The organism is Bacteroides sp. OM05-10AA (assembly GCF_003439055.1).
Classification (GTDB): Bacteria; Bacteroidota; Bacteroidia; order Bacteroidales; family Bacteroidaceae; genus Bacteroides; species Bacteroides intestinigallinarum.
Window position 1 is genome coordinate 1 of sequence record NZ_QSUR01000019.1, and the last position, 115,343, is coordinate 115,343.

Consider the following 115,343-nt stretch of genomic DNA (forward strand, 5'->3'; position numbering starts at 1 on the left):
CCGGTGAAATAAAAAAGAGATTACCACCAAATTTGACGAAGAACCTGGAGAAAATACGTATTATCTCTCGGACAGTTTTAATGAGATGGAACTGCCTATCGATAAGGAAGATAAAGAGGCGAAATATAAGTTATTAGCCGAGTATGGAGAAACGATCTATAAATCAATTACAGCCGGAAACCCGGATGCCGTTTGGGTTACACAGGGATGGACATTCGGATATCAACATTCATTCTGGGATAAAGAATCGCTTAAAGCCTTGTTAAGCAATGTACCTGATGATAAAATGATTATCATTGATTTGGGCAATGATTATCCGAAATGGGTGTGGAACACCGAGCAAACATGGAAAGTACATGATGGGTTTTACGGAAAGAAATGGATATTCAGCTATGTACCCAACTTTGGTGGGAAAAACACCATGACAGGAGACTTGGATATGTATGCAAGTTCCTCGGTCAAAGCATTACGTGCCGCAAATAAAGGTAACTTGATTGGGTTCGGTTCTGCCCCTGAAGGACTCGAAAACAATGAGGTTGTTTACGAACTGTTAGCCGATATGGGATGGGCATCAGATAGTATCGACCTGGACGATTGGATGAAGATATACTGCGAGGCCCGTTATGGGGGATATCCCGATGCCATGGAGGAAGCTTGGAAACTTTTTCGGAAAACAGCATATAGTTCTTTATATTCATACCCCCGTTTTACCTGGCAAACCGTAATACCCGATCAACGGCGGATCAGTAAAATCGACCTTAGTGATGATTACTTGCAGGCTATACGTTTGTATGCTAGTTGCGCTGACGAACTGAAAAGCTCTGAATTATACAGAAACGACCTCATAGAGTTTGTTTCGTATTATGTAGCGGCTAAAGCTGAAAATTTTTATAAGCAGGCCTTGAAAGATGATTCGGAGAATCGTGTTCTCGCAGCGCAACGTAATCTGCAACAAACTGTTGATTTGTTGATGGACGTTGACAGGCTGTTGGCCTCTCATCCTTTATATCGATTAGAAGAATGGGTGGAACTTGCGCGCAATAGCGGAACAACTCTTCAGGAAAAAGATGCTTATGAAGCAAATGCCAAACGCTTGATTACAAGTTGGGGTGGTATTCAGGAAGATTATGCTGCCCGTTTCTGGAGCGGGCTGATTAAAGACTACTATATCCCTCGTATACAGCTCTATTTCACAAAAGACCGGAATAAAATCCGAGAATGGGAGGAGCAATGGATCACATCTCCCTGGAGCAACAGTACGACTCCGTTTGATGATCCGGTCGAGGCTGCATTGAATTTAATAGAGAAAACAAATAAGTGATAGCTTTTATGAAAAAGATTGTATTGGCATTCGACTCGTTTAAAGGTTCGGTCGGTTCTTTTGAGATAGCGAAAGCTGCCGAAAAAGCGATTCAGGAGGAATTACCCGACTGTCAGATTATACGTTTCCCCATAGCTGATGGCGGCGAAGGGACTACAGAAGCTCTATGCTCTGCCCTTCATGCTCAAACGGTGTCATGTCGGGTGCATGATCCATTCATGAAGCCAATTGAAGTATCGTATGGCATCGTAAACAATGGTGCGATGGCTATTATCGAAATGGCCTCGGCCTGCGGTCTGCCATTGATTGATTCAAATCGAAGAAATCCCATGAAGACTACGACTTATGGAGTTGGAGAAATGGTTGCTGACGCATTAAAACGCGGGTGTCGGGAATTCATTATCGGGATCGGCGGAAGTGCTACGAATGATGCGGGAATTGGTATGCTAAAGGCTTTAGGTGCACGCTTTTTAGATAACGGAAACGGTGAGTTGGAGCCTGTCGGCGAAAATCTGATAAAAGTCCATCAAATAGATATTTCCCAATTAAATCCGGCATTGAAGGAAAGTCGTTTTACGATCGCCTGTGATGTTAGTAATCCATTTTTTGGAAAAGAGGGTGCGGCCTATGTATATGCTCCCCAAAAAGGGGCAAATAGTTTGCAAGTGATAGAGTTGGACAATGGGTTGTGGCATTATGCGCAGATAATAAAGGAATATACAAATATGGATATATCGCAGCTTCCCGGTGCCGGAGCAGCCGGAGGAATGGGAGGCGGCCTGCTTCCGTTTTTGAATGCAGAATTGCAATCCGGAATAGAAGTTATATTGAAAACGCTTCGTTTCGAAGAGGTCGTCCGACAGGCAGACCTGATACTGACCGGAGAGGGGAAACTGGATCGCCAGACTGGTATGGGAAAGGCGTTGGACGGAATTTTACGTGCCGGTGAGAGATGTCAGGTTCCGGTGATAGCGTTGGGGGGAGCGGTCGAAGCCACCGAAGCGCTTAATAGGATGGGGTTTACTGCCGTACTGCCTATTCAACCTTTTCCGGTAACACTTGAAGAGGCGATGCAACCGGAGTTTACGAAAGAAAACATAGAGAGAACGGTGCGACAGGTGGTGAGAATCATAAAACAATTTACTAAATAATACTCAATGACAGCGATAGGCGCATTAATCGGGCTTTCATTATCCATACTGTTAATCATAAGAAAGCTTTCTCCGACATACAGTCTGATTATCGGAGCGATAGTCGGAGGGTTGTTGGGAGGACTATCTTTAAATGAGACCGTAACGGTGATGACCGAAGGGGTGAAAGAGGTCACCCCGGCGGTATTGCGGATTCTGACAGCCGGAGTCTTGTCAGGCATATTAATACAAACCGGGGCTACCACGGTCATCTCCAATGCGATTATAAACAAAATGGGTGAAAAACGGGTATTTATGGCATTGGCACTCGCAACGATGTTGCTTTGTACGGTAGGCGTCTTTATTGATGTGGCTGTGATAACCGTTGCGCCGGTGGCTCTTTCGATAGGCAAGCGTCTAAACCTGTCTCCATCTGTGTTACTTATTGCTATGATCGGAGGAGGTAAGTGTGGAAATATCATATCACCTAACCCGAACACCATTATAGCAGCCGGAAATTTTAATGCAGATCTATCGGCTGTAATGTTTGCCAATATTTTACCGGCAGTGATCGGTTTGTTTTTCACTGTTTTTGTTATTGTCCGTCTGATGCCTCAAACAGTGAAAAACAAAAAAACGATGATGCAAACAGAGGATAAAGAGGAAGAGAGAAATCTGCCTTCGTTAAGAACCAGTCTGATTGCTCCTGTTGTTACGATTGTTTTATTGGCATTACGTCCTGCGGCAGGAATTAATATCGATCCTTTGATAGCTTTGCCGGTAGGTGGCTTATGTGGTGCTATCTGTATGAAACAATGGAAAAAGATTCTTCCGAGTATAGAGTATGGACTGCAAAAGATGTCTGTGGTAGCTATTCTGTTGATAGGAACCGGAACTATTGCCGGCATCATAAAGAACTCTTCTTTGAAAGATTGGATTCTTACAGGATTGGATCATGCTCATATGAGTGATGCATTGATTGCTCCTATATCAGGCGCGTTGATGTCGGCGGCTACCGCATCGACAACAGCCGGAGCAACACTGGCTTCTTCTTCGTTTGCTGAAACGATATTGGCTATAGGCATTTCTGCAGTTTGGGGAGCGGCTATGATTAATTCCGGAGCTACAGTTCTTGACCATTTGCCACATGGTTCGTTCTTTCATGCGACAGGAGGCGTATGCGAACTCAATTTTAAGGAACGTCTGAAGCTGATACCTTATGAATCGCTTATAGGGATAGTGTTAGCTGCCGGAACGACTATTTTATATATAATAAGTAATTAAAAGAATCAAATATTATGAATCCGAACAAACGGTTACTTTCGCTTGATGTACTTCGGGGTATTACTGTTGCCGGGATGATCTTGGTCAACAATACAGGAAAGTGCGGGTATAACTTTGCCGCTTTTGCACATTCCAAGTGGGATGGCTTTTCGCCGGCCGATCTGGTATTCCCGATGTTTATGTTCCTGATGGGTATTTCGACCTACATCTCCTTGTGTAAGTATAACTTCCAGTGTCGACCGGCCATTGCGAAAATCATAAAAAGAAGTCTCTTATTAATATTTATTGGTCTGGTTATGGAGTGGTTCATTACAGCAATAGATAGTGGTAACTATTTTGATTTGAGTCAGCTCCGGTTGATGGGAGTTATGCAACGGCTTGGGATTTGTTATGGTATTACAGCCTTATTGGCTGTAACAATACCGCATAAGCGTTTTATGCCATTAGCTATTATCTTGCTGGTTGTCTACTTTATTTTTCAGTTATTTGGAAACGGATTTGAAAAGAGTGCGGATAATATCGTCGGGATGATTGATTCGGCTATTTTAGGGGCTAACCACATGTATCTTCAGGGCCGCCAGTTTGTCGATCCCGAGGGGATACTTAGCACGATTCCCGCTGTGTCTCAAGTAATGATCGGTTTTGTTTGCGGAAAGATAATCATCGATATTAAAGACAATGACCGCCGGATGCTGAATCTATTTCTTATAGGTACCACGCTGTTGTTTGCCGGCTATTTGTTAAGCTATGCTTGTCCTTTGAATAAACGTTTGTGGTCTCCTTCGTTTGTTTTGCTTACTTGTGGGATTGCGGCATTGTCATTGGCATTGCTACTTTATATCATTGATGTGAAGCAGAATAAAAAGTGGTTTTCGTTTTTCGAAGCATTTGGAGCGAATCCGCTTGTAATTTATGTGTTTAGTTGTATAGCCGGAGGATTGCTTGTGCATTGGCATATCCATACGGCTGTGTTCAATAATTTGCTTAACCCGTTATTCGGAAATTACTTCGGTTCATTTATGTACGGTGTATTTTTCCTGTTGTTCAATGGGCTGTTGGGATATGTTTTATTAAAAAGAAAAATCTATATAAAATTATAAATCAGAATGAAAAGAAAAAGTGTATACACGTGTCTGGTTATGTTGTTTATGTCGTTGGTTCTTCAGGCTAAAGACAAAGACGTAGCTGTTGCAGAAGCATTATTGAAACGTTTGCTTCCATCATACATCGAGAGTTTTCAGTTTCAAAAGTTGAAAGGAGAGAAAGACTGCTTTACAATAGAGTCCGTAAAAGATAAAATTGTAATCGGTGGAAACAACGCCAATTCAATGGCGATGGGACTGAACCATTACTTAAAATATTACTGTCTCACTACAGTGTCATGGTATGCGGATATAGCCGTTGAAATTCCTGAAGAATTGCCGATGGTTGGTGAGAAGGTCGTTTCGGAAGCGAGAGTGGATACTCGTTTTTTCCTGAATTACTGCACGTATGGTTACACGATGCCTTGGTGGCAATGGAAAGAATGGGAGCGCTTTATTGACTGGATGGCCCTTAATGGTATAAATATGCCTTTGGCAATTACCGGACAGGAAGCCGTGTGGCATAAAGTCTGGTCGAAAATGGGAATGTCGGACATCGAAATACGCTCTTACTTCACGGGACCGCCGTATCTGCCCTGGCATCGGATGGCTAACATAGATCGTTGGAACGGTCCGTTGCCGATGGAATGGCTGGAACACCAGGTAAGCTTGCAGAAAAAAATACTCGCACGTGAGCGTGAATTGAATATGAAGCCCGTATTACCGGCCTTCGCCGGACATGTACCTGCCGATTTAAAACGGATCCATCCCGAGGCCGATATTCAACATTTGGGCAAATGGGCTGGCTTTGCTGATGCATACCGTTGTAACTTTCTGAACCCTAACGATGCTTTGTTTGCGAAAATTCAGAAGTTATTTCTTGATGAACAAAAAAAACTTTTCGGAACCGATCATATTTATGGTTTAGATCCTTTCAACGAGGTTGACCCGCCCAGTTTCGAACCCGAATATTTGCGGAAGATAGCATCGGATATGTACGCTACATTGACGGCTGCCGATCCCAAAGCCCAATGGATGCAAATGACGTGGATGTTTTATTTTGATAAAGATAAATGGACTTCCGAGCGAATGAAGGCTTTGCTGACAGGAGTGCCACAGAATAAAATGATATTACTTGATTATCATTGTGAAAATGTTGAATTATGGAAAAGAACAGAGCATTTTCATAATCAGCCCTATATTTGGTGTTATCTGGGCAATTTCGGGGGAAACACAACTTTGACAGGTAACGTCAAAGAAAGTGGCGCACGACTTGAGAATGCTCTCATTAACGGTGGAGGCAACCTTAAGGGAATCGGCTCTACGTTGGAAGGATTGGATGTGATGCAATTTCCCTACGAATACATTCTTGAGAAAGCATGGAACCTGAATGTAGATGATAATAAATGGATTGAATGTCTGGCTGACAGACATGTGGGATGTGTGTCGCAGTCTGTGCGCGATGCTTGGAAACGATTATTCAATGACATTTATGTACAGGTGCCGCGCACATTGGGTACCTTACCCGGGTATCGCCCTGCATTGAATAAGAACAGTGAAAAACGGACAAGTAATGTGTACAGCAATGTTGAACTACTAGAGGTCTGGAGAAAATTGAATGAGGCATCTTCTGACCGGAGAGATGCTTTTCGCCTGGATTTGATTACTGTAGGCAGACAGGTGCTTGGAAACTACTTTCTTGATGTGAAAGTGGAGTTTGACAGGATGGTTGAAGCTAAAGATTATCAGGCTTTGAAAGCTTGCGGCGAGAAAATGAAGGAGATATTGAATGATTTGGATAAGCTGAATGCCTTTCATCCTTACTGTTCGCTGGATAAATGGATTGATGATGCGCGGAAGATGGGAGATTCTCCCCAGTTGAAAGACTATTATGAAAAGAATGCTCGCAACTTGATTACTACTTGGGGTGGAAGCCTGAACGATTATGCCAGTCGTTCGTGGGCAGGACTGATAAGTGATTATTATGCAAAGCGCTGGGAGGTGTATATCAATACATTCATCAAAGCGGTCGGGGAAGGTGTAGAGGTGGATCAGAAGCAACTTGAAGATGAATTAAAAGAAATAGAAGAAGGTTGGGTAAATGCAACTGATCGGAAGGATACTCGAAAAGATGTTCATTCAACAACTGACGGATTATTATCATTCTCCACCTTTTTATTCAGCAAATATCAAAGACTGGTGAAATAAATAAGAGGCCTGTTTCATTTGTTGCTCGCGAATCATGCTATATCAGAAAGAATTAATATATTTGAAAGTAAGGACTTGATATAATAAGCTTTTTATTTTCATATTTAAAATGATTAAGATGTCCCAGAAATACTCACAGGATGAAGCCCAAGCTTTGGTTAAGGCTCTGAAAGAGGGGAACCAGCTGGCATTTAGTATTGTATACAAGACGTATGCGGCGCAGACCTTTTCTTTGGCATTTAAATATTTGCTGAATAAGGAATTGGCTGAAGATGCTGTGCAGAACTTATTCTTAAAACTCTGGCTGAAAAAAGAAGAGATCGACGAAACAAAACCTATAAACAGATACCTTTTTACGATGTTGAAGAACGATCTGCTCAATACGTTGAGAGACTCAAAGAAAAATATCTATTTGCTTGAGGATTGTCTTTCAATGGTTTTGGAATTGGAAGACAATTCTCAAAACGAAAACCTTAAACAAGAACAAATGAACATCATACAGCAAGCTCTTGAGCAACTTTCGCCGCAACGCCGCAAGGTTTTTGAAATGAAAGTTTCGGGAAAATACTCCAATCAGGAAATAGCCGATAAACTTAATCTTTCGATCAATACAATTAAATTTCAATATAGCCAATCTTTGAAGCAGATTCGCGCGACAGTGGGAGAGCTTGGCCTATTGTTGCTTTATTGTATGATGTAGTTTTATCACTTTTTGCTGATATGGAACGTTCTTTTGAATTAACACGGTTTAACGTAGTCTGTATAATACTTTTTTGTAACAGTGTGTATTACTAATAGATATTGAAATATGAAATCAAAAAAGAAACATACAAATCAGGACTTTGAAGTAGTTGACGGCATCGGGAAATATATGGATGACGACATTCAGAGGATAATAGAAGGCAAACAGCTCGAATTGGGCGACAGAGAATTGCCTCCTTTTGATGAATATCGCATTTATAAGAATATTCAGGAAGCCGTGATGCGGGAAGAAAAACGAAAGAACAGGAGAATCAGAATACCATTGTTCTTTAAGTGGACGGTAGCTTGTGCAATTGTTTTGCTAGTGATAGGTGTAGGATATAATTTCTATCAAAGTCGTAGTGAGGCAAACCTTGTTTATCGGGAGGTCTGTGCTGTAAGGGGTGAAAAGCTACTCGTATTACTTCCTGATGGTAGCCGGGTGTGGTTAAATGCCGATTCTAAATTGACTTATCCGGAACAGTTTGCAAAATACAACAGGAATGTTACGCTGGAAGGAGAGGCTTATTTTGAGATAGCAGAAAACAAGAAATCCCCTTTTCAGATACTTGCCGAGAATGTGAAAATACAAGTGACGGGAACGTGTTTCAATGTAAAAGCATACGCTTCGGATAAGGTAATCAAAACTACACTCGACGAAGGAAGTATAAATATCGGGCATGTGCAAAGCCGCAGGCCTATGCAGCAAATGCTTCCCGGACAAACTGCAGTTTATGAAAAAAGGAGTAATGTAATAAAAATAAAAACTGATAGATATCACGATGATGCTTCGAGTTGGAAAAGCAACCGGCTTATTTTCAGAAATGCATCATTGAAAGAGGTGCTTACAACACTCTCGCGTCATTTTGATATAGAGATTACAGTTAAAAACGAAAAGATTGCTTCGTTTACGTACGACTTCGTTTGTAAAGGGAACGATTTGAACTATGTGTTGGAGGTGATGCAATCCATAACACCGGTTAGCTTTAAAAAAATATCAGAATATACATATACCGTTGAATAAGTAAACTTAATCTAATAACAAAAACAAATTTATGAAAGCACTTTTAAAGCCCATTGTATGGGTATGCCTTTTCTTCTTTGCGTATCAAAGTACGTATGCGCAGGCTCTTAAAATAATGAGCTATAATTGCCGGATGTCCGGGGAAATGACCGGCTACTCGGTGAAGGAGTATGCTGTATTTATCAGGAAATACAATCCGGATGTTGTAATGTTGCAAGAGATAGATTACAACACAAAAAGGAATAAAAATCAGGATTTCACCACTCAATTGGCTGCGGAGTTGGGATTGTTTTCCGTATTCGGGAAAGCGATGGATACTGGTGGTGGAGAATATGGAGTAGCTATCCTTTCAAAATATCCTTTTGTTTATATCAATAACAAAACTTTTGAAGGTATAGACGGAGCCAAAGAACCCCGGACGCTATTATATGTAGATATTCAGGAACCGGGAACTTCAGACGTAATCAGGATAGGAACGACTCACTTGGATCATTCGACAGACCTGATAAGGAGCGCAATGGCCGAACAGATTAATGAGCGGATTGGTACGGGAGATACCCCGACACTGCTGGGGGGAGATTTTAATGCCCGGACCGACTCTAATGTGATTTGTGAGGTAATGAAGAACTGGCAGAGAATCTGTGATGATACATTCACCTATCCCGCAGATCAGCCGACAATCAAGATTGATTATATATTCGGACTTCCACAGAATAAGTGGAAAGTGAAATCGTTTAAAGTTTTATCTAATCCGGAAGTTTCTGACCACAGGGCTTTGTTTGCTGAAGTTGAATTTGTAAAATGAATGAAATATGAAATCAAACTATCTATATCTGCTATTTATATGTGTCATCTCTTGCCTGTTCGTTTCGTGTAGTGATGAGGATAACAAGGGAGAAGAAATTCCGGAATGGAACCGGTTCAGAACAACTAACGTATTGGTTTATGCGCACTTGTCAGAGCAAAATTTATTTAGCTCTTGTAGTTATAAAGAGGTGGCGTCATCTATCAGAAACACTGTTCATTCAGTGGCATTGCTGGACAGGACGAACGCTGTCTATGGGCAAACAGCAATCATAAATACGGGTACGGAGACTGCTAGAGAAAGCAAGAAAGTGCCGGTGTTTGTACCTGTCAGCTATAGTGACGGAGAAAAAAAGATAATCGGCAGTACTGTGCTTTTTCCTTCTACTATTTCCGAAATGACACAATATGTAGTAAAAAACGATTGCAGATATCTTGAAACAAAAACAGAGCAGTGAACGGAATAGATATGCTCTTCTGTTCTGTATCATTAAATAGTGAAGACCTGATAGCTCCGGCTGTCGACGTTTTCAAGAAAAAGGTAAACGAACAGACGGTTCTGGTAGGCACTGTTAAACGTGCGTTATTGCCTAATCTTGAGTCGGCAATTACTTCTAACTTAACTTCTGATACCTATTCTTTCGTAGAAGTGGAAAATAGAAATAGAGACTCCGAGTATTGTATATTTGTCCTGACTTCACATAAATGGGCTTTTAGGGGGGTAACCGAAACAAGTGTAAGCGGAGATTTACATTGTTTTCAATTACAAATCGAATCTTTAAAATAAAAAATGAACGGTCATGAAGCAATATATCAAAAATATAATGATCCTGATACTTGCCCTTCCATGGGGTTTGTTGTTGACAAATTGTAGTGATAGTGAGTCCGATTATTCGGACGACAACGCGTATCCGCCACCTACTGTAGAACTAACTTCTCCTTCCGAGATAGATGTGGTGGAGTATAACTCGACGGTGACTGTATCTGCCAGAAGTTTTTCAGCTGTGGGTATACATAGCATATATGCTACCTTGTTGAAGATGGATGAGAATGGAGAATATGAAGAGATAAACGCGACTGAACGTCAACGTTTAAAGATAGATACCTTGCAAACTGATATGACACTTGAATTTGACTTGAATGTCAAGGTCAACACGCGTGAAGCAGCCGGGATACTGGTAACATCAACGGACGTTTTGACAAAAACGGCACAAAAGGTAATACCTATTAAAAAGATAACCAAACTTCCATCCCAGATATTCACCGAACCATCAGATTTCCCTGTTTTAGTACCCGATGAAGAGGTTTCTCTGTCTGTAGTGATTCGTTCAGCTGTGGGCATTAAGTCTATAAAACATACGTTGTGTAATAAAGTACTGGGTGACCTGAAGGAATATACGACTATTCCGGTATCAGGCAATCCGTTGGAAATGGAATTTATCCTAAAAACTGTCGTAGACAATAAAGAGACCAATGGAATCAAGATTGTGGTAGAAGATATAGAGGGGTTGAAAGAGGAAAAGATTATCAATATCGAAGGTCTTGAGGGTGTTGACAATAATGTTGCGCTTGTTTTCAGCGATATCGAAATGGCACCCGAATGGGAACATTCAACAGAACCGGATCAACCTTATATTTTCTCCATAGAGGGAATAATGATACGGGGTGTGCAGAAACATGTATTAAGCTTGAAGGAAATTAAAGGATATGGCTCAAAGGCAAATAGCGTAGACTTTGCTTTCATCAATATATGGAGAAATCCGAGCTTTGTTGCCGTTAAAAACAGAGGTTTCTCTTATGTCAGTGCGTCAAGAATTAATGGAGGGCCGATAGGGAGAGCTTATGATGTGAATGACTGGATCAAACCGGCAGGTGTTGCTACCAACAAAACGTTGTTTACTCTTATACCTGATGATAAGGTTACTGATCTTGGTATTGATGTGATGATGGCGAACGCGGCTTCGGACGTCAAGACTTTTGAGGCGTTGAATGTATTGGAAAGTATAGCTAAAGGAGGTGCCGATATGTTAATGCAAAGAGTCAATGCGTCTGATGGATATCCGAATGATCCTTGTAGTTTGCAGATAAAAGACGGTTCTTATATTGCCTTTGTTACTGCGGCGGGCAAATACGGTGTCATTCATGTTATTGAAGCCGCAAACGATATGGATGCATTAGTTGCCGGAGGATGTAAAATAGCTACTCCTACAGGAGTGGTAGGAAGCCAGGGGCCAGCCTATTCGGGAGCTGGCATAACCGGACTCACTTATGACGGTGTGGCATTACTCTATGGACGTACCTGTAAGTTGAAAATTGTGGTTCAGAAGTAAGGTTATTATAATGGAAGAATGAAAAAATATGTATTTTATATAAGAATCAAGAGAGGTTGGCTCTGAATTTGAGATGCTTCCTTAATATTGGCTATAGTTAAAGTAGTCCGACAAGCCTTGAGCTTACTAAAATCACCTTTACTACAAATATATCGTAGTAAGGGTGATTTTTCTTTTTAGGGTAAAGTCATTGACTTATGCATTAAATGAGAAAAAATAGAGTTGTTTAGTGAGTGTTATGAAAAAAATGTCGAATGCTTTCAGGGTAATTCAAAAGTTACGGGTCTATTTAATAAAAGAGCTTATAAAACACATTTAAATATGGAAGACATTTATATTATCATATCTAAATATCTATTGGGAACTGCTTCTCCGCAGGAGGAGAAAGAAATCATGGAATGGCGGAATGCTGATGCCGGGCACGAACAGAAATTTCAGGAACTGTGCGAGAGCTGGCAGATAGCTCATGCGGGAATACATCCGGTAATTCCTGATAAAGAACGTGTGTGGGAAAAGATAATGAGTAATCTGAATCTGGTGAAACCTGTGAAGATGTACACGCGGCGGTTGTTGTATCAGGCAGTGGGAATTGCTGCTATGCTGGCACTGGTGTTGGGCTTCTCACTCTCTCTGCTGGTTTCGGAAGAGGAAGAAGTAGGATTAGTCTCATTTACAGCTCCTGTTGGCCAGAAAGCTGAAGTCAGTTTGCCGGATGGCACTAAAGTTTGGTTGAATTCCGGTTCTACTTTGACCTATTCTACGGATTATGCCAAAGATTGCCGTTCTGTAAAATTGAACGGACAGGCCTTTTTTGATGTGGTGCGAGACAGTAAGAGGCAGTTTGATGTATCAGTGGGTGATGTGAAAGTGTTGGTTCATGGTACGGCATTCGATGTCAATGGATATGGAGACCATTCAGAATTGGAAGTTGTACTGCTTAGAGGGCACGTGACGGTTGTCTCGGCTTTAACGGACAAGCTGCTGGCAGATATGAAACCCAATCAGAAAGTCATTATTCCTTTGCATGAAATGGAGAAGTGTAAATTGGAGGCTTGCGATGCTGAAGTAGAGTCCGTATGGCGATTGGGCAAGTTGAAAATTGAAAATGAGAACCTGCAGGAAATAGTTCAAAAAATGGAACGATGGTATGGCATCAAAATTCAATTGCATGATGTACCGGAAAATAAACGTTATTGGATGACAATTAAAACAGAATCTTTGCGAGAGATGCTTGAGATCATTAATCGGGTGACTCCGATTACATACACTATTAACGGAGAGGAGGTGAGCATAACCGGAAGAAAGTAATCGAAGAATAAAAAAGGACGCAGAAGAGTGCCATCTTCCACGTCCGAAGAGCAAAACCTGCGTATGTATGCTATCCGTCAGACGGATGGCACAGGTATAGCCTTGCTTTATGCAGACAAAGGTAATAATTAATTCCTTTATTTAACCTTAAATGAGTTTACAATGTTGAAGCTAAAACAAATATTATGTAGCATTCTTGTTTTGGGCAGCCTGCTTTCCAGCCCTTCGCTATGGGCGCAGAAAGAGACTAAAGTCAATATCGCTGCCAGGCAGATTTCTTTAAAGAATCTGATACAAGCTGTTGAAAAACAGACAGATTATACTTTTGTGTTCGATAATTCTATCCCTCTGTCACGTATTGTTTCCCTGAAAGGAGGTTCTCAATATCTTTCGGATGTGCTGAAACAGGCCTTTGATAAAAGTGACATTGCGTATGAAATAGTAGGCAAACAGATTGTTTTACAAAAGGTGCAGACGAAGACCAACCGGACGATTTCGGGTGTGGTGAAAGATGAACAGGGAGAAGCGGTCATCGGAGCAAGCGTACTGGTAAAAGGTACTACCAACGGTACGGTTACCGATTTTAACGGAAAGTTTGAGTTGCAGAATGTACCTGAAAGTGCCACTATTGATGTGACGTTTATAGGTTACGCCCCACAGAGCAAAAAGGTGGTGGCAGGGGTACGTTCAATGAATTTCGTTCTTGAAGAAGATACAGAGACATTGGATGAAGTAGTAGTGGTAGGTTACGGCGTACAACGCAAACGGGACCTTTCCGGTTCGATAGCTTCCGTCAAAGGCGATATCATTACTGAATATGCAAATACTTCTGTTGCGTCAGCATTACAGGGACGCGTGTCAGGCGTACAGATTCAGCAAACTAATGGCCAGCCGGGAGCCGGAATACAAGTGAGGGTACGTGGTTCCAATTCTATTCGGGGTGACAATGAACCGCTTTGGATTATCAACGGATTTCCGGGTGACATTAATATGATTAATACGGCCGATATCGAATCTGTTGAAGTGATGAAAGATGCTTCCGCAACTGCTATCTATGGTTCGCGTGGTGCCAATGGTGTCATCCTGATTACGACGAAGCAAGCTAAAGAGGGGAAGATTACCGTGGAATACAATGCCAGCTTTGGTGTACAGAGTCTGGCTAAAGAACTTGAGCTGCTCGATGCTTGGGAATATATGAACTATCTGAATGAAAAAGCAGCGATCAATAATCAGCCTACGATATATACCGATGAAGAGATTAAATCTACCCGGCATAGTACCAACTGGCAGCGTGAACTGTTTCGTAATGCACTTGTTACCGACCACTCTGTGAATGTCTCTGGTGGTACGGAAAAGGTTCAGGGAACGTTAGGCGCCAGCTATTTCGATCAGCAAGGTATCGTGAAGGAAAGTGGCTATAAACGTATGTCTATCCGTTCGAGCCTGAATTATCACATCTCAAAATATGTCACCGTGTCGAGCAACTTGATTTTCAGCCGGTCCAATCATAATCAGATGAATTCACAGGGAGGTAGCCGGGGAACGTCTGTTATCGGTTCTACACTGATTCTGCCGCCAACAGCGACACCTCATTATGACGATGGAACCTGGAATGACTTCCAGACACAACCGATTGCACCGGTAAATCCGTTGGCTTATGTGAAAGAAGTGGATAATAAATGGTACGCCAACCGGATTATGGCAAATGCTTCATTGACAATAAAACCGATAGACGGACTTTCAATTCAGTTATCTGCCAACGTTAACAATAACCAGAACCGCAAAGATTATTACAAGTCATTACAATACCCTAATTCACAAGGGGCTGCCTCTATTACATTTGGAGAAACAGTCGGTATCACAAGTAATAATATCATAACCTATAATAAGAGTTTTCTAAAAAAACACCATTTGAGTGTGATGGGTGGTTTTACCTACGAACAGAGTACATCGAAAACTGTGGGAACGGGTACGGCCGAAGGCTTCTTGAGTGATGTGACTGAAACCTATGACATGGATGCAGCTACCGTTAAAGGGTTGCCGACATCTTCTTATTCAGATTGGCGTTTGTTCTCATTTCTGGGACGTATCAACTATAATTATGCTGATCGCTATCTATTGACTGCCAGTCTTCGTGCTGATGGTTCCTCACGTTATAGTAAAGGAAACAAATGGGGATACTTCCCTTCAGCGGCAGCGGCCTGGCGTCTTTCGCAAGAGTCTTTTTTGCGTGATGTAGAGTGGCTTTCGGATCTAAAGTTCCGCTTGAGTTACGGAGTGACCGGTAGCACTGCCATCTCACCGTATTCTACGCAGAACACATTGAGGACGGAAAATGTAGTATTCGATAAGAATACAACAGTGGCGTATGTCCCGTCAGATACCTACACCGGCGATTTGAAATGGGAAACAACCTCACAGTTTAATGTGGGGGTTGATCTGTCCCTGTTTAATAATCGCCTTCGCATGACTGCGGATTACTATCGGAAGAAAACGACTGATTTGCTGAACAATGTAGAGATGCCTCGTTCAAGTGGATACACCACTGCCCTGCGTAATATCGGTTCCATCCGTAACTCGGGGTTTGAGTTGCAACTCGACGGGCGGATTATTGATCGTGCTGTGAAATGGGATTTGGGTGTCAACTTCTCGCTTAATCGCAGCAAAGTGCTGGTCCTTTCGGAAGATAAGGATATTTTCGGTGGCGAATTGGATAACACCATTCTGAAAGACCAACTCAATCTGATGCGTGTGGGTGAGCCAATGTATGTTTTCTACGGATATGTTGAAGATGGATACGATGAGAACGGTCATATCGTATATAAGAATATGGATGATGATTCTGCCATCACAGCAGCAGACAAGACCATCATCGGTGATCCTAATCCTGATTTTTTGGTCAATCTAACTACAGCAGTCAGTTATAAAGGATTTACGCTAAGCGCTTTCTTCCAGAGTTCAATAGGTAATGATATATATTCGCTTAGTATGGCTGCACAAGCTTATGATTATGGATATAACGGGAATACGTTGCGCGAGGTGTACTACAATCATTGGACACCCGAGAATCCTACCGCAAAATATCCCAATCTCGACCAGACTTCCTATAAAATGTCCGATCGGTTTGTTTATGACGGCAGCTTCGTCAGACTGAAAAACCTCGAATTGGCCTACGATGTACCTTGTGCCCGTAGCAAATTCATCAAGCGCGCCCGTGTCTATGTGAGTGCCCAAAACCTGTTTACTATTACGAGCTACCCTTTCTGGGATCCGGATATAAATGCCAATGGTGGCGGAAGCTCGATGATTCAGGGGGTAGATTCGTATTGTTATCCTAGTGCCCGTACTTATACGATTGGATGCCGACTCACTTTCTAACATATAAAAACTGATGTCTTATGAAAAAATTATTGATATATATTGCCGCTTTTGCTATGATACTGGCAATGAACACATCTTGTGAAGATATGGGCTCTTTGGAAGAACATCCGAAGAAAGTGGATGCAACGACTTTTATGGCGAATGCCAAAGAAGTGGAGAGTGTTATCAATTCCATCTATTTCCAACTCCGTCGTGATCCGGGATTCAGTCGTTATCTGATTGTTCTGGAAGAAGGACTGGCGGATTATTGTATTGGAAGAGGTAACTATGCCACAGCTTATGATACCGGGCTTACCAGTGGTGGGGTGGGCTTCTCCAAAGATAGCTGGGCGGTGTTGTATCGTGCCATTCGTTTTGCCAATAATATTCTTGACGGTATAGGTAATACTCCACTCTCGCAACAGGAGTATAACAACCTCACTGGGGAAACACGTTTTCTACGTGCATTCGCCTATTCATGGCTGGCACGAAATTGGGGCGCCGTTCCTTTTTTTGATGAACAGAACATGAATGACTTTAATAAACCCCGTACTCCGGAAGCTGATATCTGGAAGTTTGTGATTGATGAGGCCGATTATGCTGCATCCAATCTGCCGGAAGTGGCTAAAGCTGCCGGACGTCCTTCGCGTTATGCCGCATTGGCATTGAAAACAGAAGCTTGTCTTTATGCCGGTCGCTATGAAGAGGCGGCTGAAGCAGCCGGTTTAATTATTTCATCCAAACGATATTCTCTGGTTGAGGTTGGCAAAGCGGATGATTTCCTCGACCTTTACGGTCATACAGCTAATGCCACTTCTGAAGAAATTTTCTATATAAAGTTCAACCGCGATAGTGGATCGACCATCGCCTATATGTATCTCTGCAAGCCCAATCCTTTCGTGAATATGGGAGCTGTAGGGATTTATACCGATTATCAGAAGAATAAATTTATTCAGAATTGGGACCAGAATGATTTACGCTATCAGTTCGGATTGTATAAACAAACGCAGAATGGAACACTCAATGCACTGACTAAAACGGGTATGATTTGCTCGAAATTCAGAGATTCGGAATGGACAGGGAGCAGTACAACTCCCAATGACAGCCCGGTATATCGTTATGCTGACATTCTGCTTTATTATGCAGAAGCTGTTTGTCGCTGGAAAGGAGCTCCTACCGATGATGCCATGGAAAAATTGAATATGGTGCGGCGACGTGCTTACGGACAGAAACCGACACAAGCATCTTCTTCAGACTACAAACTGACCGATTATGCAAGTAAAGATGCTTTCCTTGCGCTGGTGTTGCAGGAGCGTGGCTACGAAACGATTTTTGAAGGTAAACGCTACAATGACCTGAAGCGTTGTGGAAAGCTTGCAGAAGCAGCTTTGGCTGCCGGACGTATTTCGGCTTTATCCGAAGTGGGAGATGCAGCCTACTGGTGGCCTATCCCTACCGATGAATTTAATTATAATATGGCATTGGATCAGACAAAAGACCAGAATCCTGGGTATTAACAACTTAATTAATTTGATTTCTTATGAATAGATTGAATATATTGATTGCAACAATTCTCTTTTTATTGACAACAACCGGCTGCGCCCAACAGACTGAAAGATGGTCGACGGAAAAAGCAAACGCATGGTACGCATCTCAAAAATGGCCGGTGGGTATCAACTACGTTACTGCTACGGCAATTAATCAGTTTGAGATGTGGCAAGAGGAGACTTTTGATCCGAAAACCATGGAGTTGGAGTTGGGACGTGCCGGGGAACTCGGATTCAATACGGTACGCATATTCCTGCATGATATGGTGTGGGAAGCGGATCCGGCAGGGTTTAAAAAACGACTGGATACATTTCTGGGTATCTGTCAGAAACATGGTATGCGTGCCATCGTCACTTTCTTTACGAATGGTGGGCGTTTTGAGAGTCCGAAACTCGGTGTACAACCGGCTTCTGTACAGGGTGTTCATAACTCTCAATGGATACAGAGCCCCGGAGCACCATCCGTCAATGATCCGTCAACGTATCCGCGTCTGGAACGTTACGTGAAAGATGTGATGACTACCTTTAAAGCAGATGATCGTATTTTATTGTGGTGTTTATATAACGAACCGGAAAACTTCAAGCAGAAAGCACATAGTATGCCATTGTTGCGCGAAGTGTTCCGTTGGGCACGTGAGGTGAATCCCTCGCAACCGCTGTCGTCTCCGATATGGATTTATCCCGGAGGACATGGCACACGCAGTAATTTGCCGATTATCAGTTTTCTGGGTGAGAATTGTGATGTTATGACCTTTCACTGTTATTATGGACCTGAAGAAATGGAAAAATTCATCGCTTTCATGAAGCAGTTTGATCGTCCGGTTATCTGTCAGGAGTATATGGGACGTCCTCGTTCAACTTTTGAAGAAATAATGCCGATTCTTAAACGTGAAAAGGTAGGTGCCATCAGTTGGGGATTGACAGCAGGAAAGTGTAATTTCCATTTACAGTGGTCGAGCAAAGCCGGAGATCCGGAACCTGAAATCTGGTTTCATGATATATTCCGTCTGGATGGTACACCTTATAGTCAACAAGAAATTGATTTTATAAAAAGTATGACTTCAAACTGATCGATAACGGATTGAACAAATAAAAGAATGAATATGATGAAAAAGTTAAAAACTCATAGATACCTTTTGGTAACAGTGATGGGGCTTCTCGTTGCTTGTACATCTTATACCTCAACGGATGAGTGGCCTAATCCGCGTCCTAATTCAAATCCTGACCCTGAACCGGTCACCGGAGAGATAACCTCTATTCAGTCGCTCAATAAAAGTGAAAATGTAGCAGTGAACTCTCATGCGGACGAATGGGGGAATAGTTCTCTCGAGTTAGACTATCGCCGGTTGCTGACTTTGGAAAGTCCGGCACTGTCGGCTGTGAATGCTCTTTATCCCCGTATCAAGAAATTGGGTGACGGGACCTATTTGCTGCTATACCAGCAGGGACCACAGGCTTGGAATGTCTATTATGCTTTAAGTACTAATCTGATTACATGGCAGAATGCATCTAGTCCTCTGTTTCAGAGCGAAAGTGCCCAGCAAACTTCCGGTGCCAGTGATACACGCTGTTTCTCATCATGTGATGCAGTCGTTCTGGCAAATAAGGATATTTTGGCATTCGCTTCCTTTCGCTTGAATCAGGGATACAGGGTCGATCCGCAGAGTAATGGTATTATGATGAGGCGTTCTTCCGATAATGGACGTACCTGGTCGACTGCCCAGATTATTTATCAGGGAACGACTTGGGAACCTTATGCATTACAACTTCGTTCGGGTGAAATACAGGTCTATTTTACGGATAGCGAGCCTCTCACAGCCGATTCGGGGACTGCCATGCTGCGCTCTATGGATAATGGGCGGACATGGACGGTCGTTGGAAAGGTGATCCGTCAAAAGACTGGACTGGCTATAGATGGTTCGGGCAAACAAATTTATTCGGATCAGATGCCTTCTGCCCGCGAATTAAATAATTCGACGAAGATTGCAGTAGCTACAGAAACACGTTTCAGAGATGAAGGCGACGTTTATCATATTTCAATGGCGTGGAGCTCCGACAACTGGGCTTCGGCTCCATTGACCGGAGATGAAGTAGGGCCTTCGGACCGTAAACTCAATTTTGTGCAGAAGGCTGCAGCACCTTATCTGGCACAATTCCCCTCGGGAGAGACTGTTTTGTCGTACAATGCTTCTTCTCTCTTTACCATGCAGGTGGGTAACGCAGAGGCTTCCCAATGGGGAGAAACGTATCAGCCATTCAGTGGAAAAGGATATTGGGGAGCAACGGAAATTATTGATCCGCATACTCTTGTAGCTGCCATGCCTGCTACTTTTGTCAATAGCGAGAATAAAGATGCTGCCCGTATTCAGATTGGACAGTTTGTTTTGAATCATCGGATTAATGCTTCCGGAATGACACCGGTGATAGACGCCGACAATTCGGATTGGAGTGCAGTCAGTGATGCACTATTTATCGGAAGTGTGTCCACTACACAAGCCGTGTTCCGCTTTGCTTATGATGCAGAAAATGTATATTGTCTGGTGGAACGTCTTGATAAAGACTTGACTACAGACGACAGCATGGAATTGATTTTTCAGGGTGGAGATGCTACCGGAACTCCTCTTAAAATCTCTCTTATTCCGGATGCAGTTCAATATACCATTAAATGTAGTCATTCTTCAGTAACTTGTAAAGGTGCGGTTCACGGAACTTTTGGTGATACGGCAGCCGATAAGGGATATGTAGTCGAAATGGCTATTCCACGGACTTTACTTCGGGTGGTGGCCGACCGTTTGATGTTTAATGCTACCTTATACGATCAGAATGGTAGTGATACCTTTACTGGACTGACTGCTACGAATTATGAGAAATGGTTGCCAATCGTTTTAAAAGCTGCTACGGACCCTGAACCTCTACCGGGGGAAGGAGATACCGGTACTGGACCTTCCTGGAATAATGGCGATACGGAAGGTACATGGAAATAATGATAACATTTTAAATTTGCGAGACCATGAAAAAAAATAAAATTCTGATTCTTCTGGTAATTGGTTTATCATTGGGTAGTTGTGTGCAAACTGATGACGAGGCGTTTTCTCCGGAACCGACCGTAAAAGGAGGAGAAAAATCCATTACGGCAATTTGTGCTGTTACCGCCACAACACGCACGTCGCTTAATGCATCCATGAATGTGGTTTGGACCCAAAATGATGAGATACGGCTGTTTGGCACTTCAACGCCGAATGGAGCTGTTTATACTACTACTGCCAATAGTGTTCGTACCGCTGTTTTTGATCCGGTGGACGCTTCTGTAGATGATGCCATCCGATATGCTATTTATCCGGCGTCGGCTGCGTCAGGCAGCCGGCTTGAAGGTACGACACTTGCTGTTGACTTTTCGGCACTTGCCGGACAGAAATGGATGGGTGCATTTAATGCCGATAGTGAAATATCATCTTTGCCGATGGCGGCAGCCTCTGATGGTGAAGCCTTTTCTTTTAAGAATCTGTGTGGTGGAGTACGGATACAACTGACTGATTATCAGTTAATGGGAATTAGTATTAAGTCTGTAGCTGTACGCGGTAATGACGGAGAACAGGTGTCGGGTATAGCTGATGTCAATGCAGCGGATGGAATCGTATCACTTCGGAAGTCTTCCACTCCTTCTGCTGCGGCTACTGCATTGGTTACTTGTGATACAAGTATACCTCTTTCTGCTGATAATAATCCCTCAGCTCATACAGACTTTGTTTTATTTCTTCCTGCGGTAAATTATACCAAAGGGTTGACTTTCGTCATAACGGATGCTGCCGGACGTATTTACGAACAAGCAACTCCGGGTGCTTTCACTATTGAAGCCGGGGTTGTCAAACCGATGGAATTATTGCCGGTGACGTTGTATTATGGTAAGGCAAACTGTTATCGTACGGCATCTGCAGGAACACTTGAAATAGATGTCACACCTTATTATTCATTGGCAGGAGATTATACTTATGAAAATCGCCCGAGAGTGAATGTCAATGGGGAATTAGTAGATAAGGCTGTGTCTGCAACTGTTTTGTGGACACAAACGAATTCGTCTTCATCAGGAGATGTTCTTTCTGCTGTTCCTGCATTGGAGGGAACTACTTTAAAAGTTCCTGTAAGTGGCGTGAAAGGAAATGCCCTTGTGGCTATTCGAGATGCATCGGGCAAGAATGTATGGTCTTTCCATATTTGGGTGACTGAAGCATCGGATCTTACCTATGTTAATGAGGAACGGGGAACATTCAAAATGATGGATCGTAATTTGGGTGCAACTTCTGTTACTCCTAAAGATCAGAATGCTTATGGTGCATGGTATCAGTGGGGGCGCAAAGATCCGTTCCCGCGTCCGCTTGATATTGTCCGTTCGAGTGCGACAACTGTGGATAACAAGGAACTGACCGCAAATGCAACTACTTCTGCTGAAGTGGGAACAGTAAGTTATACCATATCCAATCCTGATATAAGAATTTTTTCTGCGAATGACTGGCATAATGAATGGCGGAATAACGGACTATGGGGAAATTCTGATGGTCTCACTAAGAATGTAAAGACTGTGTATGATCCTTGTCCGGAAGGCTATTGTGTGCCCGATCAGAATTGCTATCAGGGATTCACCTTTACTTCAAAAACGGAATGTGATAACAATTACGGGCATCTGTTTGTGATTGATGGTTCGCAAACTTCTTACTTCCCGACAGGAGGTTATCTGGATAAGGGAGCTAATAAGATTGCTTATCAGGAATATCGGGGGTACCAATGGACTAGTAATCCAGGGACAACAGGAGCTTATTACTTCTATTATAATAATGCAAATCTTAATTTTACAGGTCTGGACCGTGCTTCGGCAGCATCTGTCCGTTGTGTCAAGATAGAGTAAAATGAAAAATCTTTTTTTAATCATAATACATACACTCATGAAATATTTCAATATTTTATTTTTGATTTTGTTTCTCACTACAAGCGCGAAAGCACAATCGGTCAAGGTGTCTGTAAGTAAAGTCAGTATTCCGACATACACAGAACCCGAACGTGAGGAACTGCCGATGTTTGCCGAAAACAGGGTACACCAGCGGTCGAGTGGCAATCCTTATCCCAATAAAATTGTTTTGAAAGTGAATCGGGAACAAAAGGTGGATAAAGAATATACGCTTATCAAATTAGAAAATGAATATTTGGAACTCCAAATATTGCCGGAAATCGGTGGGAAGATATATGCTGCCAAAGATAAAACGAATGGATATGATTTTTTCTATAAGAACCATGTCATAAAACCAGCTCTTATCGGTGCTTTGGGCTCGTGGATTTCCGGTGGACTGGAGTTTAACTGGCCTTTTCATCATCGGGCTTCATCTTTTATGCCCACTGATTATGAGATAGAAAAGTTGCCGGGCGGAGGAGTGATCGTTTGGGTTTCGGAACATGATCCGACAGACCGGATGAAAGGTACGGTTGGTATTGTGCTTAACCCCGGTGAGTCTATCTTTGAGACAAGAGTCAAATTGTCGAATATCACCCTGTTAAGACATTCGTTTTTATGGTGGGAGAATGTGGCGGTACCTTCGAATAAGAATTATGAGATATTCTTTCCGCACGATGTAAGCCATGTGTTTTTCCATTACAAACGTTCGGTTACCACTTATCCGGTTGCAACAAATGCGGCGGGAATATTTAATGGTATTCGTTATGACGGTGCAGTTGATATAAGCAAACATAAGAATACGATTCAGCCTACCTCTTATTTTAGTGCTGCATCGCAGTATGATTTCTTTGGCGGTTATGATACCGGCAGGAAATGCGGGGTTGTGCATATCGGAGATCATCATGTGTCACCCGGTAAGAAGATGTTCACATGGGCTTACAATCAGTTGTCCCAGTCTTGGGAAAATGCTCTTACGGATACAGATGGAGCCTATTGTGAATTGATGGCAGGCAGCTATTCTGACAATCAGCCGGATTTTACATGGCTTGAACCGATGGAGACTAAAACTTTTTCGCAATATTGGTTTCCGATCGGAGAGATAGGGGTTCCCGACTTTGCAAATACGACAGGAGCTATATACGTCAAGGATGCGATTAAAGTGCAGTTGAATAAGACTCGTAATGTGAAGATTACGGTCAAAGGGGATGACCGGGTTCTGTTTTCGGGAAATGCGACGATCAAGGCGAGAGAAGAATATTCGTTGCCTGCGGATGTAAGAATGCGGTTAGGGTATTCAATAGATGTCACCGCTAATGACGGAACTGTTCTAATGTCTTATACAGTGAAGAAACACGATACTTTTAATATTCCTCATACAACACAGGATATGCCGAATATCAAAAAGGTTGAAAGTCCGCATTTGTTGTATCTTGAAGGTTTGCATGTTGATCAATATCGTGATCCTGCCACTAAAGGAGAGAGCTATTATAAAGAAGCTCTTGAACGTGATCCGAATTTTGCTCCTGCATTGATCGCTTTAGGAGAAGCAAAGTTACGCAATGCTTTTTATAGTGAGGCTTTGGAATATCTTTTGAGGGCGGAAAAAGTGTTGACACGGTTCAATACGCGTCTTGAAAATGGGAAACTGTACTATTTGTTAGGGCATGTCTATTTAGCGCTCGATGAGCAGGAGAAATCCTATGATTATTTCCAGAAAGCAGCATGGAGCAGTGCTTATGTTTCTTCCGCCATGACTTATGTGGCTATGCTTGATATACGTAAACTGGAGTATGACAAGGCTGTTCAACATCTTACTACTGCTATTACTTATCATAAAGATAATGCTGTAGCCAATGCGTTGATGATATATGCTTCTTATTTGCAGGGAGATAAAAAAGCATCGGAGCGTCAATATCTGTCTGTAGAAGCGAATGATAAACTTAATCATTTGGCGCGTTACTTCGGTGTGCTGACCGGTAAAGTTAGTGCCCGGGATTTTATGGAAAAGATACGGACGGATAAGAATCAGGTATGTCTCGATCTTATAGAAACTTTGCTTGTCGCTGATCTGCAGAAAGAGACTGTTTCCCTGATAGAGATGTTGCAAACACACGAGCCTCTGATTTTTAGTCTGTCTGCCATATATGCAGATATAAAAGGCGGTTCTCCGAATGATTCGGCAACGGAAGGGATTGCTTTCCCAAGCCGGCGAATTGAAATGAACTGTTTGTCTCATTGGGCAAAACAGGGAAGTCAGAAGGCACAGTTGCTGTTGGGATGTGCCCTTTACGCTAAAGGACATTATGAGAAGGCAGTCGCTCTTTGGGAAGGCTTGTCCAGTACTGATTATCGTGCTGCACGAAATCTGGCTGTCGCTTACTATTCACACATGAATCGTAAAAATGAAGTGTTACCCTTATTGAAGCAGGCATTATCCCTGAAGCCGAATGATGAACAGTTGATTTTTGAAACGGTCTATGTAATGGGTAAGTTAGGAGTTGCTCCTGCTGAACGCATTTCTTTCCTGAATAATCATAAGTCTGCAATTAGCCGCGATGATATTATGCTTGAATGGGCACGAGCTTATAACATGGCAGGACAGGAGGATAAGGCAATAGAACTTCTTAGGGGGCGTAACTTTGTCCCAGCTGAAGGTGGGGAGCATGCAGTTGCAGAACAGTATATGTTTGCTTATTTCCTGAAAGGGCGTAGATTAATGAAAGAAAATAAGATGCAAGAAGCGACTGATTGTTTTAAGGCTGCGCAAACTTTACCTCAAAATCTGGGAGCAGGTTTGTGGAATATCGTTAGATTGGTTCCATTTAAATATTATGAAGCAATCTGTTTGAAATCTTTGGGGCAGGAAGACAAGGCCAATGAGAATTTTGATTTTATAACGGGTATTGAGGTCGATTATTTTAGTAATATGAACTTACCGGAATTGCCATTTTATCAGGCACTTTGTTATCGTGAAACGGGTATGCCTTTTAAGGGGGATATACTCATCAATTATAAACTGCAAGATTGGAACGAAGGCATGAAGACTGTTGATGCGGGTTATTTTGCCACTACTCCTTTCTTTATAAGTTTCTGCGATCGTGCCGTACAGCAACGGAGTGCTTATTATAGCTATTTACTAGCTCTGGCCTATCGCTACACTGGTGATACGAAGCTGGCACAGAAATATATTGAGCAAGCAGCGGTGAGTGATCCTTATGCTCTGAATATTTTTGCAGAAAGACAATTCTGAACGATTTTGTAAAGCTCATTTGGACGCGGATTCATACAGATTTATATTTAGAAAGAATCTGTATGATCCGCGTCATTATCAGCATTTTTGTTTAGTGCAATTAATGTGATTTCGGTTTTAGTATTAGAAAGTGTTTTGAGGGTATGGTTCTCTTTACGAAAATGTATTCCGAAAGAAGATTATTTTTTGTAGATTTGTGAGACTGATAAACACAATTCCGGGAACGATGGATATTCAAGCCTTTCGAAATTATTACGATACATACTATGAACAACTTTGTTGTTTTCTCAACTTCTATACGCATGATGGAGCAGTTATAGAAGATGTTATTCAGGAGGTGTTTCTCAAACTATGGGAGAATAAAGATTGTATTGAAATAACCTATATCAAAACCTATCTTTTCCGGGCTGCCAAAAATCGGGTATTAAACTATCTTCGTGATGAGGAAAACAGGCATCAGTTGTTGGAAAACTGGTTTAATCAGCAACTGGAAGAAAGGAAATATAAAGATTGTTTTGATATGGATGCTTTAACAAAGGTGGTGAATCAGGCAATTGAACAACTTCCGGAGAAATGTAGAGAAATATTTTCCTTGAGCCGGAAGGAGGGACTTTCTTATAGACAGATTGCCGAACGTCTCGGAATTTCTGTGAAAACTGTGGAAACGCAAATAAGTATTGCACTCAAACGAATAAGAGAGATATTGTCTTCTTCTGCATTTGCATTTTTGTGGCTGTTTATTCGATAAATATTTATTCCTTAATATTGAATATCAAATGAATCAATTTTTGGCTTGTTTATCTTTAGCCGTACTTGTTACTGCTTGTGCGGAATGTGGCTCCAGTTCTGGAGTAAAAGCAGCTTTTTACGGTGTTACTCAAGACGGTGATACTGTTATCCAATATACTCTGACTAATGCTTCAGGTGCTCAAATCAAAGTAATTGACTATGGTTGTCGTATAACGAATATTATAGTGCCGGACAGAGAGGGGAAAATGGCAGATGTAGTGCTTGGATATGAGAATCTTAAAGATTACGAGATTGGAGCCGAGAGATTTTTCGGGGCTTTATTAGGGCGTTATGCCAACCGTATTGCCGGTGGTGCTTTTATGATTGACTCGATTCGGTATCAGCTATCGTGCAATGAATCTCCCAACGGATATCCGGGGCATTTGCATGGTGGTATGAAAGGATTTGATCGTGTTATGTGGAAAGCTATGCCAATCAATACTCCTGATACGCTTGGAATTGTTTTTACCCGCCGCAGTCTTGACGGAGAAGAAGGATATCCTGGTAACTTAGATTGTAAAGTCACTTATTTCTGGACTTCGGATAATACTTGGCGTATAGAATATGAGGCGGTAACCGATCTACCGACTATCGTCAATATGTCGCAACATTGCTATTTTAACCTTCAGGGGTATGACGGAGGTTCGGTGTTAAATCATATTGTGCAAATTAATGCGGATTCAGTCACGGTTAATACTCCATGGTATGTGCCGGCTTCGGTAGAAGCGGTAGCAGGAGGCCCTTTGGATTTTCGTACTCCTCACAGTTTTGCGGAACGTGCCAACTCTCCCAATGAGCATATGAAACTTATGGGTGGTTATTCTGCCAATTGGATACTTCGTGATTATAATGGAGATCTGCGTTATGCCGCAACGATCACAGAACCTCAAAGTGGACGTCGAATAGAAACTTACACAACAGAGCCCGGTTTACTGATTTATACTGGCATCGGACTCTCTGAAAAGATTGTGGCTAAAGGTGGTCCACAACAGAAATATGGTGGTTTTATATTGGAAACCATCCATCATCCGGACACGCCACATCATCCTGAATTTCCATCCTGTGTGTTACGACCTCATGAGAAATATCATTCCGTTACGGAATATAGGTTTTCTGTGCAAAAGTAATTTAATAGAGTATGCCTTGGAATTACTTATCTTTTTCCTGTAAAACTCTTATTTCTATCAAAAAAAGTGATAATTTTGGCATTAATTTGCAGATTGCCTAAATTACGAAAGATAGAATGTTAGATTTAAAGCAACTTACCACTGATGTATGCCAGATTGCTACAGAGGTTGGACATTTTTTGAAAGAAGAACGGAAGAACTTCCGTCGTGAGCGTGTGGAGGAAAAACATGCACATGATTATGTGTCTTATGTAGATAAAGAGTCAGAGGTGCGAGTGGTGAAAGCACTTGCTGCTCTACTGCCCGAAGCGGGATTCATAACAGAAGAAGGCTCTGCCACTTATCAGGACGAACCCTACTGTTGGGTCATTGATCCGTTGGATGGAACTACAAATTATATTCATGATGAGGCTCCTTATTGTGTATGTATCGCTTTACGCAATCGTACCGAACTTCTTTTAGGTGTTGTTTATGAAGTTTGCCGGGATGAATGTTTCTATGCCTGGAAAGGTGGAAAGGCTTTTATGAATGGTGAAGAAATTCATGTGTCGAGTGTTGAGGATATTCAAGATGCCTTTGTTATTACAGAATTACCTTATAATCATCTACAATATAAACAGACCGCTCTTCATCTCATCGATCAACTTTATGGAGTAGTGGGAGGTATTCGTATGAATGGTTCGGCTGCCGCTGCAATTTGCTATGTAGCTATTGGGCGTTTCGATGCGTGGATGGAAGCGTTTCTCGGAAAATGGGATTACTCCGCAGCGGCATTGATCGTCCAGCAAGCGGGAGGAAAGGTTACTAACTTCTATGGCGAAGATAACTTCATAGAAGGACATCATATTATTGCAACAAACGGAACTCTGCATTCTTTCTTTCAGAAACTTCTGGCAGAAGTCCCTCCATTGAATATGTAAGTGGTATTGCAACTTTAAAATCTCTATTATTATGAAACACACACTTCTTGTAAAAGACTGGCTTAGTTCTTTTTTATCTTTACTGTTTCCCCGTTGCTGTGTTGTTTGCGGCCGACCGTTAGCAAAGGGCGAGGAATGTATTTGTACAGTATGCAATATCAAACTACCTCGTACGAACTATCATCTTCGAAAAGATAATCCGGTAGAGCGGCTTTTCTGGGGACAAATTCCTTTGGAACGGGCTACTTCTTTTTTCTTTTATGAGAAAGGAAGTGACTTCCGGCTGATTCTTCACCGATTGAAATATGGTGGACAGAAGGAAATAGGTGCAATTATGGGACGGTATATGGCAGCAGAACTTTTATCTTCCCATTTCTTTCAAGGAATTGATGTTATAATCCCTATACCGCTTCACAAGAAAAAACAGCAAATTCGCGGTTATAACCAGAGTGAATGGATTGCCCGTGGAATCACTGCTGTAACAGGAATCCCCATAGATACAGAATCCATATTGCGTAAGAAAAATACGGAAACGCAAACACACAAATCCATACTTGAACGTCGGGATAATGTGGAAGGTATCTTTGAACTTCAACGTCCCGAAGCACTTGTCGGGAAACACATACTGATCGTTGACGATGTGTTGACCACCGGTTCTACTACGCTGGCATGTGCTTCTTGTCTGGTGAAAGTGGAGGGAATACGGATTAGTATATTGACGTTGGCAACGGTGGAATAATCTTCTTTTCGTCAGAGAATATATTTAAATTCCATTCATCTCTCCATTTTATATTTATACTATTAGTTTGGATTTTAATGGGTAGCCATATATAAAGTCCTTCAATTGGCATTTCCGGTTTCCATATATCGAACATGGCAATATAGGAATTTTTCTTTCCTTGTACAGGAATAATGAAGGATGATTGTCCCCCAAAAGTTTTTTCGGGGCCAAGTCCATTATATGGATTGACGCCATGACAGGGATTTGATTTTTCCGTATAGTCACCCGTTATTGATTTTGATGTGAATATGCGCGCGGCATTGGGCTTCCAACCGCTAGAGCCTGATCCCAGCAAATAGTAGGTACCTTTATGCTTGAAGATGGCAGGTGCTTCTGTTTCGTTAGTGATTCCCGTGACTACCTTGTACTTTCCCTGTGGGTAAGTATATTCCTTATTTAATTCACCTGCCACAAAAGCTTTATCAGGCTTGCGTACCGTGAAATGATATACTTTGCCATCATCATCTTTGTAGATACAAAAATCTCCTGAACCGTATGGAGAATCTGCTCCTAAAAACTTGTGACTGTATGTAAAGGGGCCTGTAGGAGAAATTGCCGCAGCGACTCCTAGATAACCGTATTTATAATCCTGTCCTTTGGGATAGAGTTTGAAATACATCATATATCTAGAAGTCGCCCTGTTGTATATTACTTTAGGGCGTTCGAGAATACAGCCGTCAGCAATATCACTTTTTTCATTTTTATAGTCAACGGATAATACTATTCCTTTGTCTTCCCAATGATACAAATCAGTGGATGAATAACAATGTACACCACCATCTGCTTTTTCTTTCTCAGATTTATTGGGCAGTTTGTGCTCACCATACCAATAATAGATGCCATCTACATATATAATACCACCGCCGTGTGCATTAATAGTTTTTCCATTGTTATCGACCCACACTGTTCCGGGTTTGAAGCTTTTCTTTTTCTTGTTCTGTGCCTGTATAGTATTGGAGATGACACAAATGCTCATCAGTGTGATAAGAAAATAGTAGCTTCTCATAATTCTCAATCTTTAGATATTGTTGGTTTGGACTTTCTTGTCATTAGTAATCCGAGCAGAGCAAAAACGACGCCAGTTGTGATGATAAGTTTTTGTCCGTTATCTGCCATACCACCCAATATCGCAATGCCAGCTCCGGAAGCGAAGATGCCATAACCGATTACCCGTTTGCTGAAATTATTGCCCGCTTTCTCTGTCGATTCATTTTCTTCGATTTCTTTCAATTTCCGGGCATTGTTTTCTTTATTCCATATTAAGTAAGATTGATACTTTTCCGATTCCTTGTTCTTTGCTTTATAATATATCTCAAAAATGGCCAGGCATAGGATTGGGAAAGTAACTCCAAGAATCATTTCCTCGGCACGATTGAGGGAGAAACCCATTAGTGGAGTGATGAATTTGAATAAACCATTGATAGCCAAGCTTAATAAAGTAGTCGTGATGTTGGAAGTCGCAGTCTGTCTTTTAGAGAATAGTGTCCAAATGATAGGCAGATATAAAGGAACGCCTGTCAATGCCGCCAAGCTGATAACAACGTTTACAACTCCCCCCATTTTAGGAATAAGCATGGCTATCAATATGCTGAATACTCCGAAGAGAATAGTCGAGATTCTTGCGACGTACATAAGGGTACGGTCGGAACTTTTTGGCCTTAGGTTTTTGAATATATCATTGGTGATGACTCCTGAAGCAATATTCAGCTTTGAATTCAGTGCACTGGTCGTTGCGAAAATCATGCCACCGATCATTAAGCCCAAAAGCCCGTTAGGAAGTACTTCCTTGCACATCATCAGATATGCGCCTTCTGCATCAAGTAATGAGAGCGAAGGGTCATATACTCTGTAAACCATTGGTGGAAGCATCCATAGCACTGGACTGATTATGTATAGGGCTCCAAACAAATAACCTACTTTTTGGGAATCTTTTTGTGTTTTGACGCAGGTATATCGCTGTACATATGCCCAGTTTCCACCCAGGAATATAGTATTATAGATTCCAAAAGCTACCAGGAAGCCAAAAGTATATTCATCGTTCAGAAGATTATAGAATGTGTCGGGCACTTGCTCTATTAGTGCGGTAACTCCGTTAATTTTATCGAAAGATAAAGGAACCACGATGATAACCGCTGCTGTCAGAATAACGAATTGAAGTACGTCTGTGGAAATTACTGCCCATAATCCGCCTGCAGACACATACAAAATGCATAACCCTCCTAATAATAAAATGCAAGTATTTAAAGGCAGCCCGGTGGAAACCTCTAATATTTTGGCTACTGGATACAGGAAAGATGCTGTAAGAAACACAGAGATAAATAAGAACAGGTAGGTATATATCTTCTGTGTGGACTTGCCTAATCTCTTATGTATGTATTCTGCTGCTGTGAGTGCTCCTGTTTTATGCCATTTGGGCGCGATGAGTAATCCTACAATGAAACCGGCGATCGCCATTGTCCATTGGATAGTGATTGAAACCCAGCCCATAGAATAAGCGATAGAACCCCATACGACGAATGTGCCAGCAGAGAAAAATCCCATGAACAGTGAGAGGCCGCTCATGTACCACGGCATGGTTCCGTTTGCGGCAAAGAAAGATTGCATACTTTTACCTTTTTGGGAGAAAGCCAATCCGACTAAAACAACTCCAAGGGAAAATAGTACGATAGTAATGATGTCGAGAGTAGTCATATCAAATGATTTAGTTAACAAAACAGGTTTGAAAAACATCTAAGTTGACAGCAAATATATTTTTGATTCTACAGATAAACAAACAATTCGGAATATAAATCATCGGGAACGTTACCGCAAACGTTCCCGAAATTAAACTCTTGGAGTTTTAACATTCCAATTGCCGGAATTTGATTATATTCGGGAAATTTTTTAGAGTGAGTGACAGTCTATGAGTAAACCAAGAGTGACTATCAAGGATTTAGCCAAGGAACTGAAGATTTCGACTTCTACTGTTTCCAGAGCTTTATGTGATAAATGGGATGTTAATCCAGAAACACGCAAAGCTGTTCTGGAGCTTGCAGAAAAATGGAATTATAAGCCGAATCCGATTTCTTTGAGTCTGAAACAAAGCCAGTCCATGTTTATCGGAGTGATTGTCCCTGAATTTGTCAATTCTTTCTTTTCTGAAGTAATTATGGGTATTCAGAGTGTGCTGAATCCTGAAGGATATCATGTGCTGATAATGCAATCTAATGAATCGCATGAGAATGAATTGCGGAATATGAAGGCGTTGGAAGCGCAGATGGTGGATGGTTTTCTGATTTCGGTTACCCAGGAATCGGAAAATACTAGTTACTTTTCTGACTTGATCTGGAATAATTTTCCTGTGGTTTTCTTCAATCGGATTTGTGCAGAGTTGAGTGCTCCCCATGTAGTTATTGATGATTATAAGTGGGCTTTTGCTGCAGTTGAACATTTGATACAGCAAGGGTGTAGGCGGATTGTTCATTTGGCAGGTTCTGAAGATTTGCTTATCGCGCAGAAACGCAAAAATGGATATATGGATGCCTTGCGAAAGTATGGCTTGCTGGTTGAAGAGTCTTTGATTATCGACTGCGGAATAATGATGGAGAAAGGAATCATGGCGGCTCATCAGATTCTTGAAATGGAAAAAATGCCAGATGGAATTTTTGCAGTGAACGATCCGGTGGCGATAGGAGCGATGAAAACTCTTCAGAAAAACAAGATTAGAATTCCGGAGGATATGGCAGTAGTTGGTTTTTCCGAATCTAAGGAAGCGTTTATTGTGGAACCTAATCTGACTAGTGTGGAACAACCTACTTTTGAAATGGGGCGGAATGCTGCACAATTATTATTGGAGCAAATCAAGCATAATGTCAATAATGAGGATAAAATGCTGTCGAAGTCGATTATTCTGGATGCAAAATTAAATATCAGGGAATCTTCTCTTAGAAGGACGAGTTGAAGCCTCGTTTTTTCAGATCGAATTATTTGCGGGACATAGCCTTTTTATATTAAAGAGGTATGTTCCGTTTTTCTTTTTCTTGTTTCTGAAAATAAATAAAAATACACTTTCCTTTGTTTATGGGCTTTCTAGTGAGCTCTGAAAGAGTGATTATGTTTTTTTCTTTAAATTTATTTGGAGTTTAATAAATAATCGCTATGTTTGCAAAATCTAGTAGACCAGAATAGACCAGTTGCTAAGATTGAAAACTTAGATATACCATTTAAATTGTTAACGAGAAATTAAGTATTGCACCATGAAGAACGCAGTTATTTCAAAAGCGAAGTGGTACATTAGATGCTGTAGTCTTGTGTATTTATCTATTTCCTTTTCTTCTGTAGTACATTCAGCAGAAGATGTTTCAAAAATGAACAGTGTAGCGATTGCCCAACAGGCAAAAACGCGAACGGTAGTTGGCTCGGTGATTGATTTTGAAACAGGAGAACCTATTATTGGGGCTTCTGTGGCAGTTGCTGGGAAAAGTGTGGGTACTATCAGTGATTTGGATGGGAATTTTTCTATCCGGGTAGATGGAGATAATACAAAATTAGAGATTTCTTTTATTGGGTACGAAAAACAGGCAGTAATGGTAGAGGATGGAAAGAAGCTGACTATTCGTTTGCGTGCCGTTTCAGAATTGTTAGATGAAGTGGTGATTACTGCGTATGGTTCCGGACTTCGTAAGGATTTGACAGGAGCTATTGCAAAGGCGAATGTGCAAGATATGCGTAAAGCACCGGTTTTTAACTTTGAAGAAAGTCTTGCAGGTCGTGTAGCAGGTGTACAGGTAACTTCCTCCGACGGACAGCCGGGTAGTGACTTGCAGATTGTTATCCGTGGTAATAATTCGGTAACTCAGGATAATTCCCCATTATATGTAGTGGATGGCTTTCCACTGGAAATGGCAGTGGGGAATATGCTGAACCCCGAAGAAATCGAGTCTATTGAAATATTGAAAGATGCGTCGGCTACGGCTATCTATGGTGCGAGAGGTGCGAACGGGGTAATTTTGGTAACTACAAAGAAAGGAAAAGTTAGTTCGCCTACCGTGACATATAGTGGCTGGGTAGGTGTACAACAGATTATCAAGAAGCAGGAAATGCTTGACCCTTATGAATTTGTGCGTTATCAGTTGGAAGCAGATTACAACGTTTACAGTAAGCGCTACTTGGCTGGCGAAAGGACATTGGAAGATTATCGGAATATCGAAGGTATTAACTGGCAGGACAAGGTGTATAGGGATGCTTTGGTGCATAGCCACAATATAGCTGTCAGGGGTGGTACTGAAAAGACGAGATACTCTGTTTCCGGTTCATTGGTGGATCAGCAAGGTATTATGTTGAACAGCGGTTACAAAAAATATCAAGGTCGTTTTGTATTGGATCAGACAATCACTAAGAAAATAAAAGTAGGTATTAATGCTAATTATACGTATTCGAAGAAATATGGTACCATTGTATCTGAATCGCAGACTAGTCCGACGGCAAGTTTGATGTATGCGTTGTGGGGGTACCGTCCAGTGGCAGGTGTCAATGACGGTGATTTGCTGAATGACTTGTATGATGAGACAACCGATCCGACTACTGATCTTCGTATCAACCCTCTGATGGCAGCCGAGAATGAGTATAACCCATTGTTTACTTACAATTTCATCGGTAACGCTTATTTTGAGTATAAAATTTTAAAAGACCTGACTCTCAAGATTACTGGTGGATATAATAAGATACATCAACGGAAAGAAGTCTTTTTCAACTCTAACTCTCGAGGGGGACATCGTCATACCAATAACAAGGTGAATGGTTGGATAACCAACACGGAGCGAACTAGCCTGTTGAACGAAAATACGTTGACATATGATGTTCCTTTGAAGAAGGGACATCGTCTGAAAGTGTTGGGCGGTTTCACTGTGCAGGATAATAGTACATTTATTGATGAAATCAGAGCAATCAATGTTCCTAATGAGGCGTTGGGGATCGCCGGACTGGATGAGGGTGAGCTGACGTCCGCCACTATCAGCAAGACAGCCAACGGCTTGGTTTCTTATTTAGGAAGAGCGGATTATAATTATAAGTCCAAATATCTGTTGACCGTTTCATTCCGTGCCGACGGTTCGTCGAAGTTCCCAAAAGATAACCGTTGGGCTTATTTCCCGTCTGCCTCCGCTGCTTGGGGATTTGGTGAAGAGAAATTCGTGAAAAATGTAAAATGGATTAGTAGTGGTAAGCTGAGGGCAGGTATCGGTACGACAGGTAACAATCGTGTGACGGACTATGCTGCACTGACAGCCTTACAGATAACGGCAGACTCTGGGTACAGTACAGGTAATACACCGGGTAAAGGGGTAGTGCCGAAAACGTTGGGGAATCCCAAACTAAAATGGGAGACTACCGTACAGACTAATATTGGATTGGATATGTCGTTTTGGGATAATCGGATTTCGTTGACGGCAGATTATTACTATAAGAAAACGAAAGACCTGCTGTTGAATGCTACATTGGCACCTAGTATGGGATTTTTGTCTGCTTATAGAAATGTAGGATCGGTTTCCAATTCGGGACTTGAGCTGACCATTGACACTAAAAATATACAAACGAAAGAGTTCTCATGGACTTCCAGCTTCAATATATCATTCAATCGCAACAAAGTCTTGTCATTGAACGATGATGAACCGAGTTTGGCAAGCCGTGTGAACTGGGGTAATTTCAACAATGCTTATCCTTATATTGCCATTCCGGGACATCCGATTGCTATGTTCTACGGACATATTTTTGATGGAGTTTATCAGTACACAGATTTCGATAAGGTAGGGGAATCTTATATATTGAAAGACGGTGTTCCCAATAATGGAAATGCACGTGAGAAAATTCAGCCGGGAGATATCAAATTCAAGGACATTAATCGCGATGGAGTGGTGAATGACTATGACCTGACTATTATCGGTAATCCGAATCCAAAGCATATCGGCGGATTTGGTAATAACTTTCAGTACAAGAATTTTGACTTAAACGTATTCTTTCAATGGAGCTATGGCGGTGATGTGCTGAATGCCAACCGTATTGAGTTTGAAGGTGGTGATCCGAATGCTCGTACCTCACTCAATATGTTTGCTTCGTTTGCCAACCGTTGGACTCCCGAGAACCAGACAAACGAACTCTACCGGATAGGTGGGCAAGGACCGGCTGTTTATTCGTCGCGTACTATTGAAGACGGTTCTTTCTTGCGTTTGAAAACGGTATCATTAGGATATAGATTGCCGAACGCATGGCTGAAAAAGATAAATATTAAGTCATTGAGAGTATATGCTTCTGCGCAGAACTTGATTACATGGACTAGATATTCAGGACCGGACCCGGAAGTTTCTACTCGCCCTACAGCGTTGACGCCCTCTTTCGATTGGTCTCCTTATCCAAGGCCGAGAACCTTAACACTAGGAGTTGATATTTCTTTTTAAACCTTTAAAATCAAATCGTATATATGAAGCATAATATATTGTTATGGATGACTGTATGTCTGTTAGGAACTTCCTGCTCGAACATACTTGATAAGGAACCTGATTTTGTTTCTCCTGATTATTATTATAATACGGAAAGCGAACTGTTACAGGCGTTGAACGGAGTGTATAATCGTCTGATTGACACAAACGGAAGAATGTACAGTAAGGGACTTTTTAGCTTATTTGTACTGAGTGACGAGTCTTTTTATACTAATAATTTTAATAACACTAATATCCGTGCAGGCGTAATGGACGCCGCTGATCTGGATGTCGGACGTTTCTGGGAAGTGTTGTATGAAGGAGTGAACAGAGCCAATCTTCTGTTGTATAGTGTTGAAGGTAAAGAATTGGATACCGACATGATGAAAGCAGCAAAGGGAGAGGCTCTTTTCTTGAGAGGATATTACTATTATTTGCTGACCTCTTTCTTTGGTGAAGTACCTTTGAAACTTGCTCCGACAATGTCTGCCAATGATAACTATTTGGCGAAATCGCCATTGACGGATATTTACAAACAGATTGTAAAGGATATGCAAGAGGCGGAAAAACTGGTATTGGATATTGATGCACTTGGCTATAACGAACGAATTACCAAAACGGGGGTTCAGGCTATTTTGGCAAGAGTATTTCTTAAAATGGCGGGTGAACCTCTGAAAGACGAGACGCGCTATGCGGATGCTTTGGAATATGCCAACAAGGTGATTGCTTCTACGAAGCATGAGTTGAACCCCGATTATAAACAAATCTTTATTAATCATTCGCAAGATATTAATGAAAGCAAGGAGTGTATCTGGGAAATAGGCATGTATGGTAACAAAATTGGTACGGTAGATTTGGCCGGCTCCGTAGGAGTGGAGAATGGCATTTTGTGCCGTGATGAATCAATAGGCTACTCAGGAGGTCCGATGAAGGCTTCTAAAAGACTTTATGATTCATATGGAGAAGGTGATTTGCGTAAGGACTGGAATGTAGCTCCTTATTACTATAATGTAGTGGAAGAAACAAAGGTCAATGAGGAAACACAGGAGGTGGAAGTGGTTCAGGTAACTAAGAAAGTAATGTTCTCGGCTACTCAGATATATAATCGTAACCCAGGTAAATGGAGAAGAGAGTACGAAATAGGACAAAAAGCACGTCTCTTTAATTCCACAAATTTTCCTGTTGTCCGCTACAGTGATGTCCTGCTGATGAAAGCAGAGGCAGAGAATGAAGTTAACGGTCCTACCGACGAAGCGTACGACGCAATCAACCAGGTGAGAAGAAGAGCTTATGGGAAGCCGATTCATACTGTTGATGCGACAGTGGACCTTCCCGCAGATTTGGCTAAGACGGATTTCTTGGAAGAAGTAAAAAAAGAACGGTTTAGGGAACTTTGCTTTGAGGGGATGCGTAAACTCGATCTGCTTCGTTGGGGAGAATATGTGGCTACAATGAAGGCTTTTGGTACGGAAATTTCAACGACTGCTCCGTCGGAATTCAAATATGCAAGTAGAGTAGGGCAGAATATAACGGACCGTAATGTTCTCTTCCCGATTCCGAATACGGAGATTACCGTCAACAAGCTAATGACGCAGAATGAGGGTTGGTAATTGATTTTTTATCTTTTTAAAATAATCGAACATGAAAAATATAATAAGATATTGCGGTTTGTTACTTGTGGGGCTGGTTTCCTGCATGGAAGATGAGGCTCCAAGTGTGGAACTGAACGTGGCGCTGGATAAACAAGTCTATCAGGTGGGCGAACCTGTAACTTTCAAGTTGAACGGAAATCCGGATAATATAGTGTTCTATTCGGGAGAGGTAGGGCATAATTATGCTTATAAAGAAAGATATCATGCGGATGGTGACCTGTTGGTCAAATTCAATTCTTGGGTGCGTTATGGAGATATTTATCATAATCTGAAATTCTTAGTCTCTTCTGATTTTAGTGGAATCTATGACAAGGAGAATGTGGAAGCAGCTACATGGATTGACTTGTCTGATAAGTTCCGCTTTTCAGTAGGGGATGATCAGACTCCTTCCGGGGAGGTAAATTTGAAAGAGTATGTCGGTGCGGAAGAGGATGCAAAGTTATTTGTTGCATTCCGTTATGAAGATGAACAGAAAGCACGGCAGAACAACTGGATTATTCGTTCCATCACACTTGACTGCGTTTCTGCCGAAGGGGTACGAAGCAATTTGGCTACGATGTCTACTATGGGCTGGAAGGTGGTTGATTTTGAAAATCCAGCAGTGACATGGAATGTTGCTTCTACCAGCCAGATATTAATTGATGGTGGAGCTAATCAGCCGAAGAATGTAGACTGGGTTATTTCGCAGGCTTTTGATGTCCGAAAAACAACTCCGGATACGGGCGTTGCGTTGAAGAATATCAGTACCACGATGGATGAGTATAAGTACGTATATACTAAACCGGGAATCTATGAGGTTGTATTCGAAACCACATCCGACTGGTATAATGGCAGTGAACATGCATTGACGAAACTAACTGTGGAAGTGCAAGGTAAAGTAGAAGAAGAGATTCCTGCTTCGCTGAGTGTCTTGCCGGATAAAGTGGAATGTAAGGTGGGAGAGCCTATAACGTTTAGTTTGACAGGTAATAATGCCAACAATGTAGTTTTCTATTCCGGAGAAAGTGGACATAACTTTGATTTCAGAGAAAGGTTCTATGCGGATAATGACATCTTGGTGAATTTTTCGACATGGGTGCGTTATGATGTGGATCAACTTTTAAAGTTTAAAATATCAACAGATTTTGATGGTGTGTACGAAAAGGAACATGTAGAAGCTGCTACGTGGGTTGATTTGTCAGATAAATTTGCTTTCTCGACAGGAGCAGATAAAACGCCTTCAGGTGAAGTTAGTTTGAAAGAAGCTGCTGGTGATGATCCTAATGCCCGGATATTTGTGGCTTTTCATCATAAAGATGAAGAGGAAGCTGTAGAGAAACGGAATGATTGGATTGTCAGAACGTTCGAAATGGACTTGATTTCTCCGGAAGGTTTTAGGAGTAATTTAGCGAAGATGTCTACAAAAGATTGGTGGACAGCTGTTGACTGTTTAAATCCGAACCGAAATTGGAATGTAACTCTTCAACAGTTAGTGTTAATAGGAGGTACTAATAAGCCAACTAATGACGATTGGGTTATCTCCAAACCTGTTTATATCAGAAAAGGTACCCCCGATAAAGGAGTCTCTTTAAATAGTATTACTTCCAAAGATTATACCTACACTTACAATACTCCCGGTGTTTATAAGGTTGTATTTGACTGGTATGATGGAAGTAATTATTCGCAAGTGAAATTAAATATTGAGGTAAAAGAATAACTGATAAAAATGAAAGGGATGCCAAAGAATTTCATTAACTATTTTTCAGTAGTCGTAGTTTTAAGCTTATCTATCGCTTTATCAGCCCAGGAATTGTCCGTTGTGCGATTGACTAATGAGCAACTTGAACTTGGATGGAAAAAGGGCGTTGGTGGATATACATTAGAAACGTTGAAAGTGAAGGGAACGAATGGTTGGGAGATAATGGAAATAGCTAAGTATCAGCATAATGTTTTATATGCTTCCTCAAAACCGGAAACGGCACCACAGGCACTATATGATAATACGGGAAAAGAGATTCTTTTCCCGGCTCCGCAATATCGTTATATTATACCTTCATGGCAACAGAACACAAATGCTGTTGCCATGAATAAAGCAGGAGAGAATATAGTTTTTTATCCTTCGGCAGTGAAACGTGTTTCTGATACAGAAATCTGTTTCCGATACGAAAATGAGACGATGCGGATTACGGAAAAATGGTGTATGGATTCTCTTCATCAGAATGATATAAAAGTTGATTTTATATTGCATTCCAAGAAGACAGGTTATTATTCTTTGGCAACCCCTTCGCTGGTTTCAATAGATAAATATAATTTCCAATGGGCTACCGTTCCCGGAATATTTCAGGGGAATGCTATAAATACAGACTTTGTACAAGCGTATGGCTATGGTCAGGGAATCCCTGACATACCGGTAGTGGCAAGAGAACGTACTGCTTCTACATTATCCTCACTGATAACGGATAGAAAGGGTGTGACTATTGCTGTAACAGCGGAACCTGGTACTGGCAGAGATCCTTGGCCGAAGGATAAAAAGATGCATGCGGAATGGCAACTCGGATTGTCGGTTATGAACCGGGAAGGGGAATTCTCGCCTACACTTTATCATCCTGTGTTGGGAGAGAAGAATTCATTGATGAATGTAGGGGACAGTCTTTCTTTCTCTTTCCGTTATACTATTCAGAAAGCAGATTGGTATGCTGTATTGAAACATACGATTAATGATATTTATCGTTTCACTGATTTTCTAAGGTTGAAACAGACAAAATATTCATTGACACAAAGACTTTATGATATGCACGCATATCTTACTAATGACAGCACTTCCAAATGGCATAACCTTGTATATAAGGGAGTAACAATTGGAGCACAAGACTATCTGGGTGGTGTGTATGATTCAGAAAAAGATGCCATGAAAAACTCCGATTATGGAGCTATGTGGATGTTGGCAAAGTTGACGGATGATCCTCGCTTGACACAGAAAAGACTGCCGAATGCGTTGAACTTTAAATTGATGCAACAACATGCGGAGGAAGATTTCCTTTATGGTTCCTCTGCCGGACAGTATTATTTGTATAAAAGTAAACGGTTTACCGAAGAGTGGGGACCTTATACGGAACCCATTGCAATCACTTATTATATGTTGATGGATATGGGTAATATTCTGCTTTTTGAACCGCAGCAGAAGGAATTAAAACAGCATGTCAAACTGGCTGCCGACCGTTTGTTGGAATGGATGAAGCCCAACGGACAATGGGAAGTAGCTTATGAGAATAAGACATTAAAGCCTACTTTTACTGATATTACAGATTTACGACCAACGTTTTATGGATTATTGATTGCTTACGAGATATTGAAAGATAAGAAATATCTGCAGGCAGCTATACAAGGAGCGGATTGGTATGTGGAGAACGCTGTAAAGAAAGGACATTTCCTAGGCGTTTGCGGTGATACCCGTTTTGTTCCGGATTTCGCCACAGCCCAAAGTGCACAAGCCTTATTGGAACTGTATAATGTGACGAAAAACGAAAAGTATAAGGAAGCTGCTATATCAACTGCTAAGATTTATACGGCATCGGTTTATACGCATCCTATACCGACGTCAGTAGTAAAACAAGTGAAAGGGATAGAACGAAAAGATTGGGAGATCAGTCAGGTGGGATTGAGTTTTGAGCATGGTGGAGTAGCTGGTTCTGCCAATCATCGCGGACCAATATTATTGGCTAGCCATGCCGGAATGTTCGTACGGATGTATAGGCTGACAAAAGATTCATTATTTTTGAATATGGCACGTGCGGCTGCCATAGGAAGAGATGCATTTGTGGATTTTAAAACGGGAGTCGCTTCCTATTATTGGGACTCGATGAATAATGGAGCCGGACCTTATCCACATCATGCTTGGTGGCAGGTGGGATGGATTACCGACTATTTATTGTCTGAAATATCTCTCCGTTCAAATGGCGGGATAACTTATCCGGGTGGATTCATTACTCCTAAAGTGGGCCCCCATCTAACTTATGGTTTTACGTCTGGTATGGTATTTGGTACGAAAGCCGATTTGATAATGCGTCCGGGATTATTTAAACTGGATAATCCTTATATAGAATATATGGCTGCTTTGAACGAGAAGGAGAAAACAGTTTTCCTTATCTTGCTGAATAATGATGATGAAAAGCAGACTTCTCTGATTGAAATGGATACGAAATGTTTGTTCTCTGGAAAGAAAATCCGGGTGAAGAACGTTGCTAGCTTGAATAATCAAGGTCATTCTACACTTGTAGATGGAGTGGAGAATTGGAATGTAACGATTGATGCATATGGCTTGACGGTTTTAAAGATTAAATATAAATAGGATATGAGCATAAATCACTGGATAGTAAAGAATCTTGTTTGCACCCTTTTTTTGGTGGTTGGAGGATTGAATATATATGCGCAAAAAGATAAATATTTGATTGAAGCTGAGGCTTTTCAGTTCAAAGGAAAATGGTCAACAGATAGATCGGCAGATTACATGGGGAGTGCAATGCTCCGTTTGAACGGTGGCGGAAGTCTTGATGAACAGTTTGATGCGCTTACGGTCGTCAATATAATGGAAGAAGGAGACTATAATGTATGGGTGAGGTCAGCGGATTATGATAAACTGCCGGGGACACGCTTATTCCGTTTAAGTGTGGATGAGAAACCAATGAAAGAATCTGGAAAACATGGAAAAGTCGGATTCTATTGGGAAAATGCAGGCTGTGTGCAGTTGGCAAAAAAACAGGTATTATTGCGATTGCATGATACGAAGAGGAATTTCGGCCGATGTGACGCAATCCTATTAGTAAAAGATCACTCTATCAACCCCAATGAGATGGATAGAAAAGAAGTGGGCAAATGGAGAAAAAATCCCGTTAAAATAGAGACGAAAGGTTCGGGTTTTGATAATGTGTCTACTCCGCTTTTATTATCGCCCGATGCAGAGGTGGTGGCTAATATAGAGAATCCGAATATTCGGGTGAGTTTTGTAAAAGCTGGAGCAAACAACCAGGCGATTGCCTGCCGGACAGAAATTAAGGTGAAAGGAATCTGGCGCCGTTTCTTGTCTACTATGGAAGACCATAAGGTATTTCTTATTACTGCGGAGCAAAGTCCGGTAGATAATGATAAATTCTTTCCTTCCTGGAAGAATGCGGTGTCAAAAAGTTCATTTACTGTTGGTGGAAAAGAATACACGGTACAGTCTGACGAGGATTATTTGAATCCTTATGTTGCGGGAGTGCTCAGTGAAGCTATTCCGGTGAAAGCTGTGAACAAGGACAATAACAGTATTGAAGTACAATATATTACGAAGAATGGATCTTCTATCACTGGTTACTGGACGCTGCCTGCCAAAGGCAATCATGTTGAGGTGAGATTATCTTGTCGTCCGGCTACTGATGGAATGTATAGTATGGGGCTTTCAGCTTTTCAGCCTGTGCCCCAACCGAATATGAGTAATATACTTCTTTCGCCGATGTTTCAGTATAAACGAGTTTCTTCACATCCGGTGATGATGCTTTCTTCAATGATGCAACAGCCGTTAGCTATTGCAGAATCTGCTACTCCTTTGGGTGGAGTAATGTCATCGTTTATATGTGGGGATGATAGTACTTTCCCGCAAGAATGGGGAAGTGTAGATTTTTCTCCGATGGGATTTTCCGTCAAGAATGAGCAGAATGTGGTTCAGCCGGTAGCTTTTGCTCCTGTTATGGGGATGAAGGATTCTCATGTGAAGGCAGGACAGGTGATTGAACGTAAGTTTGTGGTAGGCATACTTCCGGCAGGTTGGAATGAGGTGATAGAATATATTTCGGATCAAGTATATAAGGTAAAAGATTACAGGAAGCAAAAAGAGGTATCACTGACTGAGGCAATGTTTAATATTCTGGATTTGATGCGTAATGAAGAGTATGGCGGATGGGATGCCCATCTTAAAGGATTCTATGATATTGAAGGGGATCCGGAAACGGCTCCGACGGTAGTACATGCTGCTCCTTTGGCAATTATCGCAGCGTCTGTCCTCTCGGAAGACGAGGAGTTTTATCTGTCACGCTCTTTGCCAACAATAGAATATACATTGTCTCGGAGTGGATACAGATGGGCTACAGACCTGGTTCCAAGCGGATACAACAAGACGCTTGAGACGCTTCGGCTCAATCCTTTTAATTCCCAGTTCAATACTTCTTATTATGAAGGTTTACATCGTCTGTTAGGAGGGTTGAATCCGTGGCTGGTTTCTATTGCTTTGCCGGGGGATACATTGAGAAAAACAAAGGGATATTCTACACAAGTTCTCTCTTGGGTGCAGGCTATCTCCGCTTATAATTTGACAGGAGACGAGAAATGGAAACGGTTTGCTACTTCTACAGCCGACCGGTATATAGATTTGCAGATATATAAGAACTCATCCCAACCGGTGGGATTGATGTCTTTTTATAATACGAATGTGTATGCTCCGTGGTGGGACTTGATTGACTTGTATGAGTTGACAAAAGAAGAGAAATATTTGAAAGCGGCTCAATATGGAGCTTCTAATACCATCGCGGGAATCAGATCTTTCCCTACCGTTACAGAGGATTTACAAACGATTCATCCGGGAAACCGTTTTGATGGGAATACAAACCTGTGGTGGAAAGGAAAAGAGAAATATCGTCTGGGATTCCCCCGCGTGGCGAACGATGCGCAAGAGAAGCAAGTGCCGGAATGGCTTGTTTCACCGGTCGGACTAGGTTTTGAACAGCCTTCCACTTATTTCCTGCGGACAAAGGGAAAGCAAGTGCGTCCGGTCTTTATGAGCAACTGGGCTCCTCATCTGCTTCGTCTCTATCAATATACTCGTAAGCCTATTTACGAGACTTATGCCCGGAATGGAGTGATTGGGCGGTTTACAAATTATCCGGGATATTATGCTACAGGATATACAGATATTACTCTGTCACCAGACTTTCCTTATAAGGGTCCGGATGTAAGCTCTATCTATTATCACCATATTCCGCCCCATTTGGCATTTACATGGGATTACCTGGTGTCTGAAGCTATAGAACGTTCTAATGGGAATATTAACTTTCCATTCTGCAAGCAGGAAGGCTTTGTATGGTTTACGAACCGTATCTACGGGAATGAGAAGGGGAAAATATTTGGAGACAGCAAGGCAAAACTTTGGATAAAGAAAGGGTTGATTCAGATAGATAATCCGACAGTAAACTATCTGACTGCGGTTTCCGATAAGTATTTTTGGGTGATTTTATCCGGTGAATCTAAACAAGAAGAATCACTTACTATTCGCTTGGACAAGGTTGCCGAATTGGTTGGTCAAGGTGATATTGTACAATATACGGAGAAAGGGAAGACAGCAAAAGTAAACCGGGTTGGAAATGCGATTAAGGTATCTGTTCCGGGGAAAGGTTTCAGGGCTTTGGCGTTTCCTTTAGCTGAAACTCGCAAGGAGAATCGTTACCCTGTATTGAAAAATGGAATAAAAGTGGTTGATATGGGAGAACCTTTCGGTAAGGTGTTCTTATTCCGTATCCGTTCTCCATTCGGATGGGATTCAGTATATGGGTTTGCTGAAACTGCGCCGGCTAAGGAAAAAGAAATGTCGGTATCGGTGGTGTGTAATGGACAATCTTGTACTGTTTCTTCTTATCCCTTTGAATGGAGTTTCTATAAATTGGGAATGGACGAAAAAGCCATTGTCAAAGTAACGGTGAGTTCGAAAGGACAGGTAGATAAAACGGAGGAAATCATACTTAATTCAAAATGAAAATGATACAGATACGACAATTAGGGACTATTATTGCAGGAATGGTATTAATGACGGTATTTCCCTGCGTTTATGGACAAAGTCGCGCTGATTTGGATAAGATTGCTGCTTCGCAGGCAGGGGCCTCTCCTTTGGTGTATACAACGGCAGATAAGGAAATTCCATTGATACAACTCGGAAATTATTATGATGAGAAAGAATGTACGGTAAGAAAGGGGCTTCCTAACTTTTACTCAAAAATAAAGAAAGAGCAGGAAATTACGGTTGCTTTTATTGGTGGTAGTATAACGCAAGGAGATTATTGCTATCGTTTGCAAACTACCCGATACATGGAAAATACTTTTTCTAATACCTGTTTTAAATGGATTAATGCCGGAGTGTCTGGTACGGGTACGGATTTGGGTGCTTTCCGGATTCGGGAACAAGTATTACAGTACAAACCGGATCTTATTTTTATTGAATTTGCCGCAAATGGTGGTTATCCTGACGGAATGGAGGGAATGATCCGAAAGATTATAAAAGAGAATCCTCATACGGATATTTGTTTGATTTATACGATTTATACGAATCAGACTACTGTCTATCAGAAAGGGGATGTTCCACAAGTGATTAAAAGATTGGAAGATATTGCAACGTATTACCAACTCCCTTCTATTCATTTAGGCATGGAGGCGGCAGCACTTGAAAAGGCTGGTAAGCTACTTTGGAAAGGGACCAAAGAAGTTGCCGTTGGGAAAATTTTATTCTCTAATGACGGGGTACACCCTATCACTGATGGAGGGAACTTATATGCTTCCGCGATTGCACGAGGACTGGAGAAAATACGAAAAGAAAATAGTGCTTCGCAGGTACATATGCTTCCTGAACCGCTTTTCGGTTCGGAGTGGGAAGAAGCCGAAATGTATATCCCTTCACAGATTGCTTCTTTTGATAATTCATGGAAAGAGATTAATACATCAGTGACCCCTTCTTTAAAGAAGTTTTCTGGCTGGTTCGATACAGTGATGACTAGTAGTAAGGAAGGGTCATCATTTTCTTTTGGCTTTGAAGGAGATATGATAGGCTTATTTGATATTGGCGGTCCAGAAGTAGGGCAAGTGGAAGTTCTGATTGATGGAAAATTTGTTCGATTGAAAGAGATTAGTACTAAAGGTTTTCATCTATATGAGGCGAATGATCGTATCGGGAATTATACTTTGAATCGTTTTAATTCTTGGTGTAACAATCGTTATCGGGGGCAGTATGATGTGATAAAGTTGAAAAAAGGTATTCATCAAGTAACTATTCGAGTCTCTTCTGAGAAAGCTGACAAGAAAAAAATACTCGGTAATAAACAATGGGAGGATATAACAGCTCATCCTGAAAAGTATGATCAGTCTACAATTTATTTGGGAAGGATACTCTTACGTGGAAAACCGATTCCATGCGAACGCATAAAGGGAGTGCCTAAACTGCCACAACAACTGAAGTGGGAACAGAAAATGAAGCGTTATGAAAAGGCGGATTCCATCAATCCTCCGGCAAAAGATTTGATTCTTTTTGTGGGTAGTTCGACGATGGAGAATTGGAAAACTTTGGCAGATGATTTTCCCGGGAAGCCGGTTCTTAACCGGGGAGTTTCCGGCACGAAAACAATAGATTTGATTAATTACAAAGACCGCTTGATAAGCCCTTATCATCCTAAACAGATTTTTGTTTACGAAGGAGATAATGATATTGGTTACCAATGGACTCCGGATGAAATATTGGAGCAGATTAAGAGATTGTTCTTTATTCTCCGGAAAGAAAAACCGGAAGCGGAAATTATCTTTATTTCTATCAAACCGTCTGTGCGGAGATTGAAGGACAAAGAGAGGATCGAGCAGACAAATGCGTTGATAAAAGAGTTTGTAGAGCAACAAATGAATACTGCTTACGCAGATGTATATAATCCGATGTTTACACCAAAAGGGGAATTATTTCCGGAACATTATCGGGAGGATGGGTTACATCTGACGGCTGAAGGTTATGCAGTGTGGAAAGAGGTTATCTCCAAGTATATTAAATAACAAATAGTAGAATAGAATGATGAAGCATTTAATGATCGCTGGGATTTTGAGTTGTTTTTCTATGGGCGGCTTTGCTCAGATATATAAAGATAAAACAGCTCCTGTGGAGGACAGGACGAATGATTTGCTCCACCGCATGACATTGGAAGAAAAATTAGATTATATAGGAGGATATAAAGGCTTTTATATAAGGGGAATCGAACGTTTGGGCGTGCCCGAGATAAAGTTGACGGATGGTCCTGTCGGTACGCATAAAGATGGAAAATCGACAGCTTATCCGGCAGGGGTACTGACTGCTTCGACCTGGAACAGAGAGCTGGTGTATGAATTGGGAAAGCAATTGGGGAGAGATTCTAAAGCACGTGGTGTACATATATTATTGGGACCGGGTGTGAATATCGTTCGTTCTCCTTTGTGCGGAAGAAATTTTGAGTATTTCACGGAAGATCCATATTTGAACTCTCAGGTAGCTATAGGTTACGTAAAAGGATTGCAGGATCAGAAAGTGGTGGCTACTCTGAAACATTATGCTGCGAACAATCAGGAGTGGGACAGGAACAATGTAAGCAGTGATATTGATGAGCGTGTGTTGCATGAAATATATCTGCCTGTCTATAGAGCCGCCATTCAGGAAGCTGGTGCGGGTGCCGTTATGGATAGCTATAATCCGGTGAATGGAGTACATGCCACGCAGAATGATTATTTGAATAATCAGGTGTTGAGAAAACAATGGGGATTTGATGGAATTGTTATGAGTGACTGGTCGGCTACTTATGACGCTGTGGAGGCTGCTAATGGTGGTTTGGATTTGGAAATGCCGCGTGCCAAATGGATGAATAAGGAGAATCTGATGCCTGCGATAAAAGCTGGAAAAGTGAAGGAAGCGACTATTGACGAGAAAGTGAAGAGAATTCTGAGGATAATGTTTCGGTTCGGTTTTTTTGATAATGAACAGTTGGATAGCTCTATTCCATACAATAATCCGGAAGCGGCAAAAGTGGCATTGGAGTTGGCTAGAGAAGGTATTGTATTATTGAAGAATGAGAATGATCTACTTCCATTGAATCCTTCAAAAGTGAAGTCAGTTGCTGTGATTGGTCCTAATGCAAACTCTTATATATCGGGAGGTGGAAGTTCTTATACATTTCCGTTTCATTCTGTTTCAGTATTGGATGGGTTAAAGAATGTCGGACAGGATCTTCAGATTTCGTATGCACCCGGAGTACCTACCTTGACAGAAACAGTTGTTAATGCAATTTTTTACACAGAAGCGGGGAGTCGGATTAAAGGACTTAAAGCTGAATACTTTGATAATATTCGTTTAAAGGGAGCGCCGGCAAGAACTGTGATAGATACGATTGTTAATATAGGTAACGGCTGGCATATTGCTGCCGAAAACAAAGGTATTCCGTATGACCACTGTTCCATGCGATGGAGTGGAGTCGTACGTCCGGAGAAGACTGCTAATTACCGGTTCATAGTCAGAGGATTCGATGGGTTCCGCTTGAAGATTGGTACGGAAATGCTGATTAATGAGTGGAGAGACCAAGGAATAACGACTCGTGAGACTGTATTGGCGTTGGAGGCCGGGAAGGAATATCCTGTTGTCCTTGAATATTTTGCTAATGTGCATCCTGTTGATATTTCTTTTGGATGGAGAGAGGATAGATTGCTTTTTGATGAGGCTGTAGAGATTGCCAGGAAATCTGATGTGGCTATTGTGAACATTGGATTTAATGAAAGTAGTGAACGTGAAAGTAATGATCGTCCTTTCGAGTTGCCCGAATATCAGGATAGTTTAGTACAGTGTATTACGGCTGCCAATCCCAATACGGTTGTGTTGCTGAATGCGGGTGGAAATGTGGATATGTCAAAATGGATAGATAAAGTTCCTTCTTTGTTACATTTGTGGTATGCCGGTCAGGAGGGTGGAACGGCTGTTGCTGAAATTCTGTTTGGGAAGGTAAACCCCAGTGGGAAACTACCTATCTCTTTTGAAAAGAAATGGGAAGATAATCCGGCCTATCCATATTATTACGATGTGGATGGTGATAAGCGGGTAGAATATAAAGAGGGACTTTTTATGGGGTATAGGCATTATGATGTCAGTGAAACGAAACCTCAATTTGCATTCGGCTATGGAATGTCTTATACCACGTTTAAATACTCTGACTTACGTATAGATAGGGAAAAAGGCAGAGACTTGGTGGTTAAGATCCGGTTTACTGTAAAAAATACAGGGAAGCATGACGGAGCAGAAACAGCACAGATATATATTCGACCTATAAACCCGAAGGTTGAAAGACCTTATAAGGAGCTTAAAGGGTTTGCCAAGCATTTTATTAGGAAAAATACCGTACAAGAAATAGAAATAACGTTGGATAAGGATGCTTTTTCTTATTATAAGACGGAATTGAAAGATTTTGATTATGATGCGGGAAGTTACGAGGTGCTTGTAGGAAGTGCGTCTGACGACATCCGGTTGCGTAAGGTGATACAGATAGAAAAGTAGGTTTAGAGCTAAAATAGAAGTAAAATTAATTAGATACGAGAAGATGGTACTTGATAAGTTTAATAGTGTGAGAATGTTTAACACGGATGTCCTTCAGGCTGATTTTGTAATAGTAGGCGGAGGTATTTCAGGGGTTTGTGCTGCTATAACCGCGGCTCGCCAAGGTCTGAAAGTGGTACTTATACAAGATCGTCCGGTATTGGGGGGGAATGGTTCCAGCGAAATAAGGTTGTGGATGCTTGGAGCAACTTCTCATATGGGAAATAATAATCGCTGGGCGCGTGAAGGCGGTGTGATAGATGAAATTATGGTGGAAAATACGTTCCGTAATCCGGAGGGAAATCCGATCATTTTTGATTCTGTCATGCTTGACAAGGTGGTAAGCGAACCAAATATAACTTTATTGCTGAATACTTGCGTGTATGAGGTAAAAAAGAGTGCCGGTCATAAAATAGAAAGTGTCAGAGGGTTTTGTAGCCAGAACAGTACTATGTACGAAATAACTGCTCCTTTATTTTGTGATGCTTCCGGTGATGGCGTTGTCGGTTTTCTTTCCGGGGCTCCTTACCGTATGGGGGCTGAAAGCAGAGAGGAGTTTGGCGAAAAGTTTGCACCGGCAGAGGATTATGGTGAACTTTTGGGACACAGTTTATATTTCTACACAAAGGATACTGGCAAGCCGGTTAAATATGTAGCTCCTTCTTATGCAATGGATGTTACGAAGACTGTTCCCCGATTTCGTAGTTTCAATGCGAAAGAACATGGTTGTAAATTATGGTGGGTTGAATATGGTGGCGACTTGGATACGGTACATGATACCGAACAAATTAAATGGGAACTGTGGAAGGTTATTTATGGAGCGTGGGATTATATCAAGAACTCGGGTAAATATCCGGAAGCGGAGACAATGACGCTGGAATGGGTAGGCTGTATTCCCGGAAAACGGGAGAGCAGAAGGTTTGAAGGCGACTATATGCTGATCCAGCAGGATGTCATAGAACAAAGACATCATGAAGATGCGGTCTCTTATGGCGGATGGAGTATTGATTTACATCCGGCAGCCGGCGTGTTCGGTGAGGAATCTGCTTGTAATCAGTGGCATGCGAAAGGGGTATATCAGATTCCTTACCGTTGTCTTTATAGCAGGGGAATTGAGAATCTTTTCCTTGCAGGAAGAATTATTAGTGTATCGCATGTTGCTTTCGGTTCAACCCGTGTAATGGCTACTTCTGCACACAGTGCTCAGGCTGTTGCGATGGCTGCGGCGATGTGTCTGAAAGAAAACATCTCTCCGAGAGAAGTATATTCTTTAGGGAAAGTATCTGAATTGCAGAAGAAATTATCAAGAATGGGGCAGTATATCCCTGATATGATAATCAGGGACGAAGAGAATTTGGTAACGAAAGCTACTTTGACTGCATCCAGTGAGTACCATTTTAAGGGGTTTCCGGCGGATGGGGAGATGCAGGTGCTGGATGAGTCTGTAGCTCAAATGATTCCTTTACAAAAAGGGGATGTATTGGGAAAAGTGCAAGTTGATCTTTGTGCTTCTGAAGAAACAGCTTTGGAAGTGGAACTTCGTATTAGCAGTAAAGCATTCAATCATACTCCGGATGTGGTTCTGGAAACTAAAATACTAGCTTTGCATCAAGGTAAACAACAGTTAGAGTTAGTTTTTGGAACTGTGATGCCGGAGGAGCAATATGTTTTTCTTGTTTTCAAGAAAAATCCTTTGGTGCAGTTGCAATATACTCAAGAAAGGATTACTGGAATTTTGTCTGTATTTAATACGGTGAATGAAGCTGTTTCCAATTTTGGAAAACAAACTCCCCCAGAAGATATTGGAATAGAGGAATTTGAATTCTGGTGTCCGAAGCGGAGACCAGAGGGATATAATATCGCTATTCGAACAGAAAAAGACTGTTATGCTTTTCCTGTTTCGAATATTAATAATGGTATTGACCGTCCAGTTCAATCACCCAATGCTTGGGTGGCAGAATTGAAAGATCCGAATCCGACTTTGACAATTAAATGGGATGCTGCTATTTCTGTCGGGAAGCTCTCTCTCTTTTTTGATACAGATTATGATCAGCCTATGGAAACAGTTCAAATGACACATCCGGAATATAAAATGCCGTTCTGTGTAGAGAAATATAGAATATATGATGGCACAAATCAATTGATTTATGAGAAGAATGATAATCATCAATCGATAAATGAGATTATATTTCCAGAGAAGTTGGTTACGGATGAGATCAGAATCGTTCTGGAACATCCTTCCGGCCTGATTCCAGCAGCTTTATTTGCAGTAAAGTGTTATGAATAACTCAATATATTTTGAATAAAATATTGTTCTTGTGAGAGTGTGGAGAAGGTACAAGATTTTGTCTGTCTAATAGTTTGCTTTATCATGGTATTTAAGTATATTTGCTAAAATTTTATTTAATCTTGGTCGTAATGCAAAACGAAAATCTTGATATAACGGAACAGAAGAAACCTGCTTCACGAATGAAGTATCTTCAGTTAGTGGATTATATTAATTCACTAATTGAAGATGGAACACTTCAGATAGGCGATCAAATACCTTCACTTAACCAACTGCAAACGCAATTGCGCATGAGTAAGGAGACTTTGCTGAAAGGGTTGAATTACTTGTTGGAGATGGGGGTAATTGAAGCAATTTATAGAAAAGGGTATTTTGTAAAGAAGGTCTCTATAAACCATTCTTATCATGTATTTCTGTTATTGGATAAGATGAATGTGATGCGTGAACAGATCTATCGTTCTATCTTCAAATCTTTGAAAGATGTGGGAGATATTGACATTTACTTTCATCATCATAACTATAAAGTTTTTGAGAAACTCATTAAAGAAAACTTGGGCAATTATACGCATTATATTATAGCTACTTTTTTGAAGGAAGATGTGACAGATGTTTTAAACCTGATTCCGGCTGAAAAAAGAATAATCATAGATTATAACCAACAAGGATTGAGTGGTAACTATAGTTGTATTTATCAAGATTATGGCTATGATATCTATTGTAGTCTTTTACAGTTGCAGGATCGGTTGAAAAAATATGAAAAACTGATTCTGATAGCGCGTCCGGAAGCAATTCATGCACAACAAGTAATTGATGGTTTTCTGCACTATTGTGTAAAAAGTGAACTGCCATATTCTATAGAATCGAATGTAGAAGAGAAAAATTTCCGTAAAGGGAATGCTTATATTACTTTTAGTAGATATGATACGGATGATGTATCCTTGATTAAACTGGCAAAGAAGAAAGGATATGAGTTAGGTAAGGAAATAGGTTTGATTTCTTATAATGACACAGCTGTAAAAGAAATATTGGAAGGAGGTATTACTGTCATTTCTACAGATTTTGAGATGATGGGGAAGGCTGCGGCTTCTGTTATCTTGAATAAAAATATAATATATAAGCGTAACCCGACGAAAGTGATTATACGTAACTCTCTTTAAAAGAAAGTTCTATTAATGATATTGAAAAAAGAAAGCCACCCATTCAGGTGGCTTCTTTTTTTGCTCTTCCTCTTGGACTTGAACCAAGGACCCTCTGATTAACAGTCAGATGCTCTAACCGACTGAGCTAAGGAAGAATGTTTGCAATCAAGATTTTCAACTTTGCTCTTCCTCTTGGACTTGAACCAAGGACCCTCTGATTAACAGTCAGATGCTCTAACCGACTGAGCTAAGGAAGAATGTTTTTCTCAATTGCGATGCAAAAGTACTAGGTTTTTTTGAAATATGCAATATCTTTGCAAAAAAAATATTAGGAATGGACAAAATAATAGGATTGGGCAACGCCCTGGTAGACGTACTCGCAACCCTGAAGGATGATACTCTTTTGGATGAAATGGGTTTACCCAAAGGAAGCATGCAGCTCATCGATGACGCTAAGTTACAGCAGATTAACACGAAATTTTCACAGATGAAAACCCACTTGGCAACAGGCGGATCGGCAGGAAATGCCATCCTCGGACTGGCTTGTTTGGGTGCCGGAACAGGGTTTATCGGAAAAGTGGGAAATGATAATTATGGAGAATTTTTTCGTGAAAATCTGCAGAAAAATAAGATTGAAGACAAATTATTGACTTCAGATCGACTGCCTTCCGGTGTGGCATCCACTTTTATTTCACCGGATGGAGAGCGCACTTTCGGAACCTATCTGGGAGCAGCGGCTTCTTTGAGAGCAGAGGAACTGACCTTGGATATGTTTAAAGGTTACGCGTACCTATTCATAGAAGGCTATCTTGTTCAGGACCACGAAATGATTCTTCATGCCATTGAACTGGCTAAAGAAGCCGGTTTGCAGATTTGTCTCGATATGGCTAGTTATAACATTGTGGCTAATGATCTGGAATTCTTCACCTTGCTAATCAACAAATATGTCGACATTGTCTTTGCAAACGAAGAGGAAGCGAAAGCCTTTACTGGCAAGGAGCCGGAGGAAGCTTTGAGAGTGATTGCCAAAAAATGCAGTATTGCTATCGTAAAAGTCGGGGCAAACGGTTCTTATATCCGCAAAGGGACAGAAGAAATAAAGGTTTCGGCCATTTCGGTTCAAAAAGTGGTGGATACTACCGGTGCCGGTGATTATTTTGCTTCCGGATTCTTATACGGATTGACTTGCGGATATTCGTTGGATAAATGTGCAAAAATAGGTTCTATTCTCTCGGGAAATGTTATTCAGGTAATCGGAACAACGATACCACAGGAACGTTGGGATGAAATTAAGTTAAATATTAACAGGATTCTGGCGGAATAACAAAGGATTGAGCTACTTTTACGACTCATTTAGATTGAAAGAGGTATGAAAAAATTGCTGAACAGGCAGATAGCTATTGTTGCAGTAGCGGTGATAGCCACAGTTGCTTTCTTTAGTTTCAAGAGTGGAGACGACCGTAATTTCCAGATTGCAAAGAATCTGGATATATTTAATGCGATTGTGAAAGAACTGGATATGTTCTATGTAGATACCATTGATCCGAATAAAACGATTCGGGAAGGAATCGATAATATGCTTTATACGCTGGATCCTTATACGGAATATTTCCCGGAAGAAGATCAGAGTGAACTGGAGCAGATGATTAAAGGATCATTTGGTGGAATGGGTTCTTACATTGCTTATAATACGAAACTAAAGCGTTCGATGATTTCTGAACCGTTCGAGGGAACGCCTGCTGCAAAAGCCGGTCTGAAAGCGGGAGATATCCTGATGGAGATTGACGGACAGGATCTTGCCGGTAAGAATAACGCGGAAGTCAGCCAGATGTTACGCGGACAGGCAGGTACCAGCTTTAAGCTAAAGATTGAGCGCCCGAATGAGAAAGGTGGACGTACACCGATGGAATTCACGATTGTACGTGAGTCTATTCAGAATCCGGCGATTCCTTATACTGCCGTGTTGGATAATAAGGTGGGTTACATCAGCCTTAGCACTTTCTCCGGCAACCCTTCCAAAGAGTTTAAGAAAGCATTTCTGGATTTGAAGAAACAGGGCGCTACTTCGTTGGTGATAGACCTTCGTAGTAATGGCGGCGGATTGCTGGATGAAGCAGTAGAAATTGCGAATTATTTCTTACCGCGTGGAAAGGTGATTGTGACGACAAAAGGAAAAATCAAACAGGCTAGTAACACTTATAAGACATTGCGCGAACCGTTGGATTTGGATATTCCGATTGCGGTACTGGTAAATAGTGGAACCGCTTCTGCTTCTGAAATTTTATCAGGTTCTCTGCAGGATCTCGACCGTGCCGTTATCGTTGGTAATCGTACCTTCGGAAAAGGACTGGTACAGGTTCCCCGCTCTTTGCCTTATGGCGGAACGATGAAAGTGACTACCTCCAAATATTATATTCCAAGTGGCCGTTGTGTACAGGCTATTGATTACAAGCATCGTAATGAAGATGGAAGTGTAGGAACCATTCCTGATAGTTTGACTAAGGTATTCCATACGGCTGCCGGACGTGAAGTACGCGACGGAGGTGGTGTAATGCCGGATATTGTTATCAAACAGGAGAAATTACCGAATATCCTCTTCTATCTGGTACGCGATAATCTGATTTTCGATTATGCAACACAGTATTGTTTGAAACATCCTACCATCGTTGCTCCGGAGAAGTTTGAGGTGACAGATGCCGATTATAATGATTTTAAAGCGTTGGTGAAGAAAGCCGACTTCAAATATGATCAGCAAAGCGAGAAAATTTTGAAAACGTTGAAAGAAGCTGCCGAGTTTGAAGGGTATATGGATGATGCTTCAGAAGAGTTTAAAGCACTTGAGAAGAAGTTGAACCATGATCTTGATCGCGACTTGGATTATTTCTCATCTGATATAAAGAAGATGATTGCTACTGAAATTATCAAGCGTTACTATTACCAACGTGGTAATATCATCCAGCAGTTGAAGGATGATGACGGTTTGAAGGAAGCAATGAAAATTCTGAATGATCCGGTGAAATATAAAGAAATGCTTAGTGCTCCGGCTGCTAAGGAATAAATGAATATATTTCGAACATGGATATATGCGGAAAACGCGGCTTTGTTACCAACAAGCCGCATTTTCTGTATATCTATATTTAATTGTAAAAGTCCTGTAAGATCATGCCCGGACACTGATATTTGTATCCTTAATCGATTTTATTGGCGAATCAAAGGCAGGGTGAAATAGAATCTGCTTCCCTGTCCTTCTTGGGAGCGCAACCAGATGCGTCCACCCATCTTCTCTACCAACATTCTGCAAAGAGTTAATCCCAACCCTGTTCCCTGAACAAAATCATTAACTTTTCCAAAGCGTCGGAAAATAGTGGCAATTCTTGCTGCCGGAATGCCGATACCGCTATCTTTAACGTAGAACTCTACAAAATCCTCCTTTTCCCGATAGCCGAAATGGATTTCTCCTTTGAGGGTGAACTTTGCAGCGTTACTAAGCAAGTTACTTATAATTTGTATGATGCGATTCCAGTCTCCCGAAGTATACATGTCTGCATCTACGTCGTCCAAAATGAGTTTAACACCGTTTTGCGTCTTATGGCAGAATTGTTGTTCCAGTTGCAGGCAGATATCTATTAATTTGATCGGGCGGATATTGAATTTTAGAGAATCAGCTTCAAGCGATGCCAGATCCAGAATATCATTGAACAGATTCAGCAGCATTTCCGAATTTCGTTCGATGATTTCCGAATATTGATTCTTCTCTTCCACAGATGTTGCATAAGTGATTAGTTTGGAGAATCCTACAATGGCATTGAGCGGGGTGCGTATTTCATGACTCATATTTGCCAGAAAAGCAGATTTCAGCCGGTCCGACTCTTCCGCTTTGATTCTGGCGGCCTTTAGTTCTTTTTGTTGTTGGGCATTCGTTCGTTCCGCCTCCCATTGTTGGGATATGTCACGGCACATGCACAACAGATACTCCTTATCCAAAGGAAAGATACGGTTTTCGTAGTGATGTAAAACACCATCCAACATGAGATCGTGTCTGGCTGTTGAACTTTCTCCTGTGAGAATCACCTTGTCCATATTCTTGCGGACACTTTCATAGGCCTCTTTGGGCAGAATGTCTTTTACGTTGGTGGTAGTGATATTGTTGGCGCTGATACCTTCTACGTGATTAGTTGCCGGAGAAGAAGCAAGCTCTATGATATTGGCGTCATGGTCGAAGACGGTGAGCATGTCAGGAAGAGCATCCAGTATCCGGGTGCTATATTTATCACGAAAACGTTCTTTGGAGGGATAGGAAGAATCAGAAGAAGAATGAGAGGAAAGAAAATCTATTTTCTCCTCTAATTGTTCGATTATTTCTAAAAGTTCCTCCTTTGTTTTGTTTTCGTAATTTCTCATAGAAGATTCATTATTATTCATTAGAATGTTGTAGAAATTGTTTTATCTGTTGCAAATATAAGACAATATTTCGAGATGCTGACAGCCTCCCTAGTTATTATAATATAAAAAAAACGGATAGCTTTTGCCCTACTAATCAGAATGTTCTATCTTTGCATCCATTATATATAAATGATTTACAATATGTCTACAGAATTATTCTCTACTCTGCCCTATAAGGTGGCAGATATTACACTTGCTGATTTCGGACGCAAGGAAATCGATTTGGCAGAAAAAGAAATGCCCGGCCTGATGGCTCTTCGCGAAAAGTATGGAGAATCCAAACCGTTAAAAGGTGCCCGCATTATGGGGTCGTTGCACATGACCATTCAAACGGCTGTGCTGATTGAAACATTAGTGGCTTTAGGAGCTGAAGTACGTTGGTGCTCTTGTAATATATATTCAACGCAGGATCATGCTGCTGCTGCGATAGCTGCTGCCGGTGTACCGGTATTTGCATGGAAGGGTGAGACTCTTGCCGACTATTGGTGGTGCACGTTGCAGGCATTGAGCTTTGACGGTGGCAAGGGACCGAATGTGATTGTAGATGATGGCGGTGACGCGACAATGATGATCCACGTGGGTTATGATGCAGAAAATAATGCTGCCGTATTGGATAAGGAAGTACACGCAGAGGATGAAATAGAATTGAATGCCATCTTGAAGAAAGTGTTGGCAGAAGACAGTACTCGCTGGCATCGTGTAGCGGAAGAGGTGCGTGGCGTATCTGAAGAGACTACGACAGGCGTACACCGTTTGTATCAGATGCAGGAAGAAGGCAAATTGTTGTTCCCGGCATTCAATGTGAACGACTCGGTAACGAAATCTAAGTTTGATAATCTGTACGGTTGCCGCGAATCGTTGGCCGACGGAATCAAGCGTGCAACAGATGTGATGATTGCCGGAAAAGTAGTAGTGGTATGCGGTTATGGTGATGTGGGTAAAGGCTGTTCTCACTCTATGCGTTCTTACGGAGCGCGGGTGCTCGTAACGGAAGTAGACCCGATCTGTGCATTGCAGGCTGCAATGGAAGGTTTCGAAGTAGTGACGATGGAAGAGGCTTGTCTGGAAGGTAACATTTTCGTGACTACGACAGGTAATATCGATATTATCCGTATCGACCACATGGCGAAGATGAAAGATCAGGCTATCGTTTGCAACATCGGCCATTTTGATAATGAAATTCAGGTAGATGCTTTGAAACATTATCCGGGCATCAAATGTGTGAATATCAAACCGCAGGTAGACCGTTATTATTTCCCGGATGGACATAGCATCATCTTGTTGGCTGATGGTCGTCTGGTAAATCTGGGATGTGCAACAGGACACCCGTCATTCGTGATGAGTAATTCATTTACCAATCAGACATTGGCACAGATAGAACTGTTCAACAAGAAATATGATATCAATGTATATCGCTTGCCGAAGCATCTGGACGAGGAAGTGGCTCGCCTGCATCTTGAAAAGATCGGTGTGAAACTGACTAAGCTGACTCCCGAACAGGCCGCTTATATTGGTGTGTCAGTGGATGGTCCTTATAAAGCAGATCATTATAGATACTAATTAAATTGAGAATTGAGAATTAAAAATTGAGAAATAATTGGCGGGATAAGGTATGATTCGGCGGTTGTTATTTTCGGTTTTTAGTTTTCAATTCTCAATTCTCAATTCTCAATTATATGAAGAAGTTTCTTCCCGACTTAATAGCCATTCTGGCTTTTATCATTCTTTCTTTCGCCTATTTTTTTCCGGCTGATATTGAAGGTCGTATCTTGTTTCAGCATGACACGGCTGCCGGAGTGGGTGCAGGACAAGAATCGAAAGAGTACCTTGAACGTACCGGAGAACGTACGCGCTGGACGAATTCGATTTTTGGAGGTATGCCTACCTATCAGATGTCTCCGAGTTACGACTCGACGACAGCTTTGAAATGGGTGGAGAAGGTTTATCACCTCTATCTCCCGAATTATGTAGTACTGACTTTTATCATGATGCTGGGATTCTATATCCTCTTGCGGGCATTCGGAATATCGGCCTGGCTGGCAGGATTAGGTGGAGTGATATGGGCATTCTCTTCCTATTTCTTCATTTTGATACCGGCAGGGCATATCTGGAAGTTTGTGACATTGGCTTATATACCACCTACGATTGCAGGTGTCGTTCTGGCTTACCGGAAGAAATATCTGTTGGGCGGAATCATTACGGCCCTGTTCATCGCCCTTCAGATTCAGTCGAATCACATTCAGATGAGCTATTATTTCATGTTTGTGATCCTGTTTTTTGTAGGAGCTTACTTTGAAGATGCTTATAAAAAGAAAGAATTGCCTCATTTCTTCAAGGCTAGTGGGGTTTTAGCACTGGCTGCCGTGGTAGGAGTCTGCATCAATATTTCCAATCTGTATCATACGTATGAATATAGTAAGGAGACGATGCGCGGCAAGAGCGAATTGAAGCAGGAGGGAGCTGCTGCCAGTCAGACTAGTAGCGGATTGGATCGTGATTATATAACCAACTGGAGTTATGGTATCGGTGAAACGTTGACGTTGCTGGTTCCGAATGTAAAAGGGGGAGGATCAGGAGCTACGATGGCGCAGAGCGAGGTTGCCATGGCAAAGGCTAATCCGCTATATAGCGGCATCTATTCACAGTTTCCACGACAATACTTCGGTGAACAGCCATGGACTGCCGGACCAGTATATGTAGGGGCATTTGTGATGTTTTTGTTTGTTTTAGGTTGCTTTATTGTGAAAGGTCCCCTTAAATGGGCATTGTTGGGAGCTACTATTTTCTCAATTCTGCTTTCATGGGGAAAAAATTTTATGGGACTGACAGACTTCTTCATCGATTATGTCCCGATGTATAATAAGTTCCGTGCCGTATCTTCTATCCTGGTGATAGCTGAATTTACAATTCCTCTGTTGGCGATTTTTGCTCTGAAAGAAATTCTGGCCAAGCCGGATACGTTGAAGTTGAAAGAGAATCGCGGAGGATTGATTACTACCCTGATACTAACAGCCGGTGTGGCGCTGATCCTGGCGGTTGCTCCGGGAGTCTTCTCCTCCGGCTTTGTTACAGCACAAGAAATAGCTACTTTGGAGCAAGTGCTTCCTGCTGAATCTCGTGCCCAACATCTTGCACCGATTATAGCCAATCTGACCGAAATGCGTAAAGCTGTCGTTGCTTCGGATGCATGGCGCAGCTTCTTTATTATAGTGATCGGTTGCCTGTTCTTATTCTTGTATCAACTCCGAAAGTTGAAAGCCTCTTTTACACTGGCGGGTATTGCGCTTTTGTGTCTGATAGATATGTGGAGTGTCAATAAACGCTATTTGAATGATGAACAGTTCGTGCCGAAGTCGAAACAGTCAGAAGCATTCGTGAAGACACAGGCGGATGAGATTATTCTTCAGGATACGACTCCGAATTATCGTGTACTGAACTTCATCGGTTTTCCCGGTAATACATTTAACGAAAACAATACAGCATATTGGCATAAGAGTGTCGGCGGCTATCATGCAGCGAAGCTTCGTCGCTATCAGGAAATGATAGACCATCACATTATGCCCGAAATGGAGGAAACTTATCAGGCTGTAGCCACTGCCGGCGGACAGATGGACAGTGTGGATGCTTCCAAATTCCGTGTACTGAATATGCTGAATACCAAATACTTCATTTTCCCTGCCGGAGAGCAAGGACAGGCTGTTCCTGTTATGAATCCTTATGCATACGGTAATGCATGGTTCGTAGATAAGGTGCAGTATGTAAATAATGCAAATGAAGAAATAGATGCTTTGAATGATATTCTTCCAACGGAAACAGCCGTAGTGGATGTGAAGTTTAAAGAACAGCTGAAGGGTGTGACAGAAGGATATAAAGATTCATTATCTACCATCCAGTTAACCAGTTACGAGCCAAATCGTTTGGTTTATAAGGCTTCCACTCCTAAAGACGGAGTTGTTGTTTTCTCTGAAATATATTATCCGGGATGGCAGGCGACTATCGATGGCCAGCCGGTGGATATTGCCCGTGCAGATTATATCTTGCGTGCGATAAATATGCCGGCAGGGGAACATACCATCGAGATGTGGTTTGATCCGCAAAGCATACACGTCACGGAAAGTATTGCTTATGCAGCATTGGCTTTATTGTTAATCGGAGTTATGCTTCTTGCGTGGACGCAGCGGAGCAAGATAGCGAAGAAGCCTTAAGCAAAATGTAACAGCATCAACCTTATAGTGTATTGTAAGGTTATAAAATAAGGACGGCTCTCTTCCTCACGAAGAGAGCCGCTACTTTGCATTCACTAAAAAATTATGAAAAACAAACGCTGTTCATAGAAACATATTAAGTGTGATGTTAGTGATTATCTTTGTGCATTCTTCTTTGAACAGCCTTTTTCCGTGCGGCATTTTGTTCAGCCTGCCACTTTTTGTACTGTTCTTTTGTCAGAATATTTTTTATCTTCTTTTCTTTGGCTTCTGCAGCTTTCTTTTGTGAATCGGCAGAATTGTTATCTTTGTTCATCATCGGTCCACCACCCATTCTACCGGGAAAACCACCTTCTCCCATCATAGGCGGTTGGCCTCCACCCATTGGTGGGCGTCCTCCCCGCATTCCAGGGCCTTCTCCCATTGGCGGACGTTGGTCATCCGAATTTTGCATAGCCTTGAAGAATGCTTTCTGCTCTTTCAGGTTCAGCTTGTATATTTTTTTATATTGTTTATCTGTCAGCTGGAGTAACTTATTCATTTGGTCTGTCATCTGCGTGGCTACCTTTTCCGGATTCAACACCTCACGCGGAAGACGCTTTTCTTGTTGCCTTTCTTGCGGCTCATTGGCTTCCTGTGCATTTATAAAACCTGCACAGCACGTTAAGCAGACTGCCAATCCTATCAATTTCATGTTTTTTCTCATCTCTCTTATGTTTTTATTTGTTTTAATACTCCAAAGCTAAGCAGATATCGGAACAGATAAAAATAAAATCGACTAAGTGCGGAGATTTGTCTATCAAAAGCTCTGCTCTACTTTCTCCTGCGGCCTTATATCATCTATGCCCTGGGATGGAAAGGAGTTTCAAGCACTGAAACTGGTAGTTCCCCCATTTGAAACTACAGTTTCCCCGGCGTGAAACTTTTGTTTCATCAGTGTGAAACTCTTGTTTCTCCGCCTTGAAACTTTAGTTTCTAACGCTTGAAACTGATAGTTCCACGGCTTGAAACAAGTCGTATCAATACGGGAAAGACTATTAAGAACCTGCTGATGTTCTTTTTAGCCATAACTCTTATTTAATTTAGATGGTGATAGGTGATAGATGAGGTGATAGGTTACCGATAACCTGTCACCGCTCTGAAAACACTATGGATAAAGGGTTTGATAATGCAGGTGATAGGTTGAAAGAGGATTCCTGTTTTTATATATGAAGAGAGTATATACCCATGCATACGTTGAAAAAGGAAAATATGAATATAAACAAATAGTTTGTGGATAGTCTTGTTAGGCTGTAAGCAGCTAAATTTGTAGCCAATAATAGAGCATATATTATGAAAAGACTACTATTCATTTTTTCCTTTTTCTTCTTGCTTGCGCTAAATGGAAAAGCACAGGAAGTGGAGGTTCTGACATTAGAGGATTGTCTCCGTATTGGTATTGATAATAACTTGTTGTTAGAAGGGAAACGCAAAGAAATACAAAAGAACAAATATGGTGTATCTGAAAACCGTTCGAAACTGTTGCCGCAGATTAATGCAATAGCCGGTTACAGTAACAATTTCGATCCCCCGGTATCGGTTACTGACGGATCCTCTTATGGTGTTCCTTATAATATAACGGAGACATTGCAACATTCTGCTAATGCGGGGCTGGAAATGCAAATGCCCCTTTTCAATCAGACTCTTTATACTTCAATGTCCATAGCTAAAGTGATGGAAGAAATCAGCCGCTTGTCTTATGGAAAAGCCAGGGAAGATGTTATCCTTCAAATCAGTAAGATGTATTATCTCGGGCAAGTTACAGCCGAGCAGATCATGTTGATAAAAGCTAATATCGCCCGTCTGAAAGAGTTGAGAGATATTACACAGGCTTTTTTCGATAACGGAATGTCTATGGAAGTCGACTTGAAAAGAGTAAATATCAATTTAGAGAATCTGCAAGTGCAATATGATAATGCGCAGGCAATGATGAAACAACAATTGAATATGCTGAAATATATTATGGATTATCCGGCAGAAAAAGAAATCGCACTAACGCCCGTCAATACAGATAGTATTACTACGGTAGCCTTGACCGGCTTGTCGGAAAATATCTATGAACTTCAACTTTCACAATCGCAGGTACAATTAGCGGAGCGGCAAAAGAGGATAATCACTAACGGATATATTCCTTCTCTTAGCTTGACAGGCAGTTGGCGGTATGCCGCTTATACGGATAAAGGGTACCATTGGTTTCACTCCGGTCCGTCCAATCATTGGTTTCGTTCTTATGGAGTGGGGCTGACTTTACGTATCCCTATTTTCGACGGGCTGGATAAAACCTATAAAATCAGAAAGGCAATGATTGATATAGAGAACAGTAAGCTGGCATGGGAAGATGCCCGTAAGAATCTACAAACTCAATATCTGAATGCCGTGAACGACCTGATGAACAACCAGCGTAATTTTAAGAAACAGAAGGATAATTATTTGCTTGCCGAAGATGTATATGCAGTCACCTCCGACCGTTATCGGGAGGGTATCGCTTCTATGACAGAAGTGTTGCAGGACGAGATGCAAATGAGCGAAGCGCAAAACAACTATATCAGTGCACATTATAATTATCGGGTGACTAACCTGATGCTGCTTAAACTGACCGGACAAATAGAATCATTACTCAAATAATCGTAAATAACAATCATAAATATGGAAACAATGGAGAATAATATCCCTTCTATTAGCCATCAGGAGAAAGCAAAGAAAATGAAAAAGCTTCGCCGCTGGCAAATTGCGGTCAGCCTTCTCGGAGTGGCTATCATCGTCTGGGGAGTGATTGAAGTGATCTGTCTTTTTCTGAATTATAGCCAGACGGAGACGAGTAACGATGCGCAAATAGAGCAATATGTGTCGCCTATCAATTTGCGTGCTTCGGGCTACATTGGCAAGATTTACTTTACAGAACATCAGGAGGTACATAAAGGAGACACTTTGCTCGTGCTTGACGACCGTGAATATAAAATCCGCGTCATGGAAGCAGACGCTGCGCTGAAAGATGCACAAGCCGGTGCAACGGTCATTAACGCAACACTTAATACTACGCAAACAACAGCGTCTGTTTACGATGCGTCTATTGCCGAGATTGAAGTGCGGTTGTCGAAACTGGAAAAAGACCGGAAGCGGTATGAGAATCTGGTGAAACGAAATGCGGCTACTCCTATCCAACTGGAGCAGATTGTTACGGATTATGAAGCTACGCGTAAAAAACTGGAAGCTACGAAGAGGCAAAAGAAAGCTGCACTCTCCGGTGTGGATGAAGTGTCTTACCGTCGTGTGAGTACCGAAGCGGCGATTCAGAGAGCAACAGCTGCACTTGAAATGGCTCGCTTGAATCTGTCTTACACAGTGGTGGTAGCTCCCTGTGACGGAAAACTCGGTCGTCGTTCGTTAGAAGAAGGCCAGTTTATTTCGGCAGGGCAGACCATTACGTATATTCTTCCTGATACCCAGAAATGGATTGTTGCTAATTATAAAGAGACACAAATTGAGAATTTACACGTCGGACAGGAAGTGTCTGTCACAGTAGACGCCATCAGTGATAAAGAATTTAAAGGAAAGGTAACCTCTATATCAGGAGCTACCGGGTCTAAATATTCGTTGGTGCCGACGGATAATTCGGCTGGTAACTTTGTGAAGATTCAACAGCGTATTCCCGTACGAATCGATTTTACGGACTTATCTAAAGAAGATAATGAACGGCTGGCAGCAGGCATGATGGTAGTGGTGAAAGCCAAACTCTAATTATCCCGCCATCTCCTCCCGCACTATATCCCTTTCTTTAATTTTTAATTTATAATTTTTAATTAAACCCAATGCCCTCTTATCCTAAAAATTATCCTTTCTATAACTGGATGCCCAAATCGCTGGGTATTATCATTCTGTTATTTTTCTTTCTGCCGATTCTTACGGTAGGTGGGGTCTATTCGGTGAACAGTACTGAAATGATGAGCGGGCTTGGTATTATATCCGAGCATATCCAGTTTGCTAATTTTGTAACTTCTATAGGCATGGCGGCATTTGCTCCTTTTCTGTATCAGTTGGTATGTGTACGGAGGGAGAAGATGATGTGTATTGTCGGGTTTGCGCTCATGTATATATTCAGCTATATCTGTGCCAAGACGGATAGTATTTTTCTATTGGCGCTTTGCAGTCTTCTGACAGGTTTTCTGCGTATGGTATTGATGATGGTCAATCTGTTTACGCTCATCTGGTATGCAGGTGGAATGGAAGCTACCCGCAACATTACTCCGGGACTGGAACCAAAGGATGCTGCCGGTTGGAATAAACTGGACATAGAGAGATGTGTGAGCCAGCCTGCTGTTTACCTGTTTTTTATGATTTTGGGGCAGTTGGGTACGGCATTGACTGCTTGGCTGTCTTTTGAATATGAATGGAAGTATGTATATTATTTTATGATGGGTGTTCTCCTGGTTTCCATCTTGATTTTATTAACTACCATGCCCAATTATAAGTTTCCCGGGCGTTTTCCTATTAATTTCCGTAAGTTCGGCAATGTCACTGCATTCTGCATTTCATTGACCTGTCTCACTTATGTGTTAGTGTATGGAAAAGTACTCGATTGGTATGATGACGAATCTATTCGCTGGACCACTGTTATCGGTATCCTCTTTGCGGGAATCTTTCTTTATATGGATGCCACCCGTCGATCGCCCTATGTTTTGTTGGAGGCATTTAAACTACGTACCATACGCATGGGAGCATTACTTTATCTGTTGTTGATGGTAGTAAACTCCAGTGCAATGTTTGTCAATGTATTTGCAGGAGTGGGTATGCATCTCGATAATCTACAGAATGCCTCGTTGGGTAATTGGTGTATGGTAGGCTATGTCATTGGGGCTGTGATTGCCATGGTGCTAGGGGGGAAAGGATTGCATTTTAAGTATTTGTTTGCGATGGGATTTTTTTTCCTTTCTTTATCGGCTGTTTTTATGTATTTCGAGGTGCAGACAGCCGGAGTTTTTGAACGCTTGAAGTATGCGGTCATTATCCGTGCTACGGGTATGATGATTCTGTATGCGTTGACAGCCGCTTATGCGAATCAGCGTATGCCTTTTAAATATCTTTCCACATGGATTTGTATCATGCTCACAGTGCGTATGGTTGTTGGACCGAGTGTTGGCGGAGCGATTTATACAAACGTTTTGCAAGAGCGGCAGCAACATTATGTTACCCGTTATGCTCAAAATGTAGACTTGCTTAATCCGGATGCTTCTACCTCTTTTCTTGGCACGGTACAGGGGATGAAGTATCAGGGAAAAAGCGAGACGGAAGCCCGTAACATGGCTGCCATATCCACCAAAGGACGCATTCAGGTGCAGGCCACGCTTTCTGCTCTTAAAGAGATGGCGGGATGGACGATTTACGGTGGGTTAATTTGTATGATATTTGTGCTTGTTGTTCCTTATCCTAAACGAAAATTGCTAACTTAGCGTCGTTTTTGATAATGATCTGTTAATATGTGCAGTGTTATGGATACCGGACAAAATCGTTTATTACAGTTTGACCGTGATTTGTTAAGTGGGAAAAATATATGCAGTTCGAGAGGAATATTTGTGACTTTTCCATCCTCGCTGAAAAGACCCTTTCAAATGAAAGGGTTGGGGCTGGTTATTTGCCGGCAAGGTTATTTCAAATTTTTGCTCAATCAGAAGATACACCTGGCTAAGTCGGGTGATAGTTTGTTTATTCCTGAAGATGGTGAATTTCAGGTGCTGGAAGAGTCCGGAGATCTGGAAATACAGATATTGGTCTATCAGATAGAACCTATACGGGACATTATGGGAAACCTGGTTGTTTCTATGTATATGTATTCCCGGCTTACGCCTGATAGCCCTTCTTGTGTGTGGACTACCGGTGAGGAAGAAGAGATTATGAAATATATGTCTTTGTTGGACAGTGCTTTGCAACCGCAGGAGGATTCATTTAAACTTTATGAACAGAAATTGCTTTTACTGGCATTGACGTACCGGATTTGTTCTATCTATAATCGGAAACTTGTTAGTAACGGTCAGGAAGTGGAAGGACGTAAAAACGAAGTCTTTATTCATCTCATCCAATTGATTGAAAAGTACTATATGCAAGAGCGGGGTGTCGCATTCTACGCTGATAAACTATGTTTGTCTCCTAAATATCTTTCCGCTGTTTCTAAAAGCATTTGCGGATATACCGTGCAAGAACTGGTGTTCAAGGCGATTATCCGCAAAAGTATTTCGTTGTTAAAGAATACGCAGCAAGACATTCAAGAGATTTCAAATGCTTTCGGCTTTCCCAATGCTTCTTATTTCGGTACGTTCTTTAAGAAACAGGTAGGAGTGTCACCGCAGCAATATCGAAAGAATCTCTAAGCGTTTATTCTTTTTCGCCATAAGCAAGATCGCCTGCATCACCCAGTCCCGGAACAATATAAGAATGTTCGTTGATTTCCGGATCAATGGCAGCGCACCAAATGGTTGTCTTGTCTTCAGGAAATACATTCTTTATATGGTCAATGGCCTTTTGGCTGGCAATAATGGAAGCAACGTGAATTTCAGCGGGATGACCTTTCGTCAGCATTGCTTGGTAACTTAGTTCCATACTGCCTCCTGTTGCTAACATAGGATCGGTGATAATCAAGGTTTTATCGTCGATACGGGGAGATGCGATATATTCTATATGTATATCGAATTTCAGCGTATCTTTATATTTGCGGTAAGCAGAAACAAATGCATTTTCCGCCCCGTCGAAATAACTCAGGAAACCTTGGTGGAAAGGCAGACCTGCACGTAGAATAGTGCTGATTACTAAATTGTTGTCCGGCGTACTGACCGGAGCAATTCCCAGTGGTGTCTGGATATTTTTTACCGAGTATTTAAACTCTTTACTCATTTCGTAAGCCATGATTTCTCCGATCCGTTCAATGTTACGGCGGAAACGCAGGCGGTCGTTCTGAACTTCTACATTTCTAATTTCGGATATGTACTGGTTTAGAATCGAATTAGTTTGGCCAAAATCAATTACTTTCATATTATCTTTTAATCAAATTTTAATCTCATTTTCATAGTATTGATAACATACTGGCTTGCAAAGTAAACGATAATCTTTCAAATTGCAATATTCAGTTTGCAGATATTGTTAGGAATTTATAAAAGAGTTTCAATTAGGGAAAAATTTCTCTAATACCTTCTTCCTTTCCAAAGAAAGTATTACTTTTGTAGCCGGATTTACAAGGGGGTATCCAAAGCTCCCCATGTTAAGGTGAAAAGAGATAGAAAACAAAATACCAATTTTAATTAATTCAAAAGAAAATGGCAAATTTAGATTTAAGCAAGTACGGTATCACAGGTGTGACCGAGATTGTGCACAATCCGTCTTATGACGTTTTGTTCGCTGAAGAAACAAAACCAGGTTTGGAAGGTTTCGAAAAAGGCCAGGTAACTAACATGGGCGCTGTAAACGTAATGACTGGCGTTTATACAGGACGTTCTCCTAAAGATAAATTCTTCGTAAAAGACGAAACCAGCGAAAATACAGTATGGTGGACTTCTGAAGAATACAAAAACGACAACAAACCAGTTGACGCAAAATGTTGGAAAGCAGTTAAAGAATTGGCAACTAAAGAATTGTCTAACAAGAGACTGTTCGTTGTTGATGCTTTCTGTGGTGCTAACGAAAACTCTCGCTTGAAATTGCGCTTCATCATGGAAGTTGCATGGCAAGCTCACTTCGTAACAAACATGTTCATCCGTCCGACAGCTGAAGAATTGGCTAACTTCGGTGAACCTGATTTCGTTATCATGAACGCTTCTAAAGCTAAGGTTGAAAACTACAAAGAACTGGGCTTGAACTCAGAAACTGCAGTTGTATTCAACTTGACTGAAAAGATCCAGGTTATCCTGAATACTTGGTACGGTGGTGAAATGAAGAAAGGTATGTTCTCTTACATGAACTACTTGTTGCCTTTGAACGGCATGGCTTCTATGCACTGCTCTGCTAACACTGACAAAGAAGGTAAGAGCTCTGCTATCTTCTTCGGTCTGTCTGGTACAGGTAAGACTACTTTGTCTACTGACCCGAAACGTCTGTTGATCGGTGATGACGAACACGGATGGGATGACGAAGGTGTATTCAACTTCGAAGGTGGTTGCTACGCTAAAGTTATCAACTTGGATAAAGAAAGCGAACCAGACATCTGGAATGCTATCAAACGCGATGCACTGTTGGAAAACTGTACAGTTAACGCTGAAGGCGAAATCAACTTCGCTGACAAGTCAGTAACTGAAAACACTCGTGTTTCTTATCCTATCTATCACATCGAAAACATCGTTAAACCGGTGTCTAAAGGTCCTCACGCTAAACAAGTTATCTTCTTGTCAGCTGACGCATTCGGTGTATTGCCTCCAGTATCTATCCTGAACCCGGAACAAACTCAGTATTACTTCCTTTCTGGTTTTACAGCTAAATTGGCTGGTACAGAACGTGGTATCACTGAACCGACTCCGACATTCTCTGCTTGTTTCGGTGCTGCTTTCTTGTCATTGCACCCAACTAAATATGGTGAAGAATTGGTTAAGAAGATGAAGAAAGCTGGTGCTAAAGCATACTTGGTGAACACAGGTTGGAACGGTTCTGGCAAACGTATCTCTATCAAAGATACTCGTGGTATCATCGACGCTATCCTTGACGGTTCTATCGACAAAGCTCCTACTAAGGTTATGCCTTACTTCGACTTCGTTGTTCCTACAGAACTTCCGGGTGTTGATCCGAAGATCCTTGACCCACGCGACACTTACGAATGTGCTTGCCAATGGGAAGAAAAAGCAAAAGATTTGGCTGGACGTTTCATCAAGAACTTCGCTAAATTTACTGGTAACGAAGCTGGTAAGGCTTTGGTTGCTGCTGGTCCGAAACTCTAATTGGAGAATCAGATATAATATGGAAGGCGGTTCGATTTCGAACCGCCTTTTTGTTTATGCCTATGCCTTTCTATGAGAATAAATGCTGTTTGTTTAAAACTTTTCCCTATATTTGCCAAAACAGGAGTACTAACTTTTAAAGGCAGTTATGGTATATCTAGCTACTGACAAACAGACCTATGCGGATTTAAGCATTACAGAGACTGCTAGTAATGAGCAATTTCTTTTCTCTTTGTTTTCCAAAACAGAGACAAAAGAAGGAAAAGCGCTGATGTTAAACTGGATTATGTATCCATTAAGTGATTTGGAGGAAATCCGTAAAAGACAGGAGGCTATTGTCTGGGATGCTTTGCCCGAACTTCTTTTGAATGAAGAAGAGCTGGATTTTATTGAGTATTACCTGGCTTATCGTGACCAGATACGGGAAGCTCATATTTTACTTTCATGTGCTACTGTTATCGACCGTCTGGTGCGATATGATTCGACCCGTTATGTGATCTGCAGAGGGGTGAAATTAGTGGTTCATCTCTTGCATTGTCTGAAGGAATGGGCGACAGAACTACCACAGGACGCCCCGCAACTCATGAAAGAATCTGCTGCTATGATTGATAATATTCTCCATGGAAGTGAATTGGAGGAAGTATTGGAGCAGACCTCTGATGAGGAAAAACGACTATCTAACTTTGTCATAGACAAATTCGATTATCTATTCCGGTGTACTCGGTTGTTATCTTTGAAGGAACTTCTGTCTGTTATATATCTACTTGATGTTTGCCGTACAGCTCACCGGGTGGCAAAAGAGAAGAACTTCTGTTGTATGCCGGTAATGGTACCGACAATGGACTTCTCGGTGGAGGGAGTCGTTCATCCTTTTGTGAAAGATGCGCAACCAAACAGTTGGCAGATGTCCCGGGGAAATATATGCATTTTTACAGGCTCTAATATGGCGGGGAAGTCAACAACTTTAAAGGCATTGACCTTGGCTGTCTGGTTGGCACATTGCGGTTTGCCTGTTCCTGTGAAATCAATGATTTGTCCTCTTTACGAAGGGATTTATACCTCGATCAATCTGCCGGATTCTTTGCGGGACGGACGAAGTCATTTTATGGCGGAAGTGCTCCGTATTAAAGAAGTGATGCAAAAAGCCGTGACCGGAAAACGCTGTTTGGTGGTATTGGATGAGATGTTTCGCGGGACGAATGCTAAAGATGCGTTTGAAGCCTCCGTTGCCGTCAATGAATTATTGAAGGGCTTCTCTCATTGCCATTTTTTGATATCGACTCATATTCTGGAATATGCGAAAGCCTTTGAAAAGGATTCTTCCTGTTGCTTTTATTATATGGAAGCAGAAATTATTGATGATGCGTTTGTCTGTCCTCATCGGTTGTTGCCGGGGATTTCAGAGGCCAGAGTCGGGTATTGGGTCGTGAAAAAACTGTTGGGTGGTTTGATATAGTTTTACCTCATTATAAGAGGATTAAGATTTTACTTTATTTTTATTAGAGACATATTTTAATTACTTTTGTACGGACTATATAAGCGACTAATCTTGAATAATAATGCAACAGCCATGAAGAAACTTTATTCCTTTCTTATCAGTTCCCTATTCCTTACCTCCGGGCTTTATGCGGGAGAAACAGATTATACTCAAGGGCTTTCCATCTGGTTTGATACTCCCAATACTTTGCAGGGATATGCCGCCTGGTATGGCGGAAGACCGGATTTGTGGAAAGGTGAAAATAAACCGATAACAGCAGGAAGCGGACATAATCTGGATGCCAGTTGGGAGTCACAGTCATTGCCTATTGGTAACGGTAGCCTCGGCGCAAATATTATGGGATCGGTGGAAGCCGAACGTATCACTTTCAATGAAAAAACGCTTTGGCGCGGTGGTCCGAACACAGCGAAAGGTGCGGACTATTATTGGAATGTCAATAAACAATCGGCCCATCTTTTAGATGAAATACGCAAAGCATTTACAGAGGGAGATCAGAAAAAGGCTGAAATGCTGACGCGACAGAACTTCAATAGTGAAGTTTCGTATGAAGCTGACGGAGAAAATCCTTTCCGTTTTGGTAGCTTTACTACAATGGGAGAGTTTTATGTAGAAACCGGACTGAATATGATAGGAATGAGCGATTATAAGCGCATTCTTTCTTTGGATTCGGCTATGGCAGTCGTACAATTCAAAAAGGATCGTGTGGCTTATCAACGCAACTTTTTTATCTCTTACCCTGCCAATGTAATGGTGGTACGTTTCAGCGCGGATCAATCGGGGAAGCAAAATCTGGTTTTCAGTTATGCGCCTAATCCCCTGTCTACCGGCAGCATGGTTTCTGATGGAAATAAAGGACTGGTTTACACAGCTTCTTTGGATAATAATGGAATGAAATATGTTGTGCGCATCCAGGCAGAAACAAAAGGAGGAACACTGTGTAATGCAGATGGAAAGTTGACGGTGAAGGATGCAGACGAAGTTGTATTTTATATCACAGCGGACACTGACTATAAGATTAACTTTGATCCGGATTTCAAAGATCCGAAAACATATATAGGCGTTAACCCCGAAGAAACGACAAAGCAGTGGATGAATAATGCAGTGGCGCAGGGATATACAGCTTTATTCAATCAACATTATAATGATTATACTACTCTGTTCAACCGGGTTCGGCTGAATCTGAATCCAGCGGTGAAAGGAGTGAATCTGCCTACTTCCCAACGTCTGAAAAATTATCGGAAAGGACAGCCGGATTATTATCTGGAAGAGTTGTATTATCAATTTGGACGTTATCTTCTGATTGCCAGTTCCCGTCCGGGCAATATGCCTGCTAATCTACAGGGGATTTGGCACAATAATGTCGATGGACCGTGGCGTGTGGATTATCATAATAACATCAATATCCAGATGAATTATTGGCCTGCTTGTTCTACCAACTTGAATGAGTGCGTGCTTCCGTTGATTGACTTTATCCGTACACTGGTGAAACCGGGGGAGAAGACTGCACAAGCTTATTTCGGAGCAAGAGGATGGACGGCATCTATCTCCGGCAATATTTTCGGCTTTACCACTCCGTTGGAAAGTCAGGATATGTCGTGGAACTTCAATCCGATGGCAGGTCCCTGGCTGGCTACTCATATATGGGAGTATTACGACTATACAAGAGATTTGAAATTTCTGAAAGAAACCGGCTATGAACTAATTAAGAGTAGTGCGGATTTTGCAGTCGATTACCTGTGGCATAAGCCGGATGGAACCTATACGGCTGCTCCGTCCACTTCGCCCGAGCATGGTCCTATCGATCAGGGAGCTACTTTTGTGCATGCCGTAGTGCGTGAAATTCTGATGGATGCGATTGAAGCAAGCAAAGTGTTGGGTGTAGATAAGAAAGAACGTAAGCAATGGGAGCATGTGCTTGCCAATCTCGTTCCCTATCAAATAGGTCGTTATGGTCAGTTGATGGAATGGTCGGTGGATATTGATGATCCGAAAGATGAACATCGTCATGTGAATCATTTGTTCGGCCTGCATCCGGGACATACTGTTTCTCCGGTCACTACTCCCGAACTGGCGAAAGCTGCTAAAGTGGTATTGGTGCATCGTGGTGATGGTGCTACCGGTTGGAGTATGGGTTGGAAGTTGAATCAGTGGGCGCGTTTGCAGGATGGTAATCATGCTTATACTTTATTCGGCAATTTATTGAAGAACGGAACCATGGATAATTTGTGGGATACGCATCCGCCTTTCCAAATTGATGGAAACTTTGGTGGGACAGCGGGAATCACCGAAATGCTGCTTCAAAGTCACATGGGCTTTATTCAATTATTACCGGCTTTGCCGGATGCATGGAAAGACGGTTCTATCAGTGGCATCTGTGCAAAAGGAAATTTTGAGGTGGATATGATCTGGGAGAATCATCAATTGAAAGAAGCTGTTGTACGCTCTAATGCAGGAGGCAACTGTGTCATAAAGTATGCGGATCAGACTATCTCCTTTAAAACAGTGAAAGGACGCAGTTATCAGATTGGATATGATGCAGCCAAAGGGCTCATTAAAAATTAAACACAAAATATCGGAAAATTAGAAAGAAAGGATGGTACTGGAGTATTTAAAATTATTCGTGACATTTGCGAAGATTGGGATGTTTACTATTGGTGGCGGTTATGCCATGATTCCGTTGATTGAACGGGAGATTGTTAACAAGCAATGGATGAATAAGGAAGAGTTTATGGAGATGTTTGCTTTGACGCAGTCGCTTCCGGGTGTGTTTGCGGTGAATATTTCTATTTTCGTAGGGTATAAGTTGTATAAGGTGGGTGGTAGCCTGGTGTGTGCATTGGCTACGATTCTTCCCTCTTTCGTTATCATGATGCTGATAGCCATGTTTTTTGCACAGTTTCAGGATAATGAAGTGATGATTCGTATCTTTAATGGAATACGTCCTGCCGTGGTAGCATTGATTCTGTTTCCTTGCATTTCTGCTGTTAGAGCTCTGAAACTGAAGTATTTGCAATTGGTTGCTCCTGCCATAGCCACCGTGTTGATCTGGCAGTTCGGCTTATCACCTATTTATATTGTGTTGGCCGGAATTATAGGGGGATTGGTATATACATTATGGTTGAAAGAAAAAATAGCGAATAAACAGGTATGATATATTGGCAATTACTTTGGGTGTATCTTAAAATAGGTATGTTTGGTTTTGGGGGTGGATATGCGATGCTTTCCCTGATTCAACATGAAATAGTGGATCTCCATCATTGGCTGACTCCTCAACAGTTTACGGATGTGGTCGCAATTTCGCAGATGACTCCGGGACCGATTGGTATAAATAGTGCTACTTACGTAGGTTATGCGGTAACACAAAGTGTTTGGGGAGCTGTGTTGGCTACTGTAGCTGTTTGTTTGCCTTCTTTTATTTTGGTGTTGCTCATTTCTTATTTCTTTGCGAAGTGTAAGGATAATAAGTATATTAAGGCGGCTATGTCCGGACTGCTTCCTATGTCGGTCGCCCTGATTGCTTCGGCTGCATTGCTTATGATGAATAGAGAGAATTTTATAGATTATAAAAGTATCGGTATTTTCGCAGCCGCCTTTTTGGTTACATGGAAATGGAATCTTCATCCTATTCTGTTGATTTGTCTGGCGGGCGTGGTAGGATTCGTTTTATATTGAGAATTCAAATATTTGATTAAATCTATATTGCTATGAGAACTTTTATTTGCATTTGTTTGTGTGCATTGGCGGGATGCTTATCTGCTCAAAACTGTACTTCCGCATTGTTGCCCATGCCCAATCGGATTCTTTTTGGTAAGGAAAAACCGTTTGCCGTTCATGGTGGGAAAACGTGTATTTACCTGAACCAGTCTGAACTGGAATTTGCGGCGCATAGTCTGCAAGATATTCTGCATGACAGAATGCAGGTGGAAGTTCCTTTTTCGAAATCGGATCGTGCAGATATCCGGTTACTGATTGATCCTGCTATGGATGGAGAAGAGCATTACCGTCTTGAAACAAATACTAAAGGAATGGTTATCCGGGGAAAGACTGCCGCAGCTGTTTATTACGGAGTGATGACCGTGGACCAGCTCCTTTTAGGTGATATGTGTGTCACAGCTCAGAAGAAAATATCTTCGGTTATTATAGACGATGCGCCAAGATTCTCTTATCGTGCATTGATGCTTGATCCTGCCCGGAATTTTCTTCCGGTTGAGGATGTGAAATTTTTCATCGATCAGATGGTTCGGTACAAATACAATACGCTGCAACTGCATTTGACGGACGATCAGGGATGGCGCGTAGAGATAAAAGAGTATCCTGGACTGGTGGGGAAAGATTATTATACCCAAGAGCAACTTGCCGACTTGATTCAATATGCCGCAAAACGCCATGTGGAGATTGTACCTGAACTGGATATTCCCGGACATACTGTTGCTATATTGGCCACCTATCCTGAACTGGGTTGTACACATACGGATACACTACCGAAGATTGTAGGCAAGACATTGGATTTGATGTTGTGTGCCAACAATGAGAAAGTGTATACTGTCTATCGGAATATTATCAAAGAAATATCGGAGTTATTCCCATCCCGCTATATCCATCTGGGGGGAGACGAAGCGGTAGTAGAGAAGAACTGGACCAAATGCGAACGTTGTCAGGCGATGATGAAAGAACTGGGGTATCAGAAAGCTTCCCAGTTGATGATTCCTTTCTTCGACCGTATGCTTACGTTTGTTCAGGAGAATGGTAAGACTCCTATACTTTGGTGTGAATTGGATCGTATTTATCCGCCGGCCAATGATTATTTGTTTCCTTATCCCAAGAATGTAACATTGGTTAGTTGGCGGGGAGGACTGACTCCTACTTGTCTGGAACTTACCCGTAAATATGGTAATCCGTTGATTATGGCGCCGGGTGAATATGCTTATCTGGATTATCCCCAGTATAAAGGCGACCTTCCGGAATTTAATAACTGGGGAATGCCTGTCACCACTTTAGAGAAGTGCTATCAATTCGATCCGGGATATGGAGTATCTGCCGCGGATCAGGCACATATTCAAGGTATTATGGGAACCCTTTGGGGAGAAGCGATCCGGGATATGAACCGGGTGACCTACATGACTTATCCGCGTGGTATGGCATTGGCGGAAGCCGGATGGACACAAATGGAACATCGTGATTGGGAATCTTTTAAAAAACGTCTTTATCCTAATATGATGAATTTGATGAAAAAGGGAGTATCCTTACGTGTTCCTTTTGAAATTGTAAACCGGAAATGATTTCAGTTTTCCTGATTTAAAAAAAACGGGAGGCAGATAACTCTGTCTCCCGTTTCTTATATATATAAGTATGGTGTTAGCTCTTGTTTGCACGTTTACGTTCGATTTCGTCCAAAATCACTTTACGCATACGCATTGCTTTAGGAGTAACTTCTACATATTCGTCTTCCTTAATATATTCCAGTGCTTCTTCAAGTGAGAACTGGATAGGTGGAATCAGACGTACTTTATCATCCGAACCGGAAGCACGCATATTCGTCAACTTCTTCGATTTGGTAACATTGATAACCAGGTCGTTGTCGTGAGAATGCTCACCTACTACTTGTCCTGCATAAACATCATCCTGCGGGAAGATAAAGAACTTACCGCGATCCTGCAATTTGTCGATGGCATAAGCGAAAGCAGTTCCACTTTCCATAGCAATCATAGAACCGTTCGTACGACGTTCGATTTCTCCTTTGTGCGGCTGATATTCTTTGAAGCGGTGTGCCATGATGGCTTCGCCGGCAGAAGCAGTCAGTACATTGGTACGCAATCCGATGATACCACGTGAAGGCATATCGAATTCGAGATTGATACGTTCGCCCGTGTTTTCCATTTTCACCATCTCGCCTTTACGACGGGTAACCATATCAATAATCTTGCTGGAATATTCTTCCGGTACATTGATGGTCAGCTCTTCAATCGGCTCGCATTTCACACCATCGATTTCTTTGAAGATAACCTGTGGCTGACCTACCTGTAATTCGTATCCCTCACGACGCATCGTTTCGATCAATACAGAAAGGTGGAGTACACCACGGCCGGAAACAATCCATTTACCGTCTTCTTCACTCTTCCTTACACGGAGAGCCAGGTTCTTATCGAGTTCTTTCATCAGGCGGTCATGGATGTGGCGTGAAGTCACAAACTTACCATCCTTGCCGAAGAAAGGAGAATCGTTGATCGCAAACAACATACTCATGGTCGGCTCATCAATAGCGATTGGCGGCAATGCTTCCGGATTTTCGAAATCACAAACAGTATCTCCAATCTCGAATCCGTCGATACCTACCAGTGCGCAGATGTCACCGGAAGAAACTTCGTTTGTTTTCACGCGGCCTAAACCTTCGAAAACATGGAGTTCTTTGATTTTGCTCTTGAACATATCGCCATTGCGTTTCGCAAGCGTTATATTCATACCTTCTTTTAATGTACCGCGATGTACGCGACCTACGGCGATACGACCGGTATAAGAAGAATAATCCAGAGAAGTAATCAACATCTGGGGCGTACCCTCCAGTTGTTTAGGTGCCGGAATATTTTCGATGATACAATCTAGTAGCGGAGTAATACTGTCAGTCTGTTGCTTCCAGTCGGTGCTCATCCAGTTGTTTTTGGCGGAACCATAGATTACGGGGAAGTCCAGTTGGTCTTCCGTTGCGTTCAGGCTGAACATCAAATCGAAAACCATTTCGTAAACTTCTTCCGGACGGCAGTTAGGCTTATCTACCTTATTAACTACCACGATAGGTTTCAAACCGATTTCCAGCGCTTTTTGCAGTACGAACCGAGTCTGGGGCATCGGACCTTCGAAGGCGTCTACCAACAGAATACAACCGTCGGCCATATTCAATACACGTTCTACCTCACCACCGAAGTCGCTGTGTCCCGGAGTATCAATAATATTAATTTTTGTACTGTTGTAATTGATGGATACGTTTTTGGAGAGAATCGTTATACCACGTTCACGTTCCAAATCGTTGTTATCCAGGATAAGTTCACCACTATTTTGGTTGCTGCGGAATAAATTTCCGGCCAATAGCATCTTGTCAACCAGCGTTGTTTTCCCATGGTCAACATGGGCAATGATTGCAATGTTTCGAATATTTTGCATATAATACCTATTATTTGGCTGCAAAGGTACGAAAATAGGATTAGAAATATATGCAATGATAGCAATTTTTTCTTGTAAATCGTTGTGTGATATAAAGATAATGCCTATCTTTGCACGCTCAAAAGAATAATTTATCAATTAAAATTCTAAGAATTATGTATTTAGACGCTGCTAAAAAGCAAGAAATCTTCGGAAAGTACGGAAAGTCTAACACTGATACCGGCTCAGCTGAGGCCCAGGTGGCTTTGTTTTCCTACCGTATTTCTCACCTGACTGAGCACATGAAGCTCAACAGAAAAGATTATAGTACTGAAAGAGCGTTAACAATGTTGGTAGGTAAGCGTCGTCGCTTGCTCGATTACCTGAAAGCAAGAGATATCGAAAGATATCGTGCTATTGTTAAAGAGCTCGGTTTGCGTAAGTAATCTACTTGTCGCGAAAAGATTAAGAGCCGTTCCTCATTATAGAGGAGCGGCTTTTTTTAGTTTCTTCTTTTTCTTCCTGATAGTCGTATTTTCTTCGGTTATAATTGTGTTCATCTAAAGATTTTGCTATTTTTGCAGCTTAATTATTATAATTTATCACCTTTGATAACTAAAATGCTTTCAAAATGGATACAAGTAAGATTGTTGGCGAAAAAATTAAAGCCCTCCGCGAAGATAAATCAATAAGCATAGAAGAGTTGGCACAACGTTCGGGTTTGGCTATCGAACAGGTTGAACGTATTGAGAATAACATTGATATACCTTCTCTTGCACCGCTAATTAAAATTGCGCGTGTGTTGGGAGTACGTCTGGGGACTTTCCTTGACGATCAGGATGAAGTCGGACCGGTGGTTTGTCGTAAGAAAGAAGCCAAGGATGCGATTAGTTTCTCCAATAACGCGATTCATTCTCGCAAACACATGGAATATCACTCGTTGTCCAAGTCAAAGGCGGATCGTCACATGGAGCCGTTTATTATCGATGTGATGCCAACGGAAGATACCGACTTCGTGCTTTCTTCTCATGAAGGGGAAGAATTTATCATGGTTATGGAAGGTATCATGGAAATCAGCTACGGCAAGAATACCTATTTGCTGGAAGAGGGTGATAGCATTTATTATGATTCCATTGTTCCTCATCATGTACATGCTTACGAGGGGCAGGCTGCAAAAATCCTGGCAGTAGTTTACACGCCAATTTAATGAAATAGTAGGAACCAAGACTTAAGTATAATTACATGCAATTATTTGATCGTACTTTGGGGCAGTGGCTCGAGCACTGGGCTGAAGAGACTCCCGATAAGGAATATATCGTTTATTCCGACCGCAATCTCCGTTTTACCTGGAGTCAGTTGAACCGTCGTGTGGATGATATGGCGAAAGGGCTTATCGCCATTGGTGTGGAACGTGGTACCCATGTGGGTATCTGGGCGGCTAATGTTCCCGATTGGTTGACATTGTTGTACGCTTGTGCGAAGATCGGTGCAGTATATGTTACTGTAAATACGAACTATAAACAATCGGAGTTGGAGTATCTTTGCCAGAACTCGGATATGCATACGCTTTGTATCGTGAATGGCGAGAAGGACAGTGACTTTGTGTAGATGACCTATACAATGCTTCCCGAATTGAAAACCTGTGAACGCGGACATTTGAAGAGTGAACGTTTTCCGTACATGAGAAATGTAGTGTATGTAGGGCAGGAGAAACATCGTGGTATGTATAATACAGCGGAGATTCTGTTATTGGGAAATAATGTGGAAGACGACTGTTTGAGCGAACTCAAAAGCAAGGTGGATTGTCACGATGTGGTGAATATGCAATATACATCGGGAACTACCGGTTTTCCGAAGGGAGTAATGCTGACACATTATAATATTGCCAATAATGGATTTCTGACTGGTGAACACATGAAGTTCACGGCGGATGATAAACTTTGCTGCTGTGTTCCGTTATTCCATTGTTTCGGAGTGGTGTTGGCCACCATGAACTGTCTGACTCATGGTTGTACGCAAGTAATGGTGGAACGTTTCGATCCGCTGATTGTATTGGCTTCTATTCATAAAGAACGTTGCACGGCCCTTTATGGCGTACCGACTATGTTTATTGCCGAGTTGCATCATCCGATGTTTGATCTCTTTGATATGTCTTGTCTTCGTACAGGTATTATGGCAGGTTCTCTATGTCCTGTTGAACTGATGAAGCAGGTGGAAGAGAAAATGTATATGAAGGTGACCAGTGTGTATGGACTGACAGAGACTGCACCGGGTATGACAGCTTCTCGTATTGATGATCCGTTTGATGTACGTTGTAATACGGTAGGACGTGATTTTGAATTTACGGAAGTAAAAGTGATCGACCCGGGAACTGGTGAAGAATGTCCGGTTGGCGTACAAGGTGAGATGTGCAACCGTGGATATAACACCATGAAAGGATATTATAAAAATCCGGAAGCAACAGCAGAAGTGCTTGATGAAAACAATTTCTTGCATTCCGGTGATTTGGGTATCAAGGATGAAGATGGAAATTACCGAATTACCGGACGTATCAAGGATATGATAATCCGGGGTGGCGAGAATATTTATCCGCGCGAAATAGAGGAGTTTCTTTATAAACTTGATGGAGTGAAAGATGTTCAGGTGGCAGGTATTCCTTCTAAGAAATACGGTGAGGCAGTCGGAGCATTTATTATCTTGCAGGAAGGTGTGAAAATGCAGGAAGCTGATGTTCGTGATTTTTGTAGAAATAAGATATCCCGTTATAAGATTCCGAAATATATCTTCTTTGTGAATGAATTCCCGATGACAGGTAGTGGAAAGATTCAGAAGTTCAGATTGAAGGATCTGGGATTACAGCTTTGTAAAGAGCAGGGAATAGAAATTATTTAAGGCCTGTGATTGTTTAAGGACACACAAAGTTTTTCGATATAATAAACGATGAACGGTGAACGAACTGCATGATTGTTTGCAGAGAGTTCACCGTTCATTATTTATATTATTGTCTTATCCGGCTTTTGTTGTAGCAGCTAAGTATTATACGCTGCTAAATGAAATCGTCACCCAGTTGCATTTGGGCGTCATTCACATATTTACGGATGGCATGTTCTTCATCTTTGCGGCAGATTAAAAGAACATTATCTGATTCTGCTATTAGAAATCCTTCCAATCCATCGATTACGGCCAGTTTTCCTTTGGGAAGTACTACCATGTTATCTTTACTGTCATAAATAAGTGAATGGCATTTTAGAGTGACATTGCCTTCCGGATCTCTTTCTGATAAATCATAAAGTGATCCCCAGGTTCCAAGGTCAGACCAGCCAAAATCTCCTAACGATACATACACGTTATCCGCTTTTTCCATAATACCGAAGTCGATGGATACATTAGGACATGCGGGGAAATTTTCTTCAATAAATGCTTTTTCCTTATCGGTGGCATAAATATCTTTTCCCGGTGCCAGTTTGGAAGCTAATTCAGGCAACAAGTCTTCACTTGCTTTGATGATTGTATTTACATTCCACATAAACAGGCCGGAATTCCAGTAAAATTCTCCGCTTTCTACGAATACTTTAGCTAATTCCAATTCAGGTTTTTCAGTGAATGTTTTTACTTTGTAGAAGTTTCCTCCTGCGGGTTCATCTATTTGTATATATCCATATCCTGTTTCCGGGCGATTGGGTTTAATACCTAATGTTAGTAGTTTTTCAGAGCGTGAAACAAAATCAAGTCCTTTTTCGATAGCGGCAAGAAACTCATCTTCTTTTAATATTAAATGGTCTGAAGGTGCAACTACGATATTGGCGTTTGGATTCAGTGCCCGGATGTGGTAAGAAGCCCATGCTATACATGGAGCAGTGTTTCGTCTTGCAGGTTCCAGCAGAATTTGGTTTTCGCTCACTTCAGGCAATTGTTCTTTCACTAAGTCTGCATACATTGCATTGGTAACGATGAAAATGTTTTCTGTTGGAATAACCTTTTGGAACCGGTCAAAAGTCTGCTGTAAAAGTGAACGACCCGTTCCGAAGAAATCTAAGAATTGTTTGGGCAATGTTTTGCGGCTAAACGGCCAGAAGCGGCTTCCAATGCCGCCACCCATAATCACGCAATAATTATCCTGGTTTGTCATGATAGTGACTCTATTTTAAAGTTTCTGCTAATGTACGGTTTATTCTCTGAATAGAGAAGTGTTTAAGATATGTTTTATTATTTTTTTCTCCTTTTTTTTGCCAAACTATTGTGGATTCAAAATAATGTCGTATCTTTGCACCGCAATTGAGAAATCAAGTATGCGCCCAGATGGCGGAATCGGTAGACGCGCTGGTCTCAAACACCAGTGGATTCACTTCCATCCCGGTTCGACCCCGGGTCTGGGTACAGGAAGGAAAGCTAAGTATTGAGTAATCAACTACTTAGCTTTCTTTTTTTATTTAAGTTTCCCCACATGTGTAAAATGACGGTAAGAAAACAGTCATTTTGTTTGGTAGAATGTTATATCAGAAGTACTTTTGAGGAAAGTAACAATAAAGACAGTCTATCATGGAAAAAGTATATTTTTTGCTAATGTCTTTTCTGTAGAGCTTTAAAATCAATTCATATTATTAATATGGAAAATAAGCAAATTGTGTTGTCATTTGTAGATGCGTTGACAAGTAATGGCAAGAGTGTGGAACTGCCCGAAGAATTTAATTATTTCGGGAAACTGATTGGTAGCTGGAATTTCGATTATATTGACCACAACATGTCCTGTTCTACTAAAGGAGAATGGCATTTTTCATGGGTTCTTGAAGGTATGGCAGTACAAGATGTTATTATTTTGCCTTCGCGGGATATAAAAAATGAAACCCCTCATCCTCTCACTGAGTACGGAACAACACTTCGTATCTACAATCCGGATACACATGCTTGGGATATTGTCTACTGTTATACAGGGAAAATTATGCGACTTGAAGCAAGGAAGCAGGATGATATGATCGTTCTTACGAATATGGACGATAAAAGAAAGAAATGGGTTTTCGTTAAAATTGAGGAGCGTAAATTCCATTGGCAGAATGTAACTGTAAAAGACGACGGCGAATGGAATATAAATGTGGATTTATATGCTGAGCGCGCATAATAAGTATTTTGAACGACATATTTCATTGGCAAATCTTTGTCAGCACACATCAGAACATAGGATTATGAAACTAAAGATATATTTGATAATGAGCCTGCTATATTGGGGATTTAGTAGTTGTATCCACGCCCAGAAGAAAAACGAGGAGACATCGGTGGAGACATTCAAGTTGATGATAGACAATCATGAAGTCTTTTTGCCATGTACTCTTGCAGACATGGAAAAGGCGGGCTGGAACCTCGAATATAAAGATGCTGGAATACAACAAGTCACAATGGGCGGGTATATGGAAGTCACTCTTGTCAATCAGAAAGGGCAAAAAATAGATGCTATTTTTATCAATCCCACAGAGGAGGGCTTGACGATCCGTGAAAGCATTATTTTTTCCTTGAGATCGGATATTGCGTATGAGGATAAGGGAATTATAAGTTTTGCACTGCCCGGAAATATTGAAAGTGGAAAATCAACATTGGAAGATGTAGAAAGGATTTATAAAGAACCGTCTCAGATAGATGAATATCCCACAAGCAAGAAATATATCTATAACGAAGCCGATACAAAAGTAGAAACTCTTCATGTGGCGGTGACTCGCGGAGTAACCCGGAATTCTTTTTCTGTATTTCTGGCGACTGATGGTAAATACAAGAATAAAGTAACGGGTTTTGATATCACTTTCGTGGATGATCTGATAAAGCAGGATGAAATATACATCCCCGCATTAAAGAAAAAAGTACCGGTATTTTATTACTATGATTAGTGGTCTTTCGGACTTTTCATTAATAGAATAATTCCGGATTATTACTTTTATAGGTTGTAGTTGTGTAGCGTGTTGTTGTACTATGTACTGCCAGTGTTTGCAGGGTGTCCTGAACTTGGGTATGACACCCCAGCAAATCATTGATTATAGAGCTAGTCAGTCGTTATTTGTCCAGCCATTTCTTGAATGTGGCAGCTTTCTCCCGGCTTATCAAAATTTCCTCCTGCGGATACCCATTCATTTCTACCTTTAATTTATAATTGAACCAGTTGCTGACTTTCTTAATGTGTCCCACCTGTATCATATGCTGACGGTTTGCACGGAAGAAAGAAGCAGGATTCATTTCCTTTTCCAGTTGGTCCAATGTGGAAGGAATGGTGGCAGAGGTGCCATCCGTCAGATAAAGGCGGGTTATGTTCTGTTGAGAGTGGATGAAACAGACGTTTTGGACTTCGATAGTGATATATTCATCTCTGCGGGATACCAGAAATCTTTCCCGATAATGAGGGGTGGGAATAGCCCCACTCAGGTATTCCAATAGCTGTTCCAGGTTCGGGGCAGTGGTAGTCGGAGATGAGGGGGATATTCTTTCTATCGCTTTTTGTATAGCTGCTTCCAATTCATCCGAGTCGATAGGCTTCAGCAAATAGTCGATACTATTGAATTTAAATGCCTGTATAGCATACTGGTCATAGGCAGTGGTGAAAATGATGGGCGAGACTATCTTCACTTGGCGGAAAATGTCGAAACTTAATCCATCCTGTAGGCGGATATCGGAGAATATCAGATCCGGCTGCTCCCGTTGGAGGAAATCTATGCTTTGGACAATACTTTTGGTGATGCCGGAAATTTCGTAATCAGGGTGCAGTGCACAGATGTAACGTTGCAGGCGTTCGGCACTGTGGTTTTCGTCTTCTATAATCAGAACTTTCATGGAATTTATTATTTCGTTTAAAGCGTTGAAAGGGTGACACGATAGATGTGTTCATCCTGATAGATTTCAGGGGCGGGAGCACCAGTGAGCTGATACCGCTCTTTGATATTTCGCAGCCCGATGTGGTGGGTGGAAGAGTTCGGAGTAAGAGGTTTGCAGTTGTTTTCCACTACCAATTTATCCCCGTCGGAATATACCCGGATGAATAGCGGTGCTTCTTCCGACACTTGATTGTGCTTGATAGCATTCTCCAGTAACATCTGCAATACAATGGGAGGGATCTGTCTCTCGCGGATAGCGTCCTGAACTTGTACTTCTACCTGTATGGCATCCTCAAACCGTATTTTGAGTAGGAAGATATAAGCCTCCAGACTGGATAATTCATCGGCAACGGATGAAAGATTTTTATCGACATTAGCTACGATATGCCGGTAAACTTTGGAGAGACATTTGATGTAGATGGGAGCTGTGGCATCTCCCGTCTCTACCAGGTCGAGCAGGATGCTGAGATTATTGAATATAAAATGCGGGTCTATCTGCATCTTCAGCGCGTCAAGGCGTGATTGCTGACGTTTCAATTGCAGTTTTTTTTTCTTCTTTTGCAGAATGATGGAGATAGACATTAGAATGAGGATGACGTTAAAAGCAATGACAATAATCCAGCAATAGAAGACCCAATACCGGTAGTATTCTGCCTCTGCGACTTCGGAGTCACGGATCGTTTTTCGAAGTTTATCCACATTCTCAATTTGAGCAAGGTCCTCGTTATAAGCGATGCTGTCTATCTGTGCTTGATAATGCGTCAGTCTTTCCAAGCAGTCTGATACACCATTGAGAGAACCGGTACGTATATTCAGATCTGTCAACTGGCGATAGACTTTCAGGCAGATGAAGGGGTTGTTGCTCTGACTGCTTCGGTTTAGGTAAAAACGAGCGGAATCGATTTGTTGAAGATCGGAATGTATCTTGCCGAGCAGATAGTCGACTGAGTCCTGATATAAATGCGGGATTTGCAGAGCATAGATACGAGCGGAGTCAGGCATGTGCTTGTCGGCATATTTTTCGCTGAGGAGGAATAATAACCGGGCTTGCAAGGAGCCGGAGTAACCTTTCATAGAAGCAGTTTTGAGCAGAGGAATACTCTCATCGCCATCATTTGTCCGGGCGTAATAGTGGGTGAGTTCAGAGTAGGCTTCGGCAATGAGAGAGGGATTGTTTAGTTCCCTGGCCAGAGAGAGGGCGGCGAGTTTGGCCTCTTTCTCTTCTTTCATCATGTGTTTAGTGTGGTAAACCTGCCCTTTGAAGTTGTTGAGGTAGAAGTTTAGTTCGCGAAGATCGTACACATCGTTGTTGTATTGTGTGCAGAGGGTGAAATATTCTACGGCTTCAAGCAGGAAATTAGAGTGACGGGCTATCTCGCCCCGGTAGTAATATATTTCAGTCAGGTGTAGTGAGTCCGCTTTATATTTGAAGTAAGGACTGACGATGTTAAGTAGTGAATCCGGCACAAGATATTCCTGTATGCCGATGAGAGCACCGGCTTTTACTAAATCGCACATCATATAGTTCCTTTCGCTCAAGAAAGTACGGTTTATCTGTTCCACATCTGCCAGTGCTTTTCGTGGATTCACTTCAATGAGTCTGTTGGCATACTCCAGGCGGCTGCGTGCGGAGCGGTTCACGCGATAGAGGTAGTAAGCGGAAAAGCTTACTACAAGCAGGGATATTGCGGCTGTGAGATAAATACGTTTTCTTATCATAACTGCGTAATCAAGTCTGAAATGCAAGTCTATTTATTAGGATGGACTCTTATCTTTGTTTGGGCAAAAGTAGTAAATAATACCAAATAGCATTACATCTTCATCACAACTTTATATGGAGGGGATAGGTATTTGGCTTCATTCATTCCGTTTCACCACTTATCTCTGCGGTTTCGTCCCCCAAAAATCCGGCTTTGACCAGAATTACATTGTGGGAGCGGGCGCTGACACCTACTTTTGCACCGCTCTTGTGAGAACTAATCAATCACTATAATACATTGAATTTTATGAAAATGGAAACAAACAAAATGTGGCAAATCTTCATGCTGACAACACTCCTTACTCTTGCCGGATGCAAGAACGGAGGAGGAGAATATTCGCAGTCTGTATCGGAATATGCGATGATGCAGGTGGCACCAGTCAATAAAACTCTTTCTACCCAATACCCGGCGGCTATCCAGGGTAAGCAGGATATTGCTATCTTTCCGCAGGTGACGGGAACCATCACCCGATTGTGTGTAAATGAGGGACAGGCGGTGAAACGTGGACAAGTGCTTTTCATCATCGACCAAGTTCCCTATCAGGCAGCTTTGGCCACAGCCCGGGCGAATATGGAAGCAGCCGATGCAACATTGGCTACGGCACAACTGACTTACGATAGCAAGAAAGAACTCTTTGCTCAAAACGTCATTTCGGCTTATGAATTGAAAACGGCCGAGAATAATCTGTTGATGGCAAAAGCCGAACGTGCACAAGCCAAAGCGCAGGAGCTGAGTGCTGCCAATGACCTTTCCTACACCGAAGTGAAAAGTCCCTCGGATGGAGTGATCGGTACACTTCCCTATCGCGTTGGTACACTTGTTAGTGCCGGAATGGCACAGCCACTGACTACTGTATCAGACAACTCGGACATGTATGTTTACTTCTCAATGACGGAAAATCAACTCTTAGGACTCATTCGCCAATATGGTTCTAAAGAGAAGGCTTTGCAGTCGATGCCTACCATCGAACTGGTGTTGAATGACCGGACTACCTACGAAGAAAAAGGTACCATAGCAACTATCAGCGGAGTAGTGGATGCTTCGACAGGAACCGTCAGTGTACGGGCAGCATTCCCCAACAAGAACGGACTGCTGCATAGTGGAAGCTCGGGAAATGTGGTGGTTCCATCGGTCTACAAAGACGGTATCATCATTCCTCGTGCAGCAACTTACGAAGTGCAGGACAAGGTCTTTGTCTATAAGGTAGTGGATGGCAAAACGCATTCTACCCAAATAAGTGTGGAGCGTGTGGACGGTGGACAGGATTACATCGTGACGAACGGACTTTCCGTAGGGGATGAAATCGTGACAGAAGGTGTCGGACTACTACAGGATGGAATGCCGATAACAAAGAAGAAGTAACTAACTCAAAATTGAAAAAACAATGAACTTACGAATATTTATAGAACGCCCCGTGCTCTCCGCCGTCCTTTCCATTGTGATTGTAGTGGTGGGGATTATCGGGTTATTCACCCTACCCGTGGAGCAATATCCTGATATTGCCCCGCCTACTGTTCAGGTGTACACTGCATACGACGGTGCCAGTGCTGAAACGGTGCAGAAGAGTGTCATCGCTCCGTTGGAGGAAGCCATCAATGGTGTGGAAGACATGACTTATATGACTTCCAGTGCTTCCAATGCCGGTTCAGCCGAAATAACTATTTACTTTAAGCAAGGTACCAATCCGGACATGGCCGCTGTCAATGTACAGAACCGTGTGTCAAAAGCTGCCGGACAACTTCCTGCGGAAGTGACCCGTGTGGGTGTCAGTGTCAACAAGCGACAGAACGGTATGCTCCAGATATTTACCTTGCATAGTCCCGATAGCTCATTAGACGAGAACTTTCTCTCGAACTATATCAATATTAACTTGAAACCTGCCATCTTGCGTATTTCCGGAGTGGGAGATGTGCAGGTGATGGGTGGTGTCTATTCCATGCGCGTATGGCTTAAACCTGATGTCATGGCACAGTACAAGCTGATTCCTTCCGACGTGACTGCTGCACTGGCCTCACAAAACATTGAAGCTGCAACAGGCTCCATTGGTGAGAATTCCAAGGAAGCTAAAGCGTATACCATGAAATACCGCGGTCGATTGATGACTCCCGAAGAATTTGGAGAGATCGTGATCCGCAGCACTAAGAATGGTGAGGTACTTCGTTTAAAAGAGATTGCCAACATCAGTCTCGGACAAGAATCGTATTCTTATCAAGGTAGTTTCAATGGTAAACCCGGTGTGTCATGTATGGTTTATCAGACTGCCGGTTCTAATGCCACAGAGATTAATCGTGAGATTGACGCTTTTCTGGCAGACGCTTCCAAACGTCTCCCCAAAGGGGCGGAAATAACCCAGCTGATGAGTACTAACGAATTTCTCTTCGCCTCTATCCATGAGGTATTGAAGACACTGATTGAAGCGATTCTGCTGGTAATCCTTGTGGTATATGTTTTCTTACAGGATATTCGTTCTACACTTATTCCGCTGGTGGGTATTTTTGTTTCTCTTATCGGAACTTTCGCTTTCATGGCGTTGGTAGGATTCAGTATCAATTTGATTACGCTTTTCGCATTAGTGCTGGTCATTGGTACAGTGGTGGATGATGCCATTATTGTGGTCGAGGCAGTGCAATCCAAGTTCGATTCCGGCTACCGTTCGCCCTATATGGCCAGTGTGGATGCAATGAAAGGACTGTCGGGTGCTATCGTTACCACTTCACTGGTGTTTATGGCGGTATTTATTCCGGTGTCTTTCATGAGTGGGACTTCGGGTACATTCTATACGCAGTTCGGTCTGACAATGGCTGTGGCGGTAGGTATTTCTACCATCAATGCATTGACATTAAGTCCTGCCCTCTGCGCCTTGATTCTGCGACCCTATACCAATGAGGACGGCACACAGAAGCAAAACTTCGCAGCCCGTTTCCGCCGTGCGTTCAACACTGCGTTCGAATCATTGTCAGAGCGGTATAAAAAAGGAGTTCTCTTCTTTATCCGTCGCAAATGGTTGACAGGTGCCTTTGTTGCCGGGACAGTCGTAATCCTTGCCTTGTTGATGAACAGCACCAAAACAGGCCTTGTGCCCGATGAAGATCAGGGACTGGTGTTTGTTGCCGTATCCACTGCGCCGGGTAACTCACTCTATGCTACCGATGGCATTATGAACCGTGTAGAAGAACGTATTCAGCAAATCCCACAGGTGAAACAGGTACTCAAAGTGACCGGTTGGTCAATGGGTGGTGCGGGTAATTCTTCCGGTATTTTCTTTGTTCGCCTTACTCCGTGGGATGAACGACCGGAGGAAGAAGATCACGTGCAGGCAGTAATCGGACAGATTTATGCTCGTACCGGAGATATCAAGGATGCCACAGTTTTTGCCATGGCTCCGGGTATGATACCTGGTTATGATATGGGTAATGCGCTCGATATCCAAATGCAGGACAAGGCCGGAGGTGATCTCACCGAGTTTTTCGGCATCACCCGCCAGTTTATCGACTCGTTGAATCAGCGGCCTGAACTGGCAATGGCTTTTTCATCTTTCGAAATCAACTATCCCCAGTGGCAGGTCGATGTGGATGCTGCTAAGTGTCTGCGTGCCGGAATCATGCCTGATGAGGTACTTTCTACCTTGGGGGGATATTATGGAGGTAGCTATGTCAGTAACTTTAACCGCTTTTCGCGCGTCTATCGTGTGATGGTGCAAGCTGATCCGAATTATCGTTTGGATGAGGCTTCGCTCAACCGTCATTTTGTTCGCTTGAGCAATGGAGAGATGGCACCGTTGAGTCAGTTCGTCACACTGACCAAAGTATATGGAGCCGAGAGCCTGAACCGTTTTAATATGTATAACTCCATTGCACTCAATGCCATGCCTGCCGAAGGGTACAGTTCGGGTGAAGCCATCCGTGCCGTACAGGAAACTGCTGCCCGTGTGCTTCCCGCCAACTATGATTTCGATTTTGGCGGACTGGCGCGAGAGGAGAGCAATCAGAGTAATACCACCATCGTGATCTTTGCTATCTGCCTATTGATGGTTTATCTGCTATTGAGTGCGCTTTATGAGAGTTTCTTCGTTCCGTTTGCCGTCCTGCTTAGTGTTCCGGCCGGATTGATGGGTAGCTTCCTCTTTGCCAAATTGCTTGGATTGGAAAATAATATCTATCTGCAAACGGGACTTATCATGCTTATCGGTCTGTTGGCAAAAACAGCTATTCTGCTCACCGAATATGCTACCGAGCGCCGTCGTGCCGGTATGAGCCTGACGTCTGCTGCGCTTATTGCTGCTAAAGATCGTTTGCGTCCTATTCTTATGACAGCGCTGACTATGATTTTCGGTATGGTACCTCTGATGTTAGCATCTGGCGTAGGAGCCAACGGAAACAGTTCACTCGGTACGGGTGTGGTAGGCGGTATGCTGGTGGGTACATTGGCACTGTTATTCATTGTGCCGGCTATGTTTATTGTCTTCCAGGCAATACAGGAGAAAGTGCGACCGATACAGTTTGATGCCACTGTTGCCGACTGGCAGATAAAGGAAGAGGTGGAGAAAGCCGATGAAGAAAGAAAACAATATTTGGAGAATAAGAAGAAATGAAAAGAAATATCATCACCCTTGCCATAACGACGCTCATGCTGAGTAGTTGCGGCATCTATACAAAATATCAACTGGCAACGACCGTCCCCGAAGATCTTTTTGGGGCGGCGGAAACGGTTTCTGATACAATTCATAATATTGCCAAGTTGAATTGGCGTCAATTGTTCGTCGATTCTCATCTGCAATTCCTCATTGAGCAGGGGTTGCGGAATAACATAGATTTACAGTCCGCTCACTGGCGAGTGGAAGAAGCCCGTGCTTCGCTTAGTTCGGCCCGCCTGGCTTATCTGCCCTCATTCGCTTTTTCACCGCAGGGCACTGTAAGTAGTTTCGATAAGGGGAAAGCTGGACAGAGCTATTCCCTGCCTATTACTTCCTCTTGGGAAATTGATATCTTCGGTCGGCTGACGAATGCCAACCGTCGTGCTAAAGCTCTTTATATTCAAAGTCAGGAATATGAACTCGCTGTTAAGACGCAGTTGATAGCCAATCTGGCGAATACCTATTACACACTTTTAATGCTGGATGCTCAATTGGCCATCTCCGAGGAAACAGAAGTAAAATGGAAAGAAAGTGTACGCGTTATGCAAGCTTTGAAGAATGCCGGTCAAGGTAACGAAGCAGGTTTGGCACAAACCGAAGCCACCTACTATTCCATCTGTACCACTGTTTTGGATCTAAAGGAACAAATCAGGCAGGCGGAAAACAGTCTTTGTCTGATGCTGGGAGAAACTCCGCAATTTATCCGTCGTGGCACACTGGACGGACAGGTTTTGCCACAGGATTTATCCGTAGGTATCCCTTTACAACTTCTTGCTAATCGTCCTGATGTCAGATCATCAGAATTGGCTTTAGCGCAAGCCTTTTACACGACTAATGAGGCACGCTCTGCCTTTTATCCATCCATCACCCTCAGCGGTTCTGCCGGGTGGACAAATGGAGTAGGTGAGGTGGTTATGAATCCGGGTAAGTTGTTGCTGTCAGCTGTTGGCTCCCTAACGCAGCCCTTATTTAATAAGGGGCAGAATATAGCCCGTCTAAAAATAGCTAAAGCGCAACAGGAAGAAGCGAAGTTGTCTTTCACGCAGACCCTACTCAATGCCGGTGCTGAAGTGAACAACGCTTTGAAGCAAAATCAAACGGCCCGGGATAAGTCCGATCTTTACCAGCGTCAGATTTCTTCTCTACAAACGGCTGTTACCAGCACACAGCTGCTTATGCAACATGGAAATTCCACTTATCTTGAAGTCCTCACCGCCCAGCAAACTCTACTGACAGCACAGTTGACACAAGTGAGTAACCGATTTCAGGAGATACAAGGAATAATCAATCTGTATCAGGCACTAGGAGGAGGTAGGGAAGAGTAATGGAAATAATTGAATGACACTCATATCCTGCTGAATATTTATAATGTGGAGAAACAATAAATAATGTAAAAAAGCAGATTTTCTTTTCATCGTAGAATTAACTTTCAAACTTTTGTGAGGTCTAACATACATTACTCACTTAATATGATATTTAGAATTATGAGAAAGCAAATTTTAAGTTTGGCAGTTGCACTATTGATTGGCTCAACTGTATGTATGGCTCAAAATCATCAGAAAGGAAAAGCTGATAGAGAGAAACGCATAGAAAAAATGGTTACCGATTTGGGACTGAATGAAAAGCAGGCCAAAGATTTTAAAGCTGCAATGGAAGAGATGAAACCTGCAAAAAATAAATCGGATGAAAAACCTTCACGAGAAGAAATGCAAAAGAAAAAGAAGGAAGTCGATGCTAAAATAAAAAGCATTCTGACCGATGAACAATATAAGAAGTATCAGGATATGCGTAAGAAGGATAACGCTAAGAAAAAGAAAAAAGCAAAATAAGTACTGTGAATTTAAGCTAAACTTATCATATGGATGATTATAAAAGATTGTCTGTTATGAGGCTATGTTTATTTCCTGTTCTTTCATAAATATTTATTTAATCTACATTTTAGTTTTCGTTCTACTAAAGTTGGATGTATGTTCTCTATTTAAGGTGAAAACATATATTCAACTTAGGTGGAGCGATTTTTTTATGAGATAATGAAGAATATGAAGTTAAAGAGAAACTACAAGCAAAAAAGTAACGGTAGTTATATCTATCTAATAGTGGACAGTATCAAATAAGCTCTAAAGAGGTGTCCTTATCCTTCTTTAGAGCATTCATATATAGGGATAGGGTGGCATCTATTTAATTTGCTCAGGAACCTGATCGGAAAATAACGTAATAAAACGCCCTTCCTTATTAAAAAGTGCGTATAGGGTCACTTGATTGTCATCTGTCATTCCATAGCCATCTTCATCCGCCCAGTATCTTCCGTCAGGCTGTACTGTCCAACTGAATACGGCTCTATCATCAACAAATGGATAGATAAAACTAGCGAATCTGTTTTCTTTAATGACATGCTCCATCGTGATATCTTTTTCCCATTTCCCATGAGCCAGTCCTGGGAAATTCACGAATTGTTGATTGCGAAGTATTTCTGCGCAAAAAGATGGATCGTCGTGTTTACGGAGTTCAACATTATGGCAGCAAAAACCGCCCATTCCGTTGCTTCCCTCTTCAGTCACGATATAGAAGCCGTCTCCCATTTCTTTTATATTCTTATTCATAACCATCTAAAATGATGAGATTAATAATTCTTGTTTTTAGCTGTTTTCTAATATAGATGAAGTATCAGTCTGTAATCTATCAATAGAAAAGTTTTTTATCTGCAGTGTTAGATTTACTTCTTACTCTTCATCTATATCAATATAAATGGTGAAGAGACAAAGATTGATATTTCATAAAGAGATAAATATCTTTTAAGGGTAATGAAAATAATACATGAAACAATGAAAACATTAAAGAAAATTACATTTGGGCGAGTTCTTGGTCTTATTGCAGTGTTATGTTTATGCTGGGTAAGTATTCTTGTGAGTGTTGAATTTTACGCAGCGCGTAAGAGTTCCGAATATCAGGGTGATGTCTATAGTAGCATGTACGATATGTCGGGTAAATGCGGAGTAATAGACAAGAAGGGAACTGTTATTCATAATGAAGCGGTTGATTTGTATTGAGTGTAGTTGTTTGGGAGCAGAAAATATAAAAAAATAGAAGTATATTATGGAAACGAATAATCGTAGTCAACGGGAAAAAATATTGAGAAATTTTATTTCAGGCAGTGAATTTGCTGCTATACGGATTTCTTCTGTAGTCGGGGATCAGAACGATATCTTTTTATGTACGACTGCAACAGGAAATTTACAATTAATTCGTTTAGGAGAGATCGGGTATTTTCGCTATAATTCAAAAGGAAGACAATGGGAAGCCATGTTGTATGATGGGCATGTTTTAAAACTGAAAAGGAGTGTAAACTCACAAATGATATTAAACTATCATCCTTTTTTGACACAAATCAGTCAATCTTTTATTTTGAATATAAGTTATTTGGTGCTGATAAAGGAGAATAATTGTGTCTTGCTTCCTCCCTTTAACGCTGTGGAAAATTTACAGATTACTCCTCCTTTTTTGAGGAAGCTCAAAGAAAAATATCCGAGTTTCTGAGTATAAATAGTAGTAGCAAATAAAAAATGCAGGATAAACACTTTTTTAAGAAGTATAATCCTGCTTTTTGTCCATTTGAATATATTTGTTCATTTGGATACTTTCTGTGCGTTTTTTAATAACGTATATTTGTATCGTATGCAATGAATGTGGTAAATTGAAATATGAACTATGGCTATTTAGATAAAGCCGAAAAGCACTCACAACAATAAAGTAATAAAACTATAGATATTAGTAACCATGATTAAAGCAACAGATTTTATCCATCCTGAGGATGCAGCTGCATTGAGGCAGTTGGAAAGTATTCCCGGATTCCCGACCCTAGTGAAAAAGTTAATGTCAATGGGATTGGAACAACTGCAATATGGCGTTAATATGGCATCTGCAATTCGTTTATCACCGAGTCAATTGCCGAAACTGTACAACCGTCTGCCACCGATTTGTAAGAAGTTGGGTATTGAGCAACCGGAGTTTTATCTTTCTATGGATCCTAATCCTAATGCATGGACCTTTGGAGATACAAAGATTTTTATAACTATCACTTCCGGCTTGGTTGATATGATGACCGAAGAGGAGTTGGATGCAGTGATTGCCCATGAATGTGGGCATATCCTTTGTCATCATGTCTTGTATCATTCTATAGCTCATTATGTGATGGATGGTCTGGATTCTCTGGGCGTTTTGGGAAGTTTGGGAGTTCCCCTCCAATATGCGATTTTGTATTGGGAACGTAAGAGTGAGTTGTCTTGTGACAGAGCTGCCAGTATCGTGACTACTCCGGCCATAGTGGCAAGCACGATGGCCCGTCTATCTGGAGGTCCGACTTCTATAACAAAGAATATTGATCTGGAGGAGTGGGCAAAACAGGCAGACCAATATGAGGCTATTCGTAATGACGGATTATGGAATAAAACATTGCAAGTCGCAGCTATAATGAATCAGAATCATCCGTTCTCGGCCGTACGGGTTAAGGAAATCTTGAAATGGGGGAAAAGTTCCCAATATAAGACTATCGTAGATCATCTTTCGGCAGATAAATCAGGCAAGACATGTTCGAATTGCAAGCAATCGATAGCGGATGAATGGACTTATTGCAAGTATTGTGGAAATAAACTTTAAATATAATAGCTTATGTTTTTTAATGAACAGGGAATGTTGAATTTAGACGAGGCGGTCATGAATCAGCCCACATTCAAGAAGATTATGGAAGATGGTATAGTTACTGAACAGGAGATCAAGGAGCAGGCTGAAAGAATTGTTTCTATATTGAAATCTATGGAAAAGAACTATACGGAAGAGCAACAGCGTGAAATTAAAGAACTGCTTGTTGAAGCTGGTGTGTTATTTACAACGAGTCAATATCATGCATTACAGTCATTACACTTTTAAAAAATAGAATTATGGGAACATTTGCAACAAAAAAGATACTTCAAGGTAATCCTTCTTTGATTCCTGTTATTGCTGAACAAATAAAAACAGAATTTGCGGCTGAGCAGTTTGAGGTACAAATAGATAATTTATTAAGTGGTGGTGTTGATATTTCTATATCAAAGGGCGGTTTATTTAAAGCTGTACTTGGTTTGAAGTCTGCATTGAAAGTCAGCTTGATACCTAAAGACAATGCAATAGCGTTTGAAGCTGGGATAGGGATCTTTGGGCAACAAGCTATTCCTACTATCATTTCTATGCTATTCTTCTGGCCGGTACTTATCACGCAAATTTGGGGGATGGTGCAACAGTCCAAACTTGATGATAAGGCACTCGAAATAGCTGAAGAGGTACTAAGAAATCGGAATTCTTTTACAACTCTGGATTTGGATATTAACGGTATGGTATTCTGTACGAATTGCGGATATCGGAATATCAAAGGTGCAAAGTTTTGTTCGGAATGTGGGCAGGCATTGTAAGGAGTTAAAAGCGATGGTTTTATTAAGCCATCGCTTTTACTATCTTCATAGTATTGAGAGTTATAGCGCAGGTTCATACACAGAAGGGAATAGATTACAAACATCCTGTCTCTATAGAGTCAAATAATAGAGCTTTTATCTTTTTAAAGAAAGCTTGTACTATGTATAATAACCCACTTATTGTTCAAATCTTCCATTCATATTCTTCACAGGAAAATAAGTCTATATCCAACAGCTGTTTGTTGTGAACCAACACCTAGGAAACGCTGTCTCACAATCCTTCACAATGAAGACTGTAAAACATCTTTCGGCACTTCTATTATCATGCATAAGCCGTTACTATGTCAAAGAATGATTGGAACCAATTGATACAGCTGACTGGTGTTGGCTAGGTAGCTGACTCTAGTCGGCTATATGGACAACTATTGTTGACTACACGGACAACTTTAGTCGACCATCTATCGATACGCCAAATGCCTGATGAAAAGGTAGCTTCAAGCAACATCGAATGCTGGGAAATGTGTATTCTGTGAAGGGTGTGAAATTGTAGAATAGTACGATTGTTCACAGGAAGTTTTTATAAATAAACAGTTTAGCATTCTGTGAAGAATGTGAATAGAAGAATTGAATAATAAAACAATAGAATGGTAAATTTCCATTTAGTCCCTTTCCGTGTAATTTTATTCTAATTCGATTATAGATTCGCATATCTAATAATTAAATTGAGATATTGATAGATTCTTGATCCTTATGTACTCTCTTATATAAAACGAATAAGAACCGACTAAATAACTAAGGATATGAGTGCATTAAATGTAGGACAACAGATTCATGATTTTCGAGTAGATGCATTCTTGAAATCAATGTACGGATATGAGCAAACTTATCTGGCTACCAGTGTACAGGAAGAGCATAAGAAAGTTTTGTTGAAATTGTATGATGTGATGGAATTTCCATCCAGGCAATTGTCAGAAGGTGGTACTTTAATGGAGGGGAATATCCGAAACGAAATGTATCATTGGTTTGCCCCTATACATTTGTATGATACTGTATTATTGGATGGGAAAGAATACCATTGCTTGGTTCGTGAATATATAGAAAGCAAGCGTCTCTCCGATTTATTGGCTGAAGGAAAACGTTACTCTTGGGATGAGGCAATGCCCATTATTCACCAAGTGTTGAATGGATTGTCTTGTCTGCATCGGCAAGAACGGGCAATTATCCATAATGATATGACGCCTCGTAACATATTGCTTTATGAAAGTAGAGAACACGAGACCAAAGTATATATCATTGGTACCGGACATTTATCTTATCGAAGAAGTGGAGTAGCCTCTTTCCCTACCGATGACTTGAATCCATGGTATCGTGCACCGGAAACTTATACGGGGATGTATGATGAACAGTCTGATTTATTTTCCGTAGGTGCCTTGTTGTATGAGATGCTGACAGGAAAAGCTCCTTGGCAGACAGAACTGCCGGATTGTTCCTGCGATACCAGGCTTTATAAGAAAATAGTCAAAAAAGCTCGTGAAGCAGAACTCCTGTTCCCGGAAGAATTGATGCTAACCGATGAACAGCAAAACACGCTGAAAAAAGTACTGGCATTGGATTATGAAAAAAGATATTATAATGTGGAAGCCTTTAAAAAAGGGATTGACGGAGAGATAGCGGTCGTTGAAAAGACGTCCCCGATACCAGTAGAGCACGAAAACGCCTCTTCTTGGGATGAAAAGATAAAAAAGCAGACAGGAAACGGATTTGCAGATGTGGCCGGAATGGAGGAGGTGAAACAGATATTCTATAAGGATATATTGTTCTTGCTCAAGAATAAAGAGAAAGTAGAAAGATACAAACTGAAAATACCGAATGGTGCATTACTGTATGGTCCTCCGGGATGCGGAAAGACATATATTGCAGAGAAATTCGCTCAAGAGTCCGGTTTGAATTTCATGATGGTAAAAGCGTCCGATCTTGGTTCTATCTATATTCATGGCACGCAAGGTAAGATAGCCGAATTATTTGATGAAGCTGAAAAGAAGGCACCGACTGTGATTTGCTTCGATGAATTTGATGCAATGGTACCAGACCGCTCGAGGATGGATAATATAGGGCAATCCGGAGAAGTAAATGAATTTTTAAGCCAACTCAACAACTGTGCGGAAAGAGGAATATTTGTGATAGGAACTTCCAACCGTCCCGACAGGATTGACCCGGCTGTGCTTCGTACCGGTAGAATAGATAAGCTAATCTATATTCCATTGCCCGATAAGGAAGCTAGAAAATCGTTGTTTGTCTTTCAACTGAGAGATAGATGGTGTGAGGAAACTATCGATTGCGAAATATTAGCAGATAAGACTGCGGGGTATGTAGCCAGTGATATCACGTTTATAGTTAATGAAACGGCGTTGACAGCAGCCATGAAAGATATTCCAATTTCACAGGAACTCTTGATGGATGAAATAGGAAAGGCCAGACAATCTGTGAATAAGGAGCAGATCGAAGTTTACGAGTCTATGTATGCCAGACTGGAATCGGGCAGGATAGAGGAACGGAGGAGGATTGGTTTTGCTGCCTATAAATAAAATGTTCAACTTAAGTAATTAGAATGATGAAAACAGTAGAAAAAGTTTTTGAAGCGCTGAAAAATGAAGGCTTAGTTCCTGTAATGGAAAACTTTGGCATCTCGTTTAAATTCCAGATGACAAACTATGTTTATATGGAGGACGAAAATGATGAAAGTTTCTTCAATCTGTTGATTCCGAATATCTATGATGTGAGTGAAGAAAATGAACTGGAAGTGTTGCGTGCTATCAACAATGTCAACAATTCGATGAAAGTTGCCAAACTCGTTATCAGTAACGATAGTGTGTGGGTATGTTTTGAGAATTTGTTGGATAAAGAACACAAGATGGAAGATCTGGTTCCGGTCGCCGTTTCAACATTGTACCAGGCCCGGCAACGCTTCTATGCTGCTTTGAAAGAAGAATAGAAATGTTATGAAACGAAATGATAGCCCGGATTTTGTAGGTTTGGAAGAATTGAAGCGCAAACAACGGGAACAACTTTATAACTTTGAATGCTGGGCTGCATCAGGTAAATGGAATGAATTCCACCGTCATCATTATGATTGGTGGATGTTTCCATATAACCAGCCAAGTTCGTATGGGGAAGCCTATACGGTCTATGATTATGAAGTCAATCTATTGAAAAAGGATTCGATTTTTGTACGTCGTTATCTGCGCGGAGTGGAATTACTTCTGTTATCGTGGGGATGGAAATTGAAAGATCACAAGATGGTGGATAATCCGGATCTTTTTCAGGATTGGGCGGACTGGCCTATTCGTTTGTATAAATGCGCTTCTTCTTTGTTATTATTTGGTTTTGAAAAAGAATTTGAATCGGTACGTACGTATGCTTTGCGCCTGATATCCGAAGAAAAGAATTTTTGGTATGATGGAAAAGATTGTTCGGAACTTTTTCGTATGGAGATCCTGAATATGAGTGAGCTTTCTGAATTCTAGTTTTAAACTCAATTACTTGGATAGCTCACTTAGATTTTTTACTTTTGCTTTTATAATTGAACTCCTGATTTCTTCTAAAACCAAGAGACTCTTTTAAAAGATTGGTAATAACCTTTGTAAAGTATGAGTGAACATGAACGATGAAAAAGCCTACCAGTTTGGTAAGTCAAGATTGATAATCAAATTCGGAGATCTTACTTCGGCAGTGACGGATGTTATTGTTAGTTCTGATGATGCTTATCTTTCAATGGGTGGAGGAGTTTCTGCATCTATCCTTAGAGCAGGTGGAGATGTGATAGCGAGAGATGCCCGGAAAAACGTTCCTTGCCAGATGGGGGATGTGATAGTTACATCAGCAGGGAAGTTGGAAGCAAAATATGTGTTCCATGCGATAACGATAGACTGGTCTCAAAAAGACGAATTTACAGTAGAGAAATCCATTAACAGTATTATTAAAAAGAGCTTGAATGTATTGTCCGTTCTGGGATTGAAGAGCATTGCTTTTCCTGCAATAGGTACTGGAGCTGCGCGATATAGCCTGGAAGACGTTGCTCACTTTATGTCAATGGCTATTTCAGAGTTCCTGTCCAACTCCGATGAAGAATTAGAAATTTATATCTATCTGATGGATCGTTATGGCAGGAGGACAGCGATTGATTATATTGTTTTCTTCGAGCAATTTTATCGTAGAATGTTCACTTCGGGGGTTGATATAGCCGAAGTGAATCCGGCTGAAACAGAAGTCCATGCCAAACAGTGGGATACGAAATCAATGCGGTTGAATCATTTGAATAGTTATCTGATAAAACTCGAAGAGCAGCGAATGAACTTCGAGATGAAACTTATCGAGGCCATTGAGAAAAATGATAATGAACAGATCAAGACATTGCACTATCAACTCGATGAGAACAATAAAATCAGATACTCGTGCATGCGAGAGATAAAAGAGGTGGAATGTACGGATGCGCTTAATAGCAGTTTTAAATCGGTTTTCCTGAGTTCAACATTTGAAGACATGAAAGAATATCGTAAGGCAATCATTGATCGGATTATAAAGCGCAGGATGGTTCCGATTTGCATGGAAAATTGGGGCGCTAATGCCAATAAAGTCACTTCTGTGATAACAGATGAAGTGAAAAAAGCAGATATTTATCTTGGTATATTCGGAACACGATATGGATATGTCGATGAGAATACTAATATGTCGATGACCGAGATAGAGTATAGGGAAGCACTGGCCTCCAATAAACCCATATTGGTCTACATTGCCAAAAATGCGAAAGACGATATAACAACAGGAGACAACAGTCAGAAAATGTTGGAGTTGTTGACTGAAATTGAGAAAGAGCGAATCGTTTACTATTTTAATTCCATCGATCAGCTCGGAGAACAGGTCTTTGCAGACTTGGAACGATATATTAAATAGTAGTGACAAACCTCGTTTCATCGAACACATTTGCTTCAGAATACCATAAAAGCAACCCTGCTGTACTTCAATGTCTTTGTCCGAACCCTGATAACCTCAAACGAATTATTCATAAATTTTATCCAAAAGAAGAGAAAAGAATAAAATAAACAAGAGACCTCGTAACAACCTATCCATAAAAAGATTATATTTATTGCAGCGAGAGAGCACTTTAAGTAATGCTTAAGAGGAAAAACGAAAAGTAGTATATATACTATATATTTTCTATTATTAATTACTTAAACACATTTTTTATGGAAGCCAAGAAATCAAAAAAGGCTGCAATTGAGAATCAACGGGGTTCTTGGTTGTTGATGGGTTTGGTTGTTGCGCTAGCCTTCATGTTCGTTTCGTTCGAATGGACACAACATGATGTCAGAGTTGCAGCACTATCACCAGATGATGAATCCATCTTTGTAACAGAGCTAGTTCCAATCACATTCCCAGACGAGAAACTGGAACCGCCTCCTCCTCCCGAAACTAAGGTAACAGAATTGTTCGAAATAGTGGAAAACAATATGGAGGTGACGGATAACGTTTCTACAGTGTCAGAGGATATGAATGCAGTTCGTGACGTTATTTGGATACCCCCAGTGGTAGAAACAGAAACGGTAGTTGAAGACATTATTCACGTAAGTGTTGAAGTCATGCCGGAGTTTATTGGAGGTACAGCTGCTTTAATGAAATATTTAAGTAGTAATATCAAATATCCAACGATTTCGCAGGAAACAGGTTCACAAGGAAAAGTCATTGTTCAGTTTGTTGTAGACAAAGACGGAACGATTTCCAATCCTGAAGTTGTGCGAGGGGTTGATCCTTATTTGGATAAAGAAGCTATCCGCGTGATAAGTTCTATGCCGAAATGGACTCCCGGAGTGCAAAATGGTAAGAAAGTTCGAGTGAAATTTACTGTACCGGTATCATTCAGACTACAGTAGTAACTTGGAATAAATGAGTATGAGGGTCGGTTCTTTATGGGAACCGACCCTTTTTCAATAAAAAAATATATCTTTGTCGGGAGAATAAAAATACGAATGATTGTTTTATGAATCTTCTACTCTGTATAAAAAGACCTTTTATCTGGCTTTCCCGCTTTCGTTATCGTTGCGGATATGGCGTACATTCCCCTTTTGCTTTTAGCCTGATTACCGATGTGATTTATGAGAAGATGCCTTACTATTCCTATTCTTCTTTGAAAAAAGAACAAAAAAAGATGATAAGAGAGCGTGGGTGGACTAAAGGTTCTCAAAAGGTAAACCGTTTCCTGTTCCGGTTGGTGAACAAAGTGCAGCCTGCTACGATTATAGAAGTTGGGCGTCCTTCGTCCACAACCCTCTACTTACAATCTGCTAAACCATCGGCTTCCTACCTCTTTGCTTCCGACTTGTCGGAACTGTTTCTGGATGCAGACACTTCAGTCGACTTTCTGTATCTGAATGACTACCGGAATCCCGATTTACTGGAAGAAGTCTTCCGGGTTTGTGCACATCGCACCACTCCTAAAAGTGTATTTGTAGTCCATGGCATCTGCTATTCCAAAGAGATGAAAGCACTTTGGAAAAAGCTGCAGGCTGATGAAAGAGTAGGCATCACCTTCGACCTCTACGACGTCGGTTTACTATTTTTTGATAAAACGAAGATAAAACAGCAGTATATTGTCAACTTCTAAGAACCTTTGTACGTTTACCTTATAATAACTGTAAAGAGAAGATTATGAAAAAGAGCCTTGTATATACAAAGACCGGAGATAAAGGAACTACCAGTCTTGTCGGCGGAAGTCGCGTTCCAAAGACCCATATCCGTCTGGAAGCTTACGGAACTGTGGATGAACTAAATTCTCATTTAGGATGGTTGAACACCTATCTGCAGGATGAATCAGATCGTGATTTCATCTTGAGCATTCAGCATAAGCTATTTGCCATCGGTTCACACCTGGCCACCGACCAGGAAAAAACGCAACTGAAACCAGCCAGCATCATAACTCCCGAAAACGTGGAGAATATTGAGCGGGAGATTGATAAGCTGGACGAACAACTGCCCGAACTTTGCGCTTTCATCATTCCCGGCGGAAGTCGTGGAGCAGCCGTTTGCCATGTTTGCCGTACTATTTGCAGGAGAGCTGAAAGGCGTATTCTGACTTTGTCCGAAACTTGTACAATTTCTCCCGAAGTATTAGCATTTGTCAACAGATTATCAGATTATTTGTTTGTATTATCCCGAAAAATTAATTTTGATGAGCAAAATAATGAAATATTTTGGGATAATAGTTGGAAATGATAGATTTTATTATACTTTTGCCGAAAAATAGAAAACGAGACAAATTTAGTATTCATTTTAAATACTCAAGATTATGTATTGGACATTGGAACTAGCATCAAAACTTGAAGATGCTCCCTGGCCGGCAACCAAGGACGAATTGATTGATTATGCCATGCGTTCGGGTGCTCCTCTTGAAGTTATTGAGAATCTCCAAGAGATGGAAGATGAGGGCGAAATCTATGAGAGTATCGAAGATATTTGGCCGGATTATCCTAGTAAGGAGGATTTCTTCTTTAACGAGGAAGAGTATTGATTTAAAAAGACCGAACATATAAGAATGCCCGATAACCTTTGCAAGAAGGCTATCGGGCATTTTTTATTGTCAGCTCGGTTTCTTGCTTTAGGATTAGAATACAGGCATCTGCCAGATAAATCCTACAGAAATACGGTTAGTACTGTAATTCTCCTGTCCCAGCACCTTGGCGCGGGAAGTGAAATCATACGAACGTCCCACGTAGGTAACAAAGAAGTGCAGATTGGTTTCCATCGGGTAATATTCGATACCGCCCAGATATCCCCAGGAAGTACGGTAATTTCCCTTCTCTATTCCCTCGGACGCCTTGCCTACGGAAGCCGTCTCATACATACCCTTCACAAAAACATTCCATTTCGGAAGAAAGCGGTAATTACATTTGGCAACAACCGAAAGATAGTTCGCATCAAAAGCATTATGTCCGCCCGGACGACCTACGATACTGGTAATAATTCCTTTGCGGTCAATATCCTCTTTTGAATACATGAAATCGACAAAAGCATTCCATTTTCCAAGATTCAACTCGTTACCTAAAGCATAATAATACATATTGTGACTTTTTGCCTCGTTCATGACCGAAGCCGACCAACGGGTTTTAAATACATTATTGAAATTACCGTTCCAGTTCAATGTATAAACCAGTGGCATTTTGCCCGATTTCAGATCGGGGAGATTGCCTTCGGCATCCTCTGTGATTCCGTAAGTATTATCGAAAGAACTGTTACGGCTGTTCAATATTTGCAGGTTAAGTTGCTGTTCGGGAGTAATGTTATAACCCACATTCAATCCGGTCATGAAATTACTCATGTAATCAATCATATCACTGTATTGATAGATGTCGATCGGATTCAGGTCGAACTCGATACCACCGTATGCGGCACATTGCTTTCCTGCAAAAAGACTAAACTGGTCATTCAGCTTGATGCCGATTCCGGCATAGTCGATAGAAGTCGGGAGATTATCAATCATGCCGTTTGCATCGTTCGAGCGGTTGAGGCGCTGACGATAGCGGTAAGACAGCCAGTTGTTGATATTTCCTTTGGCTTCGATACGAAGTTGGTGCATATTAAAGTCACCCTCCTGAAAACCATTCTGGAAATGAGCGTCAAAGCTCCCTTGCATATTCAGATAAAGATTGAATTTATCTGTTTTCTTTTTCACGTCTGTCAGCTCTTCAAACAGGGGAGTGTTCGGATTGAATTTCTCCTTTTTCTCTGCTTTTTGAGCATATACTCCCTGTATGCTGCCCGCGAGGAGCAGCATGAATATCCATTTTTTCATAAGTAAGTCAGGTTTTTAGTATTCGTTGAAATATTGCTGAATCTGTTTCCAGTCTGTAGTTTTTGTTAGTGCAAGCATTAACAAAACACGAGATTTCTGCGGGTTCAGTTCCTGCGAAGCCACAAACTGATATTTGGCGTCGTCCACCTCTGCATCCAGTGTGGTAGGTCCGGTCGGGACACGGGAAGAACGAACGACAAGAATACCTTTTTGGCGGGCATCCGTCAGTACCGGGAAGATGTTCTGGTGAATATTTCCGTTTCCTACTCCTGCGTGGATGATGCCTTTGTACCCGTTGCTAAGCATCGGAGTTACCATATCGGCCTCAATGTTGGAATAGCTGTACACGATACCTACTTTAGGAAGCGCGTTCAGATGAGTGACATCAAAAACGGACTGGGTAGTATGTTTCTTTAGCGTTACTTGGTTGTAGAACACTTTTCCGTTCAGTACATAACCCAGTGCGCCGGAGTTGGGAGCCTGGAAAGTTTGTACATCGACCGTATTCATTTTAACCGTGCTCTGCGCTCCGAGGATCAGGCCGTTCATGGCAACCAATACCCCTTTGTCTTTCGATTCTTTTGCGGCTGCGGTAACAACGGCATTGTAAAGGTTCAACGGGCCGTCGGCGCTTAGAGCGGTAGACGGACGCATGGCGCCTACTAATACCACCGGTTTGTTACTCTTGACAGTCAGATTCAGGAAGTAAGCAGTTTCCTCCATGGTGTCTGTTCCGTGAGTAATCACGATGCCGTCAATGTCCGGGCGTTTCAGTAGTTCATTGATTTTCTTGGCAAGCGTCAACCAAACCTGGTCGTTCATGTCCTGCGAACCGATTTTGACAATCTGTTCTCCGGTTACGTTGGCGATGTCTTTAATTTCGGGCACAGCATCGAGCAGTGCGCCGATGGCAACTTGTCCTGCCGTATAGCTGGTTCCGGTAGCCGAGCTTCCCGTACCCGCAATGGTTCCTCCCGTAGCAAGAATATGAATATTCGGTTTTGCGGCGAATGCCATAGTTACGGAAAACAGTAGTGTGACTACTACCAGTCCAAAGCTTTTGAATTGTTTCATAACTGAATGATGTTTAGGTTAATAATATGAATTTATTAGAATATTTGTATAAAAAGCAAACCTAGTGCAATAGCCACAACGGTCGATACCAGACCGGGCATCATGAACGAATGATTCAACACATATTTGCCGATTTTTGTTGTCCCGGTACGGTCGAAATTAATCGCAGCCACCACGGTAGGATAATTCGGGATAAAGAAATATCCGTTCACGGCCGGGAATAAAGCGATCAGCATATAAGGAGAAATCCCCAACGCAATACCCAGAGGGACGAGTGCCCGTACAGTAGCAGCCTGGCTATACAGCAGGATAGACATCACAAACAGGGCGACACCGAACAGCCACGGCATTTGTTGCACAATTCCCTGAATAGAGAGAGTCAACTGTCCCATATTTCCCTGAAGAAAGGTATCTCCCATCCAGGCAATACCGAAGATGGCAATCACCGCCTGCATACCTGCCGGAAATACAGAACCTTGCGTTGCCTTGATCCCGTCCGTCTTCGTTACTAACAGGATAATTGCGGCAGCCGACAACATCACGATCTCGATGATAGAAGACATTCCCAAGGTGACAATTTCCCCATCAATCAGGAAACTGGGGCGCATTCCTTCAAAAGAACCGAAAAGCACGATAAAAGCAGTTGCCAATATAAAGATGATAACGGAAATCATTGCCGAACGTTTGTTCTTGACACTTTTAATCTCCACCTTTTTATTGTTGAATAAACCTTCTTTCAATCTTTTCTGATATTCGGGATCTTCCACCAGTTCCTTACCGATTCTCATGGAAAACAAAGCGCCTACCAACACTCCGATGATGGTGGCGGGAATCGTAATTTTGAGAATGTCGAACAAGGTAATGTCGAATCCGGCTAAAAGTCCGAGAAGTGCCACGGTAGCGGCAGAGATCGGACTTGCCGTAATGGCCTGCTGGGAAGCGATGACGGCGATACCCAACGGACGTTCCGGACGGATTTTTGTTTCGGTGGCAACCTCTGCAATTACCGGCAGTACGGAATAAGCCACATGTCCGGTTCCGGCTACAAAAGTAAAGAGGTAAGTCACCAGCGGACTAAGCAGAGTGACGTGTGAAGGATTTTTACGAAGCAAATGTTCTGCCAGTTTCACCATATAGTCCAGACCTCCGGCTGCCTGCATACAGGAAGCGGCAGAGATTACGGCGGCAATCATTAACATAACGTCGATGGGGGGAGCAGTGGGTTGTAAACCAAAAACGAACGTGAGTATAGCTAACCCTACACCTCCCATTACGCCCAGTCCGATACCTCCCAGGCGTGCGCCAATAATAATGGCTGTCAGAACAAATGCTAATTGTAATATCATAGATTGCTGTTTTAAATTCAAAAACAAAGATAAGCGATTCTTCTCTTTGTATTTTCTTTTTCTTCTATTTACAACAAAAAAGTCTTTGAATAGTTTTTGCATATTTATTAAAACAATAACATCGCTGGTTGGTTATTATAAGAACTAACGAAAACGTTATTATTATAAAACAACCGATATGGAACAAAATTTATCAAAAAAAACTCGTACAGAGAGTGACCTGATAGGTAGTCGTGAAGTGCCGGAAAGTGCACTCTATGGAGTACAGACACTCCGTGGTATCGAAAACTTTCGCATCAGCAAGTTTCATTTGAATGAATATCCTTTATTCATTCAGGCATTGGCTATTACCAAGATGGGAGCCGCCGTTGCCAACCGTGAACTGGACTTATTAACTGAAGAACAAGCGGATGCTATCATGAGAGCCTGTAAAGAAATACTCGAAGGAAAGCATCATGAGCAGTTCCCCGTAGATATGATTCAGGGAGGAGCCGGTACGACCACCAACATGAACGCCAATGAAGTGATTGCTAACCGGGCTTTGGAACTGATGGGGCATCAGCGGGGAGAATATCAATTCTGTTCGCCTAACGACCACGTCAACCGTTCACAATCTACCAACGATGCTTATCCTACAGCCATTCACATTGGACTGTATTATACTCATCTGAAATTGGTTAAGCATTTGGAGGTTCTGATCGAGTCTTTCCGGAAGAAAGCGAATGAGTTTGCGCATATCATCAAAATGGGGCGTACCCAACTGGAAGATGCCGTACCGATGACGCTTGGGCAAACCTTTAATGGCTTTGCAAGTATTCTGTCGCATGAAGTGAAGAATCTCGATTTCGCCGCACAGGATTTTCTGGCAGTCAATATGGGAGCAACGGCCATCGGAACAGGAATCACCGCCGAACCGGAATATGCGGAGAAGTGCATTGCCGCTTTGCGCAAGATTACGGGATTGGATATCAAACTTGCAGACGATTTGGTAGGAGCCACTTCGGATACTTCCTGCATGGTAGGCTATTCGGGAGCGATGAGGCGTGTTGCTGTTAAAATGAATAAGATATGTAATGACTTGCGGTTGCTGGCTTCCGGTCCGCGTTGCGGATTGGGAGAAATCAATCTGCCGGCAATGCAGCCGGGCTCTTCCATCATGCCGGGAAAAGTGAATCCGGTGATCCCTGAAGTGATGAACCAGGTGGCCTACAAGGTAATAGGAAATGACCTTTGTGTGGCCATGAGCGGTGAAGCAGCTCAAATGGAACTGAATGCAATGGAGCCGGTAATGGCACAATGCTGTTTCGAGTCTGCCGATCTGTTGATGAATGGTTTCGACACTTTACGCACGTTATGCATCGACGGCATTACGGCTAATGAAGAAAAATGCAGGAGAGATGTGCATAACAGTATCGGAGTAGTGACAGCCCTGAATCCGGTGATCGGATATAAGAACTCTACCAAAATAGCCAAAGAAGCATTGGAAACCGGGAAGGGAGTTTATGAACTTGTTTTGGAGCATAACATTCTTTCCAAAGAAGACTTGGATACTATCTTAAAACCGGAGAATATGATTAAACCGGTGAAGTTGGACATTCACCCGAATCGTTGATTGATATATAGTAAGTGGAGATTGGTTTAAGATGAGAAATCGCCGGGCAGATCATTGATCTGTTCCGGCGATTTTTGATTATTTATTACTTTGACTTTATACGGGAATAATTGCTAATTTATCCGGCGAAATGGTTATTGTTTATTACTTCGAAAGCGACGAACTTTGCAATATCATTCATTGTTAACCTAATAAGCAAGTATTGAACCCATTAAAAGTTATATAGATATGAATACATTTGATGTTATTATTATCGGTTTCGGTAAGGGAGGAAAGACCCTTGCGGCAGAGTTTGCAAAACGTGGGCGGAAAGTCGCCATTGTTGAACGTTCTGATAAAATGTATGGAGGAACGTGTATCAATATCGGCTGTATTCCGACAAAGACGTTGGTTCATCAGGCTAAAATTGCTTCCGGTATGAAAGACTCCACATTTGAAGAAAGAAGTGCGTTTTATCGCAATGCTATTGCTGTGAAGGAGTCTGTGACAAGTGCGTTGAGAGGCAAGAATTACCATAATCTGGCGGATCATCCTAATGTAACAGTTTATACAGGTGTAGGTTCTTTTGTATCTGCCGATGTGGTTTCTGTCCGTACATCTACTGAAGAAATATGGCTGACATCAAAGCAAATAATTATCAACACCGGAGCGGAAACAATAATTCCGCCTATTGAAGGAGTTGCGGACAATTCTTTGGTTTATACTAGTACTTCAATCATGGAATTGACCGATCTTCCCCGTCGGCTGGTTATTGTTGGCGGTGGTTATATTGGCTTAGAGTTTGCGTCTATGTATGCTTCGTTCGGTTCGCAGGTGACGGTGCTTGAGAGTTATCCGGAACTGATTGCTCGTGAAGACCGTGATATTGCTGCAAGTGTAAAAGAAACATTGGAGAAAAAGGGCATTGTTTTTCGGATGAACGCGAAGGTACAATCTGTGAAGCATGTTGAAAATAGGGCTGTCGTTGTCTTTTCTGACTCACAAACTGGTGAAGTGTTCGAACTTGAGGCTGATGCTGTTTTGTTGGCTACGGGGCGCAGACCCAATACGAAAGATCTGAATCTGGAAGTTGCCGGAGTGGAGACGGATGCACGTGGAGCGATCATTGTGGATGAATATCTGAAGACAACTAATCCGAATATACGTGCCGTGGGTGATGTGAAAGGTGGTTTGCAGTTCACCTATATTTCATTGGATGATTATCGGATTATCCGCGAAGATTTGTTTGGAGATAAGGAGCGGAAAACAAGTGACCGTAATCCGGTTGCTTACTCCGTATTTATTGATCCTCCGTTGGCGCGTATCGGATTGAATGAGGATGAGGCTCGTAAGCAGAATTTGGATGTGATTATCAAGAAATTGCCTGTTATGGCGATACCGAGAGCGAAGACATTGGGAGAGACGGACGGTTTGCTGAAAGCTGTCATAGATAAGAATACGGGAAAAATAGTAGGTTGTATGCTGTTTGCGCCTGATGCCAGCGAAGTCATCAATATAGTTGCTATGGCAATGAAAACAGGTCAGGATTATACTTTCCTGCGTGATTTCATCTTTACTCATCCCAGCATGAGCGAAGCGTTGAATGATTTGTTCTCATAAAGTAGTAAGAATACCTCTTTCTAGTTGCATACGCTGTGTGGGGACCATCCTGATTTCACTTGTCAGGTAAGTTGTGTTTTTCCCGTGATTACTGGTTGGCTAATTTCCGGTCAGTGGCAGCTTGAATTTGTTTAGAGGCTTGAAACAATCTGTTTAGAGGTGTGAAACAATCTGTTCGCAGGCTTGAAACTAAAGTTTCCCCTATGGGGGAACGATGGTTTCCCTACGGGGAAAATGTAGTTTCCTTACGGGGAAACTATAGTCTCTCACCGGGAAACAGTTAGTATCATTACATGAAACTTTAATTCGTCCTATTGGAAACTGTAACTTTCCTAATGGATAAGCCATTTGCAACCTTATATGGCATGATTCTTTCATCTGTATCTATACGCTCGTTTCACCTGTTGTTTCAGATGACATTAAACCATTGATCAGGTATTATCACACCATTTTTCATGTGTTAATACCTGATTTTTCAATTATTAATGGCTGAAGTCTAAAGTGTTAATACTTGGGGTGATAGCTGTTAATACTTCTTGTGAAAACAATTAATGCTCTGTATATCAGATGATAACGTCTCGCCGTAGGTGCAGATTAGTGGAAGCGTTTACGTGACGGTAGTGAGGGTAGAAAGTTACCCTCACCCTACTACCGCACTTACCCTCACACGTTGTAACCACGATGAATAAAGGAATTGAGCGAAGGTGTGAGAGTGTGAGGGTAAAAACTGCTATAACTTTTATTTGTGAGAAATATTTCGATAATCAAGAACGAGAAGTAGAGTCGTCTTTTGTCAGATTCATTTTAATACATAACTTCCAGTATTTATTTCCATATTTCGACTGCGTTTCAGAAAAAACATATATCTTTGCGGTACGCTTTCAGCCCATCAGCGTGATGGAATAGGCAGAAAGCGGTTTTTATTTCCTATATGGAGTAAAAGCGTATTATCTCTCGACCTTAAAAATAGCAAACTTTTAGTAGTGAGAGATGATACGGTAGATACTCCACGTTAACGGCTGTATATCAACATATCCGTAAGAGATGTGTTATATATAAACGATTGACGTGGGTGTCTGCTGTTATCATTATCTTCTACGCGGGTATTGCTAGCCTTAAGGTCGG

At 41.7% G+C, this 115,343-nt stretch carries 78 protein-coding genes, 3 tRNA genes and 4 pseudogenes; 70 read left to right on the forward strand and 15 right to left on the reverse strand.

The genetic code is table 11. The features are described from left to right. Window positions 1-40 precede the first annotated feature (40 nt). From DXB58_RS15375 to DXB58_RS15475, 21 genes and pseudogenes are all read left to right on the forward strand, one after another. Window positions 41-1,321, forward strand: a pseudogene (locus DXB58_RS15375) (alpha-N-acetylglucosaminidase TIM-barrel domain-containing protein); the annotation flags it as partial. An 8-nt stretch (window positions 1,322-1,329) separates the two neighbouring features. Then, the gene (locus tag DXB58_RS15380; RefSeq protein WP_122137433.1) at window positions 1,330-2,472 is read left to right on the forward strand and encodes a glycerate kinase; all 1,143 of its coding nucleotides are present in this window, start codon (window positions 1,330-1,332) and stop codon (window positions 2,470-2,472) included. A gap of 6 nt (window positions 2,473-2,478) precedes the next feature. Beyond that, a complete protein-coding gene (locus DXB58_RS15385; protein WP_122137434.1) occupies window positions 2,479-3,735 on the forward strand; it encodes a GntP family permease in 1,257 nt (418 codons plus the stop codon). A gap of 14 nt (window positions 3,736-3,749) precedes the next feature. After that, on the forward strand, window positions 3,750-4,835 hold the full coding sequence (locus DXB58_RS15390; RefSeq protein WP_122137435.1) for an acyltransferase family protein: 1,086 nt from the start codon (window positions 3,750-3,752) through the stop codon (window positions 4,833-4,835). Between the two features lie 6 nt (window positions 4,836-4,841). Then, window positions 4,842-7,025 (forward strand): alpha-N-acetylglucosaminidase, encoded by a 2,184-nt coding sequence (locus DXB58_RS15395; RefSeq protein WP_122137436.1) that lies wholly within the window; start codon window positions 4,842-4,844, stop codon window positions 7,023-7,025. A 118-nt stretch (window positions 7,026-7,143) separates the two neighbouring features. Further along, on the forward strand, window positions 7,144-7,725 hold the full coding sequence (locus tag DXB58_RS15400; RefSeq protein ID WP_122137478.1) for an RNA polymerase sigma factor: 582 nt from the start codon (window positions 7,144-7,146) through the stop codon (window positions 7,723-7,725). A gap of 108 nt (window positions 7,726-7,833) precedes the next feature. After that, the gene (locus DXB58_RS15405) at window positions 7,834-8,790 is read left to right on the forward strand and encodes a FecR family protein (protein ID WP_122137437.1); all 957 of its coding nucleotides are present in this window, start codon (window positions 7,834-7,836) and stop codon (window positions 8,788-8,790) included. Window positions 8,791-8,821: 31 nt separating this feature from the next. Beyond that, a complete protein-coding gene (locus DXB58_RS15410; RefSeq protein WP_004296439.1) occupies window positions 8,822-9,595 on the forward strand; it encodes an endonuclease/exonuclease/phosphatase family protein in 774 nt (257 codons plus the stop codon). Between the two features lie 7 nt (window positions 9,596-9,602). Next, window positions 9,603-10,381, forward strand: a pseudogene (locus tag DXB58_RS15415) (hypothetical protein). Between the two features lie 13 nt (window positions 10,382-10,394). After that, the gene (locus tag DXB58_RS15420) at window positions 10,395-11,924 is read left to right on the forward strand and encodes a hypothetical protein (RefSeq protein ID WP_118031887.1); all 1,530 of its coding nucleotides are present in this window, start codon (window positions 10,395-10,397) and stop codon (window positions 11,922-11,924) included. A gap of 321 nt (window positions 11,925-12,245) precedes the next feature. Further along, window positions 12,246-13,232 (forward strand): FecR family protein, encoded by a 987-nt coding sequence (locus tag DXB58_RS15425; RefSeq protein WP_122137438.1) that lies wholly within the window; start codon window positions 12,246-12,248, stop codon window positions 13,230-13,232. A 162-nt stretch (window positions 13,233-13,394) separates the two neighbouring features. Next, window positions 13,395-16,610, forward strand: a complete 3,216-nt coding sequence (locus DXB58_RS15430; RefSeq protein ID WP_122137439.1) for a TonB-dependent receptor — start codon at window positions 13,395-13,397, stop codon at window positions 16,608-16,610. 20 nt (window positions 16,611-16,630) lie between these two features. Continuing rightward, window positions 16,631-18,109, forward strand: a complete 1,479-nt coding sequence (locus DXB58_RS15435) for a RagB/SusD family nutrient uptake outer membrane protein (RefSeq protein ID WP_122137440.1) — start codon at window positions 16,631-16,633, stop codon at window positions 18,107-18,109. A gap of 23 nt (window positions 18,110-18,132) precedes the next feature. Continuing rightward, entirely contained in the window at window positions 18,133-19,209 is a 1,077-nt protein-coding gene (locus tag DXB58_RS15440; RefSeq protein WP_118299414.1) for a cellulase family glycosylhydrolase, read from the forward strand. Between the two features lie 36 nt (window positions 19,210-19,245). After that, window positions 19,246-21,123, forward strand: a complete 1,878-nt coding sequence (locus tag DXB58_RS15445) for a hypothetical protein (RefSeq protein ID WP_009000976.1) — start codon at window positions 19,246-19,248, stop codon at window positions 21,121-21,123. A 26-nt stretch (window positions 21,124-21,149) separates the two neighbouring features. Continuing rightward, the gene (locus DXB58_RS15450; protein ID WP_122137441.1) at window positions 21,150-23,039 is read left to right on the forward strand and encodes a hypothetical protein; all 1,890 of its coding nucleotides are present in this window, start codon (window positions 21,150-21,152) and stop codon (window positions 23,037-23,039) included. Between the two features lie 37 nt (window positions 23,040-23,076). Beyond that, window positions 23,077-26,331 (forward strand): DUF5107 domain-containing protein, encoded by a 3,255-nt coding sequence (locus DXB58_RS15455; RefSeq protein ID WP_122137442.1) that lies wholly within the window; start codon window positions 23,077-23,079, stop codon window positions 26,329-26,331. Between the two features lie 226 nt (window positions 26,332-26,557). Beyond that, complete coding sequence (locus DXB58_RS15460) at window positions 26,558-27,079, forward strand: RNA polymerase sigma-70 factor (RefSeq protein WP_009000973.1); 522 nt, start codon at window positions 26,558-26,560, stop codon at window positions 27,077-27,079. 28 nt (window positions 27,080-27,107) lie between these two features. After that, window positions 27,108-28,247, forward strand: coding sequence for an aldose epimerase family protein (locus DXB58_RS15465; protein ID WP_122137479.1), 1,140 nt, complete (start codon window positions 27,108-27,110; stop codon window positions 28,245-28,247). A 116-nt stretch (window positions 28,248-28,363) separates the two neighbouring features. After that, window positions 28,364-29,167 (forward strand): inositol monophosphatase family protein, encoded by an 804-nt coding sequence (locus DXB58_RS15470; protein ID WP_009000971.1) that lies wholly within the window; start codon window positions 28,364-28,366, stop codon window positions 29,165-29,167. Between the two features lie 31 nt (window positions 29,168-29,198). Then, complete coding sequence (locus DXB58_RS15475) at window positions 29,199-29,906, forward strand: ComF family protein (RefSeq protein WP_009000970.1); 708 nt, start codon at window positions 29,199-29,201, stop codon at window positions 29,904-29,906. 256 nt (window positions 29,907-30,162) lie between these two features. Here DXB58_RS15475 and DXB58_RS15480 read toward each other — a convergent pair. Both DXB58_RS15480 and DXB58_RS15485 read right to left on the reverse strand, forming a co-directional pair. Next, window positions 30,163-30,954, reverse strand: a pseudogene (locus tag DXB58_RS15480) (family 43 glycosylhydrolase); the annotation flags it as partial. Between the two features lie 5 nt (window positions 30,955-30,959). Beyond that, window positions 30,960-32,639, reverse strand: a complete 1,680-nt coding sequence (locus DXB58_RS15485) for a sodium:solute symporter family protein (RefSeq protein ID WP_009000968.1) — start codon at window positions 32,637-32,639, stop codon at window positions 30,960-30,962. 211 nt (window positions 32,640-32,850) lie between these two features. Here DXB58_RS15485 and DXB58_RS15490 point away from each other — a divergent pair, with 211 nt between their 5' ends. From DXB58_RS15490 to DXB58_RS15535, 10 genes are all read left to right on the forward strand, one after another. Further along, window positions 32,851-33,888, forward strand: a complete 1,038-nt coding sequence (locus DXB58_RS15490) for a LacI family DNA-binding transcriptional regulator (protein ID WP_009000967.1) — start codon at window positions 32,851-32,853, stop codon at window positions 33,886-33,888. 406 nt (window positions 33,889-34,294) lie between these two features. Next, window positions 34,295-37,378, forward strand: coding sequence for a TonB-dependent receptor (locus DXB58_RS15495; RefSeq protein ID WP_233527308.1), 3,084 nt, complete (start codon window positions 34,295-34,297; stop codon window positions 37,376-37,378). A 23-nt stretch (window positions 37,379-37,401) separates the two neighbouring features. Beyond that, window positions 37,402-39,009, forward strand: coding sequence for a RagB/SusD family nutrient uptake outer membrane protein (locus DXB58_RS15500; protein WP_117610755.1), 1,608 nt, complete (start codon window positions 37,402-37,404; stop codon window positions 39,007-39,009). Between the two features lie 31 nt (window positions 39,010-39,040). After that, a complete protein-coding gene (locus tag DXB58_RS15505) occupies window positions 39,041-40,747 on the forward strand; it encodes a DUF5017 domain-containing protein (protein ID WP_122137444.1) in 1,707 nt (568 codons plus the stop codon). 18 nt (window positions 40,748-40,765) lie between these two features. After that, complete coding sequence (locus DXB58_RS15510) at window positions 40,766-43,378, forward strand: glycerophosphoryl diester phosphodiesterase (protein ID WP_122137480.1); 2,613 nt, start codon at window positions 40,766-40,768, stop codon at window positions 43,376-43,378. A gap of 3 nt (window positions 43,379-43,381) precedes the next feature. Beyond that, the gene (locus DXB58_RS15515) at window positions 43,382-46,810 is read left to right on the forward strand and encodes a hypothetical protein (protein WP_122137445.1); all 3,429 of its coding nucleotides are present in this window, start codon (window positions 43,382-43,384) and stop codon (window positions 46,808-46,810) included. 2 nt (window positions 46,811-46,812) lie between these two features. Then, the gene (locus DXB58_RS15520; RefSeq protein WP_199487973.1) at window positions 46,813-48,858 is read left to right on the forward strand and encodes an SGNH/GDSL hydrolase family protein; all 2,046 of its coding nucleotides are present in this window, start codon (window positions 46,813-46,815) and stop codon (window positions 48,856-48,858) included. 16 nt (window positions 48,859-48,874) lie between these two features. After that, window positions 48,875-51,370: a glycoside hydrolase family 3 protein gene (locus DXB58_RS15525; RefSeq protein WP_233527309.1), complete on the forward strand. Its 2,496-nt coding sequence runs from the start codon at window positions 48,875-48,877 to the stop codon at window positions 51,368-51,370. 73 nt (window positions 51,371-51,443) lie between these two features. Continuing rightward, the gene (locus tag DXB58_RS15530) at window positions 51,444-53,696 is read left to right on the forward strand and encodes an FAD-dependent oxidoreductase (RefSeq protein ID WP_233527310.1); all 2,253 of its coding nucleotides are present in this window, start codon (window positions 51,444-51,446) and stop codon (window positions 53,694-53,696) included. Window positions 53,697-53,827: 131 nt separating this feature from the next. Further along, window positions 53,828-54,853 (forward strand): GntR family transcriptional regulator, encoded by a 1,026-nt coding sequence (locus DXB58_RS15535; RefSeq protein ID WP_009000958.1) that lies wholly within the window; start codon window positions 53,828-53,830, stop codon window positions 54,851-54,853. A 63-nt stretch (window positions 54,854-54,916) separates the two neighbouring features. Here DXB58_RS15535 and DXB58_RS15540 read toward each other — a convergent pair. Together DXB58_RS15540 and DXB58_RS15545 are read right to left on the reverse strand one after the other, a co-directional pair. After that, window positions 54,917-54,990 (reverse strand) — tRNA-Asn (locus DXB58_RS15540). 28 nt (window positions 54,991-55,018) lie between these two features. After that, window positions 55,019-55,092 (reverse strand) — tRNA-Asn (locus tag DXB58_RS15545). A 77-nt stretch (window positions 55,093-55,169) separates the two neighbouring features. On the opposite strand from DXB58_RS15545, the gene DXB58_RS15550 reads away from it, so the two are divergent. Both DXB58_RS15550 and DXB58_RS15555 read left to right on the forward strand, forming a co-directional pair. Further along, entirely contained in the window at window positions 55,170-56,159 is a 990-nt protein-coding gene (locus DXB58_RS15550; RefSeq protein WP_009000957.1) for an adenosine kinase, read from the forward strand. 45 nt (window positions 56,160-56,204) lie between these two features. Next, entirely contained in the window at window positions 56,205-57,893 is a 1,689-nt protein-coding gene (locus tag DXB58_RS15555; RefSeq protein ID WP_004302403.1) for a S41 family peptidase, read from the forward strand. Window positions 57,894-58,033: 140 nt separating this feature from the next. Here DXB58_RS15555 and DXB58_RS15560 read toward each other — a convergent pair whose 3' ends face one another. Then, window positions 58,034-59,236: a PAS domain-containing sensor histidine kinase gene (locus DXB58_RS15560; protein WP_122137482.1), complete on the reverse strand. Its 1,203-nt coding sequence runs from the start codon at window positions 59,234-59,236 to the stop codon at window positions 58,034-58,036. Between the two features lie 183 nt (window positions 59,237-59,419). On the opposite strand from DXB58_RS15560, the gene ahcY reads away from it, so the two are divergent. Together ahcY and DXB58_RS15570 are read left to right on the forward strand one after the other, a co-directional pair. After that, entirely contained in the window at window positions 59,420-60,838 is a 1,419-nt protein-coding gene (ahcY, locus tag DXB58_RS15565; RefSeq protein ID WP_009000954.1) for an adenosylhomocysteinase, read from the forward strand. 116 nt (window positions 60,839-60,954) lie between these two features. Next, entirely contained in the window at window positions 60,955-63,483 is a 2,529-nt protein-coding gene (locus DXB58_RS15570; protein WP_122137448.1) for a YfhO family protein, read from the forward strand. Window positions 63,484-63,631: 148 nt separating this feature from the next. Here DXB58_RS15570 and DXB58_RS15575 read toward each other — a convergent pair whose 3' ends face one another. Next, entirely contained in the window at window positions 63,632-64,189 is a 558-nt protein-coding gene (locus DXB58_RS15575) for a hypothetical protein (protein ID WP_122137449.1), read from the reverse strand. A 626-nt stretch (window positions 64,190-64,815) separates the two neighbouring features. On the opposite strand from DXB58_RS15575, the gene DXB58_RS15580 reads away from it, so the two are divergent. The 4 genes from DXB58_RS15580 to DXB58_RS15595 all read left to right on the forward strand — a co-directional run bounded on the left by DXB58_RS15580 (window position 64,816) and on the right by DXB58_RS15595 (window position 69,884). Further along, on the forward strand, window positions 64,816-66,147 hold the full coding sequence (locus tag DXB58_RS15580; protein WP_122137450.1) for a TolC family protein: 1,332 nt from the start codon (window positions 64,816-64,818) through the stop codon (window positions 66,145-66,147). A 21-nt stretch (window positions 66,148-66,168) separates the two neighbouring features. Then, complete coding sequence (locus DXB58_RS15585; RefSeq protein ID WP_122137451.1) at window positions 66,169-67,260, forward strand: HlyD family secretion protein; 1,092 nt, start codon at window positions 66,169-66,171, stop codon at window positions 67,258-67,260. A gap of 71 nt (window positions 67,261-67,331) precedes the next feature. After that, window positions 67,332-68,969 (forward strand): MFS transporter, encoded by a 1,638-nt coding sequence (locus DXB58_RS15590; RefSeq protein WP_122137452.1) that lies wholly within the window; start codon window positions 67,332-67,334, stop codon window positions 68,967-68,969. Window positions 68,970-69,008: 39 nt separating this feature from the next. After that, entirely contained in the window at window positions 69,009-69,884 is an 876-nt protein-coding gene (locus tag DXB58_RS15595) for an AraC family transcriptional regulator (protein ID WP_117938102.1), read from the forward strand. Window positions 69,885-69,888: 4 nt separating this feature from the next. On the opposite strand, the gene upp is transcribed toward DXB58_RS15595, so the two are convergent. After that, on the reverse strand, window positions 69,889-70,542 hold the full coding sequence (gene upp, locus DXB58_RS15600; RefSeq protein WP_004310703.1) for a uracil phosphoribosyltransferase: 654 nt from the start codon (window positions 70,540-70,542) through the stop codon (window positions 69,889-69,891). A 281-nt stretch (window positions 70,543-70,823) separates the two neighbouring features. Between upp and pckA the strand changes: the two genes are divergently transcribed. The 6 genes from pckA to DXB58_RS15630 all read left to right on the forward strand — a co-directional run bounded on the left by pckA (window position 70,824) and on the right by DXB58_RS15630 (window position 79,208). Next, window positions 70,824-72,431 (forward strand): phosphoenolpyruvate carboxykinase (ATP), encoded by a 1,608-nt coding sequence (pckA, locus tag DXB58_RS15605; protein ID WP_004302393.1) that lies wholly within the window; start codon window positions 70,824-70,826, stop codon window positions 72,429-72,431. 148 nt (window positions 72,432-72,579) lie between these two features. Next, on the forward strand, window positions 72,580-73,887 hold the full coding sequence (locus DXB58_RS15610; RefSeq protein ID WP_122137453.1) for a DNA mismatch repair protein MutS: 1,308 nt from the start codon (window positions 72,580-72,582) through the stop codon (window positions 73,885-73,887). A 114-nt stretch (window positions 73,888-74,001) separates the two neighbouring features. Beyond that, window positions 74,002-76,491, forward strand: coding sequence for a glycoside hydrolase N-terminal domain-containing protein (locus tag DXB58_RS15615; protein ID WP_122137454.1), 2,490 nt, complete (start codon window positions 74,002-74,004; stop codon window positions 76,489-76,491). A gap of 31 nt (window positions 76,492-76,522) precedes the next feature. After that, on the forward strand, window positions 76,523-77,080 hold the full coding sequence (locus tag DXB58_RS15620) for a chromate transporter (protein ID WP_009000949.1): 558 nt from the start codon (window positions 76,523-76,525) through the stop codon (window positions 77,078-77,080). Next, window positions 77,077-77,601, forward strand: a complete 525-nt coding sequence (locus tag DXB58_RS15625) for a chromate transporter (RefSeq protein ID WP_099145733.1) — start codon at window positions 77,077-77,079, stop codon at window positions 77,599-77,601. The genes DXB58_RS15620 and DXB58_RS15625 overlap by 4 nt, the downstream gene beginning before the upstream one ends. 32 nt (window positions 77,602-77,633) lie before the next feature. Next, the gene (locus DXB58_RS15630; RefSeq protein ID WP_122137455.1) at window positions 77,634-79,208 is read left to right on the forward strand and encodes a beta-N-acetylhexosaminidase; all 1,575 of its coding nucleotides are present in this window, start codon (window positions 77,634-77,636) and stop codon (window positions 79,206-79,208) included. Between the two features lie 76 nt (window positions 79,209-79,284). On the opposite strand, the gene typA is transcribed toward DXB58_RS15630, so the two are convergent. Then, window positions 79,285-81,084: a translational GTPase TypA gene (gene typA, locus DXB58_RS15635; RefSeq protein WP_122137483.1), complete on the reverse strand. Its 1,800-nt coding sequence runs from the start codon at window positions 81,082-81,084 to the stop codon at window positions 79,285-79,287. A gap of 155 nt (window positions 81,085-81,239) precedes the next feature. On the opposite strand from typA, the gene rpsO reads away from it, so the two are divergent. The 3 genes and pseudogenes from rpsO to DXB58_RS15650 all read left to right on the forward strand — a co-directional run bounded on the left by rpsO (window position 81,240) and on the right by DXB58_RS15650 (window position 83,955). Then, window positions 81,240-81,509 (forward strand): 30S ribosomal protein S15, encoded by a 270-nt coding sequence (gene rpsO / locus DXB58_RS15640; RefSeq protein WP_004296393.1) that lies wholly within the window; start codon window positions 81,240-81,242, stop codon window positions 81,507-81,509. A gap of 185 nt (window positions 81,510-81,694) precedes the next feature. Next, window positions 81,695-82,270 (forward strand): helix-turn-helix domain-containing protein, encoded by a 576-nt coding sequence (locus DXB58_RS15645; RefSeq protein WP_004296396.1) that lies wholly within the window; start codon window positions 81,695-81,697, stop codon window positions 82,268-82,270. A gap of 35 nt (window positions 82,271-82,305) precedes the next feature. Then, window positions 82,306-83,955: pseudogene (locus DXB58_RS15650) on the forward strand (AMP-binding protein). Between the two features lie 154 nt (window positions 83,956-84,109). Here the strand turns inward: DXB58_RS15650 and DXB58_RS15655 are convergent. Then, the gene (locus tag DXB58_RS15655; protein WP_122137456.1) at window positions 84,110-85,192 is read right to left on the reverse strand and encodes a mannose-1-phosphate guanylyltransferase; all 1,083 of its coding nucleotides are present in this window, start codon (window positions 85,190-85,192) and stop codon (window positions 84,110-84,112) included. 164 nt (window positions 85,193-85,356) lie between these two features. Between DXB58_RS15655 and DXB58_RS15660 the strand changes: the two genes are divergently transcribed. The 3 genes from DXB58_RS15660 to DXB58_RS15670 all read left to right on the forward strand — a co-directional run bounded on the left by DXB58_RS15660 (window position 85,357) and on the right by DXB58_RS15670 (window position 86,936). After that, window positions 85,357-85,440, forward strand: a tRNA-Leu gene (locus DXB58_RS15660). A 229-nt stretch (window positions 85,441-85,669) separates the two neighbouring features. Beyond that, window positions 85,670-86,179, forward strand: a complete 510-nt coding sequence (locus DXB58_RS15665) for a hypothetical protein (RefSeq protein ID WP_122137457.1) — start codon at window positions 85,670-85,672, stop codon at window positions 86,177-86,179. Window positions 86,180-86,243: 64 nt separating this feature from the next. Next, entirely contained in the window at window positions 86,244-86,936 is a 693-nt protein-coding gene (locus tag DXB58_RS15670; RefSeq protein ID WP_147338733.1) for a hypothetical protein, read from the forward strand. Window positions 86,937-87,099: 163 nt separating this feature from the next. Here DXB58_RS15670 and DXB58_RS15675 read toward each other — a convergent pair whose 3' ends face one another. Both DXB58_RS15675 and DXB58_RS15680 read right to left on the reverse strand, forming a co-directional pair. Continuing rightward, a complete protein-coding gene (locus DXB58_RS15675; RefSeq protein WP_122137459.1) occupies window positions 87,100-87,870 on the reverse strand; it encodes a LytTR family DNA-binding domain-containing protein in 771 nt (256 codons plus the stop codon). A gap of 17 nt (window positions 87,871-87,887) precedes the next feature. Further along, window positions 87,888-89,630 (reverse strand): histidine kinase, encoded by a 1,743-nt coding sequence (locus DXB58_RS15680; RefSeq protein ID WP_122137460.1) that lies wholly within the window; start codon window positions 89,628-89,630, stop codon window positions 87,888-87,890. A 293-nt stretch (window positions 89,631-89,923) separates the two neighbouring features. On the opposite strand from DXB58_RS15680, the gene DXB58_RS15685 reads away from it, so the two are divergent. The 4 genes from DXB58_RS15685 to DXB58_RS15700 all read left to right on the forward strand — a co-directional run bounded on the left by DXB58_RS15685 (window position 89,924) and on the right by DXB58_RS15700 (window position 96,133). Then, a complete protein-coding gene (locus tag DXB58_RS15685) occupies window positions 89,924-91,033 on the forward strand; it encodes an efflux RND transporter periplasmic adaptor subunit (protein ID WP_369907142.1) in 1,110 nt (369 codons plus the stop codon). Window positions 91,034-91,055: 22 nt separating this feature from the next. Continuing rightward, window positions 91,056-94,262 carry an efflux RND transporter permease subunit gene (locus tag DXB58_RS15690; protein WP_122137462.1) on the forward strand — a complete coding sequence of 1,069 codons (3,207 nt, stop codon included), beginning with the start codon at window positions 91,056-91,058 and terminating at the stop codon, window positions 94,260-94,262. Beyond that, entirely contained in the window at window positions 94,259-95,629 is a 1,371-nt protein-coding gene (locus DXB58_RS15695) for a TolC family protein (protein ID WP_122137463.1), read from the forward strand. The genes DXB58_RS15690 and DXB58_RS15695 overlap by 4 nt, the downstream gene beginning before the upstream one ends. A 159-nt stretch (window positions 95,630-95,788) precedes the next feature. Continuing rightward, window positions 95,789-96,133 carry a hypothetical protein gene (locus DXB58_RS15700; protein ID WP_009000942.1) on the forward strand — a complete coding sequence of 115 codons (345 nt, stop codon included), beginning with the start codon at window positions 95,789-95,791 and terminating at the stop codon, window positions 96,131-96,133. 345 nt (window positions 96,134-96,478) lie between these two features. Here the strand turns inward: DXB58_RS15700 and DXB58_RS15705 are convergent, their stop codons facing one another. Beyond that, entirely contained in the window at window positions 96,479-96,904 is a 426-nt protein-coding gene (locus DXB58_RS15705; protein WP_147338734.1) for a hypothetical protein, read from the reverse strand. 222 nt (window positions 96,905-97,126) lie between these two features. On the opposite strand from DXB58_RS15705, the gene DXB58_RS15710 reads away from it, so the two are divergent. The 13 genes from DXB58_RS15710 (at window position 97,127) to DXB58_RS15770 (ending at window position 107,306) form a co-directional block, all read left to right on the forward strand. Next, window positions 97,127-97,351, forward strand: a complete 225-nt coding sequence (locus DXB58_RS15710) for a hypothetical protein (protein WP_032851817.1) — start codon at window positions 97,127-97,129, stop codon at window positions 97,349-97,351. A 46-nt stretch (window positions 97,352-97,397) separates the two neighbouring features. Continuing rightward, window positions 97,398-97,838, forward strand: a complete 441-nt coding sequence (locus DXB58_RS15715; RefSeq protein ID WP_117936322.1) for a LytTR family transcriptional regulator — start codon at window positions 97,398-97,400, stop codon at window positions 97,836-97,838. A 240-nt stretch (window positions 97,839-98,078) separates the two neighbouring features. Beyond that, entirely contained in the window at window positions 98,079-98,957 is an 879-nt protein-coding gene (locus DXB58_RS15720; RefSeq protein WP_117936324.1) for a M48 family metallopeptidase, read from the forward strand. Window positions 98,958-98,990: 33 nt separating this feature from the next. Continuing rightward, window positions 98,991-99,227 carry a hypothetical protein gene (locus DXB58_RS15725; RefSeq protein WP_233527311.1) on the forward strand — a complete coding sequence of 79 codons (237 nt, stop codon included), beginning with the start codon at window positions 98,991-98,993 and terminating at the stop codon, window positions 99,225-99,227. Window positions 99,228-99,238: 11 nt separating this feature from the next. Continuing rightward, a complete protein-coding gene (locus tag DXB58_RS15730; RefSeq protein ID WP_122137465.1) occupies window positions 99,239-99,745 on the forward strand; it encodes a zinc ribbon domain-containing protein in 507 nt (168 codons plus the stop codon). An 800-nt stretch (window positions 99,746-100,545) separates the two neighbouring features. Then, window positions 100,546-102,330: an AAA family ATPase gene (locus tag DXB58_RS15735; protein WP_122137466.1), complete on the forward strand. Its 1,785-nt coding sequence runs from the start codon at window positions 100,546-100,548 to the stop codon at window positions 102,328-102,330. A gap of 23 nt (window positions 102,331-102,353) precedes the next feature. Next, window positions 102,354-102,737, forward strand: coding sequence for a hypothetical protein (locus DXB58_RS15740; protein ID WP_229065752.1), 384 nt, complete (start codon window positions 102,354-102,356; stop codon window positions 102,735-102,737). A 7-nt stretch (window positions 102,738-102,744) separates the two neighbouring features. Next, window positions 102,745-103,269, forward strand: coding sequence for an opioid growth factor receptor-related protein (locus DXB58_RS15745; RefSeq protein WP_117936332.1), 525 nt, complete (start codon window positions 102,745-102,747; stop codon window positions 103,267-103,269). A gap of 133 nt (window positions 103,270-103,402) precedes the next feature. Further along, a complete protein-coding gene (locus DXB58_RS15750) occupies window positions 103,403-104,695 on the forward strand; it encodes a macro domain-containing protein (protein WP_122137467.1) in 1,293 nt (430 codons plus the stop codon). Between the two features lie 293 nt (window positions 104,696-104,988). Beyond that, complete coding sequence (locus DXB58_RS15755) at window positions 104,989-105,672, forward strand: energy transducer TonB (protein WP_008997801.1); 684 nt, start codon at window positions 104,989-104,991, stop codon at window positions 105,670-105,672. A 107-nt stretch (window positions 105,673-105,779) separates the two neighbouring features. Continuing rightward, complete coding sequence (locus DXB58_RS15760; RefSeq protein WP_117936336.1) at window positions 105,780-106,403, forward strand: hypothetical protein; 624 nt, start codon at window positions 105,780-105,782, stop codon at window positions 106,401-106,403. A 44-nt stretch (window positions 106,404-106,447) separates the two neighbouring features. Continuing rightward, window positions 106,448-107,011: a cob(I)yrinic acid a,c-diamide adenosyltransferase gene (locus tag DXB58_RS15765; RefSeq protein ID WP_117936338.1), complete on the forward strand. Its 564-nt coding sequence runs from the start codon at window positions 106,448-106,450 to the stop codon at window positions 107,009-107,011. A gap of 73 nt (window positions 107,012-107,084) precedes the next feature. Then, window positions 107,085-107,306, forward strand: coding sequence for a DUF2795 domain-containing protein (locus DXB58_RS15770; protein WP_002558131.1), 222 nt, complete (start codon window positions 107,085-107,087; stop codon window positions 107,304-107,306). Between the two features lie 93 nt (window positions 107,307-107,399). Here DXB58_RS15770 and DXB58_RS15775 read toward each other — a convergent pair whose 3' ends face one another. The 3 genes from DXB58_RS15775 to DXB58_RS15785 are packed head-to-tail and all read right to left on the reverse strand — an operon-like array spanning window position 107,400 to window position 111,007. Further along, a complete protein-coding gene (locus DXB58_RS15775; protein ID WP_008997810.1) occupies window positions 107,400-108,587 on the reverse strand; it encodes a porin in 1,188 nt (395 codons plus the stop codon). Window positions 108,588-108,602: 15 nt separating this feature from the next. After that, window positions 108,603-109,661, reverse strand: a complete 1,059-nt coding sequence (ansB, locus tag DXB58_RS15780) for an L-asparaginase 2 (RefSeq protein WP_122137468.1) — start codon at window positions 109,659-109,661, stop codon at window positions 108,603-108,605. A gap of 35 nt (window positions 109,662-109,696) precedes the next feature. Continuing rightward, a complete protein-coding gene (locus DXB58_RS15785) occupies window positions 109,697-111,007 on the reverse strand; it encodes an anaerobic C4-dicarboxylate transporter family protein (protein WP_004302365.1) in 1,311 nt (436 codons plus the stop codon). Between the two features lie 178 nt (window positions 111,008-111,185). Here DXB58_RS15785 and aspA point away from each other — a divergent pair, with 178 nt between their 5' ends. Together aspA and DXB58_RS15795 are read left to right on the forward strand one after the other, a co-directional pair. Continuing rightward, window positions 111,186-112,619: an aspartate ammonia-lyase gene (gene aspA, locus DXB58_RS15790; RefSeq protein WP_122137469.1), complete on the forward strand. Its 1,434-nt coding sequence runs from the start codon at window positions 111,186-111,188 to the stop codon at window positions 112,617-112,619. 228 nt (window positions 112,620-112,847) lie between these two features. Continuing rightward, on the forward strand, window positions 112,848-114,218 hold the full coding sequence (locus DXB58_RS15795) for an FAD-dependent oxidoreductase (RefSeq protein WP_117936343.1): 1,371 nt from the start codon (window positions 112,848-112,850) through the stop codon (window positions 114,216-114,218). Window positions 114,219-115,343 lie beyond the last annotated feature (1,125 nt).

Bases quoted from the DNA above. Each gene is read 5' to 3' on its own strand.
- DXB58_RS15380 (WP_122137433.1), top strand. From the start codon at position 1,330: ATGAAAAAGATTGTATTGGCATTCGACTCGTTTAAAGGTTCGGTCGGT.
- DXB58_RS15385 (WP_122137434.1), top strand. From the start codon at position 2,479: ATGACAGCGATAGGCGCATTAATCGGGCTTTCATTATCCATACTGTTA.
- DXB58_RS15390 (WP_122137435.1), top strand. From the start codon at position 3,750: ATGAATCCGAACAAACGGTTACTTTCGCTTGATGTACTTCGGGGTATT.
- DXB58_RS15395 (WP_122137436.1), top strand. From the start codon at position 4,842: ATGAAAAGAAAAAGTGTATACACGTGTCTGGTTATGTTGTTTATGTCG.
- DXB58_RS15400 (WP_122137478.1), top strand. From the start codon at position 7,144: ATGTCCCAGAAATACTCACAGGATGAAGCCCAAGCTTTGGTTAAGGCT.
- DXB58_RS15405 (WP_122137437.1), top strand. From the start codon at position 7,834: ATGAAATCAAAAAAGAAACATACAAATCAGGACTTTGAAGTAGTTGAC.
- DXB58_RS15410 (WP_004296439.1), top strand. From the start codon at position 8,822: ATGAAAGCACTTTTAAAGCCCATTGTATGGGTATGCCTTTTCTTCTTT.
- DXB58_RS15420 (WP_118031887.1), top strand. From the start codon at position 10,395: ATGAAGCAATATATCAAAAATATAATGATCCTGATACTTGCCCTTCCA.
- DXB58_RS15425 (WP_122137438.1), top strand. From the start codon at position 12,246: ATGGAAGACATTTATATTATCATATCTAAATATCTATTGGGAACTGCT.
- DXB58_RS15430 (WP_122137439.1), top strand. From the start codon at position 13,395: ATGTTGAAGCTAAAACAAATATTATGTAGCATTCTTGTTTTGGGCAGC.
- DXB58_RS15435 (WP_122137440.1), top strand. From the start codon at position 16,631: ATGAAAAAATTATTGATATATATTGCCGCTTTTGCTATGATACTGGCA.
- DXB58_RS15440 (WP_118299414.1), top strand. From the start codon at position 18,133: ATGAATAGATTGAATATATTGATTGCAACAATTCTCTTTTTATTGACA.
- DXB58_RS15445 (WP_009000976.1), top strand. From the start codon at position 19,246: ATGAAAAAGTTAAAAACTCATAGATACCTTTTGGTAACAGTGATGGGG.
- DXB58_RS15450 (WP_122137441.1), top strand. From the start codon at position 21,150: ATGAAAAAAAATAAAATTCTGATTCTTCTGGTAATTGGTTTATCATTG.
- DXB58_RS15455 (WP_122137442.1), top strand. From the start codon at position 23,077: ATGAAATATTTCAATATTTTATTTTTGATTTTGTTTCTCACTACAAGC.
- DXB58_RS15460 (WP_009000973.1), top strand. From the start codon at position 26,558: ATGGATATTCAAGCCTTTCGAAATTATTACGATACATACTATGAACAA.
- DXB58_RS15465 (WP_122137479.1), top strand. From the start codon at position 27,108: ATGAATCAATTTTTGGCTTGTTTATCTTTAGCCGTACTTGTTACTGCT.
- DXB58_RS15470 (WP_009000971.1), top strand. From the start codon at position 28,364: ATGTTAGATTTAAAGCAACTTACCACTGATGTATGCCAGATTGCTACA.
- DXB58_RS15475 (WP_009000970.1), top strand. From the start codon at position 29,199: ATGAAACACACACTTCTTGTAAAAGACTGGCTTAGTTCTTTTTTATCT.
- DXB58_RS15485 (WP_009000968.1), bottom strand. From the start codon at position 32,639: ATGACTACTCTCGACATCATTACTATCGTACTATTTTCCCTTGGAGTT.
- DXB58_RS15490 (WP_009000967.1), top strand. From the start codon at position 32,851: ATGAGTAAACCAAGAGTGACTATCAAGGATTTAGCCAAGGAACTGAAG.
- DXB58_RS15495 (WP_233527308.1), top strand. From the start codon at position 34,295: ATGAACAGTGTAGCGATTGCCCAACAGGCAAAAACGCGAACGGTAGTT.
- DXB58_RS15500 (WP_117610755.1), top strand. From the start codon at position 37,402: ATGAAGCATAATATATTGTTATGGATGACTGTATGTCTGTTAGGAACT.
- DXB58_RS15505 (WP_122137444.1), top strand. From the start codon at position 39,041: ATGAAAAATATAATAAGATATTGCGGTTTGTTACTTGTGGGGCTGGTT.
- DXB58_RS15510 (WP_122137480.1), top strand. From the start codon at position 40,766: ATGCCAAAGAATTTCATTAACTATTTTTCAGTAGTCGTAGTTTTAAGC.
- DXB58_RS15515 (WP_122137445.1), top strand. From the start codon at position 43,382: ATGAGCATAAATCACTGGATAGTAAAGAATCTTGTTTGCACCCTTTTT.
- DXB58_RS15520 (WP_199487973.1), top strand. From the start codon at position 46,813: ATGATACAGATACGACAATTAGGGACTATTATTGCAGGAATGGTATTA.
- DXB58_RS15525 (WP_233527309.1), top strand. From the start codon at position 48,875: ATGATGAAGCATTTAATGATCGCTGGGATTTTGAGTTGTTTTTCTATG.
- DXB58_RS15530 (WP_233527310.1), top strand. From the start codon at position 51,444: ATGTTTAACACGGATGTCCTTCAGGCTGATTTTGTAATAGTAGGCGGA.
- DXB58_RS15535 (WP_009000958.1), top strand. From the start codon at position 53,828: ATGCAAAACGAAAATCTTGATATAACGGAACAGAAGAAACCTGCTTCA.
- DXB58_RS15550 (WP_009000957.1), top strand. From the start codon at position 55,170: ATGGACAAAATAATAGGATTGGGCAACGCCCTGGTAGACGTACTCGCA.
- DXB58_RS15555 (WP_004302403.1), top strand. From the start codon at position 56,205: ATGAAAAAATTGCTGAACAGGCAGATAGCTATTGTTGCAGTAGCGGTG.
- DXB58_RS15560 (WP_122137482.1), bottom strand. From the start codon at position 59,236: ATGAGAAATTACGAAAACAAAACAAAGGAGGAACTTTTAGAAATAATC.
- ahcY (WP_009000954.1), top strand. From the start codon at position 59,420: ATGTCTACAGAATTATTCTCTACTCTGCCCTATAAGGTGGCAGATATT.
- DXB58_RS15570 (WP_122137448.1), top strand. From the start codon at position 60,955: ATGAAGAAGTTTCTTCCCGACTTAATAGCCATTCTGGCTTTTATCATT.
- DXB58_RS15575 (WP_122137449.1), bottom strand. From the start codon at position 64,189: ATGAGAAAAAACATGAAATTGATAGGATTGGCAGTCTGCTTAACGTGC.
- DXB58_RS15580 (WP_122137450.1), top strand. From the start codon at position 64,816: ATGAAAAGACTACTATTCATTTTTTCCTTTTTCTTCTTGCTTGCGCTA.
- DXB58_RS15585 (WP_122137451.1), top strand. From the start codon at position 66,169: ATGGAAACAATGGAGAATAATATCCCTTCTATTAGCCATCAGGAGAAA.
- DXB58_RS15590 (WP_122137452.1), top strand. From the start codon at position 67,332: ATGCCCTCTTATCCTAAAAATTATCCTTTCTATAACTGGATGCCCAAA.
- DXB58_RS15595 (WP_117938102.1), top strand. From the start codon at position 69,009: ATGGATACCGGACAAAATCGTTTATTACAGTTTGACCGTGATTTGTTA.
- upp (WP_004310703.1), bottom strand. From the start codon at position 70,542: ATGAAAGTAATTGATTTTGGCCAAACTAATTCGATTCTAAACCAGTAC.
- pckA (WP_004302393.1), top strand. From the start codon at position 70,824: ATGGCAAATTTAGATTTAAGCAAGTACGGTATCACAGGTGTGACCGAG.
- DXB58_RS15610 (WP_122137453.1), top strand. From the start codon at position 72,580: ATGGTATATCTAGCTACTGACAAACAGACCTATGCGGATTTAAGCATT.
- DXB58_RS15615 (WP_122137454.1), top strand. From the start codon at position 74,002: ATGAAGAAACTTTATTCCTTTCTTATCAGTTCCCTATTCCTTACCTCC.
- DXB58_RS15620 (WP_009000949.1), top strand. From the start codon at position 76,523: ATGGTACTGGAGTATTTAAAATTATTCGTGACATTTGCGAAGATTGGG.
- DXB58_RS15625 (WP_099145733.1), top strand. From the start codon at position 77,077: ATGATATATTGGCAATTACTTTGGGTGTATCTTAAAATAGGTATGTTT.
- DXB58_RS15630 (WP_122137455.1), top strand. From the start codon at position 77,634: ATGAGAACTTTTATTTGCATTTGTTTGTGTGCATTGGCGGGATGCTTA.
- typA (WP_122137483.1), bottom strand. From the start codon at position 81,084: ATGCAAAATATTCGAAACATTGCAATCATTGCCCATGTTGACCATGGG.
- rpsO (WP_004296393.1), top strand. From the start codon at position 81,240: ATGTATTTAGACGCTGCTAAAAAGCAAGAAATCTTCGGAAAGTACGGA.
- DXB58_RS15645 (WP_004296396.1), top strand. From the start codon at position 81,695: ATGGATACAAGTAAGATTGTTGGCGAAAAAATTAAAGCCCTCCGCGAA.
- DXB58_RS15655 (WP_122137456.1), bottom strand. From the start codon at position 85,192: ATGACAAACCAGGATAATTATTGCGTGATTATGGGTGGCGGCATTGGA.
- DXB58_RS15665 (WP_122137457.1), top strand. From the start codon at position 85,670: ATGGAAAATAAGCAAATTGTGTTGTCATTTGTAGATGCGTTGACAAGT.
- DXB58_RS15670 (WP_147338733.1), top strand. From the start codon at position 86,244: ATGAAACTAAAGATATATTTGATAATGAGCCTGCTATATTGGGGATTT.
- DXB58_RS15675 (WP_122137459.1), bottom strand. From the start codon at position 87,870: ATGAAAGTTCTGATTATAGAAGACGAAAACCACAGTGCCGAACGCCTG.
- DXB58_RS15680 (WP_122137460.1), bottom strand. From the start codon at position 89,630: ATGATAAGAAAACGTATTTATCTCACAGCCGCAATATCCCTGCTTGTA.
- DXB58_RS15685 (WP_369907142.1), top strand. From the start codon at position 89,924: ATGGAAACAAACAAAATGTGGCAAATCTTCATGCTGACAACACTCCTT.
- DXB58_RS15690 (WP_122137462.1), top strand. From the start codon at position 91,056: ATGAACTTACGAATATTTATAGAACGCCCCGTGCTCTCCGCCGTCCTT.
- DXB58_RS15695 (WP_122137463.1), top strand. From the start codon at position 94,259: ATGAAAAGAAATATCATCACCCTTGCCATAACGACGCTCATGCTGAGT.
- DXB58_RS15700 (WP_009000942.1), top strand. From the start codon at position 95,789: ATGAGAAAGCAAATTTTAAGTTTGGCAGTTGCACTATTGATTGGCTCA.
- DXB58_RS15705 (WP_147338734.1), bottom strand. From the start codon at position 96,904: ATGAATAAGAATATAAAAGAAATGGGAGACGGCTTCTATATCGTGACT.
- DXB58_RS15710 (WP_032851817.1), top strand. From the start codon at position 97,127: ATGAAAACATTAAAGAAAATTACATTTGGGCGAGTTCTTGGTCTTATT.
- DXB58_RS15715 (WP_117936322.1), top strand. From the start codon at position 97,398: ATGGAAACGAATAATCGTAGTCAACGGGAAAAAATATTGAGAAATTTT.
- DXB58_RS15720 (WP_117936324.1), top strand. From the start codon at position 98,079: ATGATTAAAGCAACAGATTTTATCCATCCTGAGGATGCAGCTGCATTG.
- DXB58_RS15725 (WP_233527311.1), top strand. From the start codon at position 98,991: ATGTTGAATTTAGACGAGGCGGTCATGAATCAGCCCACATTCAAGAAG.
- DXB58_RS15730 (WP_122137465.1), top strand. From the start codon at position 99,239: ATGGGAACATTTGCAACAAAAAAGATACTTCAAGGTAATCCTTCTTTG.
- DXB58_RS15735 (WP_122137466.1), top strand. From the start codon at position 100,546: ATGAGTGCATTAAATGTAGGACAACAGATTCATGATTTTCGAGTAGAT.
- DXB58_RS15740 (WP_229065752.1), top strand. From the start codon at position 102,354: ATGATGAAAACAGTAGAAAAAGTTTTTGAAGCGCTGAAAAATGAAGGC.
- DXB58_RS15745 (WP_117936332.1), top strand. From the start codon at position 102,745: ATGAAACGAAATGATAGCCCGGATTTTGTAGGTTTGGAAGAATTGAAG.
- DXB58_RS15750 (WP_122137467.1), top strand. From the start codon at position 103,403: ATGAACGATGAAAAAGCCTACCAGTTTGGTAAGTCAAGATTGATAATC.
- DXB58_RS15755 (WP_008997801.1), top strand. From the start codon at position 104,989: ATGGAAGCCAAGAAATCAAAAAAGGCTGCAATTGAGAATCAACGGGGT.
- DXB58_RS15760 (WP_117936336.1), top strand. From the start codon at position 105,780: ATGAATCTTCTACTCTGTATAAAAAGACCTTTTATCTGGCTTTCCCGC.
- DXB58_RS15765 (WP_117936338.1), top strand. From the start codon at position 106,448: ATGAAAAAGAGCCTTGTATATACAAAGACCGGAGATAAAGGAACTACC.
- DXB58_RS15770 (WP_002558131.1), top strand. From the start codon at position 107,085: ATGTATTGGACATTGGAACTAGCATCAAAACTTGAAGATGCTCCCTGG.
- DXB58_RS15775 (WP_008997810.1), bottom strand. From the start codon at position 108,587: ATGAAAAAATGGATATTCATGCTGCTCCTCGCGGGCAGCATACAGGGA.
- ansB (WP_122137468.1), bottom strand. From the start codon at position 109,661: ATGAAACAATTCAAAAGCTTTGGACTGGTAGTAGTCACACTACTGTTT.
- DXB58_RS15785 (WP_004302365.1), bottom strand. From the start codon at position 111,007: ATGATATTACAATTAGCATTTGTTCTGACAGCCATTATTATTGGCGCA.
- aspA (WP_122137469.1), top strand. From the start codon at position 111,186: ATGGAACAAAATTTATCAAAAAAAACTCGTACAGAGAGTGACCTGATA.
- DXB58_RS15795 (WP_117936343.1), top strand. From the start codon at position 112,848: ATGAATACATTTGATGTTATTATTATCGGTTTCGGTAAGGGAGGAAAG.